General features: G+C 64.2%; 91 protein-coding genes, 1 tRNA gene and 6 pseudogenes (1 of these 98 running past the window's edge). 30 read left to right on the forward strand and 68 right to left on the reverse strand.

The genetic code is table 11. From position 1 onward, the window contains the following. From BIGA_RS10010 to istA (BIGA_RS04405), 3 genes and pseudogenes are all read right to left on the reverse strand, one after another. Positions 1-327 (reverse strand): ATP-binding protein (locus BIGA_RS10010; RefSeq protein WP_272944571.1); only part of this gene is annotated, 327 nt, incomplete at its 3' end. Between the two features lie 49 nt (positions 328-376). Then, a pseudogene (locus BIGA_RS10015) lies at positions 377-535 on the reverse strand (ATP-binding protein); the annotation flags it as partial. 313 nt (positions 536-848) lie between these two features. After that, positions 849-2,317 (reverse strand): annotated as a pseudogene (istA, locus tag BIGA_RS04405) (IS21 family transposase). A gap of 163 nt (positions 2,318-2,480) precedes the next feature. On the opposite strand from istA (BIGA_RS04405), the gene BIGA_RS04410 reads away from it, so the two are divergent. The 6 genes and pseudogenes from BIGA_RS04410 to BIGA_RS10135 all read left to right on the forward strand — a co-directional run bounded on the left by BIGA_RS04410 (position 2,481) and on the right by BIGA_RS10135 (position 7,573). Further along, on the forward strand, positions 2,481-4,073 hold the full coding sequence (locus BIGA_RS04410) for an IS3 family transposase (protein ID WP_034259736.1): 1,593 nt from the start codon (positions 2,481-2,483) through the stop codon (positions 4,071-4,073). A 288-nt stretch (positions 4,074-4,361) separates the two neighbouring features. Next, on the forward strand, positions 4,362-4,556 hold the full coding sequence (locus BIGA_RS09255) for a hypothetical protein (RefSeq protein WP_237744063.1): 195 nt from the start codon (positions 4,362-4,364) through the stop codon (positions 4,554-4,556). Positions 4,557-4,800: 244 nt separating this feature from the next. After that, positions 4,801-5,673, forward strand: coding sequence for an IS21 family transposase (gene istA, locus BIGA_RS09505; protein ID WP_237744054.1), 873 nt, complete (start codon positions 4,801-4,803; stop codon positions 5,671-5,673). A gap of 519 nt (positions 5,674-6,192) precedes the next feature. Then, positions 6,193-6,981, forward strand: a pseudogene (gene istB / locus BIGA_RS09260) (IS21-like element helper ATPase IstB). Between the two features lie 140 nt (positions 6,982-7,121). Next, positions 7,122-7,409, forward strand: a pseudogene (locus BIGA_RS10190) (IS3 family transposase); the annotation flags it as partial. After that, positions 7,307-7,573, forward strand: a complete 267-nt coding sequence (locus tag BIGA_RS10135) for an IS3 family transposase (protein ID WP_353936591.1) — start codon at positions 7,307-7,309, stop codon at positions 7,571-7,573. The pseudogene BIGA_RS10190 and the gene BIGA_RS10135, both read left to right, overlap by 103 nt. Before the next feature lie 236 nt (positions 7,574-7,809). Here the strand turns inward: BIGA_RS10135 and BIGA_RS04425 are convergent, their stop codons facing one another. From BIGA_RS04425 to BIGA_RS04440, 4 genes and pseudogenes are all read right to left on the reverse strand, one after another. Further along, complete coding sequence (locus BIGA_RS04425; protein WP_033506629.1) at positions 7,810-8,373, reverse strand: DUF4411 family protein; 564 nt, start codon at positions 8,371-8,373, stop codon at positions 7,810-7,812. Beyond that, a complete protein-coding gene (locus tag BIGA_RS04430; RefSeq protein ID WP_033506627.1) occupies positions 8,370-9,539 on the reverse strand; it encodes an ImmA/IrrE family metallo-endopeptidase in 1,170 nt (389 codons plus the stop codon). Before BIGA_RS04430 ends, BIGA_RS04425 begins: the two co-directional genes overlap by 4 nt. A 96-nt stretch (positions 9,540-9,635) precedes the next feature. Beyond that, positions 9,636-12,862: pseudogene (locus BIGA_RS04435) on the reverse strand (DUF3427 domain-containing protein). Further along, positions 12,854-13,276: pseudogene (locus BIGA_RS04440) on the reverse strand ((deoxy)nucleoside triphosphate pyrophosphohydrolase); the annotation flags it as partial. The pseudogenes BIGA_RS04440 and BIGA_RS04435, both read right to left, overlap by 9 nt. A gap of 198 nt (positions 13,277-13,474) precedes the next feature. On the opposite strand from BIGA_RS04440, the gene BIGA_RS04445 reads away from it, so the two are divergent. Then, the gene (locus BIGA_RS04445; protein WP_161786258.1) at positions 13,475-14,551 is read left to right on the forward strand and encodes a plasmid pRiA4b ORF-3 family protein; all 1,077 of its coding nucleotides are present in this window, start codon (positions 13,475-13,477) and stop codon (positions 14,549-14,551) included. A gap of 293 nt (positions 14,552-14,844) precedes the next feature. On the opposite strand, the gene BIGA_RS04450 is transcribed toward BIGA_RS04445, so the two are convergent. Continuing rightward, positions 14,845-17,268 (reverse strand): DNA/RNA helicase domain-containing protein, encoded by a 2,424-nt coding sequence (locus BIGA_RS04450; protein WP_161786257.1) that lies wholly within the window; start codon positions 17,266-17,268, stop codon positions 14,845-14,847. Positions 17,269-17,302: 34 nt separating this feature from the next. On the opposite strand from BIGA_RS04450, the gene BIGA_RS04455 reads away from it, so the two are divergent. Next, positions 17,303-17,605 (forward strand): nucleotide pyrophosphohydrolase, encoded by a 303-nt coding sequence (locus tag BIGA_RS04455; RefSeq protein WP_033506621.1) that lies wholly within the window; start codon positions 17,303-17,305, stop codon positions 17,603-17,605. A 265-nt stretch (positions 17,606-17,870) separates the two neighbouring features. Here the strand turns inward: BIGA_RS04455 and BIGA_RS09730 are convergent, their stop codons facing one another. Both BIGA_RS09730 and BIGA_RS04465 read right to left on the reverse strand, forming a co-directional pair. Next, complete coding sequence (locus tag BIGA_RS09730) at positions 17,871-18,362, reverse strand: hypothetical protein (RefSeq protein ID WP_033506619.1); 492 nt, start codon at positions 18,360-18,362, stop codon at positions 17,871-17,873. A 177-nt stretch (positions 18,363-18,539) separates the two neighbouring features. Continuing rightward, complete coding sequence (locus BIGA_RS04465; protein ID WP_081929468.1) at positions 18,540-18,917, reverse strand: permease; 378 nt, start codon at positions 18,915-18,917, stop codon at positions 18,540-18,542. A 524-nt stretch (positions 18,918-19,441) separates the two neighbouring features. Here BIGA_RS04465 and BIGA_RS04470 point away from each other — a divergent pair. Together BIGA_RS04470 and BIGA_RS04475 are read left to right on the forward strand one after the other, a co-directional pair. Beyond that, on the forward strand, positions 19,442-20,626 hold the full coding sequence (locus BIGA_RS04470) for an IS256 family transposase (RefSeq protein ID WP_033506617.1): 1,185 nt from the start codon (positions 19,442-19,444) through the stop codon (positions 20,624-20,626). A gap of 202 nt (positions 20,627-20,828) precedes the next feature. Continuing rightward, positions 20,829-21,434, forward strand: a complete 606-nt coding sequence (locus BIGA_RS04475) for a DUF1349 domain-containing protein (protein WP_033506615.1) — start codon at positions 20,829-20,831, stop codon at positions 21,432-21,434. A 157-nt stretch (positions 21,435-21,591) separates the two neighbouring features. Here the strand turns inward: BIGA_RS04475 and BIGA_RS04480 are convergent, their stop codons facing one another. Both BIGA_RS04480 and BIGA_RS04485 read right to left on the reverse strand, forming a co-directional pair. Further along, on the reverse strand, positions 21,592-22,224 hold the full coding sequence (locus BIGA_RS04480) for a GNAT family N-acetyltransferase (protein WP_051917091.1): 633 nt from the start codon (positions 22,222-22,224) through the stop codon (positions 21,592-21,594). Between the two features lie 51 nt (positions 22,225-22,275). Continuing rightward, positions 22,276-22,719, reverse strand: a complete 444-nt coding sequence (locus BIGA_RS04485; RefSeq protein ID WP_033506613.1) for a GNAT family N-acetyltransferase — start codon at positions 22,717-22,719, stop codon at positions 22,276-22,278. 472 nt (positions 22,720-23,191) lie between these two features. Here BIGA_RS04485 and BIGA_RS04490 point away from each other — a divergent pair, with 472 nt between their 5' ends. Further along, the gene (locus BIGA_RS04490) at positions 23,192-23,731 is read left to right on the forward strand and encodes a putative immunity protein (protein ID WP_033506611.1); all 540 of its coding nucleotides are present in this window, start codon (positions 23,192-23,194) and stop codon (positions 23,729-23,731) included. Positions 23,732-23,782: 51 nt separating this feature from the next. On the opposite strand, the gene BIGA_RS04495 is transcribed toward BIGA_RS04490, so the two are convergent. Beyond that, positions 23,783-24,022 (reverse strand): hypothetical protein, encoded by a 240-nt coding sequence (locus BIGA_RS04495; RefSeq protein ID WP_152595980.1) that lies wholly within the window; start codon positions 24,020-24,022, stop codon positions 23,783-23,785. Positions 24,023-24,570: 548 nt separating this feature from the next. Between BIGA_RS04495 and BIGA_RS04500 the strand changes: the two genes are divergently transcribed. Further along, a complete protein-coding gene (locus BIGA_RS04500; protein ID WP_033506606.1) occupies positions 24,571-24,993 on the forward strand; it encodes a hypothetical protein in 423 nt (140 codons plus the stop codon). A 136-nt stretch (positions 24,994-25,129) separates the two neighbouring features. On the opposite strand, the gene BIGA_RS04505 is transcribed toward BIGA_RS04500, so the two are convergent. From BIGA_RS04505 to hisS, 22 genes are all read right to left on the reverse strand, one after another. After that, positions 25,130-26,620: an MFS transporter gene (locus BIGA_RS04505; protein WP_051917105.1), complete on the reverse strand. Its 1,491-nt coding sequence runs from the start codon at positions 26,618-26,620 to the stop codon at positions 25,130-25,132. Between the two features lie 250 nt (positions 26,621-26,870). After that, positions 26,871-27,125 carry a glutaredoxin domain-containing protein gene (locus tag BIGA_RS04510; RefSeq protein ID WP_033506602.1) on the reverse strand — a complete coding sequence of 85 codons (255 nt, stop codon included), beginning with the start codon at positions 27,123-27,125 and terminating at the stop codon, positions 26,871-26,873. A 200-nt stretch (positions 27,126-27,325) separates the two neighbouring features. Further along, positions 27,326-28,063: a gamma-glutamyl-gamma-aminobutyrate hydrolase family protein gene (locus BIGA_RS04515; RefSeq protein WP_033506600.1), complete on the reverse strand. Its 738-nt coding sequence runs from the start codon at positions 28,061-28,063 to the stop codon at positions 27,326-27,328. Positions 28,064-28,393: 330 nt separating this feature from the next. Next, complete coding sequence (locus BIGA_RS04520) at positions 28,394-29,416, reverse strand: ABC transporter permease (protein WP_033506598.1); 1,023 nt, start codon at positions 29,414-29,416, stop codon at positions 28,394-28,396. Continuing rightward, positions 29,413-30,489: an ABC transporter permease gene (locus BIGA_RS04525; protein WP_033506596.1), complete on the reverse strand. Its 1,077-nt coding sequence runs from the start codon at positions 30,487-30,489 to the stop codon at positions 29,413-29,415. The genes BIGA_RS04520 and BIGA_RS04525 overlap by 4 nt, the downstream gene beginning before the upstream one ends. Continuing rightward, complete coding sequence (locus tag BIGA_RS04530) at positions 30,489-32,024, reverse strand: sugar ABC transporter ATP-binding protein (RefSeq protein ID WP_033506595.1); 1,536 nt, start codon at positions 32,022-32,024, stop codon at positions 30,489-30,491. The genes BIGA_RS04525 and BIGA_RS04530 overlap by 1 nt, the downstream gene beginning before the upstream one ends. Positions 32,025-32,157: 133 nt before the next feature. Next, positions 32,158-33,141 (reverse strand): substrate-binding domain-containing protein, encoded by a 984-nt coding sequence (locus BIGA_RS04535; protein ID WP_033506593.1) that lies wholly within the window; start codon positions 33,139-33,141, stop codon positions 32,158-32,160. A gap of 172 nt (positions 33,142-33,313) precedes the next feature. Beyond that, positions 33,314-34,924, reverse strand: a complete 1,611-nt coding sequence (locus BIGA_RS09885) for an LpqB family beta-propeller domain-containing protein (protein ID WP_237744057.1) — start codon at positions 34,922-34,924, stop codon at positions 33,314-33,316. Positions 34,925-35,029: 105 nt separating this feature from the next. After that, positions 35,030-36,634, reverse strand: coding sequence for an MtrAB system histidine kinase MtrB (gene mtrB / locus BIGA_RS04545; RefSeq protein WP_237744058.1), 1,605 nt, complete (start codon positions 36,632-36,634; stop codon positions 35,030-35,032). Positions 36,635-36,774: 140 nt separating this feature from the next. After that, positions 36,775-37,518: an MtrAB system response regulator MtrA gene (mtrA, locus tag BIGA_RS04550; RefSeq protein ID WP_272944572.1), complete on the reverse strand. Its 744-nt coding sequence runs from the start codon at positions 37,516-37,518 to the stop codon at positions 36,775-36,777. Between the two features lie 186 nt (positions 37,519-37,704). Next, positions 37,705-39,102 (reverse strand): replication-associated recombination protein A, encoded by a 1,398-nt coding sequence (locus BIGA_RS04555; RefSeq protein ID WP_033506589.1) that lies wholly within the window; start codon positions 39,100-39,102, stop codon positions 37,705-37,707. 57 nt (positions 39,103-39,159) lie between these two features. Then, a complete protein-coding gene (locus tag BIGA_RS04560) occupies positions 39,160-41,730 on the reverse strand; it encodes a DEAD/DEAH box helicase (protein ID WP_033506587.1) in 2,571 nt (856 codons plus the stop codon). A gap of 9 nt (positions 41,731-41,739) precedes the next feature. Further along, positions 41,740-42,657: a class C sortase gene (locus tag BIGA_RS04565; protein ID WP_051917093.1), complete on the reverse strand. Its 918-nt coding sequence runs from the start codon at positions 42,655-42,657 to the stop codon at positions 41,740-41,742. A gap of 16 nt (positions 42,658-42,673) precedes the next feature. Next, the gene (locus BIGA_RS04570) at positions 42,674-44,107 is read right to left on the reverse strand and encodes a SpaH/EbpB family LPXTG-anchored major pilin (protein ID WP_033506585.1); all 1,434 of its coding nucleotides are present in this window, start codon (positions 44,105-44,107) and stop codon (positions 42,674-42,676) included. Positions 44,108-44,158: 51 nt separating this feature from the next. Beyond that, positions 44,159-47,272, reverse strand: coding sequence for a DUF7601 domain-containing protein (locus BIGA_RS04575; RefSeq protein WP_156098660.1), 3,114 nt, complete (start codon positions 47,270-47,272; stop codon positions 44,159-44,161). Positions 47,273-47,547: 275 nt separating this feature from the next. Further along, positions 47,548-48,573: a PPK2 family polyphosphate kinase gene (locus BIGA_RS04580; RefSeq protein ID WP_033506530.1), complete on the reverse strand. Its 1,026-nt coding sequence runs from the start codon at positions 48,571-48,573 to the stop codon at positions 47,548-47,550. A gap of 185 nt (positions 48,574-48,758) precedes the next feature. Further along, positions 48,759-49,928, reverse strand: coding sequence for an amino acid ABC transporter permease (locus BIGA_RS04585; RefSeq protein ID WP_051917094.1), 1,170 nt, complete (start codon positions 49,926-49,928; stop codon positions 48,759-48,761). A 5-nt stretch (positions 49,929-49,933) separates the two neighbouring features. Then, positions 49,934-50,611: an amino acid ABC transporter permease gene (locus tag BIGA_RS04590; protein ID WP_033506528.1), complete on the reverse strand. Its 678-nt coding sequence runs from the start codon at positions 50,609-50,611 to the stop codon at positions 49,934-49,936. Position 50,612: 1 nt separating this feature from the next. Beyond that, the gene (locus tag BIGA_RS04595) at positions 50,613-51,431 is read right to left on the reverse strand and encodes a glutamate ABC transporter substrate-binding protein (RefSeq protein ID WP_033506526.1); all 819 of its coding nucleotides are present in this window, start codon (positions 51,429-51,431) and stop codon (positions 50,613-50,615) included. Between the two features lie 14 nt (positions 51,432-51,445). Beyond that, positions 51,446-52,225 carry an amino acid ABC transporter ATP-binding protein gene (locus BIGA_RS04600; RefSeq protein WP_337588872.1) on the reverse strand — a complete coding sequence of 260 codons (780 nt, stop codon included), beginning with the start codon at positions 52,223-52,225 and terminating at the stop codon, positions 51,446-51,448. A gap of 151 nt (positions 52,226-52,376) precedes the next feature. Then, positions 52,377-54,176: an aspartate--tRNA ligase gene (gene aspS, locus BIGA_RS04605; protein ID WP_033506522.1), complete on the reverse strand. Its 1,800-nt coding sequence runs from the start codon at positions 54,174-54,176 to the stop codon at positions 52,377-52,379. Beyond that, a complete protein-coding gene (gene hisS / locus BIGA_RS04610) occupies positions 54,173-55,576 on the reverse strand; it encodes a histidine--tRNA ligase (protein WP_033506520.1) in 1,404 nt (467 codons plus the stop codon). Before hisS ends, aspS begins: the two co-directional genes overlap by 4 nt. A 93-nt stretch (positions 55,577-55,669) precedes the next feature. Here hisS and BIGA_RS04615 point away from each other — a divergent pair, with 93 nt between their 5' ends. Continuing rightward, positions 55,670-57,157 carry a DUF349 domain-containing protein gene (locus tag BIGA_RS04615; RefSeq protein ID WP_033506518.1) on the forward strand — a complete coding sequence of 496 codons (1,488 nt, stop codon included), beginning with the start codon at positions 55,670-55,672 and terminating at the stop codon, positions 57,155-57,157. 204 nt (positions 57,158-57,361) lie between these two features. Here the strand turns inward: BIGA_RS04615 and BIGA_RS04620 are convergent, their stop codons facing one another. The 6 genes from BIGA_RS04620 to BIGA_RS04645 form a co-directional block, all read right to left on the reverse strand. Further along, positions 57,362-59,902 (reverse strand): ATP-dependent Clp protease ATP-binding subunit, encoded by a 2,541-nt coding sequence (locus tag BIGA_RS04620; RefSeq protein WP_033506516.1) that lies wholly within the window; start codon positions 59,900-59,902, stop codon positions 57,362-57,364. 103 nt (positions 59,903-60,005) lie between these two features. Beyond that, entirely contained in the window at positions 60,006-61,274 is a 1,269-nt protein-coding gene (locus BIGA_RS04625; RefSeq protein WP_033506514.1) for a DUF3027 domain-containing protein, read from the reverse strand. A gap of 8 nt (positions 61,275-61,282) precedes the next feature. Then, complete coding sequence (locus tag BIGA_RS04630; protein ID WP_033506512.1) at positions 61,283-61,672, reverse strand: cold-shock protein; 390 nt, start codon at positions 61,670-61,672, stop codon at positions 61,283-61,285. Between the two features lie 116 nt (positions 61,673-61,788). Then, positions 61,789-63,696: a HAMP domain-containing sensor histidine kinase gene (locus tag BIGA_RS04635; RefSeq protein WP_081929476.1), complete on the reverse strand. Its 1,908-nt coding sequence runs from the start codon at positions 63,694-63,696 to the stop codon at positions 61,789-61,791. Next, positions 63,696-64,439 (reverse strand): response regulator transcription factor, encoded by a 744-nt coding sequence (locus tag BIGA_RS04640; RefSeq protein ID WP_033506510.1) that lies wholly within the window; start codon positions 64,437-64,439, stop codon positions 63,696-63,698. Before BIGA_RS04640 ends, BIGA_RS04635 begins: the two co-directional genes overlap by 1 nt. A 57-nt stretch (positions 64,440-64,496) precedes the next feature. Then, positions 64,497-65,456 (reverse strand): TPM domain-containing protein, encoded by a 960-nt coding sequence (locus BIGA_RS04645; protein ID WP_051917095.1) that lies wholly within the window; start codon positions 65,454-65,456, stop codon positions 64,497-64,499. Between the two features lie 79 nt (positions 65,457-65,535). Between BIGA_RS04645 and BIGA_RS04650 the strand changes: the two genes are divergently transcribed. Next, the gene (locus BIGA_RS04650; protein ID WP_033506508.1) at positions 65,536-65,829 is read left to right on the forward strand and encodes a WXG100 family type VII secretion target; all 294 of its coding nucleotides are present in this window, start codon (positions 65,536-65,538) and stop codon (positions 65,827-65,829) included. Positions 65,830-65,955: 126 nt separating this feature from the next. Here the strand turns inward: BIGA_RS04650 and groL are convergent, their stop codons facing one another. Both groL and BIGA_RS04660 read right to left on the reverse strand, forming a co-directional pair. Beyond that, positions 65,956-67,578, reverse strand: coding sequence for a chaperonin GroEL (groL, locus tag BIGA_RS04655; RefSeq protein ID WP_033506506.1), 1,623 nt, complete (start codon positions 67,576-67,578; stop codon positions 65,956-65,958). Positions 67,579-67,752: 174 nt separating this feature from the next. Then, complete coding sequence (locus BIGA_RS04660) at positions 67,753-68,457, reverse strand: LytR C-terminal domain-containing protein (protein WP_033506504.1); 705 nt, start codon at positions 68,455-68,457, stop codon at positions 67,753-67,755. A gap of 127 nt (positions 68,458-68,584) precedes the next feature. On the opposite strand from BIGA_RS04660, the gene BIGA_RS04665 reads away from it, so the two are divergent. From BIGA_RS04665 to BIGA_RS04700, 8 genes are all read left to right on the forward strand, one after another. Continuing rightward, positions 68,585-69,319, forward strand: a complete 735-nt coding sequence (locus BIGA_RS04665; protein WP_033506501.1) for a uracil-DNA glycosylase — start codon at positions 68,585-68,587, stop codon at positions 69,317-69,319. A 42-nt stretch (positions 69,320-69,361) separates the two neighbouring features. Further along, complete coding sequence (locus BIGA_RS04670) at positions 69,362-70,426, forward strand: AAA family ATPase (protein ID WP_033506500.1); 1,065 nt, start codon at positions 69,362-69,364, stop codon at positions 70,424-70,426. Beyond that, the gene (locus BIGA_RS04675; protein ID WP_033506498.1) at positions 70,423-71,382 is read left to right on the forward strand and encodes a DUF58 domain-containing protein; all 960 of its coding nucleotides are present in this window, start codon (positions 70,423-70,425) and stop codon (positions 71,380-71,382) included. The genes BIGA_RS04670 and BIGA_RS04675 overlap by 4 nt, the downstream gene beginning before the upstream one ends. A gap of 1 nt (position 71,383) precedes the next feature. Continuing rightward, complete coding sequence (locus BIGA_RS04680; protein WP_033506496.1) at positions 71,384-71,908, forward strand: hypothetical protein; 525 nt, start codon at positions 71,384-71,386, stop codon at positions 71,906-71,908. After that, positions 71,908-72,972 carry a vWA domain-containing protein gene (locus tag BIGA_RS04685; protein WP_033506494.1) on the forward strand — a complete coding sequence of 355 codons (1,065 nt, stop codon included), beginning with the start codon at positions 71,908-71,910 and terminating at the stop codon, positions 72,970-72,972. The genes BIGA_RS04680 and BIGA_RS04685 overlap by 1 nt, the downstream gene beginning before the upstream one ends. Beyond that, complete coding sequence (locus BIGA_RS04690; RefSeq protein WP_033506492.1) at positions 72,969-73,991, forward strand: vWA domain-containing protein; 1,023 nt, start codon at positions 72,969-72,971, stop codon at positions 73,989-73,991. Before BIGA_RS04685 ends, BIGA_RS04690 begins: the two co-directional genes overlap by 4 nt. Then, positions 73,988-74,563, forward strand: a complete 576-nt coding sequence (locus tag BIGA_RS04695) for a DUF6466 family protein (RefSeq protein WP_033506491.1) — start codon at positions 73,988-73,990, stop codon at positions 74,561-74,563. The genes BIGA_RS04690 and BIGA_RS04695 overlap by 4 nt, the downstream gene beginning before the upstream one ends. Before the next feature lie 507 nt (positions 74,564-75,070). Beyond that, complete coding sequence (locus BIGA_RS04700) at positions 75,071-76,645, forward strand: PGAP1-like alpha/beta domain-containing protein (RefSeq protein ID WP_033506489.1); 1,575 nt, start codon at positions 75,071-75,073, stop codon at positions 76,643-76,645. 128 nt (positions 76,646-76,773) lie between these two features. Here the strand turns inward: BIGA_RS04700 and BIGA_RS04705 are convergent, their stop codons facing one another. Both BIGA_RS04705 and BIGA_RS04710 read right to left on the reverse strand, forming a co-directional pair. Next, a complete protein-coding gene (locus BIGA_RS04705) occupies positions 76,774-76,989 on the reverse strand; it encodes a hypothetical protein (protein ID WP_033506487.1) in 216 nt (71 codons plus the stop codon). A gap of 220 nt (positions 76,990-77,209) precedes the next feature. Continuing rightward, positions 77,210-77,959, reverse strand: coding sequence for a response regulator transcription factor (locus BIGA_RS04710; protein WP_033506485.1), 750 nt, complete (start codon positions 77,957-77,959; stop codon positions 77,210-77,212). 85 nt (positions 77,960-78,044) lie between these two features. Here BIGA_RS04710 and purB point away from each other — a divergent pair, with 85 nt between their 5' ends. From purB to BIGA_RS04725, 3 genes are all read left to right on the forward strand, one after another. Then, a complete protein-coding gene (purB, locus tag BIGA_RS04715) occupies positions 78,045-79,490 on the forward strand; it encodes an adenylosuccinate lyase (RefSeq protein WP_033506483.1) in 1,446 nt (481 codons plus the stop codon). A gap of 78 nt (positions 79,491-79,568) precedes the next feature. Continuing rightward, positions 79,569-82,031: a lysylphosphatidylglycerol synthase transmembrane domain-containing protein gene (locus BIGA_RS04720; RefSeq protein WP_051917096.1), complete on the forward strand. Its 2,463-nt coding sequence runs from the start codon at positions 79,569-79,571 to the stop codon at positions 82,029-82,031. A gap of 138 nt (positions 82,032-82,169) precedes the next feature. After that, positions 82,170-82,451 (forward strand): HU family DNA-binding protein, encoded by a 282-nt coding sequence (locus tag BIGA_RS04725; RefSeq protein ID WP_033506481.1) that lies wholly within the window; start codon positions 82,170-82,172, stop codon positions 82,449-82,451. Between the two features lie 75 nt (positions 82,452-82,526). Here BIGA_RS04725 and BIGA_RS04730 read toward each other — a convergent pair whose 3' ends face one another. From BIGA_RS04730 to BIGA_RS04755, 6 genes are all read right to left on the reverse strand, one after another. Then, on the reverse strand, positions 82,527-84,065 hold the full coding sequence (locus tag BIGA_RS04730) for a proteasome accessory factor PafA2 family protein (protein ID WP_033506478.1): 1,539 nt from the start codon (positions 84,063-84,065) through the stop codon (positions 82,527-82,529). Beyond that, entirely contained in the window at positions 84,065-84,256 is a 192-nt protein-coding gene (locus BIGA_RS04735) for a ubiquitin-like protein Pup (protein WP_033506476.1), read from the reverse strand. The genes BIGA_RS04730 and BIGA_RS04735 overlap by 1 nt, the downstream gene beginning before the upstream one ends. Positions 84,257-84,318: 62 nt before the next feature. Then, a complete protein-coding gene (locus BIGA_RS04740; protein ID WP_033506475.1) occupies positions 84,319-85,155 on the reverse strand; it encodes an inositol monophosphatase family protein in 837 nt (278 codons plus the stop codon). A gap of 74 nt (positions 85,156-85,229) precedes the next feature. After that, a complete protein-coding gene (gene dop / locus BIGA_RS04745; RefSeq protein ID WP_033506473.1) occupies positions 85,230-86,876 on the reverse strand; it encodes a depupylase/deamidase Dop in 1,647 nt (548 codons plus the stop codon). 14 nt (positions 86,877-86,890) lie between these two features. After that, positions 86,891-88,447, reverse strand: a complete 1,557-nt coding sequence (arc, locus tag BIGA_RS04750; RefSeq protein ID WP_051917098.1) for a proteasome ATPase — start codon at positions 88,445-88,447, stop codon at positions 86,891-86,893. After that, positions 88,444-89,142, reverse strand: coding sequence for a DedA family protein (locus BIGA_RS04755; protein ID WP_033506471.1), 699 nt, complete (start codon positions 89,140-89,142; stop codon positions 88,444-88,446). The genes arc and BIGA_RS04755 overlap by 4 nt, the downstream gene beginning before the upstream one ends. 48 nt (positions 89,143-89,190) lie before the next feature. Here BIGA_RS04755 and serB point away from each other — a divergent pair, with 48 nt between their 5' ends. Beyond that, positions 89,191-89,862, forward strand: a complete 672-nt coding sequence (gene serB, locus BIGA_RS04760) for a phosphoserine phosphatase SerB (protein ID WP_033506470.1) — start codon at positions 89,191-89,193, stop codon at positions 89,860-89,862. A gap of 56 nt (positions 89,863-89,918) precedes the next feature. Here the strand turns inward: serB and fmt are convergent, their stop codons facing one another. The 5 genes from fmt to rpoZ all read right to left on the reverse strand — a co-directional run bounded on the left by fmt (position 89,919) and on the right by rpoZ (position 95,716). Then, entirely contained in the window at positions 89,919-90,884 is a 966-nt protein-coding gene (gene fmt, locus BIGA_RS04765) for a methionyl-tRNA formyltransferase (protein ID WP_033506469.1), read from the reverse strand. A 74-nt stretch (positions 90,885-90,958) separates the two neighbouring features. Beyond that, positions 90,959-91,663 (reverse strand): HAD family hydrolase, encoded by a 705-nt coding sequence (locus BIGA_RS04770; RefSeq protein ID WP_033506468.1) that lies wholly within the window; start codon positions 91,661-91,663, stop codon positions 90,959-90,961. 87 nt (positions 91,664-91,750) lie between these two features. Next, positions 91,751-93,976 (reverse strand): primosomal protein N', encoded by a 2,226-nt coding sequence (locus BIGA_RS04775; RefSeq protein ID WP_033506466.1) that lies wholly within the window; start codon positions 93,974-93,976, stop codon positions 91,751-91,753. A 44-nt stretch (positions 93,977-94,020) separates the two neighbouring features. Next, the gene (gene metK / locus BIGA_RS04780) at positions 94,021-95,232 is read right to left on the reverse strand and encodes a methionine adenosyltransferase (protein ID WP_033506569.1); all 1,212 of its coding nucleotides are present in this window, start codon (positions 95,230-95,232) and stop codon (positions 94,021-94,023) included. A 199-nt stretch (positions 95,233-95,431) separates the two neighbouring features. Then, positions 95,432-95,716 carry a DNA-directed RNA polymerase subunit omega gene (gene rpoZ, locus BIGA_RS04785; RefSeq protein ID WP_033506464.1) on the reverse strand — a complete coding sequence of 95 codons (285 nt, stop codon included), beginning with the start codon at positions 95,714-95,716 and terminating at the stop codon, positions 95,432-95,434. 132 nt (positions 95,717-95,848) lie between these two features. Between rpoZ and ilvD the strand changes: the two genes are divergently transcribed. Continuing rightward, positions 95,849-97,708 (forward strand): dihydroxy-acid dehydratase, encoded by a 1,860-nt coding sequence (gene ilvD / locus BIGA_RS04790; RefSeq protein WP_033506462.1) that lies wholly within the window; start codon positions 95,849-95,851, stop codon positions 97,706-97,708. A 192-nt stretch (positions 97,709-97,900) separates the two neighbouring features. Here the strand turns inward: ilvD and gmk are convergent, their stop codons facing one another. The 11 genes from gmk to BIGA_RS04845 form a co-directional block, all read right to left on the reverse strand. Continuing rightward, positions 97,901-98,506 carry a guanylate kinase gene (gmk, locus tag BIGA_RS04795; protein ID WP_033506460.1) on the reverse strand — a complete coding sequence of 202 codons (606 nt, stop codon included), beginning with the start codon at positions 98,504-98,506 and terminating at the stop codon, positions 97,901-97,903. Between the two features lie 5 nt (positions 98,507-98,511). After that, positions 98,512-99,450 carry an orotidine-5'-phosphate decarboxylase gene (gene pyrF, locus BIGA_RS04800; protein ID WP_033506567.1) on the reverse strand — a complete coding sequence of 313 codons (939 nt, stop codon included), beginning with the start codon at positions 99,448-99,450 and terminating at the stop codon, positions 98,512-98,514. 5 nt (positions 99,451-99,455) lie between these two features. Next, entirely contained in the window at positions 99,456-102,833 is a 3,378-nt protein-coding gene (gene carB / locus BIGA_RS04805) for a carbamoyl-phosphate synthase large subunit (RefSeq protein ID WP_033506458.1), read from the reverse strand. Next, positions 102,826-104,043, reverse strand: a complete 1,218-nt coding sequence (carA, locus tag BIGA_RS04810) for a glutamine-hydrolyzing carbamoyl-phosphate synthase small subunit (RefSeq protein WP_152595976.1) — start codon at positions 104,041-104,043, stop codon at positions 102,826-102,828. Before carA ends, carB begins: the two co-directional genes overlap by 8 nt. Before the next feature lie 85 nt (positions 104,044-104,128). Next, on the reverse strand, positions 104,129-104,659 hold the full coding sequence (nusB, locus tag BIGA_RS04815) for a transcription antitermination factor NusB (RefSeq protein ID WP_033506457.1): 531 nt from the start codon (positions 104,657-104,659) through the stop codon (positions 104,129-104,131). Positions 104,660-104,685: 26 nt separating this feature from the next. Beyond that, on the reverse strand, positions 104,686-105,252 hold the full coding sequence (efp, locus tag BIGA_RS04820; protein ID WP_033506455.1) for an elongation factor P: 567 nt from the start codon (positions 105,250-105,252) through the stop codon (positions 104,686-104,688). A gap of 229 nt (positions 105,253-105,481) precedes the next feature. Beyond that, entirely contained in the window at positions 105,482-106,681 is a 1,200-nt protein-coding gene (tuf, locus tag BIGA_RS04825) for an elongation factor Tu (protein ID WP_033506453.1), read from the reverse strand. Between the two features lie 173 nt (positions 106,682-106,854). Continuing rightward, positions 106,855-108,984, reverse strand: a complete 2,130-nt coding sequence (gene fusA, locus BIGA_RS04830; RefSeq protein WP_033506451.1) for an elongation factor G — start codon at positions 108,982-108,984, stop codon at positions 106,855-106,857. Between the two features lie 32 nt (positions 108,985-109,016). Further along, positions 109,017-109,487 carry a 30S ribosomal protein S7 gene (gene rpsG, locus BIGA_RS04835; RefSeq protein WP_003813834.1) on the reverse strand — a complete coding sequence of 157 codons (471 nt, stop codon included), beginning with the start codon at positions 109,485-109,487 and terminating at the stop codon, positions 109,017-109,019. Between the two features lie 5 nt (positions 109,488-109,492). After that, positions 109,493-109,864: a 30S ribosomal protein S12 gene (gene rpsL, locus BIGA_RS04840; protein ID WP_003808601.1), complete on the reverse strand. Its 372-nt coding sequence runs from the start codon at positions 109,862-109,864 to the stop codon at positions 109,493-109,495. A gap of 307 nt (positions 109,865-110,171) precedes the next feature. Further along, positions 110,172-110,247: transfer RNA gene (locus BIGA_RS04845), tRNA-His, on the reverse strand. A 753-nt stretch (positions 110,248-111,000) separates the two neighbouring features. On the opposite strand from BIGA_RS04845, the gene BIGA_RS04850 reads away from it, so the two are divergent. Next, a complete protein-coding gene (locus BIGA_RS04850; RefSeq protein ID WP_033506448.1) occupies positions 111,001-112,026 on the forward strand; it encodes a threonine aldolase family protein in 1,026 nt (341 codons plus the stop codon). Between the two features lie 74 nt (positions 112,027-112,100). Here BIGA_RS04850 and BIGA_RS04855 read toward each other — a convergent pair whose 3' ends face one another. Beyond that, on the reverse strand, positions 112,101-113,279 hold the full coding sequence (locus BIGA_RS04855) for a glycosyltransferase (protein ID WP_033506447.1): 1,179 nt from the start codon (positions 113,277-113,279) through the stop codon (positions 112,101-112,103). A 65-nt stretch (positions 113,280-113,344) separates the two neighbouring features. Between BIGA_RS04855 and purT the strand changes: the two genes are divergently transcribed. Continuing rightward, the gene (gene purT / locus BIGA_RS04860; RefSeq protein WP_033506444.1) at positions 113,345-114,664 is read left to right on the forward strand and encodes a formate-dependent phosphoribosylglycinamide formyltransferase; all 1,320 of its coding nucleotides are present in this window, start codon (positions 113,345-113,347) and stop codon (positions 114,662-114,664) included. A 185-nt stretch (positions 114,665-114,849) separates the two neighbouring features. Continuing rightward, positions 114,850-115,343 carry the 5' portion of a phosphoribosylaminoimidazolesuccinocarboxamide synthase gene (gene purC, locus BIGA_RS04865; RefSeq protein ID WP_033506442.1) on the forward strand. 259 nt of this gene lie beyond the right edge of the window, so the window shows 494 of its 753 coding nt (coding positions 1-494); its start codon is at positions 114,850-114,852; its stop codon lies off the right edge, out of view.

Genomic DNA, 115,343 nt, shown 5'->3' on the forward strand with positions numbered 1-115,343 from the left:
CGAATCGCACCTGTTTTTAGTCAAGTTGGTGTTTCGGTTTTCGTCAGGTATTTTTTCGGTTTTGGGCGTGGGTGTGCGCGGTGTGTTTATTGGTTTGGGTTTGCCGAACATGAGTGCCTGGCTGATGCGGTGGCTTTGTCCGGTGAACTCGATGAGTCGTCCGTGGTGAACGATGCGGTCGATGATCGAGGCGGCGAGTTTGTCGTCGGCGAAGATCGTGCCCCATTTGCTGAACTCGATGTTCGTGGTGAAGATGATGCTCCTTCTCTCGTAGCTGCCGGCGATGACCTGGTAGAGCAGTCTGGCGCCGTCGACGTCGAAGGGCACGTAGCCGAACYCGTSCMGGGATGATCAGATCGGCTTTGGCGATGTCCTTGAGCATGGTCTCGAGGGTTCCCTCGCGCTTGGCGCGGCCCAGCTGAAGGACGAGCTCGGCGGTGGGCAGGAAGCGTACGTTCATGCCCCGGTCGATCGCGCTCATGCCCAGCGCGGTGGCCAGGTGGGTCTTGCCGCGTCCGGTCTTCCCGTAGAACACGAGGTCCTGGGCCCTGCCGACGAAGCCCCTGGGAGAGCAGCTCGTCCCGGGCGTACCCGTCGGGCAGCTTCACGTTCGTGAAGACCGTGGCCGTCCAGCGTCTTGGGGACGGGGAACCGGGCGCGGCGCAGGAGCCTGGCGCGCTTCGAGGTCTCGCGGTTGTCCAGTTCCGTGCGCAGCAGCCTGTCGACGGCCTGGAGCTGCCTGGGCGTGGCCCATGCCAGCAGGTCGTCGATGGTGGCTTGGGAGATGAACAGGGCGCGGGCCCTCGCCCGCAGCCGGTCGATGTCCGTGCGCTCCTCGTTCCTCTGGCTCATGCGTTGTCCTCCCTCCCGGCGAACGCCAGGTCGTATTCGGTCAGGTCGACGGGCTCGTCGTAGGCGACGGGCTCGGTCCCGGCGGCGTGTCGGGCCGCGGCCAGGCATACGCCGGCGCGGTCGATGCCGCCGGTGGTCTCGAGGATCTCGGCCATCGCCGCCACCGCGTTCGCCCATCCGCTCTCGCGTTCGGCCTGCCGGAGCGTGCGCAGCCCCTCGGCGAGGACCGCGCGCTCCTGCCCGTCGAGCCATTCGCGCAGCGGGTCGGGAAGCGCCTCTCGGACCTGGCTGTTGGGCCAGGCCCCGGGCCTGTCGCCACGGCAGCCCGATCCGCAGGGACGGGTCGTCGCTGCTGGTGGGGTTGTCGCCGTAGGCGCGCGGATGCGTCGTGATGCGGGCCCCGGAGGCATCGAGCAGCTCGACCTCGAACGCGCGCAGCCCGACGATCAGCTCGCGCCCCGCATGCTCGGGGCCGGCCGCGTACCGGTGTCTGCTCTCGACGGTGACGATCCCGTACTTGTCGGCCTTCATGCGTTTCCACGTGACCACGTCGAAGCGTGTCTCCGGCAGCGCCAGCAGCGCTTTGCGGTCCCCGCGCGGACAGGTCCGTCTCGCGCCCGCCCTTGCGGTAGTGGTCCTTGTCGCCCAGCGCGAGGCACCGTTCGAGCAGCCTGGCGTTGAACGTCGGCATGCTCCACACGCTCGGCACCGGCACGAACAGCTTGCGGCGCACCGCGCCGACCCGGGACTCCACGCCGCCCTTCTCGTGGCCCGCGTACGTGTTGCAGAACACGTATTCGAACCCGTAATGCGCCTGGAACGACTGGAACAGGCGCGTCAGCCTCACCCGTTCGAACATCCTGCGGCCCACGCCCGCGGCGTTGTCGAACACGATCCGCGGCGGCACGCCGCCCAGCCACTCGAAGATGTCGCGAAGCGCCTGGCACGCGCACTCCGCGTTCTCCCCGGGCATCAGCTGGCTCGGCCCGACGTTCGAATACGGGAAATCCAGCACGAACCGGCGCATGCGAGACACCTCGCCCCGGAACCTGACGTCGACCTCGCCGAAATCGGCCTGCGCCTCGCCCGGATGCCACACCAGGTCGAGGTAGCCGGCCTCGCGCTCCGCGGCGAACTCGCGCCGCAGCTGCGCGACCTTCCTCGTCACGGTCGACAGCGACACCTCCGCCCCGTACTCGTCACGCAGACGCTCCCATATCCGGGTCGCGGTATGCCGCTGCTTGCGCCACGTGCAGCGATCCTCCGCGAGCCACTGCTCGATCACCGGCACGTAACGGTCGATGACCGACTCCGCGTGTTTCCGCTTGACCGGCGGCCTGGGAGACAGATCCCCCGCCTTCAGGTACTTGCGCACCGTCGGCTCGCTGACGTTCTCGCTGCGCGCTATCGACGCGATCGACTCGCCGTTCATCCTGCGACGGCGAATAGACTGGACTTTGGGCATGCTGATCATAACCTTTCCGGACCTCCTTGACGGAAAACGAAGCACCATCAAGATAAGGCCCACGGGTGGTCGGCATGCCTTTGCCTAAACCCGAAAAAACTACATGACTAAAACGGGGTGGTGACGAAATGTTGGACTCCTTGAGCGGGGAGGAGTCGTCATCATGGCGAGGTATTCGAGGGAGCAGCGCAGGCGCGCGGCGGAGTTGTACGAGCGGTACGAGCACAGCGCGGCGGACGTGATCCGGGAGCTGGGGTATCCCAGCAAGGAGGCGTTGCGCATGTGGCATCGCGACTGGCTGGAGGAACGGCGCACGGGGATCCCCTCCAGTCGTGGCGAGCATTATTCGAGGTACACGGATGGTCAGAGGCGCGCGGCGGTGGAGCATTACCTGACACATGGCAGGCGTCTGAGCAGGACCATACGCCAAATGGGGTATCCCAGCCGTGAGGTGCTGGCGGCGTGGATCGACGAGCTGGCGCCCGGGGAGCGCGCGGTCAAGCGCGGCCCGGTGGCGGACGAGGTCAGGCGTATGGCGGTGGCGCGGCTGGTCGCGGGCGGCGTCACGTCGCGGCAGGTCGCGGCCGAGGTGGGCGTGGAGGCGTCGGTCGTGAGAAACTGGAAGCGTCAACTGCTGCGAGAACCGGTATCGGAGGGCGATCCAGTGAGACCGGATGATCTGAGGGAAGAGGACGATGGCGCGGCCCGTCCGGATCATGACGTGCCGGACCTGGAGGGGCTGGTCGCGGAGCGTGATCGTGTACGCGCGGAGGTCGAGCGGCTGCGCAGGGAGAAACGGGAGGCGGAGATCGAGCTGTCGATCCTCAAGGGGGCGTTGGATCTGGTGGGAAAAGAGCGGGGCGCAGACCCGGACAACCTGACCAATAGGGAGAAGACGATCCTCGTCAAGGCCGTCAGTGCCGGACATGGCATCCCCGCGGGGCGTCTGCTCGCCCGGGTCGGTCTGGCGCGCAGCACCTACTACCATCAGTTGAACGCGATGAACAGGCCGGACAGGGACGAGGGGCTGCTCGCCCTGGTGCGCGACGTGTTCGAGAACAGCCTGCGCCGCTACGGCTACCGGCGGGTGTGGCTCGAACTGAGAAACGCCGGGATCGTCGTGTCCGCCAAAAGGGTCATGCGGCTGATGACGCGGCACGGGCTCGTCCCCTTGCTCAAGCGGGCCCGGCGCTACAGCTCGTACAAGGGCGAGCTGACCAAGGCGCCGGACAACCTCGTCAATCGCGTTTTCCATGCCGAGGAACCGAACCGGCTGTGGGTCACGGACCTGACGGAGTTCTCCATCCCCGCGGGCAAGGTCTACCTCAGCCCGGTGATCGACTGCTACGACGGGATGCCGGTGGCCTGGACGATCGGCACGAGCCCGAACGCCGAGCTGGCCAACCGGATGCTCCGCGACGCGTGCGCCACGCTCGGGGACGGGGAGCGTCCGGTCATCCACTCCGACCGCGGTTGCCACTACCGGTGGCCCGGGTGGATCAGCATCTGCAGGGAGAACGGGTTGACCCGGTCGATGAGCGCGAAGGGCTGCAGTCCGGACAACGCGGCCGCGGAAGGGTTCTTCGGGCATCTCAAGCAGGAGTTCTTCCACGGCCGGAGCTTCACGGGCGTCACCATCGAAGGGTTCGTCGAACAGTTGGACGGGTACATGCGCTGGTATCGGGACGAGCGGATCAAGCTCGCCTTCGGCACCAGCATCGCCAAACGAAGACGCGAGCTCGGACTCATGGCATAATCAAAGAACAAGGACACCGGAGTCCAACAAAACGTCACCACCCCCAAACCTCAACAAACAATTGAACAAAAACACCTGTCGGACAGGGAGAAGGCGATGCCGGTCGACCGGCCGGGGCCGAGGTATTCGCTGAGGTCGATGGTCTCCTTGCCGCGGTATCGCGCCCAGCAGCTACCACTGCCACCACGCGAGAACGGGGGTCGATAAGCACGGGGCCCTGCGCCGCCGCGTCGCGGACGTGTTCCGCGAATCGAGGGCCGATACGGGTATCGGCGGGTCAGGGCGGCGCTGGGCACCGGGACGTCGGAGAAGGTGATTCGCGGGATCATGCGCGAGGACGGGCTGGTCGCCCGTGTTCCCGGACGGCGGCGCTACAGCTCATGCGAGGGCGAGGTCACGCCCGCGCCGGGCAACCTCGTCGGCAGGGACCTCCGCCGCTCCCGCGCCGAACGTGAAGTGGCTCACGGACACCACTGTCTGTGAACAATGGTGAGTGTGCCGGATGATCGTGAGGAAGTTGACCGGTTGAGCGGTCCGGATTGAGCCGTTTCATCTTCTTGGCATGAAGGAGGCGTCGGCCCCGTCCCGTTCGGATTAGATTCCCGAGTTGAGTGTGGTTTCTCCCGGTGTAGGAAAGGATATGACGGTGCCAACGCCCATACAACAACGTATCAGGATTCTCGATGCCCGGGGTGTTTCCTGGCGTCGGATCGCCAGGGAGGTCGGGGTGTCACGGCAGACGGTCCGCAAGTACGCGCAGTTGGAGGACTGTTCGCCCAAGCCTCCCGTGCGCGCGGAATCCAGATCGAAGCTGGACCCGTACAAGCCGCTGATCGACAAGTGGCTGGAGGCGGACCGGTTCATGCCCCGCAAGCAGCGTCATACCGCCAGGCGCGTGTACGACCGGCTGGTCGCCGAGCAGGGGTTCGACGGCTCGTATCCGATCGTGCAGCGGTATGTGAAGCGTTGGAGGCAGGAGCATCGCGTGCCGGGCGAGGGGTACTTGGAGCTGGAGTGGTCGCCGGGGGTGATGCAGGTGGATTTCGGGCTGGCGCAGGCCGCGGTCGCCGGGAACCGGACGGACGTGCATTGCCTGGTGGTCTCGTTCCCGCATTCGAACATGCGGTATGCGGTGGCCCTTCCCGGGGAGAACGCTGAATGCGTGCGCCGTGGGGCTGCGCGTGGTGTTCGAGCATATCGGGGTCGCGCCGCTGGTCATGGTGTCCGTACGACGCCACCGGCGCGGGGCACCGGGTCGCGTGGGACGGGATCACCGTGGTGGACGTGTCCCCGGCGGTTCATCGAGCATTACCGGATCGAGGCCGGGTTCTGCAATCCCGCCAGCGGCTGGGAGAAGGGCAGTGTGGAGAACGCGGTCGGGTTCCTGCGCCGCAATGTGATGGTGCCCCTGCCGGACGCGGAGTCGTACGCGCAGTTGACGAGGTTCATGCTCTCCCGGTGCGACGAGATCGCCGAACGGCCGCACTACCGGTTGAAGACACCGGTCGGCGACCTGTCCGCGCGTCGGGCGCGCGTTGATGCAACGCCTGCCGTCCCATCCGTTCGACGCGTGCCGGTGGGAGATACGCAAGGCCGATAAGCAGGGGGTCGTCGAGATCGACTCGCACCGGTACCTCGCCGGCCCCTCCTGGCACGGGTGGACCCTGGACGTCGGCCTGCGCGCGTTCGACGCGGGGGATCCGCACCCAGGACGGGCGCTCGGTCGCCCGTCTTCCCCGCGTCTACGGGAAGGATCCCGGGACGGTCAGGAACCCGGCCTCGCTGCTGCCCGCGCTGGCCAGGAAGACCCGCGCGTGGGGCGAGAGCCCGATCCGTGGTGATTTCCCCGACAAGCTGCGTCTGGCGATTCGCAAGCCCGGGACTCCAAGCAACGCCAACGCACGTTCCGTCTGATCGCCAAGGCGTCGGACGCCAGCGGGTTCGAGGCCTCCGCAGCCGCCGCCGAGCGCCTCGTCGAGCAGGGGCACGGCATCGACGAGGCCAGCCTGATGGCGTTAAGCCGCCGGATCGCCGCGGGCGAGACCCCGCACGACGAACCCGCCCCGGACCTTCGCGACTACGACCGGTTCATGAGGCCGGCCGAAGACAGGAAGGAGGCATGATGACCAAACCCGGAACCGCACAGCCCGACACGAAACGCCGCCGCGCGTCGACCGGACGCATGATGGACGAGATCATGGAACTCGCCCGACAGCTCCCGTTGACCCGACAGGTCCTCGCCGACCAGCTCGAGACGGCCACGCCAACGCAGATGGAGTTCATGCACGCGTGGATGCTCGCCGAACTCGACTCCAGGGAGCGTTCCAAACGCGCGCGCCTGCTCAAGCAGGCCGGGTTCCCCCAATCCAAGGAACCCGGGCGGCTACGACCGGGTCGCCCCTGCGGTTCCCCGTCGACTACGGGCGTCAGGCCCTCGAATCCCTCGACTTCATCGAACACGCGGAGGACGTGGTCATGTTCGGGCCACCCGGCACAGGCAAGACCCACCTCGCCGTCGCGCTGGGGCGCAAGGCTTGCCGGCGGGGCATCCCGGTCAGGTTCTTCACCGCCGCCGAACTCGTCATGCGACTGCTGCGCGCCAACGCGGAGAACCGGCTCGACAAGGAGCTCACCCAGATCGGCAAAGCCGGGCTCATCATCCTCGACGAGCTCGGCTACGTGCCCATCGACGAGGAGGGCAGCCGCCTGCTCTTCCAGGTCGTGACCAACGCGTACGAGCGGCAGAGCGTCATCCACGACCGCCAACATCGAGTCCGGCGGATGGGGCAGGATCTTCGGCGACCCCAACACGGCACGCCGCTTGTCAATCGACCGCACCGTCCACCACGGCAGGATGATCAGATTCGAGGGCGAGTCCTACCGCAAGACCCACGCCCTCATGCAATAACAAACAAACACAACCAAACAGGACGGGACCAGACGCTCAAACGGCAACAAACCAGCCGATCACCCGGTCAACTTCCCCACGATCAAACGGCACGCCCGAACTTGACGCAACACACACCACGCGGGATCAAGGCCCGTGACGGCAAGGTCTGCCTTTCCCCGATGATCGACTGCTACGACGGCATGGTCGTGGCGCACACGGTCGGGACGTCGCCGAACGCGGGACCGGCGCGACACGATGCCGGGTCCGGGCCACCGCCACGCTGCGTGCCGACGAGCGTCCCGTGGTCTCACGGCGACCGCGGATGCCGTTACCGGTGTCCGGGATGGCTGGACCGGATGAGCCGGTACGACCTGGTCCGGTCCATGGGCGCGAAGGGGTGCAGCCCGGACAACGCCGCGGCCGAGGGGTTCTTCGGTCGTATGAAGACCCGGGTCCGTGCATCTCCGGGCATTGGGAGGAGCGTACGTGCGAGGAGGCCGGCGGCCTCGCCGGCGAGTGCATCCGTTGGTACAACCATACGAGGATCAAACAGTCGCTGGGATGGAAAAGCCCGGTAGGATACAGAACAAGCCAGGGGCTGGCCGTATAGGAAAACAACTCCAAGAAAACGTCCGCAGCCCCCAACCCTTCAACTAAGGCGCTTTCTTCGGTTGTATTCTTGGTCGAAAAACAAACCTACAGGAAGCGCCCCTCACACCTTCGTATTCAACGGCTCAACGACGAGCCACCACCCACGAAAACAACACAAGAGCCAAACTATGCGCATCATATAATCGAACACATGTCGTCACCGTCCGGCCATGAAACGCGGCGGCGCTATCCCAATTAAAACCCACCAACTTCTTTCATGAAAACGAACAAATCCATGCATGGAATGCCGAAGTCTTCAGCAACGGCCGGAATCTTCACGCGTTTCCACGGACGCCCCGCCGGGTCCGGTTTCGTCTCAAACGTCACGATTGTCGACCGAAATGCCATGGCGGTAGCGAGCAGCCACGGATCGGCTACCGTTTCAGGGGTCCAGTCTCTTACCGCTTTCGGTTGATACCGCATAGGCGTCGTGGCGATATGCGATAGCACTTGCCGGTATCCATTCAGGATGCTCGCATCGTTATCAGTGACAAGAACCAAGGACCTGACTGCATCAAGCTGTTTGTCCAACTCGTCGGAAGCATGACCGTAGGTCTCATCACGGACCTTGTCAATGATGCCGAGGACTCCTCTTCGAATCAACCCGAACAGCCGACTCCAGAACAACTCGGACAATTTGAAGTCAGGGCTGTAATACTCGTTATACGGTCTCATCAGGCAGTTGGCGTCGATGAGGTAGCTGGGAGTCGGATCGTCGAACAACGCTCCCTGGGTAAGAGTCAAGTCCGAATCGCTCATGGTTCAACCCTCTTCAGCAATTCCTGGAAAGTGCGTCGGTTCGTTCCAGTCATCCGATACGCCTCGGTGTAGGAGGTCCGGCCTTCGGCCACGCTGGCGACGATGCGGTCAAGCAGCCGATGATCGAATCTGCTGCTTTTCGTAGCGTAATAGTTGCCGCCAGAAGAAACATTGCGGGATTTCTGAGTAGCTGTCCATTCCTTTGCACGCTTGCATACCGCGTCATACTGCTCTTCTGAAATATACCTGTGGTGCAATGCGCGCAATGCGACCGTCACCCAGGAAACCGGGAACAGTTTTCTTACAGCTCGTATCCGTTCATCCGCGTCACCACCTGCGGCGCCCCACGCCATGGAGAAGTCCTCATCCGGCATCAGCAACGCAGTGGCCGCGGCATTGCAAAGCCGTTCAACGGGCGTGACTGCGACAGAAACGGATTTATCGTTATACAATTCGTCTTCGCCAAGCAGAATATGGGCAAGTTCATGCACCAATGAGAACAGCCGTGCCGATGCAGGCTCATCGGCTCTGTTGATGAATACCAACGGCGCATATTCGTCAATCAAAGCGAACGCACGGAATTCTTCAGGATCCAAACGACGGCGCACGTTCTCCCCCACGATGCCGCTCATCATGACGATGATTCCCGCTTGTTCGGCGTGGTCGCGCAGATATACAAATGCGGTGTCCGGATTAGAATTTGCCCCGTCACGATACCAATATTCATCAAGTCGCAGCACCTGTCGCAACGCTTCGGTCAAACCGGCACTGTCAACATCGACAGCAACAGACCCCACGAAATCGAAAGGTTCCTCATCGTGATCAATCCGGTCCTGCCGGGCCCAATCCTGCAACGCGGACATGGCGTAAACCGTATCAACCAGATCCCTTGACGGCTTTCGATCGATATCACGACTCCCAATTGTCCTGTGCGCACACACCGGAGGCGTATCATCAATCGGCTGTGAAAGGAAGAAATATCCGAACGGCACCTGCAACCTGTCGCTTATCGTTCGAATGTCCTTCACCGTCGGCAGGGAAGCACCGCTTCTCCATTCTCTGATGTTGCTCAGCTGTGCATCAGTCAGCCGATCCTTGCTGCCGATATTCAATACCCAATCAAGAATCCGGGAGGGCACATTGATGCCGACGGATGTTTGCATCATTGCCCCTTTCCGAAAACGTAATATACTCGTCGCTTCATTGTATCGGTTCTCGCGCCCCGTCGCTAACGTTGCGTGCCATCATAATCGCCGAACGCATCACGATGTCGCCATGCCTGTCAGATGACGGAAGAGCTCGGGATCCAAGGGTTTGGCCAGTCGCAGGTTGGCGACGGCAAGGTTCATGGTCGCATCCCCGTCGCCCTCGGCCTTCCGCGTAATGGTGCGCAAGTCGTTGAACGCAGCGACGTGTCCGACGTAGTAATACTTAGCCTCGTCGGATTCCTCCTTGCGCATCACGAACAGCGGAATGAAATGGTTCTCCTGCCAACCCTCCGAACCATAGCCTTCCTTCATCCACATAAACTCCGGAGAATTCACGGTGCGGTTGTTCTTGCTGAAATACCGCATCTCCTGCAAGCCGAGAAATCGGTCGTCATACTGGCTGTTCGCGTACTTGACAAAGATCGGCATGGTACCGGTTGTCTTATGGCAGAAGTAACCGCCGACATTCTGTCCGTTCATTTCATCGGACCAGCCGAGCAGCCGCATGACATCGGCCAGCTTGTACTTCTGCTCGTACAGGAATCCACGGTCGAAGCCCCTACGCCCCGCACGGGCACGTTCGAACATCTCACGGCACACCATCAACCCGCACCGAATCGTATCGGCAAAGAAGATACGGAACGTACGGTTTCCGGACAGCATTGCAGTAAACTCCGCAGACAATCCCACGCCACGCTCATCGTCGACTTCAATCAATGGCGTTCCACCGAACCGAGACCGATTCGTTGCCGTGAAATACGAATAGTCCAATACCCGCAACGCCGACTGCATCTGCTCCGCCGTGAGATACGCATCCGGGAATCGCCGTGTAATCGCCGCGGCCAGTTCCGCCACGGAACGCGATCGGGAGGGATGCCACGAAACATCGTTCTCCCCCGCATCGCCGATCCGCTCCTCGCCGAACCGGCAGAGTTCATCGAGGATGACCAGTTCGTGCGGCCGCAGTCCCGGCAGCAACAATTCCGTCGCCATCTTCAACATTGCCGACTCAGCGTCACTCACCGGATCCAAGCAATCGAGGAACGCCATGCCATCGCCATTATTCTTTCCTCGGCTGAGACTGCGCTCGCGCGACCTGACGAACGACAAGTAATCGCCGCTCTTCGACGCCATCGTCATCGGCAATGACGGGTCGTACGCGTACACATCCGTCAACATCGGAATGCGTGCAAGTTCGTAGCGCAGCTGGCGATAGTGTTCACTGAGTTTCTTCATCTCGGACCAGTCGGCATGGTCGAGCGCACTCAGCACGCGTTCCCGCGCAATCCTGTCGAAACTGATCGAGCTCAACCCAATCGACCGCCGTTGCAGGTTGCGTCGCGCCACATCGCGATCGCCGGTGTTGCCGTACAGCGCCACCGGAATCAGATAATTGTTGGCGTAATTGCCGATGAAATCGATGACGGTAACGCTTTCCTTACCCGCGCACTTGCGCAGGCCGCGCCCCAACTGCTGTGTGAACACAATGCTGGACTGGGTGCTGCGCAGCATGACAATCTGGTTCAGCGAAGGGATGTCGATGCCTTCATTGAACAGATCGACGGTGAAGATGTAGTCGAGTTCGCCTTCTTCCAGCCGCCGCACCGCCTGCTCACGTTCCGCTGCGGACACCTTGCCGGACAGAGCGATGGTGCGGTACGCCCGTTCCGTCTGCTGGTTGATCTGCGTATTGAATAGTGCGGACAACCGTTCCGCCTCGTCCACGCGACTGCAGAACACCAACCCGGTGACCTGCTGATGGTACGGCGTGTAGGTCTGGATTTTGTCGATGATATACCGCACACGCTCCGGCGTGGCCAGCTGGCCGATCTCGTAACGCAGCTGCCCGGTGTTCCCATCATCCGCCGTAAGTCGCGTGCCGTCCTCCCCGAGGTATTCGGCCACACCGTAATAGTGGAACGGGCAGAGCATGTCCTCGTCAAGCGCGCGCTGCAGCCGGATCTCGTAGGCGATGTTATGGCCGAAACAGGAGTAGATGTTATAGCCATCGGTACGTTCCGGCGTGGCGGTCATGCCAAGCAGGAACCCCGGATTGGCGAAATGGTTGAGGATCCGCTGGTAGCGTTCGGCGCCAACGTGATGCGCCTCATCGACGAGAATGTAGTCGAATTCGTCGGCGGCGAACCGTTCCAGTATCTCCGGCTTACTCAAGGTCTGCGCCATGGCGAACATATACCGGCAGTTGGTGTTCTTGCTGCTGCCGGACAGCAAACCGAGATCGCCATCCGAACAGCCGAGCACTTTCTTGTAGGAGGCCATCGCGTTCTTGAGGATCTGTTCGCGTTCGGCTACATACAGCATGCGTCGTGGATTGCACTGCCGCACGTCGAACGCGGAGAGATAGGTTTTGCCGGTGCCGGTGGCGGAAATGACGATGGCACTGTGTTCGCCGTCCGCACGCAGCTGTTCCAGGCTGGCCAACGCTTCGCGCTGCATGGCGTTGGGTTCGATCTGCTGGCGTTCGCGCTCTTTGAGGATTGCGGAACGCGATGGTGTCTGATGACGCAGCTCCTGTTCGTAGCGTTGGAAATCCTCTTCGTATTGGGTAATCCACGCCTCGGTGAGCGGTTCGGAATCGGCAAGCTGGGATTCCATCTCCGATTGGATTTGGTCGACGAGTTCGCCGCCTTCCAGGGACGAGACTTTGAGATTCCACTCGCGCTGAGTGTTCAGGGCCGTCTGGGTCAAGTTGGAACTGCCGACATACAGATTGTAGTAGGGCTGCCATCCTCCAGATGGCGGGCGAACACATACCCCTTGGGATGGAACGGCTGGCCTTGCGCGCCCGAATGCGCCGATCGGTCCGTTCCGCCGTTCCAGATGCGCACGTCGACGCCGGTGACATGTTTAAGCCGCAGCAAGTCCCAGAATGCGGCCGGGGTGTTGAAATGGTTCTTGGTGGAGGTGATGAGGCGACTACGTTGCGCGCTGCCGCTACGTTCGGCACTGGATTTGAAGTCTTCGAATAGGGATTTGACCGCTTCGGCGGAGACGAAGGCGACGGACATATCAAACGAGTCGGCGTTCTCAAGTTCCTCGCCGATGACGTCTCCCATGGTGTTGCCGGGATGGTTGGCGATGAGACGGGGCGCATAGATACCGGGAGCGTCGGGTCTGCGTTTGATCAGCCCGGACATGACGTCCTCGAGAACGGATGAGGTGGCGCCGGGTACGTGTTCGATCAGCTCGGACGTGACGTTGTCAAGAGGGGATTCGGATGCATCGGTCATCGTGCTGCCCTGCTTCCGATCAAGGTTCATGACGGAAATGAGCTGCACAGCTTCAACGTCTGCAGGAGCCCAGTAGAGCGATGGCATATCCTCAGGCCGTTCCCACCGGATTTCCTGATGTTCAGTCAGACGAGGTGTGCCCGATTCGAGATGGCAGATGAACGTAGTGAGTTGCACTGTGCCGAAATCGTAACGTTGGATGGATGTGCACACCTCATCGGCGATGGTGACTTCGCACAGCAGTTCTTCTTCGATTTCACGACGCAACGCCTCACGACGGCTCTCCCCCGGCTTGACCTTACCGCCGGGGAATTCCCAGTAACCCGCAAGGGATTTCCCATTGCCACGGCGAGCGCACAATACCTTGCCGTCGCGTACGATGGCGGCGCCGACCACGTCGATCAGTTTGCCTGTGTCCGTGCCGACCGTTTCGTTCTCTTCCACCACGAATCCGCCCCTTCGCTCAAACGACTACTCGGAACAGATCCAGGATACAGCGAAATCTCACTTTTTCGACACGTCTGACTCGCAAGAAATAAAATCCATATCAGGTATTCTGCAAATACCACTCGTTTAGAAAAAGGAACAAGCATGGCGCGTAAAAGCAAAGATGTCGACCGCGATCCGGAACTCATCGCCGATATGACGCTGCTGATGCTATATCTGCTGTCCGACAAGGTTGGACGCAGCCGCTCCGCACGTTGGGTCGCCCCGACTTATCTGGACGCAAACGCTCTGGACCAGCTTGTACAAGACAAACTCATCGAAGACAATGGCGACGGTTCCGTCACGTTCACCGAACAAGGACTGGACAGCGCGCAGTACGTCCACGACGTATTCCTCGAGACCGCGGACGTGGTGGATATGCTCGAAGAACGGTTGTTGCTGCTGCTGGCATTGCAGCATACCGATCCCAAGGAACTTCTGAACGAATTGAGGGGAAAGAAGGGGCAGCCGGTAATCGCCGCCAAAGGCGATACCGCCGCCACGTCCCACGCGAAAAACACATCCTCCAAAAGCAGCAAGGGCACCGCGACCAGCACAACGAATCCGACGGACGGCTACGACCCGGCGCAGGATCAACGCGCGTTCAGAATCCAGCTCACGCTACGTGGATACGGGAATCCGCTGTGCTGGCGACTGATAGAGGTGCCCGCCTCGTACACGTTCCTGGATCTGCACGTCATCATTCAGGAATGCATGCGATGGATGGACTATCATCTGTTCGATTTCCGCTTCACCAGCAACGGACAGAAGCGTCAGTTGGACGAGCACGGCAACATGTATGACGATTTCTCCGACTGGATGACACCGGAGGAACGAAAGCGACAGCCCGTCAAATCGTTCTCGCGCGACGTTCATCTGGGCGAGATATTCCCACGAACCCGGACCGCGGTGTACTCATATGATTACGGGGACGGTTGGGAGATCGACGTCAAGGTGGTCAAAACGATCAAGCATCGTGACCACGATGAACCCCTGGTACTGGACGGCGACGGCGCCGCGCCGCCGGAGGATGTGGGCGGCCCGGCCGGGTATGCCGACTTCCTGCGCACCATCAACGGAGAGAACGGTCCCGAGCGGCAATATCTGCTGGAATGGTCCGAAGACCAGGGATATCTGGATCATTTCGATCTGAAGGACACACAGGAGCGTGTGGCCGATTGGCGGTTCCACCTGGAGGAGTTGACGAAGAATCTGGATCAACGGGGCGCATGACAAGATAACGTCCGATTTCAACGATGGGACACCGCATTTGCGCGAGGCTTCGAACACAACCGTTTCCGCGACAAAACCCAGCGTTTCGCGACAGGATTCAGCGTTTCACGACATAATCCCGTCGTATTCCCGACATACCCTGTCGTTTCGCGACATAATCCCGTCATAATCCCGACATTTTCGCGACATGACCCGCAGTTTCGCGACATGTCATCTTCCTCGCAGCAACGCAACGTGTCGTGGTAGGCAAGACCTCTTCCTCAAGAATCGTTTTCCCACGTCACAGCATATCCTCAAACGGACATTGAGTCTTGCAGTTTTTTCTGCAACACGGGATCGACTGCGAACAGGTATAAACCATGAACGCCTCGTTTGGTTAGCACTCCAAGCTGTTTACGAATACATTCGCGCTTGAAATACTCAAGATCCTCGCTAGTGGAGATATCTTTGCGACTACTGGTCACGCCTGGGTCACAGCTCATCTCAGGACGGTACACAATGCAGTTGCGATCTTCATCGTATCCAACAGACGGGCCGATGATGACACCCGCGTAGTTCAAGTCAAACCCTTGGATGGTGAAGTACGAACCGACCTCGTTCTTAGTGGATTCGTCACTCGCCCACGATTCACCGGTTTGACGTTTTTCTCGTTCCTCGTCCTCCAAGATATCCTTTGCCCGATTCCATCTGCGTCTAAACACCTTCACATGTTCAGGAATCTCGGGATCTCCGTCAACGTAATTGGGCCGTCGCCAGGCACCCCGATATTGTTGTCCGTCGCAGTGCCATTCATAGTCAGGGTCGTAATACAAATCCACGGTTCCCAATGCATCACCTGAATCATACGGCCAATCAAACGTAGCTACCACGCGACACAAATCACGAGGTTTTACCGCAGCACGCTTGGTCTTCTTCTTCCGCCCCTTTGCAGGCTTCGTTTCCTCTGCGTCTTCCTGACGAGACAAAACCCAGTCTCGTTTCTTGTTGATTTCACTAAAAACCTCTTCAGGTGATGAACAAACCTTTATCTCATAAGGACAGCCTAACGTCAGAGTGTTATCGCCGTCCTCGTCCACCATGCTGATTCTTGCAGTAGTGTCCTCGGGAACCAGCCGAGGTAGTTGCGCACAGCGAGAAGACAACGCATCAATCCACTGGATGACTTCATCACTCGCATCAATCCGGTATTGACAAGTCAGATTAATCCTGCTTACCGGATAGGAATCCGTGATAATAACCTCTTTGCCGTCATTCACCTTAGCATTGCTGTAATGCCCCGTAAACGTCAATACACTATCCACCGAATCAGCGTCCGCAACATAACCGTTCTCTTCAAAACCAAGCTGCCGCAACGTATTCGGATTCCACCACTGTTTTCGCTGCATGATTTGCTCAGGGTCAAATACGGCTACGACCACCTTTGCCCTACGTAAAATCTCGTGCAGGTGACTTTCAATACCGCTTTGCACCTTCTGCGTAAACAGCAGATGCGCCTCATCAATAAGCACTACATCCGCACGACAATTCTCCCCTGGAATCTCCGTATAGTCCCACGAGCTGGTCCCAACGGACAGTGAACGATCATTAATAAACTTTGTCGGACGAGAAACACATTGCATTGACTGTTTCTGCAGCCCTTGCTTTGTGGCCATGTCATCGTAAACTTTACGCTGATCTTCGTTATTCACCAGCAAACATACACGCTGTTTGTGATTGGCGGATTCTGAAGTGTTCTCATCTGAATCCAGATTCAGTGAATTTGCCAATTCGTAGAACAGCGTACTGAGTAGAATGGTCTTCCCCGTACCGGCGGCGCCACCGACAAGAATGAGCCGTGTATCTCCTGGGCTCCGCCATCGATCCAGGCAATCGAACACCGTCTTTTCGATATCCCTCAATGCCTCATGCTGTTCTTTTCCAAGCTTATGGAACGGCGAAACCTTATACAACGAAGACTGCCAGATCTGCTCTTCCGGAGGGAAAATGCCGTCTTCGTCTTTCGATACAAGCTTCCGCCAAGCAGCGGAGACAATACTGTCCAGATAGGTCGACGTATAGTATTCGTCCTGTGGATTGCCTCGACCATTCAGACAATCGACATGATCAATGGACTTCATGTAGTCGATGAGTTTGTTCTCAACGTCCAAAGTCAGCGATTTATTGAAATGCCGCTCCCAGATAACGTATTGATTGACATCTGCACCGTTGCTGACCGCATCCGTTATCCGTTGATCCGCGTTCTTCTCCGTCTCCAAATATCTTGATAACGCATGGTCGGCGGTGACTTCTCCATCGGCATCATCCGCATGCAAAGATTCCTGATTGTCCGCGATATCTTCAGTACGACTTTTTGTTAGAGTGATATGCTGAACCGTACGGTCAAGAATGTGTTGGCTCTCCCCTACATACACATACCACCTATTCCCTGATTTCGCACTACTTCCGCCGGCGGTCGTGGTGTTTTCAAACCAGACGATATATACCGTCGGCCAATTCAGCAGATGGCTCTTTTCCTTGCCATATCGATCAATCAGCTTCTCAGTCGCCACTTCAAGGGAAGTTCTCGGGCTGACCCAAGCGTCAGCTCTTGTTTCGAGAGTGGTCTCAAAAACCTCGCGATATCGATCCACGGAAATGGTTTTCCCGTTTTCGGTATCAACGCCGGCGTAAGGTACCTTCACGATACAAAACCGCATCTGTTCAGCTGTCCCACTCATATTCACATGGTACCCATGGAATACACTATTGACTATGATTTCCGATTCAACCATCGACCTTATCCGCACCTTTGTCCGAGAGCGCGATTGGGACAAGTACCATGCACCCGGTAACTTGGCCAAATCCGTGAGCATCGAAGCTGCGGAATTGTTGGAATGTTTCCACTGGAACGACCAGCCATGCGAAGACGATCTGGAACACATCCACGAGGAAATCGCCGACGTCATGATCTACTGCATCATGCTCGCCGACAAATTGGGTTTCGATCTCGACGACATCATCCGCGACAAAATGCAGAAGAACGCAAAGAAGTACCCTGTCGAATCCTGTCAGTAATCACCACTCATCACTTGTCGCCGTTCATTTTCCGGAACGACATTCTCTATTCGGACATTTACAAGCGCCACCCGACTAGTCTTTGCGCGATTCCGGAAGATTCTGCCGGTAAACGGTTACTTTGCAGGTGTATACGCGCCAATGGAATGACGGGTCGATGTCAATGCCGTCCTCCCCGTAGCAGGTGGTATCTCTAACTTGGCAAATCAGCCGTTCGTTTTCGGACAGGTCGTCCAGCATTCGAGAAAGGAACCTGTCGTCGAAATCATGGTAGGGGGGTATATGGCAACGTGATGTCGTCATCCACACGATGGAACGAGTATCCCCACGGGTTGATTTCCTTGGAGCAACGACGAATTTCAAGCATATCCCCCTCCTGGATGCCGGCGACGGACCGTTCCAGCGCGATATTGCGAGTGGATCGTCCATCATTCCATGTCGATTCGGCCCACAGTTCGGCGATGCCCATTTTCGTCATATTGTCCGGAGAGGCATCACTGAAATCATCGGGCGTCACGCTCTGGGCGAAGGCTTTCTGACCACGCATGTCGATGGCCTCGTTCAGATTCCGCGCATCCGCATACTCATCCGATAAATAATCGAAGACGTCGAAATACGGTCTGTCATACTTCTGCGGTTCCGGCAATCCGATTGGGTCGTTTTCGTCGCTTACCGCTGAATCGCCGGTTCCGGGTTGGGCATGAGACAGCTCCGGGTCGTCATGTTGGTCGCCGTCGGATGCGGAACGATTGCCCATAGTCTCACCTCGCTGTGCATCATTGACCATTACACGCTCATGGTACATCCCACGCCCGGTTAAGCGACTCGGCCTTCTAGTTCAACCATCGCATTCATTCGCACCTTTGTTCACGAGCATGGTGCTTCACCGTGAGATTGCAAACACAGCAGGAACGATAACACCTTTGCTGCTCCTTCACATAGTCCGGTTGACAACCAGCCCGAGCGCCAAGGAAAAGGTATGACAAAAACCAATATAGAGGAGGAAACGGCGAGGTCTCAGCACGATCTTCAAGGCACCTAGATTGGTGATTTGCGTGGCAGGACCTGCGAGCATCAACAATGCGGCACTGCCGATGCTCATACCGTCCACCAGCCACGCCTGCAGCAGCGGAATCGTTCCTCCGCCGCAGGCGTAGAGCGGCACTCCGATCGTGGCCGTCATCAGCACGTCCAACGCTTCATCCCCTCTGAACAACGTCGTTATGACTTTCGCCGGCACATATCGCCGCAGCAACGCGAACAGCAGGACACCGGCCAGGAAATACCAGCCGCCGTACCATGATACGATCAGCTAGAGTTTGAGCAGGATAGCGCTCCATCTTGAAGGCCTCCAACCAGTTACCCCGCATGCCGTTTCCGAAAAAAGGATGCGGCGGTGGGGAATGGAGCCGCACATGCACAGGGGCGGCGTGATATGCGCACCAATTCGCAGGGTCAACCATGCAGACCGATCTTGCCTAAACGTGCCCAGAATCAACAGACCGCAGCCGTGAGAATCGACATACCGGCTGACGAAACCACTGTCCTTAGCAATAGACCGCGACCCGTGCATGTCAGCACGGTCGGACACCAAGCAAGGAATCGCCTCATATCAACCCTCTCATTGCTTACACATTTCCGTCTCCAAGTAGCGGATGACGTTCAGGAACATTCCTCGGACAGACGCTCCACGGTTGCGATCCCATCAGTGACGAACTGATAACGTCCGGTTTGTTGCGCATTTTGGTTGAGCTTTGAAAGGAGACATGGTCCGTCGCCGGGGTACGATTTCAGTCGCCAAACAATCAATCGCAGTTGGAAAGAGGCGACGGAACCATGCCGAATCAGATTCTACAGGTCGACGAGAACATGCTCGAGACGAAACTCGACCGTTTGGTCAGCGAGAAGGTCGAGGAGCTGCTGAACGCGATGCTTGACGCGGAGGCCGACGAGATCACGGGCGCGGCCAGGTACGAGCGGTCCGGGGAACGGAAGGCGTACCGGGCGGGCCACTACGAGCGGAACCTGACCGTGAAGGCCGGCACCATGACCCTGAAGGTCCCGAAGCTGAAGGGCGCCCTGTTCGAGTCGGCGGTCATCGAACGCTACCGCAGGAGGGAGGAGAGCGTCGAGGAGGCGCTGATCGACATGTACCTGGCGGGAGTGAGCACGCGTCAGGTCGACGACATCAGCAGGCTTTTGTGGGGAGAGCGCATGCCCTCCCAGACCCTGAGCGACAAGCTCAAGCGCGTGTACGAGGACATCGACCTGTGGCGGAACAGGCCGTTGGGGCGCGCCTACCCGTATCTGTTCGTGGACGGCGTGTGGCACAAGCGCACGTGGGGCGGGAGCGTGGAGAACGTCAGCGTCCTGGTCGCGATCGGCGTGGACGATACCGGCCACCGGGAGGTGATCGGCGTCGCGGAGGGCATGAAGGAGGACCGCGCCAGCTGGGAGCAGTTCATCAGGTCGATGATCGAACGCGGCCTCAGGGGCGTGCGCCTGGTCGTCGGCGACCGGTGCGCCGGGCTCGTCTCCACGGTCAACGCGATGCTGCCGGACGCCAGATACCAGCGGTGCATGGTCCACTTCATGCGCAACGTGCTCTCCAAGGTCAGCCACCGGCACACGGCGTGGGCCGCGTCGGCGCTCAAGGCCGTGTTCGCCATGGAAAGCCGGGAATCCGCGCTGGAGAAGGCCGGAAGCGTGGCCGCGCAGATGGACGACAGGGGCCTGAAGGCCGCCGCCTCATGCCTGAGGGAGGGCATGGGCGAGGCCACGACCTACCTGCTCGACGAGTACCCACCGGAACACCGGCGTCGGATCCGCACCAACAACATGATCGAACGATTGAACAGGGAGATCCGCAGGAGGACACGTGTGGTCGGCAGCTTCCCGGACGGCAGGAGCGCGCTCATGCTCATCTGCGCGCGCATCCGCTACGTCACCGCCAACCAATGGTCCACGCGACGCTACCTGGACATGTCCCGGCTCGGTGACACCATGCAGACAACCGACTGAAACCGACCCGGCAACGGGCCGACCACATTTGCGCAAGACTTCGGGCACAACCGACGAACTGGTCCCGAAGGTTTCCGCGAGGTGCCGGAACTGTAAGACCGGAACCGTAAGACCGGAACTGTAGAATGGATGCGGTGCCATATCGGCAAAGGACTGCAACGCCGCTCAGGCAAACGAATTCGACGATTAAGCGAGGTGGCTGATGGATAGCAGCAATTGGGCGTGGACACGCGAGCCGAAGGACTACGTCATCGGCAACGATCGCATCGAGATCACCACCGCGCCGCACACGGACCTGTGGCAGCGCACCTATTACCATTTCCGCAACGACAACGCCCCGGTCCTGCAGATGGAGACCGCTGAGCGGTATTTCAGCTTTGTGGTGAAAACCGATTTCTCCGGAAGCCATCACCGTTTCGACCAGTGCGGCGTGGTGATGTATCTCGATAGCGAGAACTGGCTGAAGGGTTCCATCGAATACGAGAATGACGAGTTCCAGCACTTGGGCAGCGTGGTGACGAACAACGGCTACTCCGACTGGGCGACCACGGCCATTCCCGCCACCATCAAGTCCATGTGGTACCGGTTCAGCCGTCGCGAGGACGACTACTGCATCGAATGTTCGCAGGACGGCGTCAACTTCTCGCAGATGCGTATCTGCCATATGGCCAAGGGCGACGGCACCATCCGGTTCGGCGTCTACGCCTGTTCGCCGGAGGATTCCTCGTTCACCGCGGTCTTCACGAACATGCGGATGACGGACTGCCAGTGGCGGGCGCACGACGGGCAGCAACCCGACGCCGAGTGATTATCAATACAAATCGACAACCCGACATCTCCTAAGAGCAACTTGTAACACAACAGGCAAAACCAAGCGAGTGCTTCGCAGCAAAATCAATGCATGCGGAACACTGTTCGGTAACAAAATCAAAAACGCTCAAGAATTTGGGGATGTTGCAGAACGCTCACAACACAGAATCGTAGAGGTAGTAGGTGGTGGCGGATCCGTCTTTGCCCGGAACGGTACGTTCGATGCGACGAGTCAACCCTCGGTGATCATAGAAGCCCACGTTGCAGCCCGTGTTGGTGTACAGGAAGTACCGCTGCGCACCGGCTTGGCGGAACGCCTGTTCCATGCCGTCGAACAGCCGGGCACCAACGCCCGAGCCCTGCATCATACGGTCGAGGATCAGCAGAATCACCTCGGCGTCATAGGTATGACCCTGCCGTCGTGCGGTGGCGGACATCAGCTCGCCTTCCACACCGAGCGCCATCAATTCATGGGCACCCCGGCGGCCTTCGGTGGTACGCATCAGTCGGAGCATGGCCTTGCAGGCGGCCTTATGGTGGCGATTCACAGGAAAACGCCCGCCAGTCTTTCGGTTGATATGCCCGAGCGCCACGCCCACCGCACGCCCTCGATATTCCGCCACGATGGCCGTGGTGGTGCGGGCCAGGCAAAACTCCAGATCGGCGCGAGCCACCATGGTCTGTACCTGAGGTTCGCTATCGGCATACCAGGTGCGGCGCAGCAGATCGACCAGTGCATCGATGTCCGCACGCCGCATCGGCCGCAGACACACGGTATTCAGCGACATGCAGGCTCCTTTCCTCGGATTTGTTCCGCAATAACCGACCATTGACGGGGATCACAGTTCCTTGCGCAGAACAATCATATCCACCAGCCGAACGCCGCATTCGATAATCGGATGATCGTAATGATCCGTGAAGAAATGCTCGATCCTATGGGAGCGAACGAAACCGCACTTCTCATAGAACGGTATCGTCAGAGGGCTGTCGCCCGTGCCGACCTGCAGTACGGAATATCGCCCCTTACACGTTCGCGCCACAAAATCGAGCAAGGCCCTCCCGTATCCGAGCCCGTGACATTCCGGAACGACGGCGATGTTTTTGATCTCCAGAACGCCATCGCCCTCATCCGTTACCACGCATTCGGCTTTCACACCATTATCGTCAAGCACATACATGACGCCACGCTCAAGATATCGGCCCACCATGCTCTCCTGTTCATCGGCGAGCAGCAGCAATGGAAGGAAACGCTTCCTATCACCGGTTATCTCTCTGATTTCCATAACGGTTCACCATCTCATGGACACATTCGATCAACAATCCATCATACGGTTCGCCAATCTCAGCCAGGACACGACTCAGTGGGCGGATTATGCGTTCAGTGGGCGGGTCATCATGGATGACCAAAGTCCGAAGGCTCAGCAATCAAGCCATTCCGCCGGTTAGGCGACGGCGCATGTCGTCGACCATCCGCCCACTGAAGCGTGAACCCGCCCACTGAAGACCTCAGTGTCCGACAGCAGCCGGTGGGGAATGCCCGATAATACAAGGATGCATTCGGCAGGAAACAGCTGACGTGATACGAACGGAAATGTCCGTCAACGCAAGGATGTCCTCGGCGGGGAAAGCATCCGGCACGATACGAGTAGGAATGTCCGCCAATGCGAGAATGCCCCGCAGCGCCACCCTCACACATGCAGCGCGATACGATGGAAATACCACCATGGCGTCAATGATTCGGCGAAGGAGCATGACATGGCCAAGCTGCGCAAGATGCTGGGCGATCCCACCGGGCCGCGGGCCAAGGCGCTGATGGCGCTGATCGATACGCAGAGCGCCTCCACGTTGGGTCGTTGGGCTGCCGCATACGCCGAGGAACGGTATCTGCCGATACTAAGCCGCCGCCGCTCAGGACAGCCCGTGGACGACCGGTTCGCCACGGCCATCAAGCAGGCGATCGCCTGTGCCGACGGCAACGCCACGCTGAAGGACGCCAAGCCCGCATTGAGAGCGGCGCTGGCCGCCGCCCGCGAGACAGGTGACGCCGACCCGGTGGCGCAGGCCGCCGCCCGTGCCATCAGCACGGCCTGCGGTGTGATTCAGACGCCGACGAATGCCCTTGGCTTCGCCTTCTATGGCGCGGCGGCCGCGGCGTACGACCAGGCCGGGCTATCCGCCGACTCGGCGGAGTATGAGCGTCTGGCGGATATGGAATTCGATCGGATCATCGCGTCATTGCGGCATGCGGCCGTTGATGATGAGCCGCACCCTGTCAAGGTGCGGTGGAACTGCTGAGCCGAGGTTGGCGACGCCACTAACGCAGATAACCGCGCGGGTGCACGACGATTACAGCAACGCCGTCAATTCCAGCAACGCCGGGCCGGCGATGACGCCGCCAACCAGCGTCAGCAGCATGCCCAGGAACACCATCGGACGGGCCGGCCCCTCCGACCAGCCTTGCTGATGGCGGAGCGTCCGCACGCCATAGGCAATGCCGGCCACACCGAATGACGCCAACCCCATCAGCAGCATCGGACCGCCCAACACCAGCAGTCCCATTTGAGAGAACAGATTGAGATCCAACATGGTCATGTTCCTTTCCTGGTCGTCGATGAGTCCGAATCGTTGCTGTATGACTTCAGCATCCCGCATATCGTGCCGATTCTCATTCATGCGTCGGAATGACCTTTCATATTCCGGCATGTCGCACCGCCCCGCCACTCATCCTTAAGGATTACGGGTATCCCCCATCGCCCCGGTCCGCTCCGCTAGACCAAATCCGCACGTTCCATCACGAAACAGCACACGCAATTCACAAATGCCCCGACCAAATAACACATGATTCAAACACGACACGAATGAACATCACTTGTGTTTCGTTTTCAAAAAAATAACACGTTTTTTTGCGGCCCGAAATTCCGCGGAATACGCGCGCCCACAGCTCCCGATAACGCAAACAATCGCATGTTCACTTAATTATCCCCGTCGCGAAGGTGCTATTGTTAAACACGTAAGCCATACGGCGGACACCACAGACTTCTTGTGAAGTTCACAACATAAAATGTTCGTTTCACCCGACGAAACGAACACAATACCAGTCATCGCGGCGACGCGATGACAGAAAGGCAAGAACCATGGCAGACGATAAGAAGGTCATCACCGTCAACCTCTCGATGTTCGGTCAGGACGCCGCCGCCAAGACCGCGGCCGCCAACAAGGTGGCCAAGGAGCTGGGCATCAGCGACGAGGCCCTGGCTCAGGTCGAGGAATTCAAGCAGCAGCTCACCCTGCATGACGCCTGGGATCTGCCGTTCATGGGCTATGTGAACGAGGACGGCTATGGCTACGCCTACGTGCCGGACGCCGCCATCTGCACCGTGCCCTACTGGGATGCCCATCAGGCGTTCCTGGATCTGCCGTATGACGTGCAGACCGCGTTCGCGATCCGCATGCTCTTCACCCACCGCCCGGTCGACCGCTATGGCGCGGACATGTTCCTGCACTATCAGCGCGGCATCAACGTCAAGTGGGAGGGCGAAGGCGCCAACGAGTACTGATCCCGACGCCAAGGCTGCGGGCCAACACCCAGTCCGGGAGCCAAGGGCTGAGAGAGCAGAGAGATAGACGAGGGCCGGTTTCCGGCGCAATGGCGCGCTGGAAACCGGCCCTTACTTTTCGCCGCAGGCTACTCCGTCAGTGGGCGGAGCGGGATGCCCGGCCCCGCAGCCGGAAGGCCATGGCCAGGCAGACCACGGACAGGGCGCAGATGGCGGTCATGACGGCGAAGGTCCAGGCGCCGCCGACCGCGGTGGCGTGAGCGAACTCCGGCGAGCCCTCCTCGCCGGAACCGGCCTGCGCCACCGACAGGATGGTGGAGAACAGCGCGGTGCCGGCCGCGCCGCCGAACTGCATGGAGGTCTGGAACACGGCGTTGCCGTCCGGGGTGAACGCCGGGGGCACCTCGCGCAGCGCACTGGTCATGATGTTCGAGAATTCAAGCGCATAGCTCAGCCCGAAGATGAAGTACAGTCCAGCCAGCAACGCGGGCGTCAGATGCATCGAGCACACCAGCAGCAGCACCGTGGCGAACGTCGCCACCGCGAACGCGGTCAGAATCGGTCGGGTCGGACCGAACTTGTCATACAGCATGCCGCCGATCGGAGCGCAGAACGCGCCGATCAGCGCACCCGGCAGCACCAGCGCGCCGGCCACGAACGCGTCGGTGCCCAACGACAGCTGCGCCAGATTGGTGATCACATAGCCGAAGCCGATGCCGACCATCGGCAGGATCGCATACGGCAGCAGATGCAGCAGCACAATGCGATTACGCAGGAATCCGAGTCGGATCAGCGGCGAGAACGAACGACGCGACGACCAGCCGAAGAACAGCAGCGATCCGATACCCGCCACCAGGCTCACCACGGCGACCAACGCGGGCATCGTCATCTCGCCGCCGCTGACGGCCGCGCCGACCGCCACGCCGGCCTGGTTGAGGAACATGATCAGACCGCACAGCGCCAGCACGATCGCCACGAACTGCAGCGGGTTGAGCACGGCATCCTCGGTCGGGTGCTTCTGCTGGATGCACTTCAGGCCGACCGGCAGCGAGATCAGCAGGATGATCGGGATCACGATCACGAAGATCGCCCGCCACGGCAGCACGCTGGTCACCGCGCCGCCGACGGTCGGGCCGATGGCCGGCGCCACGGTGATCACCAGCGAGCCGACGCCCATCAGCCGCCCCACCTTGGAGCGCGGCGACTGTTCCAGAATGATGTTCATCATCAGCGGCGTGGCCATGCCCGAGCCGATGCCCTGGATCACGCGCGCGGCGAGGATCAGCGGGAACGCCTGCGCCACGATCATGATCAGCGAGCCCAGCACGGCCAGCACCACGGCGGCCACGAAGATCGTCTTGTTCCTGAACCGTCGTTTGATGAATGACGACAGCGGCATGGTGGCCGCCACGGCCAGCAGGTAGATGGTGGTGATCCACTGCACGGTGGCGGTGTCCACATTGAATTCCCGCATCAGCTGCGGGAACAGCACGGTCATTACGGTTTCGGTCAGGATGCCGATGAAGGCCAGTGATCCGACCGCCACGATGGCGCCGATCAGCTTCATCGGAATGCGTTCGTCGGCCGCCGCTCCCCCAGCGGTGGTCGCTGCTGTTGTCTCACACATCTCCACGGTTTCACTCCTCTTATCTTGTCTCCCGCTCCCGGCGGGCCGACATATGAGTGTAATCGACTGCGGGACTATGTTTCATATGCTGGAATGCATAAATGGACGGCCGCCGTGGCCGGCGAGCCGTCCGTGGCCATCTACACGAATGCACCGCCCCGCACAAGCGAAACATCGCTGTCCAAAAACAGTTCATGCCCATGGACATGTTCCTGGGTGGCACGGGCGAGCGGGCAACCCGCATCGCATGCTATTCGATAAGGCCCAGTTCCTTGAGCTTGCCGGTCAGCTGCGGATTCGTCGGTTCCACGAACACCGTGCCATCCTCGAACAGCAGCACTGGGATGTGCTTCTGCCCGCTGATCTGCTCGGCCCGCTCGGCCGCACCCTCCTCGGATTCGATGTCATGGTGGTTGTAAGCCACATGGTACCGGTCCAGCACCTGCTTGGCGCGACGGCAGTCGCCGCACCATTCGGCGCCGTAGAATTCGATTGTCGATGCCATAGCTCCTCCTTGTCTCACGACGCATGCCATGACGCACATCACATATCATGACGTATGTCATGGCGTCACATGTCGTCCATCGTTCCGTCCCGGCGGTCAATCCCGCCATCGGCGGCGTTCCCGTTCATCGTACCCGCCGCAGGTTCCCTTGCGACCGCATCACGCTGCCGGCGTAGCCATCAGCGGGGTGGCCCGCAGGGTCAGGAACGCGCCGCGTCCACGAACGCCTTGAAGATCATACGGCTGCGCGCATCGACCTTGTGCAGGAATTCAGGATGCCACTGCACGCCCCAGCAGAACCGCGAGCCGGGGCGGTACAGCGCCTCGATCACGCCATCGTCGGCCTTGGCCATCACGGCCAGTTCGTCGGCAACCTCGCGCACCGCCTGGTGATGGTAGCTGTTGACCGCGATGCGGCTGCCCTCCCCTGCCGCCTCCATCAGGTCGGCGAGCGGTGTGCCGGGGACCAGATCGACCTCGTGCCCGAGCAGGTCGTACGGCGGGTTCGGCATGTGGTGCTCCACGTCGCTGGGCAGTTCGGTGGGCAGGTCGTGCCACATCGTGCCGCCGAGCACGGCGTTCAGGATCTGGACGCCGCGGCAGATGCCGAGCATCGGGGTGTCCGTGGCGATGACCTCGGGGATCAGCAGCGCCTCCATGCGGTCGAGTTCCGGGCTCAGCTCCGGATTCATCGCCAGATATTCGGGCGACGCGGTCTCGCCGTACATCTCCGGTGCCACGTCCTGCCCGCCCGTGACCAGGATGCCGTCGCACAGGGCGACCAATTGGCGGATCACGTCCGGATCCTCGGTCAACGGCAGCATGACGGGCGTGCCGCCCGCCTCCGTGATGCCGTCCATGTATCCGGGCAGCATCCACAGGCTCTCCAGCTTGTAATCCATCAGCGGCACCACGCCGATCAGGGGTCGTGTATCCATCTGCAACGCCTTTCGTCTCGCGCCGTCATCATTCCCTTCATTCCGCACGTTACCATCATCCCCGTCCCGCCGAACGCGGAACGGGCGGAATATCACGGCATATACAGAGCACGCGGCATACACGGCATACACGGAGCACGCAAAACACCGGAGACGCGCGGACCACCCCCGTAACCACAAAGGGCGTGCCGGGCGGACAACCGCCCCGCACGCCCTTTGCAGGAGAAAGGAAAGGAGAAAACGATGAAGTTTGGCGCATGACGCGCCGATCATGTCACCCGTTTCCGATGCCGGCCCACCAGGTGAATCGGCACCGGAAACGGGTGGCGGTCATTCTTTTTTACCCACCGCCGAGACCACACGCTGCAGCACGACGAACACGAGGATCATCAGGCCGACGACGATCGTGGTCCATTCGGCCGGAACGCCGAAGTCGGAGGTCAGCGGGTCGATGATGGAGCGCACCAGAGCGCCGACCACCGAGCCGAGCACGTAGCCGAAGCCGCCGGTGACGATGGTGCCGCCGATGACGACGGCCGCGACCGCGTCCAGCTCCCAGCCGGTGCCCACCGTGTTCTTGGCGGAACCGATGTTCGCCGTGTATACGATCGAGGCGACGGCCGCCAGCGTGGTGGAGATGAAGTAGATCAGGTACTGCGTGCGCTTGACCGGCAGGCCCATGAGCTCCGCGGAGGAGCGCGATCCGCCGATGGCGTAGATCGTGCGGCCGGTGCGGGTCTTGTGCAGCAGGATGTAGCCGAAGATCACCACGAGCACGGCGATGACCACGCCCATGTTGAACGACAGGTCGTTCGAGATCTTCGGGTTGTCGATGATCTTGATCTCCGCGCTCACCCAGTCGAAGTTGTTGTCCTCGGGCAGGACGAGCGAGTCGGTGGAGATGATCGAGGCGATGCCTCGGGCCAGGAACATCGTGGCGAGCGTCGCGATGAACGGCTGCATGTTGAATTCCTCGATGAGCACGCCCGCCAGCAGGCCGAAGGCCATGCCGATGAGGATCATGACGATCATCGCGATCGGCGCGGGGATGCCCGCCATGGTCATCTTGACGCCGACGACCGCGGTGATGGCCACGATGGCACCGACCGACAGGTTGATGCCGCCGGTGAGCACCGGCAATGTCATGGCCACCGCCAGGATGATCAGGTAGGCGTGGTCGATGAACAGCGAGGAGAAGAAGCCCAGACGGGTGTAGGTGCCGAAGAGCGCCTGGCCCATCACGAGCATGAGGATGAAGATGACGACGGCCGCGATGGTCGGGATCATCTGTGCGTCGAGCCGACGCGACTTCTTGGCGGTCTTCTTCACCGCCGTGGTGCTTGCGCTTGTCATGCTGTCACCGCCTTGGCTTCGGACTTGAGCGCGCGTTTGCGTTTGATTTCGGCGCTGAGACTATGGATCTTGGGGGCCTGCATCACGCAGATCACGATGACCACGACGGCGAAGAACGCCGGGGTGGCGGCCGAATCGATGCCGAGCGTGATGATGGTCTTGCGGATCATGGCGATGAGGACCGCACCGATGGCGCTGCCGGACAGCGAGAATTTGCCGCCGAGCAGTGAGGTGCCGCCGATGACGACCGCCAGGATGGCGTACATCTCAAGGTCCTGACCGGTTTTGACCACGTCGACGCGCATGACGGACGCGGTGGCGAACAGGCCGGCGATGGCGGCGAGCAGACCGGAGACGGCATAGACGAGGAAGAGGATCTTCTTCGGCTTGATGCCGGTCATGCGGCTGGCCTCCTGGTTGATGCCCACCGATTCGATCATCATGCCCATCGCGGTTTTGCGGCACAGCAGTCCGACCAGGCACACGATGATGATGGCGATGACGAAGTTGGCGGGAATGCCCAGGATGAAGCCGTTGGCCATCCAGCGCAGCGGCTCGCTGCCGGCCACGGAGCCGGCGTCGGTGTTCTGGCCGGCGGTGATGACCTTGGCCAGACCTCGTCCGGCGAGCATCATGATAAGCGTGGTGATGAATGGCTGCAGGCCGAGCATCGAGACGAGCGCGCCGTTGATGCAGCCCAGCACCAGGCCGACGAGCAGCGACAGCAGGATGGCCAGCCACACGTTCAGGCCGGAGACCAGGAACTGCATGGCCGCGGCGCCGGCGACTGCCATGACCGAGCCGACCGACAGGTCGATGCCCGAGGTGGAGATGACCAGGGTCATGCCGGTGGCGATCATCAGGTAGCGGGCCGATTCCTGGAGCATGGTGATCAGCGGGCCGGCCAGGCCGCCGGTGTTCTCATTCCAGCTCAATGACAGGAACCCGTGGTCGAAGATCGTGCAGATGACGATGAGCACGATCAGTGCCACGACCGACCAGGTGAGGTTCGAGGACAGCAGCCGTTTGAGGATCGGATTGCCGGCATCCTTCTTGGTGTTGTGACCAGCCATCAGGCCTCCTTCCCTGCGTTGTTGCTGGCGATGGTATCGACGATGGTCTCCTGGGACACCGTGGCGTCGTTCTCAAGCTCCGCGATCTTCCTGCGGTCCTTGAGCACCTCGATGTTGTCGGACAGGCGGACGACCTCCTCCAGCTCGGAGGAGATGAACACCACGCCCATGCCCTGCTCGGCCAGATCGAGCACGGCCTGCTGGATCTCGGCCTTGGCACCGATGTCGATGCCGCGGGTCGGTTCGTCCAGGATGAGCAGTTCGGGGTGGGTGGCCAGCCACCGGGCGATGAGCACCTTCTGCTGGTTGCCGCCGGACAGGTTCTTGATGAGCTTGTTCGGGTCGGCGGGGCGGACGTTGAGCTCCTTCATGTACTTGTCGACGATCTCGTCCGCTTCCTTCTTCGGGATCGGCTTGAACATGCCGCGAATCGCCTGCAGGGCGATGAGGATGTTCTCACGCACCGTCAGGTCGCCGATGATGCCTTCGTCTCGACGGTTCTCCGTGGAGTAGGCGATGCGGTGCTTCAGCGCGGTGTGCGGATCGTTGATGGAGACCTGGTTGCCGTTGAGCTTGTAGGTGCCGGTTTCGGGCTTGTCCGCGCCGTAGAGCAGACGTCCGAGTTCGGTGCGTCCGGAGCCGAGCAATCCCGCGAAGCCCACGACCTCGCCGGCGTAGATGTCCAGGTCGGTCGGCTGGATGGAGCCCTTGCGGCCCAGGCCCTTGACGGACACGATCGGCTTCTCGTCCGCGCCGATGGCACGGCGCTCCTTCTTGGCGCCGATCTGGCTGAGTTCCTCGGCGCTCTTGCCGATCATCATGCTGATGAGCTCGTTGCGAGGCGTGTCCTTGGTCATGACCTCCTTGATGAACTGGCCGTTGCGCAGGATGGTCAGACGGTCGGTGATCTCATAGATCTGGTCAAGGAAGTGGGAGACGAACAGGATCGCCACACCGGAATCGCGCACCTTGCGCATGATGGCGAAGAGGTCCTGGACCTCGTTGGCGTCGAGCGAGGAGGTCGGTTCGTCCAGGATGAGCACCTTGGCGTCGATGACCATCGCGCGGGCGATGGCGACGAGCTGCTGCATGGCGATGGAGATGGAGTTGAGCGGGGCATGGGGGTCGAGGTGGCCCAGGCCCATCTGGTCGAGGTACTTGCGCGCCTCCTGATGGGTCTTCTTCCAGTTGATGCCGAGGGGGCCGCGCACCTCGTGGCCGAGCATGACGTTCTCGCCGATGCTCAGGTTGGTGCACAGGTTGACCTCCTGGTACACGGTGGCGATGCCCGCGTTCTGCGCGTCGCCGGTGCCGTTGAAGGTCTGGGGCTTGCCCTCCACGGTGATCGAGCCGGCATCGATCTTGTACACGCCGGTCAGCGCCTTGATCATCGTTGATTTGCCGGCGCCGTTCTCGCCCATCAGGGCGTGGACCTCACCGGGGTAGAGACGAAGATCGACACCGTCCAGGGCCTTGACGCCCGGGAACTCGATCGTGATGCCCTTCATCACGACAATGGGTTCGTTCTGTGTCATCATTCTGCCTTAAAGCTTGAATTGTTATGATTTCGTGACATTGCGCCACTATGGCGGACGGTGCGTGCGGACCGGGTGACGGTCCGCGCGCACCGTCCTGAGATAAGAGGAGATGGTCGGAAATCAGTCGAGATCAGTAGGCGCGGGTGCCGGCGTCCAGGGCCTCCTTGGCGCTTGCGGCGTCGAAGGTCTGGGAGTCGATGACGATGTCGGACTCGACCGTCTTGCCGTCCAGATAATCCTTGACCGCGGTGGCGGTCTGCTCGCCGAAGATCGGGTTGTACTCGATCACGAAGGACAGGTCGCCGTCCACGAGGGCCTGCAGCGCGGCCTCGGTGCCATCGATGGTGATGATCTTGACCTGGCCCTTGAGACCGGCCTCCTCAACGGCCTGGGCGGCGCCGAGACCCATCTCGTCGTTCTGGGCGAAGATGAACTGCGGGTTCTCGCTCTTGTGCTTGTCCAGCAGGCCGGCGGTGACGGTCTTGGCCTCGTCGGTGGACCAGTTGGCGGACTGCGATTCGAGCACGGTCACGTTGTCGTTGATGGCGTTGTCCCAGCCGGTCTGGCGATCCTTGACGACCGACAGGCCCGCGGGGCCTTCGAGGATGAAGCCGTTGGCGCCGTCCGGGAAGTTCTCGTTGACGAAGTCGGCGGCCTGTTCGCCGGCCCATTCGTTGGACGGTCCGATGTGGGACACGATGGCCGAGGCGGCCTCCGGATCGGTCACGTCCACGTCACGGTCCACGGTGAAGACCGGGATCTCAGCCTCCTTGGCCTTCTTCAGCGATTCGTCCCAACCGGAATCCTCGGTGGAGGACAGGACGATGGCATCGACCTCGTCGTTGACGAACTTGTTGAACGCCTGGATCTGCTTCTGCTGGTCGTTGTTCTGGGTCGGCGAGTAGATCAGGTCGAAGCCGGCCTTCTTGAACGCATCCTGCAGGTCGTTCTCGTTGGCGGTACGGAAGCCGCCCTCGGGGCCGACGGCCACAAAGCCGATCGTCGGCTTGCTGTCATCCCCACCCTCGGCGTTGCCGCCGTTGCCGCACGCGGCGAAGCTCAGCAGAGCCGCGCCGGACGCAACCAGGGCGATGGCCCTCTTCCAGTTCTTCATAAATACTCCTCCTCGAGTCACATGCATCCAAGGTCTTCCCCAGACGATTGATGACGGTGTTGTCATCGATGGTTTCCAGTATCCGCGGCGTGCCCGCATGGCTCAATCGGAGAGGATAACGATTCGATAACAGCTTGATAACGGAACGATAACATCGCCTGTTTCACGCCGTTCACCTCGCCGACATCGCCTCGGCCTGCGAGTATACGATGGTCCACGCGCCCTCCAGCGAACCGCTGGCCGTCCGGACGATGCCCAGGTCATCGAACACGGCCAGCCGGTGATACCGGGAGACGTCACCGGTCGCGATGGATGTCACCGTACTGTCCGGCAGGCTCTGGGCCGTCTCTGGCCCCGGCGTCAGCTGGCGAAAGGCCTGCTGCCGTGCGGAGGCGCCGTCCGTGGCGTAGACCAACGTGATGTCGTTGTAGAACGTCAGCATCGACACATCGGATCTGGATGAGACCCGATGCCAGGTTTCGCAGAGTCGCTCCGCCATGCCGGTACCGTTACGCACGATGCCTGCGATGAGAACGCCCTCGTCGGGACCCCCGCCGACGGCCATCGCCAACCTCGCGCCCTCCGGGGAGACCGCCACGGCATGGATCGATCCCGTACCCAGATCAGGCACGGCAATCCGCGCCGTCCGCCCCTGCCGTGAGACGACCAGTGTCCGCCCATCCGGTGCCACGCCCCAGACCTCGCCCTCGACCCCTTCGGCAACCGTCGACACCGGCGCACCGTCGAACAGCACACCGCAGGGCATCCCCTCGCCGTCCAGGCATTCGGCGACCCCATCAGCACGCAGCACGGCGCCACCGGATTCGCCGAACACCAGGGCTTCGGCCTCATCGATGCCGGTGTTCTGAGCCACACGCACGGGGCTTGACGATTCGAGCGAGACCACGTTCCCGCCGCTTAAGGCATACAGCGCCTCCTCGTGGTCGGCCACGTCCAAGCCCACGGTGCCTTCCGCGCCGCTGTAGGTTTCACCGCCCGAGAGCACGTTCACCTCCTGCCCGTCGGTGCCGTCACCGAGCGTCAGCCGAATCTGCCGTACGAGCATCGCCTGCGATGCGGCGTCGAGTGCGGCGAAGCCTTCATCCAGACGTACCGCAACGCCGTCGGACTCCATTGGCACGGCATCGGCCTGCAGCCCCACACGCCCGTCGGCCACGTCGCTCACCGCGCCCTCCAGCCAGTCGGGCACGCCGCCCAGCAGCTCCTCCATCGCGCGGGTGCGCCAGTTGCGCCAGCTCAGCCAACGCACATCGGGCACCATCGTCGTGCCGGTGACATCCGGCCGGTACAGAGACACCTGGCGGAAGGCCTGGTCGAAACTTGCGACCGAGACCATGACGCCCTGCGGCAGCTGGTCGATGCGCCACTGACCGTCCTGCCGGTGCAGTGTGAAGGTCACCGTCCACGGGTCATCCCCGACCGCGGAGTACAGCCCCTGGCCGTCGATCCTGCCGATGATGTGGAGCGTGGCCTGGATGAGGATGCCAGCCTCATCCATCGACGAGCCTCCGTCCACGTTCGGCTTGCGTACGAAGGTGGGCGCACCGGAGTAGATAATCGCCGACTCGTCGCCGTTCCAACGCTCCGCGGCGCCATCCGTCAGGAACTCACGGGCCACCGCAAACCCATCGCTCTGCACGCCGGCGGGCATGGCGGCAAAGAACCCCTCGACCACGCTTTCGGGCTGTGCATCCGCCTCCGGCCCGTCGGGCACCGTGTACACCCGTCGATCCTGCCGCTCGATTGGCGCGAGCGTCGTCACGTCCCCCCCGCGTCGGCAGACCGAGCGGGGCGGAGCATGCGCCCGCGGCACTCACCGACGCCGCGCAGACCAACGCCGCCATCGTGCGGATCAGTTTCCTCACCTTCATCGTGCCTCCTGCCGCATCAATTCGAACATGCCGTTGTCGGATACGCCGAAACCCCCGACCGTCCGCATGCCATCGCCTGCGAAGTCCATCGGCAAATCGGCGTCGGGCACGGGACCGTCCTTGGGGTCCCTCGGCAGAATCAGCAGGAACCACGTCCCCTCGCCCGGGCGCGACCGCACCCTCAGGTCGCCGTTGTGCAGCCACGCATCGGACAACGCGATCGACAGCCCCAGCCCGGAGCCTCCCGTCAGGCGCGAGCGCGATGGGTCGGCGCGCCAGAATCGGTCGAACACATGGCCCACCTGCTCGTCCGTCATGCCCACGCCGTAATCGCGCACGCTGATGACGACCGCGTGGCGGTTGGCTGCAAGCCGTACCTCGATCGGCCTGTCGTCGGAGGAGAAGTCGATGGCGTTGTTCAGCAGGTTGCGCACGATTCGGATCACGCGCCGCGAATCCAGTCTGACGATGACCGCGACATTCGGCAGAACCATGGAGATCGTCACCTGCTTGGCCGCCGCAATCTCCGCCACTTGTTCCACAGCCATGCCGATGGGCTCACGCACGTCGGTGTCCACCAGGTCCAGGGAGGCGTATCCGGCGTCATACCGGGAGATCTCCAATAGGTCGATCAGCATGGTCTGGAACCGGCCGACCTGGTCGCTGAGCAGTTCCACCGTTCTCCGGGTCGGCGGGTCGAACCCGTCGCGGCGAGTGTCCAGCAGATCGCAGGCCATGCGCATCGTGGTGATTGGGGTGCGCAGCTCATGGCTCACATCGGAGACGAACTGGCGCTGCCGGACGCCGATATCCTCAAGTTCGTCGATCTTCTGCTTGAGCGAGGAGGCCATCTCGTTGAACGAATGCTGCAGCGTGCCGATCTCGTCACGCCGGTCCTCCACCACACGGGCGTCCAGGTCGCCTGAGGCCAAGGTCTCCGCCGTGGCCGCCACCCGTTTGATCGGACGAACGATGCTGTGCATGACCATCCAGACAAGCACTCCCATCACGGCGCTCAGCGCCAGGCACACGAAAGCCAGGTTAAGTTGGATGCGACCCAGGGACTCCTGCTGGGTTGCGAACGAGAACAACGCGAACAGTTCCAGGTCCCCCACCGGACCAAATTCGAGGATGGTGCCGAGCACCGCGCCGGGTGGCCCGGCCGTGTCCGCATCCACGGTCAGGGACACCGGCTGGTAGAACACGCTGCCGTCGGTGCTGCCGGCCACGCTGCTGCGCATCTCGTCGCTGATCAGCGGAGCGAACGTGGGCTCCGTGGAGATCGGCACGATAGCGTTGCCGGAGGTACTGCGGCTCCACAGGTACACGCCCACCAGGTTGGCGGCGCCGTCCTGCTGCATCGAGGATGCCACGGAGGCGACGAGTTGCTGATAGCGTTCGTTTTCGGATGCATCGGCGGATTCCAGACTGTATTGGGCCTGGACCACCTGGTTGGAGAAATCGCTGCGCGCCTGGTTGGAGACCTGGTCCAGCAAGGTGTTGCGCACCAGCATCATCGACACGACCGTGAACACCACGGCCACCACGAGGGCGAGCAGCACCGCGAACGCCGCGGTCCGCGCACGCAGCGAACTGTGCACACGCCCCGTCCACCGATGCAGATGGAGCCATGGAAACCGACGTCCGGCGCTTCCCGCATCCGACCGCGCCCCGCCGGCACCGCCCGTCCCGCCACCAAGACGTCGATTCCGACCGGTGCGGCCGATGTCCGTATGGGGCGTCACGCCGCACATCCCGCCACGGGAGCGACGAACTTGTATCCGATGCCGCGCACGGTCCGGATGATCTGCGGATGTTCCGGATTCGACTCCACCTTGGCTCGCAGCCGCTGGATGTGCACCGTCACCAGACGGGTGTCGCCGGCGTCCTCATACCCCCATACGCTTTTGAGCAGGTTCGCCCTGCTGATGACTTCCCCCGCGTTGCACGCCAGCACGTACAGCAGCTCGAACTCCATCGGGGTCAGCTGCAGGTCCGCACCGTCCTTCTGCGCCAGATGCTCGCCACGGTCCATAACGATGCCGCCGCACTCGATATGCCCCGAATCATTATCCCTCCCCCCGAAATGAATCCCATTGGTGGGTGTGGGGATACGCAGGCGCGCCCTCACCCGGGCCACCAGCTCCGCCACTTTGAACGGTTTGGGGACGTAGTCGTCGGCCCCGGCCTCCAGTCCGGTGACGATATCCTGCGTATCCGACTTGGCGGTCAGCATGATGATCGGCACGCCGGAATCCCGTCGGATCATCCGCGCCACCTCCACGCCGCCCATGCCGGGCAGCATGACGTCGAGCAGCACCAGATCCGGACGCACGACGGGCAGCACGTCAAGCGCCCGCAGCCCATCCGCGCACACCGTGGTCCGGAAGCCTTCACTTTCGAGCACGATGGACAACATCTCCCCCAACGCCTGGTCGTCGTCCACGATCAGGATCGTTTTCGTTTCGGATTCCGGGTTGTGCACCTCATCCCCCTCACATCGATGGGGCCGCGCCGTTGTGCGGCTCCCACATGCCGTATCGTCCGAACCGTTGTGGGCCGCTTGGCGATGACGGCCTGCGCGTTCCTGCAATCAGTAAGTCATTGTACCGTGGTCCGGGCGCACCTCGTCACGCGGCACCGGCGGAACCGCCCCTCGTTCCTCCCTGCGCTACCGTTCGCCGTCGGTTCCGGGCTTCGGCCCTTCGGCATGCAGGATGGCGCGGATGCGGTCCAGCCTTGGCTTCACCTCATGCTCATAGCCACGATCGTTCGGATGATAGTATTCGCGGCCCACCAGTTCGTCCGGCATGTACTGCTGCGGTGCCACGGCACCCGGCCAGTCGTGCGCATACCGGTAGCCCTCATGGTTGCCCCAGTCCTTCATCAGCTTGGTCGGCGCGTTGCGCAAATGTAACGGCACCTCGCCGATGCGCCCGGCGTCCACGTCGGCGAGCGCCTGGTCGATGGCCAGGTAGCTGGCGTTGGATTTGGGCGCGGTGGCCACGGCCACGGTGGCTTCCGCCAGGATGATGCGTGCCTCGGGCATGCCGATCATAGCCACGGCCTGCGCGGCGGCGACCGTGACCTCCAGGATCTGCGGGGCGGCCATGCCGACCTCCTCGGCGGCGGCGATCATGATGCGCCGGGCGATGAACCGGGGGTCCTCCCCCGCACGGATCATACGGGCCAGGTAATGCAACGCGGCGTCGACGTCTGAGCCGCGCATCGATTTGATGAATGCGGAGATGACGTCGTAGTGGTCGTCGCCGCCCTTGTCGTACCGCACGGTGGCCACGTCCATGACCTGGCTGACGACCTCGGGGGTGATGATCGGCCGGCGCGCGCCCTTCTTGCGGGCCGTGTCGCCGGTCATCGCCCCGGCGGCGGCCTCCAGGATGGTCAGGGTCTTGCGTGCGTCGCCGCCGGCCATGCGCACGATCTCGTCGACGGCCTCGTCAGTGGCCCTGACCTCGCCCTTGAGCCCGCGCGGATCGTTGAGTGCCCGCTCGATGAGGGTTTTGAGGTCATCGGGTTCAAGGGATTCGAGTTTGACGACCACGGACCGGCTGAGCAACGGTTTGATGACGGAGAAGCTCGGGTTCTCGGTGGTGGCGGCGATGAAGGTGACGTCGCGGTTCTCCACGCTGGGCAGCAGCGCGTCCTGCTGGGATTTGGAGAAGCGGTGCACCTCGTCGATGAACAGCACCGTCTCCTTGCCTTCGGCCACGAGCCGCCGGTGTGCGCGGTCGAGCACGGCGCGCACATCCTTGACGCCGGAGGTCACCGCCGACAACTCCTCGAACACGCGGCCGGACTGTTTGGCCACGATGTAGGCCAGAGTGGTCTTGCCCACGCCAGGCGGCCCGAACAGGATGATCGAACTGGGCGCGGTCAACGAGCCCTTGGATGCGGGGTTCGCCAGACGGCGCAGCGGCGAGCCGGGCCCCAGCACATGGTCCTGTCCCACCACCTCGTCGAGCGTGGCGGGGCGCATGCGCACGGCGAGCGGACGGGTCACATCCTCGGGCGCGTCGGTCGCGGCGAACAGGTCGGCGTCATCGGTCATAGCCATCAGTGTACTCGCATCATTCGAACTGTTGTTCGAATACGTGTCGGCGGCGCGTCAGTCGCCCACGTGGTAGTCATGGAAGACCACCTCGCCGGATTCCTGCGTGGCATCCAGATCCACAACGCCCTCGATGGCCCAATCGTGGTCGCCGTCGGAGTCGTCGATGATCTGCCGCACCTTCCAGGTGTGCTCGTCGCGCTCATGCGAGTCGTCCAGCATGAACAGCTCGGCGGAACGCGCCTGCGCGTCGGTGTTCACGTATTCGTGCGCGTCGTAGTAGTCGTCGAGCGCGTCCTCCCACTCGTGCACGCCGTAGCCCCAGTCCTTGTCGAGCGCGCCGAGCTCCTCGGGTCGGTCCAGGTCCATGAGCTGCACGCGGCGGAACATCGCGTTGCGCACGAGTACGGTCAGTCCGCGGCGGTCCTCCACCACGGCATCCCTGGCACCCGGGGCGGCCGAGTTGAGTGCGGCGGTCTCCGCATCGGCCGCGGCGCCCGCGTTCTCCCACTCGTCCACCAGGCTGGAGTCAATCGAGCGGACGACCACGCGCAGCCAGGCGATGATGTCGCGCAGCTGCTCGTCGCGTTTCTCGAACGGCACGGTGCGGGACAACGCGCGGTACGCGTCCGACAGGTACCGCAGCAGCGTGCCCTCGGAGCGGGCGATGTTGTAGCGTGCGATGTATCCGGTGAAGTCGGAGGCGGTCTCCACCATGTCGCGCACCACCGACTTGGGGCTCAGCCAGTAGTCGTTGGCCCACGGCACGTCATGCCGGTACTGGCGGAATGCGGCGTCGAGCAGGTTCTCAAGCGGCTTGGGGTAGGTGACCTCGGCCAGACGCTCCATGCGCTCGTCGTAGTCCAGTCCCTCGTCCTTCATCGCGGCCATGGCCGCGTCGCGCGCCTGGCGCTCTTGGGCGCGCAGCACCTGCTTGGGGTCCTCGAGCGTGGATTCCACCATCGAGATCACGTCGAGCGCGTAGGTGTCGGATTCGGGGTCGAGCAGTTCGAGCGCGGCCAGCAGGAACGGGCTCAGCGGCTGGTCGAGCGCGAAATCCTCGGGCACGTCCACGGTGGTGAAGTAGTCCTTGCCTCCGTCGTCGCGATCCTCGGTCTCGATGACGCCGGAGTCGAACAGCGTGGCGAAGATCTCGTCGGCGCGCCCATGCAGCTGCTCCTTCTGCTCGGCGGTCTGCTGCGAGTCGTCGATGAGCCGGTCCACGCGGCGGCGCGCGTCGCCGCCCTGCGCCACCTCGTTGAGCACCATCGAGTGGGTGATCCGCAGATGCGGCACCAGCGTTTCGGGTGCGGCGTCGATGAGCTTGTCGAACGTGTTCTCGTTCCACGTCACGAACCCCTCGGGCGCCTTCTTGCGCTTGATCTTCTTGAGCTTCTTCGGGTCGTTGCCGGCCTTGGCGACGGCGCGCGCATTCTCGATCTCGAACTCGGGGGCCTCGGCCACCACCAGGCCTTCGGTATCGAAGCCCATGCGGCCGGCGCGCCCGGCGATCTGGTGGAATTCGCGGGCACGCAGGCGGCGCATCCGGGAACCGTCGAATTTGGTGAGCGCCGTAAGCACCACCGAATGGATCGGCACGTTGATGCCGACGCCGAGCGTATCCGTGCCGCAGATGACCGGCAGCAGCCCCTGCTGGGCGAGTTGTTCGACCAGTCGGCGGTAGCGCGGCAGCATACCGGCATGGTGGATGCCGACGCCGGTTTTCAGCAGCCGCTGCAGGATCTTGCCGAATGCGGTGGTGAAGCGCGTGCCCTTCATCGCCTCGGCGATGGCCTCGCGCTGTTCGCGGCTGGAGACGCCGGTGGAGGCGAGCGCCTGCGCGGTGGTCAGGGCCGCGTCCTGGGAGAAATGGACGACGTAAATCGGTGTCTCATGCCGGTTGAACAGCAGTTCGACGGTGTGTTCGAGCGGTTTGTCGGTGTATTCGTAGGTCAACGGGACCGGTCGGGGTGCGTCGGCGATAATGTCGACGTCGGTGTCGGTCATGTCCTCGAGTTTGTCGGCGATGGCGTCGACGTTGCCGAGGGTGGCGCTCATCAGCAGGAACTGGGTGCGCGGCAGGGTGAGCAGCGGCACCTGCCAGGCCCAGCCGCGTTCCGAATCGCCGTAGTAGTGGAATTCGTCCATGGCCACGCAGCCGACGTCGGCGTGACGGCCCTCGCGCAGCGCCTGGTTGGCCAGGATCTCAGCCGTGCAGCAGATGATCGGCGCGTCCGCGTTGATATGCGTATCGCCGGTGATCATGCCCACGTAGTCGCGCCCGAACGCCTCGACCAGGTCGAAGAACTTCTCGGAGACCAACGCCTTGATCGGCGCGGTGTAGTAGGAGCGCCGGCCGGTGCACATCGCGGCGAAATGCATGGCGAGCGCCACCAGCGACTTGCCGGAGCCCGTCGGGGTGTTCAGGATCACGTGGTCGCCGGCGAGCAGGTCCATAATGGCCTCCTCCTGGTGCGGCCACGGCTGGACGTCCTTGACGTCCTCGACCCAGCCGAAGAAGCGCTCGTAGATTTCGTCGGTGTCGATGTTGCGCCCGCCGCCGTACCAGTCGGGTGCCAACGCCCCCAACGACCCGTAGGCCGCGTCATGTCCCTGTTCCTCTGTCATACCCCGAGTCTATCGGCGGTGACGAACAAGCCTGACCGTCACCACGGTGGCGATGGCGGCCGCGGCGACGACGATGGCCGCGATCACGGCGATGCGGATGGGGGACGTCGCCTCCGCCTGCGGCTCGGCGTCGGCCTGTGCGGCGGTCCGGTTCGGTATGCGGTGCCCGCGCACCAGCAGTCGCTGCGTGTTGATGCCGTACGGCGTGCACGTGACCAGCGTGCAGTAATCCTGATCCGGATCGATGGCCAGGTCGTCCATGTCATAGGGGTCGACGGTCACGATCTGGTCCACCTGATAGGTCAACGTCCTGTCGAGCACATGGATCATGAAGACGTCGCCCTGCTCCATGTCGTCGAGGTCGGTGAACAGCTTCGAACTCGGCAGTCCGCGATGTCCGGACAGCACGGCGTGCGTGCCCTGGCCGCCCACCGGCAGCGAACTGCCCTCCAGATGGCCGGCACCCGACTGCAGCACCGATGCGTCGGTGCCGTGGTAGATGGGCATCGAGACATCCAGCTTGGGGATCTCCAGATATCCCATGATGCCGGTGTCGGAGACGTCGAGCAGATTCTCGTACTCGGTGGTGTCCGCGGGGGTGGGGGTGAACCGGCCCTCGTCGGCGGTCAGGTCCGCATTGTATTGACGGGCGGCCTCAAGCAGTTCGGCCACATGGGCCTCGTCCATGGCGGAGGTCTGCTCAGTGTACTCCACGATGGCCTGCGACTGGCGGCGGGAGTTCCACCAGTTGCTGACCGTCGGATACAGCAGCAGTCCCAGCCCGGTCAGGAACACGACCGCCAGCGCGATGCTGGACAGGCCGATGCGCCTGCGGGCGTGGGACCGCCGAGTCCCACCGCCGGTGGGACGACGCGTCCCGCTCCTGTGCCTGCCGGCCGGGGAACGGGACACGTTATGGTTCATCATCGGTTCAGCACACCGTTCACTTCACGCGCTTGCGGGACAGGAACACGATGGCACCGAGCACCAGCGCACCGCCCAGGGCGTAGAAGATCGCAGTGCCGATGCCGCCGGTGGAGGGCAGCTCGTTGCCGGTCTTGTTGACGATGTGGACGCCACCGTCGCCTTCATGCCAGATGCCGCCGTCGACGGTCGCGTCGATATTCGCGTCCTTGACGGCGATCTCGACACGTCCGGCGAGCTTGTTGTAGCCTTCGGGGGCCTTGGTCTCCTCCAGCCAGTAGGTGGTGTTGGCGTCGAAGCCCTTGATCTCAAGCTGACCGTTGACGGTGGTGATGGTACCAACAGCCGGCTCGCCGTCCTTCGCGAAGCGGTACACGCCGTCGGACACCTTCACCAGCGGGATCTCTTTGCCGCCGTTCTCGGCGTCGTAGAGCTTGAACTTGGCGCCATCCAGCACCTTGTTGTCACCGTCGGTCTTCACGACATCGACCTTGTAGGTGTAGGTCTCGGTCTCCGACGGAGGGGTGAACCGGTCCTCGGGCTTAGCAGCGTTGCCGTACTCAAGCTGGGTCTTGTTCGGGTTGGCAGACGGGTACACCGCAGCCTTCTCGTTCACCACGGCGTCGTAGGTCACGACGATGTTGGTATCAGAAGTGATGGTGTCGAGGTAGGACTGGTGGAAGACGATCTCAAAGGTGCAGCCGTCGGTCAGACCGGTCGTCTTGACGGTGTAGTTCGCCGCGGCAAGGTCGGAACCGCCGACCTGGACCTTGATGGAGCCGGCGTTAAGCGTCAGGCCTTTGGACATGACGTCGTGCAGCACGTAGCTCTCGGCTCCCGCCTTGGCGGTGATGGTGGTCTTGAACTCGACGGTGTCGCCGATTTCGGCGGTGTTCTTATCACCCCACTCACCGGTCGAATCCTCCTTGACCTCCTTGTTGATACCGGGCAGGTCGTTCTTCTCCTCCATCACCACGTCGGGCGTGGTGGTGTCGAGAGAGCAGAGGGTGCCGACCGTGGTATCCACGAGGTAGTAGCCGAGGTTCAGACCCGTGAAGCTGACGGTGGCACTGTCCGCGGTCTTGGTGGCCTTGGCCGCGATCTTGGCCTCCGTGGCGTGCGCCAGCGCGGCCTTGGCGAAGGCTTTGACGTCCGCACCCTTGACCCAGGTCACATAGCCCTCGTCAATGGAGACGTACTGGGTCTGCTTGGCAAGCCAGTCGGCCCAGTCGGTGTTCGCCTTGTAGGAGTACACGCCCTTGTCGGTGTTGTAGCTCTCAAGCACGAGGACCTGATACGCGTTGTATGTATGCCCCGGCTCGGCATTATTGATGGTGATGGAGCCGTTGTCGTTATTGGTTCCGTTCGCCGCATACGCGCTGGTGGGCAGCAGCATGGCGATGGACGCGAGAATCGCGAAGATCAGCGCGACCAGTTTGTTTGGTTTCCTCATGGGTGTTGTCCTTTCTTGCATTGTTCCCCATTAGGTATGTGTGCAGCCCGTTCAGGACCGCAGCGGGTTGGTTGCCTGATTTCTGCGGCGCACGCCGTACACCACGGCGAACGTCATCAGTGCGAGACCGCCGACCGTCAGTGCCCAGACCCCGGTGCCGCCGGTGGCGGGCATCATCGGCCGATACGTGTTGGTGAACAGGACGATGCTGTTCTTGCCCTTAGGCGTCGTGCCGGTCACCTCCGCCGACTGGTTGGGTGTTCCGTTGTCGATGGTGTTGCTGACGGTGACACCATCGGGCACGTTGGTTTCGGTAATCTTGTAGTGGGTCCCGTGCTGCAGGTAGTCGATGATGACGTACTCATTGGCCTTGAGCTTGAAGGTGCCATTGCCGTCGGACAGCAGCGAGCTCTCGATGCGGTTGCCCTTAGGGCCGTAACGAACAATCGAGTAGTCGGAACCCTGCGCCGAACCGTCATCAGACGAAATCGCGATGTCAAAGCTGAACTCAGCGTCGGGATCGGCGGTGCCTAAGACCTGCTTCTGCACCTTGAGCTGGCCGTTCTGGTACTCCGGCGGCACGGAGGAGACGGACGGCAGAGTGAACTGCATGTAGCAGGTGGAACCGGACAGGCCACGCTCGGTGTAGTAGAACTTGAGCGTATGGGTGCCGGCATCGCCCTTGGCGATGTAGTCCCACAGGTTCACGTACTCGCCGACGGAGCTGTGCACGCCGCCGATATCGCAGACGAGCTTGCCGTCGAGGAAGACCCACATGTCGTCGTCGCCGAAGAAGTAGTACTCCAACGGGCCGACGTAGTCCTCGGTCAGCGTGAACTGGATCTCGTACTGCATGCCGAACAGGTTGTTGTGGTCAAGACCATCGTCGCTCGGCGGATACAGCTGGTTGCCGTCATAGCCAACATATTTTCCACGGTCCATATAGTCGCCGGTCAAACCATCCTTGCCTGGATGACCATCCATCGGCCAGAAGTTGTTAGTCCAGATGTGATCGTAGACCGTCTCACCGGTCACCGGATTGTTGAACTGCTCAAGTCCGTCTAAGACGTTGGTCGAGCCATCATTGACCGAGCTAAGCGTATACGTGTCACCCTGACGGTTGAATCCGAGCGACCAACCGTTGTACGTCGTCTTGCCGGTCGCGGTGCCGCCGTCGAACATCTTGGGTGCATTGACGCCGCCGGCGTATTGGATATGCCCGTTCTCGTCGAGCCCGGTCACCAGGCCGAACGTCGTGCCCTGCAGGTCGTTGTTCCTGTTGGGTTCATTGAACTTGTTGAGCGTGTTACCTTCCCAGCTCTCATTCCCGAGTCCCGTGCCCGTGTTGACGTTGCCGAAGGCGAGCTTGGCACCGGATCCGGAGTAATTGCTGGCGCTGTTGATGCCATGCGAACCGTTCGTGCCATCCCACGTGGTTTTACCGTCGTCGGTGATGTCGAAATCATAGAAGATCGCGTCATTGTCGTAGCCACCTGGCGTCTGGTTGGCCACCAGACGGATGACGGTGCCTTCCTTGATGTAGATGGTGTTGGGCTCATTCGCCTTGTCCGGGTTGTTGGTGAAGTGCAGCTCGGTCGCGACGACGATATTCTTGTAGACGGTCCAGTCCTTCTCGTTCGTGCTTGAGGCGTCCTTGCCGTCCTTGAGCACCCACACCTCGTTGGCCGTGTAGTTGCCGTTGTTGCGGAAGACATTCACATACGGCAGGCTCGGTGCCTCGAAGTAGTCGTACTGGTTGGCGGAATACAGCTCGGTGAGCTGCATGTGCGTGCGGATCTCGCGCTTGCCGTTGCCGGCGTCCACAAGGTACAGGCCGGTTGTGGAGGGGTCCTTCTGGCCGTTCTTGGGCATGATGCCGCCGTTGTTGACACCGCCGTTGTCGGTGTCGATGATCTTCAGGTAACCGTTGTCATCCCTGTCGGTCACTTCAAGGTTCGCATAGTACTGCACGGTGAAATGAGGGTTGAGCGCCGAGTTGGCGGTCAGGCCCAGCATCGGCTCGGTGCTGTCCAGCGTCACGTCCAGCGTCTTCGTCTCGTCCTCGTTCTGCGAGACCATCACGGTGCCGAGCTCCTCGGTCGCGCCGTTCAACGCGGTGACCTCCACGCCGGTCTCCGCTTCGGCGGCCGCCTTCGGAGCGGCGCCGGCGGCGACCAGCGCGTCACTCGGGGTGACTGTGGCGGTCAGCTCGCAGTCGGACATATCCAGTGTCCGCCCCTGGTAGGTGAATCCGAAGTCCAGCGCGGTCACGTTGAGCACGTCGCCGCTCTCGTCCTTGGACTCGGCGTAGTCCTCGACGGCCTGCCACTCCGGCTGGCTCTCGTCGAGCACGTCCACGCTCATCGCCAGATCGCTGGACGCGGAGTCCACCACCATGTCGGCCGCCGGGGCTTCGGCGTCGGTCATCGCGGCGGTGCCCCGCACCGTCACATCGACGGTGTACTCGTCGTTCCCGTAGGTCAACGTCTCGTCAAGCGTCACCGCATCGGCGGATTCCTCGGCCTTGCCGGTCGAAGCCCCCGACTCCTCGCCGGTCTGCGTCGGCGTGGCCGCCACCGGTGGAACCGAATCGGCCTGCGAGGCCGGCTCCGCCGCGGCGGAGGGCGCGTACAGGCAGACCGCCGCCACCAATGCCGCTATTGCTGGGCGTAGCTTTCTCATGGTTCTCTCCTTAGCGTTCCGACGGCGCCGATAGCGCCGCCTCCATGGATTCCCTGGTCGTAGTAGTGGTATCGGCCGCCTCCATCGAGGAAGCCGTTCCCCGAGCTTGTCCAGACGGGACTCGATGCAGGCGAGACGTTCCTCGATGCGCCGCATGCAGGCCATCACATCCATCGGCGTCGGCTTGCCTACATCCGTTGCGCGTTGCGGAACGGCCCCGCCGCGTTCGCCATCGGAGACGCTTTTGCTCCAGCGGGCGATCGCCCGTTCGATGCGCTTGTAGCCGATGAGGCGGGAGGGCATGCCGGCTTCCGCAAAGATCCGCGACGCCGATTCCCCGGCACAGTACCGACGCATGCACTCTTCCTTGAATGCCTCCGTATAGAAGATGCGGTCACCGGTCACCCGTTCCACTGCAGGCAGCGACGACAGATACGCACGCTCCCGGCTCGTGAACGATTCGTGATGACCGACCGTCGTCATTCTCAGTCCCCCTATGCAAGACAGGCTCCTGCCTTGAATCAATACCCCCCCCCCCAGACCACCCCGAAACCATGCATCCACTCATCATCGAGACATTGCATAGGGGGGTCTTCCCCTACTATCGCTCACGCATACACATGCATACAGTTCACTCCCAACCGCCTCGCGCGGCGGTCATCACCCCTACCACCGCCCCCGACTCACGGACCCGCCACCGGTATCCCCACAACCCACCGGCGTGTCGCCTTGCCGTCCCCACCGTCAGGGACAGCGACTCACTCGGCTTCGAGGCGACGGCGCACTGCGTCGGGATCGACCTCGAGCGGCGGCCAGGTCAGGTTCATGTTCTTCAGCGTGGTGCGCAGCAGCTCGGAGACCACGGCCCGCGAATACCAGCGGTTATCGGCGGGGACCAGATACCAAGGGGCGGCGGGCGTCGACGTCCTCTCGAACACCTCCTGCCAGGCCGCCATATAATCGTCCCAGCGTTCGCGGGCGTCCAGATCGCTCTCGTCGAACTTCCAGAACTTGGTCGGATCCTCCAAACGCCCCAGGAAATGCCGCTTCTGTTCGTCGCGGCCCACCACCAGGAAGATCTTCAGCACCGTGCATCCATCGGCCGTCAGATCCCGTTCGAACCGGTTGATCTCGTCATACCTGGCACGCCACACCTCCTCGGGATAGGTGCCGTAGACATGCGGCATGACGATATCCTCATAATGCGAGCGATCGAACACCGCGATCCACCCGTTCTGCGGCAGCTCGCGCCTGATGCGCCACAGGAAGTCGTGCTTCAGCTCCTCCTCGCTGGGTTTGCCGAATCCGTGGTAGTGGATGCCCATCGGGTCGCCCTGACGGAACACATGGCGCACGATGCCGCCCTTGCCGGAGGCATCCATGCCCTGCAGCACGATGAGCAGCCGACGCCGTACGCCCTTGACGCCGTTGGCATACAGCAGTTTCTGGAAGCGTGCGATCTCGCTGGAGCTGATGTCGATGAACCGTTCGCCGTCCTCGCGGTCGCCTTCGAATCCGGGGGTGTCCGTGGTGTCGATCCCGTCCACGCGCACACCTTTGTGGAACATGAGCCGCTGCGCCGGCGGCAGCGACCACACCATGCTCAGCAGGTCGCTGGATTTGGCGGCGCGGGCCATGCGTTCGGAGAGCGTGCCGCTGTTGTCGATGCTGCTGACGCTGTCGAGCGCCGCATCCAACGCCCTGTCGATGAGACGCCGGTCGCGTCCCTCCTTGCGTTCCTTGCCGTCCCTGATGTCTTTGGCGTCCTTGCTGTCCTTGCCCATAGGACCAGTCTATCCGTGTCCCCGCCAGCCGCGGAATCCACGGGGGTGTGAAAAACGCCTGCCGTATGGGATGGCGGGCGCCGATCCCATACGGCAGGCGTAACTGAAGGCACACCCGATGACGGCACGTCGGAGGGCGGTTACCGCCCACAGACATCAGTCAACGGGAACCAAGCAGATGCGTGTCACTCCCCCTTGGCCGATTTGCCGGACGTTCCGGAATCGGATCCCTTGCCGTCCTTCGGCCTGGCCTTGAACAGTTCGCCCAGTTCGGGGAACTCCATGGTCTGCGGATCGACCTGGCTTTCGGGGTGCGTCTCGTCGTACCCCTGCATGTACCGGGTGCGACGCCATTCGCGGATCGAGGCGTTCGAGCCGCGGTGGTGCACATGGTACTGGCGCGGGCCGGCGCCGGCGGTGAACATCTTCTCGTCCACCTCCTTGGCCACGGCGATCTGGTTGATGTTGGAGGGGTCCATGATCGCGATCGGCGCCACGGCCTCGGCCTCGGTCGGCGCGGCCGTACGCTGGCGCATCTTCTCCGGCAGCCATTCGGCCAAGCGGGACAACAGCCAGCAGAACACGAAGTAGATCACCGCGGCCACCACCAGCGTCTGCAGGATGTTGAAGTACATCGAGCCGAGTCGGCGCGATTCCTGCAGCAGATCGGTGTACATGATGATCGAGCCGAGCGCGGTGTCCTTGAGCACGACGACCAGCTGGGTCACCGCGGCGGGCAGCATGGCGAACACGGCCTGCGGCACCTCGATCTGCATCAGCGACTGGGTCTCGGTCAGACCCAACGCCAGCGACGCCTCGCGCTGGCCGCTCGGCAGGTTGCCGACGCCGGAACGCACCAGCTCGGCCACCACCGACCCGTTGTACAGCACGAGCGCCAACACCACGGCCCAGTACGACGAGTTGCCGATGCCGAGGAACGCGAACCCTCGCCAGAAGAAGATCATCATCAGCAGCACGGGGACCGCGCGGCAGAACTCCACGACCACGGCGGAGACGCCGCGCAGCAGCGGGTTCGGCAGCAGTCGCCCGATGCCGAAGACCAGGCCGAACGCCACGGCGCCGATGACGGCCAGGATCGACGCCTGGAGCGTCATCCACAGGCCGGGCAGGTAGAAGTCGGTCCAGGCTTCGGCCTCCAACGCCGGCTTCCACAGCTCCCAGCTCAGCTGGTTCTCGCCGTCCGGCGGTGCCGCCAGACGCATGAGGATGAGCACCAGCACCACGGCGAACACCGCCGCGGCGATAATGTTGGCGATGCGGATGGTCCGCAGCCCCTTGGGGCCCGGCTGGTCGAACAGCACCGAGCTTTCGTTCTTCTTGGATGTGGATGCCATGGCGCTCACCTCCTCACCGCGAGCTTATTGGACAGATACGTGGTCAGAATGCCGATCGGGATGATCAGGATCACGTATCCGATGGCGAAGATCAGGAAGATCTCGATGATGGCGTCGGCGTGGAACTCGATCATCTCGCTCATCAACGACGAGGTTTCGGTGGAGACGGACGCCGCGGCGGCCACCGTGGAGTTCTTCAGCAGCGCGATCAGCGTGTTGCCCAGCGGCGCCACCGAGCCGCGGAACGCCTGCGGCAGGATGATCAGCCCGGCCGACTGCATGAAGTTCAGACCCAAGGCGCGCGCGGCCTCGGCCTGGCCGAGCGGCACGGTGTTGATGCCGGAGCGCAGCGCCTCGCAGACGAACGCGGCCGTGTACAGCGACAGGCCGGTCACGGCGAGCCAGAAGAAGTTCGTGGCGAACGTGTCGGAGAACGTGAGCTTCAGCTGCGCGTACGCGCCGAGCACCATGAACACCATGATGATCGTCAGCGGCATGTTCTTGAACAGTTCCACGTAGCCGCCGGCCACCGCCCGCAGCGAGGAGATCGGCGAGATGCGCATCATGACGAGTACGACGCCGAGCACCAGCGAGAACAAGGCCGACCACAGGGTCAGCTCGATGTTCACCAGGAACGCGCCCAGCACGTCATACTCGCCGAACAAGGCAAGGAAATTATCCATCTCACTCCCCTTCCGTTGGCGTCGGCGGATTGTAGTCGGGGTTCGGGCTGTAGTCGGTGCCCGCGGTGTTCACCTCGATGGCACGCTCCCAGGAGCCGTCCTCGATCATCTTCTCGATGGCGTCGTTGATCTGGGCAGCGAAGTCGGACCGGCCCTTCTTGATGCCGACGCCGTAGTACTCCTGGGTGAACGGCTTGCCCACCACCTTGAGCTGTCCGCGGGCGGCGGAGGCCAGACCGGCCAGGATGATGTCGTCGGTGGTCACCGCGTCGACGATGCCGGAGAACAGCGCCGTGGCGCATTCGGCGTAGCCGGGCTGCTCCATCAGCTGCACCTCGTCGGCGAACTTCTCCTTGACGGTCACGGCGGAGGTCGATCCGGTCACCGAGCACAGGCGCTTGCCGTTGAGGTCCTCGGGGCCGTTGATCTCGGTCTCGTCGTCGCGCACGAGCAGGTCCTGGCCGGCCACGAAGTACGGGCCGGCGAAGTCCACGACCGCCTTGCGCGAATCGGTGATCGAATAGGTGGCGATGATCATGTCGACGTCGCCGTTCTGCAGCATGGCCTCACGCTGCGCGGACGGTGCCTCCTTCCAGACGATCTCGTCACGGGTGTAGCCGAGCTCCTCGGCGATGTACGTGGCCACATCCACATCGAAGCCGACGTAGGTGCCGGACTTCTTGAAGCCCAGGCCCGGCTGGTCGAACTTGATGCCGATGCGGATCTTGCCTTCCTCGCTCGCGCCGCATCCGGCGAGCGACACCGCGCAGGCCAGGGCGCACGCGGCGGCGAGCGCACGGGTGATGATGTGTTGCTTCATACGCGCCTCCGCCGTCAGTGGGTCAGGATCTTCGAGAGGAAGTCCTTGGCGCGGTCGGTCTTCGGATGGTCGAAGAACTCGTCAGGCGTGCCGGATTCCAGAATCCGACCGTCGGCCATGAACACGATGCGGTCGGCCGCCTTACGGGCGAAGCCCATCTCGTGGGTGACGCAGATCATCGTCATGCCCTCGTGGGCGAGTTCGACCATGACGTCCAGCACCTCGTTGACCATCTCGGGGTCGAGCGCGGAGGTGGGTTCGTCGAACAGCATGACCTTCGGCCGCATGGCCAGGGCGCGGGCGATGGCCACGCGCTGCTGCTGGCCGCCCGACAGCTGGGACGGCATCTTGCCGGCCTGCGAGGCCACGCCGACGCGGTCGAGCAGGTCCATGGCCAGGTCCTCGGCCTCCTTCTTGTCCATGTGGCGGACCTTGATCGGCGCAAGCGTCACGTTCTCGAGGATCGTCTTGTTGGCGAACAGGTTGAACGACTGGAACACCATGCCGACCTCGGCGCGCAGGTTCGCCAGCTCCTTGCCCTCCTGCGGCAGCGGCTTGCCGTCGACGCGGATCACGCCCGAGTCGATGGTCTCCAGGCGGTTGATGGTGCGGCACATCGTCGATTTGCCCGATCCGGACGGTCCGACGACGACCAGTACCTCGCCTTTGTTCACGGTCAGGTTGATGTCCTTGAGGACGTGCAGCTTATCGTAGTGCTTGTCGACGTGGGACAGTTCGACCAGCGGATAACCGGCGTCCGACCTCCCTGTTGCCAGCGTCTCCGGCTGGCGCATCTGCGTTGTTACTTCATTCTGTTCTGACATAAATCGTCATTATACCGACGCGCTGTTACGAACCGATTGCCGTCGATCTCGTCCGCGCCCGTATATGCGGGAACCCCGGCCGAACGGCCGGGGTTCCAAGCGTTATCGCATGCGAGGAATATCAGTCCTCGTCCTCGTCGGGATCATAGTCGACGCCGGTTTCGGCGCGCTGCTCGTCCGTGATCGGGGCCGGGGCGCCGGTCAGCGGGTCGCGGCCGCCGCCGGCCTTCGGGAAGGCGATGACGTCGCGGATGGTGTCGGTGCCGGCCAGGATCGAGGCGGTGCGGTCCCAACCCAGGGCGATGCCGGCGTGCGGCGGGGCGCCGTACTTGAAGGCCTCGAGCAGGAAGCCGAACTTCTCGTCGGCCTCCTCCTTGGTGATGCCCAGGACGTCGAGGACGCGATCCTGGATGTCGTCACGGTGGATACGGACGGAACCGCCGCCCATCTCCTCGCCGTTGCAGACGATGTCGTAGGAGTCGCTCATCGCGTGCTCGGGATCCTGGTCGAAGGTGTCGATCCAGTCGGCGGACGGCATCGTGAACGGGTGGTGCATCGAGGTCCACTTGGAGTGGCCGACCGCCACGTCGTCGTCATCCTCGTCCTCGGTGGACTTGAACAGCGGGAAGTCCACCACCCAGGTGAAGGCGAAGTCGTCGGGCTTGAGCAGGCCGGCGCGATCGGCGAGCTCCACGCGCACGGCGCCCAGCAGGTTCTGGGAGGAGGTGCGCGGACCGGCGGCGAAGAACACGGCGTCGCCGTCCTCGGCGCCCACGGCCTCCTTCAGGCCCGCACGCTCGGCTTCGGACAGGTTCTTGGCCACCGGGCCCTTGAGTTCGCCGTCCTCGGCGAACACCACGTAGGCCAGGCCCTTGGCGCCGCGCTGCTTGGCCCAATCCTGCCAGGCGTCGAACTGGCGACGCGGCGTGGCGGCGCCGCCCTTGAAGAGCACGGCGCCCACATACGGGGCCTGGAACACGCGGAACGGCGTGTCCTTGAAGTAGTCGGTGAGCTCGATCAGCTCATTGCCGAAGCGCAGATCCGGCTTGTCGGTGCCGTACTTGTCCATCGCCTCCTGCCAGGTGATGCGCTGGATCGGCAGCTTGACCTCGTAGCCGGCGGCCTTCCAGATCGCCGCGATGACCTTCTCGGCCATCGCGATCACGTCCTCCTGGTCCACGAACGCCATCTCCATGTCGAGCTGGGTGAACTCGGGCTGGCGGTCGGCGCGGAAGTCCTCGTCACGGTAGCAGCGGGCGATCTGGTAGTAGCGCTCGACACCGGAGACCATCAGCAGCTGCTTGAGCAGCTGCGGGGACTGCGGCAACGCGTACCAGGAGCCGGGCACCAGACGGGCGGGCACGAGGAAGTCGCGGGCGCCTTCAGGCGTGGACTTGATCATCGTCGGGGTCTCGACCTCGGTGAAGCCCATCTCGTCGAGGGCCTGGCGGGCGGCCTTGGCCATGTCGGAGCGCAGCTTGATGTTGCGCTGCATGGACGGACGGCGCAGATCCAGATAGCGGTACTTCAGGCGCACGTCCTCGCCCGGCAGCTTGTTCTCGGATTCGTTCTCGAGCGCGGTGGAGACCTGGAACGGCAGCGCGTCGGACTTGGCGAGGATCTCGATGGACCGGGCCACCACCTCGACCTTGCCGGTGGCCAGATGCTCGTTCTCGTTGCCTTCCGGGCGCAGGCGCACGGCGCCGATCACGCGGACCACGAACTCGCTCCTGAGCGGTCGGGCCATCTCCTCGTCGTTGATGACCACCTGAACCAGGCCCGAGCTATCGCGCAGGTCCACAAAGGCCACACCGCCGTGATCGCGACGACGGTCGACCCAACCGGCGAGCGTCACCTGCTCGCCGACCAGCGCTTCGGTGACTTCGGTGGCGTGATGTGTTCTGTAAGCCGTCTGGCTCATGCTGCTTCCACTCCTTGAATCTCCACGGTTTGCCGGGCAACCAGCGTATCCGGCTCCCACGACTTGGCATCGGCCGGTTCCTGGTCGCCGGTCACGATGTTCTTGACCTCGTCCACGGCTTCCGGATCGCTCCGGTCCGCAGGGAACCACACGTACGGAATGCCGAGCTTGTCGGCATACTTGATCTGCTTGCCGAGCTTGGCCGCGGTGGGGGCCACGTCGGTGGCGATGCCGCGGGCGCGCAGCCGGCCCGCGATCTCGTTCGATGCGGCGCGGTCCTCCTCGTTCCACACGGCCACCAGCACGGCCGCCGGGGAGATCCGGGAGGCCTTGGCGCCGGCCGTGTGCAGCATGTAGGAGACCAGGCGGGACAGACCGATCGACAGGCCGACGCCCGGGTACTTGCGGTTGCCCTGGGAGGCCAGGTTGTCATAGCGGCCGCCCGAGCAGATCGAGCCGAGCGATGCCGCGCCGTCGAGGAACGTCTCGTATACGGAACCGGTGTAGTAGTCCAGTCCGCGGGCGATCTTCAGGTCCGCGATCACCGAGCCGGGGCGGATACGGGCTGCCTCGTCCACGATCATGGCCAGGGTGTCGAGCCCCTGGCGGGCCAGCACGTAGGCGTCGGAGTCGGTGGCGATGCCGTGCGCGGCGCACAGGGCATCGAAGCGTTCGGCCAGTTCCGCGCCGTTCGCGGCGGTCAGGTTGGCCAGCTCCAGGCAGGCCGCGGCCTGCGCCTCGCTGGCGCCGCACTCGCCGACGAGCAGCTTGGCCACCTCGTCGGCGCCGATCTTGTCGAGCTTGTCGATCTCGCGCAGCACGCCTTCGATGTCGTTCAGGCCCAGACCACGGTAGAAGCCCTCGGACAGTTTGCGGTTGTTCGCGTGCACGGTGGCCTTCGGCAAGCCGAACTCGCGCAGGGCCTCCAGCGCGGAGACCATCACCAGCGGCAATTCCACCTCGTAGTGGTCCGGCAGTTCCCCATTGCCGATCACGTCGATGTCGGCCTGCACGAATTCACGGAAACGGCCCTCCTGGGGGCGTTCGCCGCGCCAGACCTTCTGGATCTGCCACCGCTTGAAGGGGAAGGCCAGGTCGTTGGCATGCTCGACCACATACCGGCTCAGCGGCACGGTCAGATCGAAGTGCAGGCCCAACCGGTCCTCCACCGGGGTGTCGTTCTCCTGACCGACCTCCTGCAGACGGCTCAGCAGGTAGATCTCCTTGCTGGTCTCGCCTTTCTTGAGCAGGCTGGAGCCCGGTTCCACCGCGCGTGTCTCGATGCCGATGAACCCATTGAGCTCGAAAACCTTACGGAGCGTGTCGATGACACGCTGCTCCACAACACGTTCAGAGGGGAGCCACTCTGGAAATCCTGATAGTGATGCACCTTTAGCCACGGTTCCCTATAATACATAGAGGTTGGTGAAAATAACCGGTCGTGGCCGGCTGTTTTCCCGCCCCTCACTTACGACAAGCCTAAGGAGCTGGCCATGGCCGACGAGAATGTCACCACACCCGAGAACACCACCGAAATCACCGAGCAGGCAACGGCGCCCGCTCCCGAGGAGACCGTCGTCGTCGAGGAGACGACCGTCGTCGAGGAAACGGTGGCCGAGGCCCCCACGCCGGCGCCGACCCCGGCCGCGATGCCGAAGCCGCATGCCCCCTCCCCCGCGGCGTTCGCGAAGAAGACGCCGCAGCAGCATGCGCCCAAGCGGTCGACCGTCACCTATTCCCAGGCCGACGTGACGGCGGCCGAGGCATTCGGCCGCGTGGACGACAACGGCACCGTGTTCGTGCGCGAGGGCGATGCCGAACGCGAGGTCGGCCAGTTCCCGGACGCCTCCAAGGAGGAGGCGCTGGCGCTGTACGCACGCCGGTATCTGGATCTGAAGGCCAAGCTGGACCTGTTCGCCAACCGTCTGAAGTCCGCCAACGTGAAGAACCGTGAGATCGACGACACGCTCAAGACTCTGACCGAGGAGACCGCCGAACCGGCCGTGGTGGGCGACATCGCCGCCATCAAGGCGCAGTTCGAGGAGCTGAAGGCCGAGGCCGCCGCCAAGAAGGCCGCCATCGCCGAGGCCCGCAAGGCCGCGATGGACAAAGCCGTGGCCGAGCGCACCGCGATTGTGGAGAAGGCCGAGGCACTGGCCGCCTCGCTGGGCGACAACACGAACTGGCGTTCGACCGCGGACAAGTTCCGTAATCTCTTCGAGCAGTGGCAGGAGCATCAGCGCACCACCATCCGCATCGACAAGGCGGATGCGGACGCGCTGTGGAAGCGGTTCTCCCAGGCCCGCACCACGTTCAACCAGGCTCGCCGCAAGTGGGCGCAGGCCCGCGACAACGAGCGCAACCACGCCCGCGAGGCCAAGGAGGCGATCATCGCCGAGGCCAACGAGATCAAGGACTCGACCGCTTGGGGCGAGACCTCCCGCAAGTTCAACGAGCTGATGGGTCGTTGGAAGCAGGCCGGCCGCGCCGGCCGCAACGAGGACGACGCCCTGTGGGCGCGTTTCCGCGAGGCCGCCGACACGTTCTTCAACGCGCGTCAGGCCGACCGCGACCAGACCAACTCGGCCGAGAAGGAGAACCTGTCCAGGAAGGAGGAGCTCCTCAAGCAGGCCGAGGCGCTGGTGCCGGTGGCCGACGAGGCCGCCGCCAAGAAGGCGCGTCAGGCGCTGGCCGCCATCCAGGAGGAATGGGATCAGATCGGCTATGTGCCGCGTGAGGCGATGCACCGCATCGAGTCCCGCCTGGATGCCGTCGACCGTCAGATCAAGGCCGTGGAGGACGCCGCCTGGAAGCAGACCGATCCGGAGGCCGACGCCCGCAAGTCCAGCTTCGAGGTGCAGCTGACCGCTCAGCTCGCCGAGCTGGATGAGAAGATCGCCGCCGAGATCGACCCGAAGAAGAAGGCCGCGCTGGAGGCCGAGAAGGCCACCAAGGAGCAGTGGCTCAACGCGATCCGCTAAGCCCCGTTCCAAACCGGTTTTCACTGGTGCACCCCCTCTTAGGGGGCGCACCTTTTTCATATCCCGTGTCGGTTCTCCGGTGCTCGGCCACCGCAACCGTAGCCTCGTTCGCTGATGGTATGAGGTGGCCCGGTCGCCATGGCAGAATCCATGACGCCCGGGCCACCTCCATCACCTATATCGTGTGCACGACACCGTCCGGCGTCATTCCGTGGGCTGCTCCGATTCCGCAGTGTCCTCGGCAGCGGACGCGGCACCAACGAGTTCGGGTTCCTCGAAACGCTCGCCGCGGAACGTGAACTCGCCGAGGATGCCTTCACCCTCCGCATCCACGACCACGCGCTGGCCGTCTTCGAGCTCGCCGAGCAGGATCTTCTCCGAGATGGCGTCCTCGATGTCGCGCTGGATGACACGGCGCAGCGGACGGGCGCCCAGCAGCGGGTCGAAGCCCTTCTGCGCAAGCAGGTCCTTGGCGGCGTCGGTCAGTTCGAGCGACATGTGGCGGTCGAACAGGCGGTCGTTGAGCTTGTTCACATCCAGGTCCACGATCTGGCGCACCTGCGGTTCGGTGAGCTGACGGAACACGATGATGTCGTCCAGACGGTTGAGGAACTCGGGACGGAACTGCTGCTTGAGCTCCGTGCTCACCTGATCCTTCATCCGCTGGTAGCTCGACTCGGTGTTCGACCCCAGGCTGAAGCCGGTATTGGCCGACTTGGCGATGTTGCTCGACCCCAAGTTCGTGGTCAGGATGATGATCGTGTTCTTGAAATCCACCTTGCGGCCCTGGCCGTCGGTCAGGTGACCGTCATCCAGCACCTGCAGCAGCGTGTTGAAGATGTCCGGATGGGCCTTCTCGATCTCATCGAACAGCACCACGGAGAACGGCTTGCGGCGCACCTTCTCGGTGAGCTCGCCACCCTCCTCGTAGCCGACGTATCCCGGGGGCGCGCCGAACAGACGCGAGGCCGCGTACTTCTCGGAGAACTCCGACATATCCACGCGGATCAGCGCGTCCTCATCGTCGAACAGGAACTCGGCCAGCGCCTTGGCCAGCTCGGTCTTGCCCACGCCGGTCGGACCGGCGAAGATGAACGAACCGGACGGACGCTTGGGATCCTTGAGCCCTACACGGGTGCGGCGAATCGAACGCGACAGCGCAGAGACGGCCTCGTCCTGGCCGATGATGCGCTTGTGCAGCTCGCTCTCCATGCCCAGCAGCTTCTTGGACTCGGCCTGGGTGAGCTTGAACACCGGAATGCCGGTGGACTGGGAGATCACCTGCGCGATGACATCCTCATCCACCACCATCTTGACGTCGGATTCGCCCTCACGCCATGCCTGCTCCTTCTGCTTGCGCTCCTGCTCCAGCTTCTCCTGGCTGTCACGCAGCTCGGCGGCCTTCTCGAAGTCCTGATCCTTGATGGCCTTGTCCTTGTCGGCGGAGATCCGCGCGATCTTGGCATCGAGCTCCTTGAGCTCCGGCGGCGCGGTCAGACGCTTGATGCGCAGGCGCGCACCGGCCTCGTCGATCAGGTCGATCGCCTTGTCCGGCAGGTTACGGTCCTGGATGTACCGGGCCGAAAGCTCCGCCGCGGTCTGCAGAGCGGCATCGGTGATCGTCACATGATGATGGTTCTCATAGCGCTCACGCAGGCCCTTCAAGATCTCGATCGTTTCCGCGATGGTCGGCTCGGATACCTGAATCGGCTGGAACCGGCGTTCCAGCGCCGCATCCTTCTCGATGTACTTGCGGTATTCGTCGGTGGTGGTGGCTCCGATGGTCTGCAGCTCGCCACGCGCCAGCATCGGCTTCAGCATATCCGAGGCGCCCAACGCGCCATCGGCCGAACCGGCGCCGACGATCGTATGGATCTCATCGATGAACAGCACGATGTCGCCGCGGGTCTTGATCTCCTTGAGCACCTTCTTCAGACGCTCCTCGAAGTCGCCACGGTACCGCGAACCGGCCACCATGGAACCCAGATCCAGCGAGTAGACCTGCTTGCCCTTCAGCGTCTCCGGCACGTCGCCGGCCTGGATCTTCTGGGCCAGGCCTTCGACGACGGCGGTCTTGCCGACGCCCGGCTCGCCGATCAGCACCGGATTGTTCTTCGTACGGCGGGAGAGCACCACCATCACGCGTTCGATCTCGTTGGTGCGGCCGATGACCGGGTCCAGCTTGCCTTCCGCGGCCTCGGCGGTCAGGTTGCGGCCGAACTGGTCCAGGATCGCCGAACCGCTCTGGTTGCGCTTGTCGGCCACGCCACCGGCGTTCGCCAGATCGCCCTTGCCCTTCTCGCCGCCGGAATTGCCGCGAATCAAGTCGATGGTCGTGCTGCGCAGCTCGCCCAGGTCCACGTCCATCTTGATGAGCACCTGGGTGCCCACGCCCTCGCCCTCACGGATCAGGCCGAGCAGGATATGCTCGGTGCCGATATAGCTGTGGCCGAGCTGCAGGGCCTCCCTCAGGCTCAGCTCCAGCACCTGCTTGGCGTGCGGGGTGAAGGGGATGTGGCCGTTGGGGGCCGCGGTCCCCTTGCCGATCATCTCCTCGACCTGCTTGCGGGTGTCGTCCAAGGACACGCCCTTGGCGGTCAACGCCTTGGCCGCAATGCCCTCGCCTTCGCGAATCAGACCCAGCAGCAGGTGTTCGGTGCCGATGTAGTTGTGCTGGAGGGCACGAGCCTCCTCCTGCGCCAACACGATCACGCGCCGCGCACGGTCGGTAAACCGTTCGAACATGCTTGTCCTTCCAATTGTGATAGTCCACATCACTCTACCGATTCGCGGTGACGTTTATTTCCCGTTCCCCGCGAATTGCGCTGTGGACGCAAAACGTTGTCTCCTAGGCGTTCTGTGCAGTCGAATCGTCCGGATCCGCGGAATCGTCCGATTCGGATTCCGGTTCCGGCTCCACCCGCACGGACGTGTCGGTCTGGCTTCCGGACTCCCCGGCGGCATCCCGCGCGTCGGCGGATTCGGTCTCGAACCGTTCCGTGTCGGATCCGTCGGGCTCGTCATCCGCATGCTCCGCGGAGGGGACGACGTCGCCGCTCAGATCGATCGTCTCCTCGACCTGCGGCTGTTCCGCAGTCACCCCGGTCTCCTCCGTCTCGTCAACGTCGTCCTCGGCGGTCACGTTCGCATCGATGTCCTCGTCGGTGGCCTCGTCCTCGTCGCGGTCGTTGATCCGCTCGATGAGTTCAACCTCGGGACTTTCCTCGCGCGGGGCGTGGGCGATGATGTCGATATGCAGATCATCGAACGCCGGTTTGGACTGCACCCACAGATGCGTCGGCTCCGGCGGTTCGATCTCCGAGTGCTCGCCGCACCCGTGGTCCAGCGACACCACGCGGCCGTCATCCGGGCTCCACTTATTCGCACACACGCCGAACAGCAGGTTCAGCTCGCCCTTGAGCGGCACGAAGAACCCGCAGGTGGCGCAGGTATGGCCTCCGGCCGTCTTGGTCGACAGCGACTTGGGGCCACGCGGCCCCTCGTACCAGCGCTTGGCGGTCTGGGAGCGCCCCAGGGGACTCAGCACGTGCCTGCGGGACAGGTCGAACTCATCCACGGCATCATCCACGTCGGATTGCGCGGTCGCCGCAACCTCAGAATCGCTCCCCTCCCCGGACTCGGCATCGGGGGGCGTCGGCACGTCCTCGGACGAAGCCACTTCATCGCTCGCCAGCACGGCTGCCGCGTTATCGGCACCATCCTCCGTCTGCGGCCGCTCATCGACCGGTTCGGTGCGGCGGAATCCCTCCTCCAGCCGCGGATCATCCGGATCGGTGCCAATCGAGTCGGTCACCGACAGATCGGTCGGTTCCAGACGATCCTTCCACGGCACCCATTCCGGCGGACGCAACGCCTGATCGGTGGGCACCAGCGACGATTCGTTCACCGTCCAACGGTCGAGCTCCTCATCGTGGAAAAGCGTCACCGACCACTGCCATCCCTCATACCCACGGTATTCGGTGGCGAACCGGAAGTCGGTCACGCCATCGCCCATGTCGATGGCTTCCACGAACGCGCCGACCTGATCCGGGTCATCGGCCATCGCTCGGGCCACGCTACGGGCGATCGTCTGTGGGTCCAGCATCATATCGGGCATGTCCGCTCTCAGTCCTCCACGTCAAAGTTGTCGGCTACCGCGCGCAGCAACGTCGCCAGCTTCTTGCTCTCGGCGGCGGACGGGTACCGGTGGCGGCGCAGACCGTTGCCGGCCGCGTCCAGCAGCTTGATCAGGTCCTCCACAATGGCCGCCATGTCGTCAGGCTTCGGGCGGGTGGCCTTGACCAGGGACGGCGCGGAGGCGATCAGATGCACGTTCATGGCCTGCGGCCCCCTGCGGCCGTCAACCACCGAATACTCGACCTTGGCCCCCTTGCGCAGCGTGGTCACGCCCTTGGGCAGCGCCGACGCCGACATGAAGACGTCATCGCCCTCCTCGTTGATGATGAAGCCATATCCCTTATTCGCATCGAACCACCGCACACGTCCACTCGGCATCTCACACCTCGTCTCTGCTCTATACCTCTGGCACGGACCCTCTGCCCGTGCCATCAAACCGACCTCTTATTCTACCTCACGCCATACCTATGCGGCCTATGGCGTAACGGCCCGCACTACGGCTTGCGTTCGACACCTCGCCTGTCCGGCTTATCCGGTTTGGAGGGTTTTGCGGATTTGGCGGATTTCGGGGCGAACAACGATTTACCGGACTTCTGCTGCTTGGCACCCTTGGCCTGTTTGCCGCCCGGCGAGCTCATGACGGGGATCTCGACCGGAGCGATCGGCAGCACCACAACAATGGTCAGGCCGCCGCCGTCGGTCTGGCAGGCGCAGATGAACCCGTGGTGCGCCTTGACCACCGATTCCACGATCGCCATGCCCAGTCCGGTACCGCCCTTCTGCCGGGCGCGCGAGGGATCGGCCGTGTAGAACCGTTCGAAGATGCGCGCCCGCGATTCGGCGGGCACGCCCGGTCCGTGGTCGCTGAAACGCACGACGGCGTACCGCATGCCCACGTGTACGGATTGGCCGACCTCGACGGCGTCCAGGAAATGCCGCAGCGACTGCTCCGTAGCCGGCATGCGGCCGAGTGAATCGCCGCCGATGGAGGCGATGACCTCCCCCATCGACACCTCCACCGGCGAGTCGGCCGGGGTGTACCGATGGATGTTGCCGACGATGTTCGTCACGACCTGGCGCAGGCGCGATGCATCCCCATGCAGGGTGATCGCGGGCAGATCCTTGAGTTCGAACATCAGACGCGACGGTTCGTCCCCCTGACGCGGCATGAATCCCACCGCACCGCAGGTGATGCCGCGTTCCGGATCCAGCGCGTGCAGGTCATCGGCAGCGTCCTTGACGATTGCGGTCAGGTTCACCTGCTGCGTGATATCGATGCCACGGCCTTCATCCAGCCTGGCCAATGACAGCAGATCCTCCACCAGCACGGTCATGCGGGAGCTCGACGCCTCGATATGCGCGATGGATTCGTCGGCGCGTTCCAGGGCGCCGGGCATGTCGCGCTGCATCTTGTACAGTTCGGCGTACCCGTGGATGGCGGCCAACGGCGTGCGCAGCTCATGGCTGGCGTCGGAGACGAACCGTTTCATCTTGTCGGTGGTCTCCTGCTGTTCATGGAAACTTCGTTCGATCCGCGCCAGCATGGCGTTCAATGATGCCGACAGCGAGCCGATCTCCGTGTTCTCCGGCATGGCCGGGATGCGCTGCTTCAGATCGCCCGCGGCGATTTTGGCGGCGGTCTTCTCGATGCGCTTGAGCGGGGCGAGCGTGCCCTGCACCACCAGCATGCCGAGCACGCCGCCGAGCAGGACGACCGCCGTGCCGACCATGATGCAGTACCGTGTCAGGCTGGATATGGTGTCGATGGAATCGCCCAGCGGCAGTCCGATGAAGACGATATTGACGAAGTTGTCGTTCTGCATGACGCGCATCGCCACCACGCGCCAGGGGGCACGGGCCGTCGACAGCGTGGAACGGCTGGGGATCTCCCCGCTCAGGTGGACAATGGCCGAGGTGGTGAACGGTTCGCCGAACACCACGTCGCCCATGGTGCCGCTGGCCGGCAGGATCGGTTCCGACACCACGCCTTCGGCGATGGTCGGCTTCAGCGGCGTGGTCAGGATGTTGGCGTCGGTGTCCCTGATCTGCAGGAAATAGCTCGTCATGCCGGACGAATTCGTATCGCTGTCACGCAACGAGTTGATGTTCTGGAACACCAGGTTGGCCTGCTGGACGATCTGGGCGTCCACCTTCTCCAGCAGGTAGTTGCTCACCAGCTGGCGGATCGAGAACGAGATGCCGGCCACGCCGATGGTCAGCAGCACCAGCAGGGTGGTGACCAGCTTGGTGCTCAATGAGATGGCGTTCCACCGCTCCCTGACGATCCGCCTGATCGCGGACTCCTTGCCCGGGGTCTTGGAAGGTTTGCCGCTCCCCGGCACGGTCGGCGGCACGGAGGTGTCCGCCCCGGTGCCGTGGGCCGCAGTGCCTTCCTTGACCATCAGGCCCCCTGAACGGTCTTGGGAGCGCGGATCATATAGCCGATGCCGCGCTTGGTCTCGATCAGCGGCGCGACCTTATGCTGTTCACCGTTCTCGTCGGTGACCATGATGCCGTCGACCTTCTTGCGCAGATAGGAGATGTAGGACTCCACGATGGCGGCGTCCCCGCCCCAGTCGTACTGCCAGACGTGGTCGAGGATCTGCGCCTTGGACAGCACGCGGCCCTCGTTGTCCATCAGGTAGCGCAGCAGCTTGTATTCGGTCGGGCTCAGGTCGATCGACTGGCCGGCACGGGAGACGTCGTGCGAATCCTCGTTGATCTCCAGATCGCCGACGCGGATGATCGGGTCATCCTCCACCTGCTCGCGGGTACGCCGCAGGATGGCACGGATGCGGGCCACGACCTCCTCCAGGCTGAACGGCTTGGTCACATAATCGTCCCCGCCCACGGTCAGGCCCATCACCTTGTCCTGGGTGTCATCCCGAGCGGTCAGGAACAGCACCGGGGCGTCGATGCCCTCCTGGCGGATGCGACGGGTGACGGTGAATCCGTCGATATCCGGCAGCATGACATCCAACACGATCAGATCCGGCTGGGCCTTTTCGATGACCTCGATGGCCTCGGACCCGGAAGCGGCGGTCTGCACCTCGAATCCGGCGAAATGCAGCGACGCCACCAGCAATTCCCGGATGGACGGCTCATCATCCACAACAACAATCGATGCTTCAATGGTTTTGCTCATGCTTCCAGCTTCATCCCTTTGACTGACGTTTTCCTGAATGTTCGCTGTAGGTTGAGGTCAGGCGCTGTGACGGCCACGCGGTTTCCTGCGCAACGGCCAACGGGATTTCCGGGAAGCCGGCTCGGGTTCCCCAATCGGTTCCGATTCTTCGACCGGTTCCGTCTCGATCGGCTTCGTCTCCTCCACCGGTTCCGATTCGGCCGGTTCCGTCATCGCCTCGGTCGGTTCTGCTTCTGCCTCGGACAGTCCCGTGTCCTCGGCAACGGTTTCGGTCGTCTCCGCGGGTTCCGTCTCGTCGGACGGCTGCCGCCGACGGCGGCGCCGAACCAGCATGACGACCACGACGATCGCCAGAATCACCACCACGCCACCGAGCGCCGCCGCACCGATCACGATGACCGACGGCGAGGTGGCGGTGCGGTACACCACATTGATCTGTTCGATCATGTCCAGCGCCGAAGCGGACCAGTCGGGGGTGTCGTTCTCCACCAGCGGATCGAGTGCGGCCTGGGAGAGTTCATCCACCGTGCTCTGACGATGCAGCCATTCATCGGAGTTGGCCGACACCGCAACCACCAGGTTGCCGTCGTGCGAGGCCACGGCCAGCAGCACGGTATTGGGTTCCGGGTCGGTGGATTCCAGCACATCGCTGGCCCATTGATCGACCTGTCCCTCCCCTGCGCTGAACGACGACAGGTACAGCAGACGGACCGATACGCCCGTCTGTTCATGCAACTGGTCGATGGCATCGGTCACCTCGGTCACGTTGGATCCCAGCAGGTTCTCCGTATCCGTGATGGAGCTGGTGAGCGCACCGCCGTCCAGGTCCGGATCCGTGTCCTCCCCGGTCTCGTCCGCAAGGCCGACGGGAGTTATCCACATGATCAGCGCAAGTGTCGCAGCAAGTGCGGAAACCAGCCATTTGCAAGGATTGGACACCGCAGCGGACAGCCTGCGCGCCGTCAACCGTTCGACCACAATACCCGTTTTCCCATCCGCGTTATTCGATTCCGACATACCCTCCACCATAGCGGTCGGCTGAGTCAATGTCGTCCGCCCACGGCAGCCAGCAACCCCGAATACGGAAAGGAACATCATGGCACAGTATCAAGTGGATCCGGAACGCATCCAATCCTCCAGCGCGGCGGTCTCGGCATCGATCGCCTCGATCAGGGAGGCCACCGGCGGCATGGTCGCCAATCTCAACGCGCTGCAGGACGCCTGGCGCGGCACAGCGGCCACCCAGTTCGCATCGGTGTTCACCCAATGGCATGCGGCGCAGCAACAGATGGAGGCCTCGTTGGAATCCATCCAGAACGCGCTGACCCAAGCCTCCATGGTCTATGCCGATGCGGAGATGCAGGCCTCCCGGCTGTTCGCGGCCGGATGATGGGCGGCGCCCGCCCCGGAACGCACACCCGCGAACGCACATAATGCAGAAGGGAGACACCCGTTACGGGGTGTCTCCCTTCCGTTACGCTATGCGCATCCGCTGCCCCTTACCGGGACGGCCGGATCAGTAGCCCATGTCGGCGTTGGCCGGAGCGGCTGCCGGCGGTTCCGGCTTGTTGGCCACCACGGCTTCGGTGGTCAGGAACAGACCGGCGATGGAGGCGGCGTTCTGCAGGGCGGAACGGGTCACCTTGACCGGGTCGGTCACGCCGGCGGCCAGCAGATCCTCGTAGGTGTCGGTGGCGGCGTTGAAGCCCTGGCCCTCCGGCAGCTCACGGACCTTGTTGAAGACCACGTCACCGGAGACGCCGGAGTTCTCGGCGATCTGCTTGATCGGGGCTTCGATGGCGCGGAACACGATGGCGGCACCGGTGGCCTCCTCGCCGGACAGCGAGGTGATGGCCTCGTCGGTCTCGGCCTTCTTGGCGGCCTGGACCAAGGCCACGCCACCGCCGGGCAGCAGGCCTTCCTCGATGGCGGCCTTGGCGTTGCGCACCGCGTCCTCGATGCGGTGCTTGCGCTCCTTGGCCTCCACCTCGGTGGCGGCGCCGACCTTGATGACGGCCACGCCACCGGCCAGCTTGGCCAGACGCTCCTGCAGCTTCTCGCGGTCGTAGTCGGAGTCGGTGTTCTCGATCTCGGCGCGGATCTGGGCCACGCGGGCGGCCACATCCTCGGCGGAGCCGGCACCGGAGACGATGGTGGTCTCGTCCTTGGAGACGATGACCTTCTTGGCGGAGCCGAGCACGGACAGGTCCACGGAGTCGAGCTTCAGGCCCAGCTCGTCGGACACCACCTGGGCGCCGGTCAGGATGGCCATATCCTGCAGCATGGCCTTGCGGCGGTCGCCGAAGCCCGGGGCCTTGACGGCGCAGGAGTTGAAGGTGCCGCGAATCTTGTTCAGGATCAGGGTCGGCAGCGCCTCGCCGTCAACGTCCTCGGCGATGATCAGCAGCGGCTTGCCGGTCTTCATCACGAGCTCGGCGATGTGCACCACGTCCTGCTGGCTGGAGACCTTGCCGGAGGTCAGGAGGATGTACGGATCCTCGAGCACGGCGGTCTGGTCCTCGGCGTTGGTGACGAAGTACGGGGCGATGTAGCCCTTGTCGAAGCGCATACCCTCGGTGAACTCGAGGTCCAGGCCGAAGCGGTTGTTGTCCTCAACGGTCACGACGCCGTCCTGGCCGACCTTGTCGAGAGCCTCGGCGATCTTCTCGCCGACTTCCGGATCGGCGGCGGAGATGGTGGCGGTCGCGGCGATCTGGTCCTTGGTCTCCACGTCCTTGGCGGCGGCGATGAGCTCCTTGACGATGACGTCGGTGGCCTTCTCGATGCCGCGGCGCAGCGCGATCGGGTTCGAACCGGCGACCACGTTCTTCAGACCCTCATGCACGAGGGACTGGGCCAGCACGGTGGCGGTGGTGGTGCCGTCGCCCGCGACGTCGTCGGTCTTCTTGGCGACTTCCTTGACCAGCTCGGCGCCGATGCGCTCGTACGGATCCTCAAGCTCGATCTCCTTGGCGATGGACACGCCATCGTTGGTGATGGTCGGGGCGCCGTAGGTCTTGTCGAGCACGACGTTGCGGCCCTTCGGGCCCAGCGTGACCTTGACGGTGTCCGCGAGCTTGTCGAGACCCGCGAGCATGCCCTGGCGGGCTTCCTCGTTGTATGCGATGATCTTTGCCATTGTTCCTCCACATATGGCTACACGGTACTGTTCCCACTCGTGAAACCGCGGAGGACATCCAGCCGTCAGCTGCCGGTTATCACTCTTGGCCTCCGAGTGCTAATTGGGACATTAGCACTCTCGGGGCCCGAGTGCCAACCTCGCCACGGCGATTGCGCTGTTGGCATGAAAAGATCACTGTGCGGCGATGTACACCACCACAATCGGATCGGCGATGCCGGTGGCCTGCTCCACCGTAGCGATGCCCAGGGTGTCGGCGATGTTCTGCGCGGTGGCCAGATCGGTTTCGTTCTGGTACCACACCACGTTCATGGACGGCAACGCGCCGCCGGAGGGATTGGCCGCGATGACGCTCGTGTACCCCACCGACTGCAGGACGCCCGACTGCTGGGCGGCGTACCCGTTGACGCCGGTGGCGTTGATGACACGCACGGACGTGTTGTAGTTCACGGTCTGTTCGGGCTGGGTCTCGGGCTCGGTCTGCGGCTCCTGCGTGGCCGCGTCATCCGACTGCGCATCGCCCTCGCCGACGTCCTGCCCCTCATTCTCGCCCTGATTGGCGGCGTCGTCCTGATCGTCCGCATCAGCCTGCGCGTCATCGCCATTATCCGCGGCGGCATCATCCTGGCCGCCCTTACTGTCCTGCGCGGTCTGCGCGGACTGCTGCGCCCACGGCCAAGGCACCTTGTTCAGCTCTCCCGAGGCGATACCCCATGCCAGCAATCCGGCGAGCGCCGCCACCACGATCACCACGACGAACGGCGCCACACGCACCGCCAGCGACCGGCGGCCGCGGTGCACCCCCACAGGTCCGCTCGGCGGGTTGTCAAAGGCGTCGGTCGAGTACGATCCGTAGGTTTCCTTCTCAGTGTGCGCCATCAGAGCTCCCTTTCATCCGCATTCCAAGCACGAGTGTAGCCGTCGCCATCGCCAGAGCGTGGCAATGGCCGGCAGCATGTGCCGGATGTGCACAGGATCATCGTATGGGCCTCCTACAGTGGGATCCATGAGTACCGCACATGTCAAGCCGCTATCCGAACTGATCGACCCGGGTTGGGCCGCCGCGCTGGCGGATGTGGAGCCCGTGGTGCACGCCATGGGTGATTTCCTGCGCGCGGAGTTGGCGGCGGGCAGGCATTACCTGCCGGCCAGCCGCAATATCCTTCGCGCGTTCACGATTCCGTTCGACTCGATCAAGGTGCTGATCGTGGGACAGGACCCCTACCCGACGCCGGGGCATCCGGTGGGATTGAGTTTCTGCGTGGCTCCCGACGTGCGGCCGCTGCCCAAGAGCCTAATCAACATCTACAAGGAGCTGGTCAGCGATCTGGGTGTGCCGGCTCCCGCCAACGGCGACCTGACCCCGTGGACCGAGCAGGGCGTCATGCTGCTCAACAGGTGTCTGACCGTGCAGGTCGGCCGTCCGAACAGTCATCAGGGCAAGGGCTGGGAGCAGGTCACCGACGCCGCCATTCGCGCGTTGAACGCGCGCACGGATGAGCAGGGACGTCCCAAACCGCTGGTCGCTATCCTGTGGGGGCGCAACGCGCAGACGCTGGAGCCGCTGCTGACCAACGCGTTCATCATCAAATCCCCCCATCCCAGTCCCCTGTCGGCATCACGGGGGTTCTTCGGCTCCCGTCCGTTCTCCCGGACCAACCAGGCGTTGGTCTCCATGGGCGCGAAACCGGTAGATTGGGCGCTTCCCGCAGCCGACGTTCCCAACCAGCCGCTACAATAACTGACCTAAGCGAGTACAACCAGCCGATCGGAAGATATCATCATGCCGCTTTTCCCCATCCACCAGTCCGTCCCGCAGCAACCGACGCCCCCCGCAACGCCACCCACCACCGGCCTGCTGGCCAAGGACGACGTAACGCGGGCCCGTCAGCTCGCCGACCTGCTGCGTGCACGGTTCGCCCAGACCTTGGTCGGCCAGGACAATCTGCGCGAATCGCTGATCGTCACGCTGGTGGCCGGCGGCCATATCCTCATCGAATCGGTGCCGGGCCTGGCCAAGACCACAGCGGCGCAGACGCTGGCCACCGCGGTGTCCGGCACGTTCAAGCGCGTGCAGTGCACGCCGGACCTCATGCCTTCGGATCTGGTCGGCACGCAGGTCTTCGATTTCGCATCCCAGCGCTTCGCCACGCAGATCGGCCCGATCCACGCGAACTTCGTGCTGCTCGACGAGATCAACCGTTCCAACGCCAAAACCCAGTCGGCGATGCTGGAGGCCATGGCGGAGGGCGCCACCACCATCGGTGGCGAGCGGATCGAACTGCCCAAGCCGTTCATGGTCATCGCCACGCAGAACCCGATCGAGGAGGAGGGCACGTTCAACCTGCCCGAGGCCCAGATGGACCGTTTCATGATGAAGGCGGTCATGACCTACCCGTCCGCGGATGAGGAGCGCCGCATGCTGGCGTTGCTCACGCAGCGCGGCTCGGACGTGGTCGACGTCAACGCGCTGAGCCACGACGTGCTGTCCATCGCCGATGTGGAGTTCCTGCGCAAGTCGGCGCGACGCGTCCATGTCTCCGATGCGATCATGCGGTATGCGGTCGATCTGGCCGCCACCACGCGCGGCGCCGGCTCCCATCCGTTGCAGGGGCTCGATTCGCTGGTCCGTCTGGGGGCCAGCCCCCGTGCCTCGATCGCGCTGATCCGCATCGGACAGGCGTACGCGCTGCTGTCCGGCCGCGACTATGTGGTGCCGGAGGATATCAAGGCCTTCGTGCACGAGGTGATGCGCCACCGCATCATGCTCACGTTCGAGGCGCTGGCCGACGGCGTCTCCACCGACCAGGTCATCGATTCGGTGGTCAAGGCGGTTCCCGTCCCATGATCCAAGGCGCCCGTTCCAACGATTCGATCCGCGCTAGGATCGAGGCGCTGGGCACTTCGCTGAGCCTGCCCACCGTGCGCAAGGCACTCGGGGTGCTGGAAGGCGAGCATGCCTCGCAACGCCGCGGCGGCGTGGACGAGCTGATGGATATCCGCGTCTACGAGCCGGGCGACGAGGCGCGCCATATCGATTGGCGCACCAGCGCCCGTGTGGGCCGCCCGATGGTGGTCCAGCGCGAACGGCCATCCACCAGCCGGGTCTGGCTGCTGCTCGACGTCGGCCGGGAGATGACCGGTTCCTGCCCGTCCGGCGAGCCCGCCTATGAGGTGGCGGCCAACGCGCTGCGCATGTTCGCCGCGCTGAGTCTGCGCCGCTCCGATGATGTGTCGCTGGTGTTCGGCGATGCCGCCAGCATCACCCGCGTGCCGTTCAACGGCGGATTCGCCCAGTTCGAGCGCACGCTCGACCAGGCGTTGCAGCGCTCATGGGATCGGCCGCGCAACATCGATGCGCTGCTGGACTACGCCCGGCGCATACGGGACCGTCAGGCGCTGATCGTGCTGGCCACCGACGAGCACGCGTTGCGGCAGCGTCATCTGGAGGCGATTCGCCGTCTGGCGCAGACGCATCCGATGGTGTTCATCGATGTGGCCACGCTCAATCCGTTCGATTCGCGGACCGGGCGGAACTGTCCCGTATATGACGGCACGTCGCGCCGCGCGGTGCCGGCGTTCCTGTCGAACGCGCGTTCCCGTGACGAGGTCGCCACCCATCGCGCCTATCTGGCGGCCGCGCTGAACCGCGAGCTGACCCGCTGCGGATCGCATATGATCCGTTCGGATTCCAGCGCCGCCATGTTCGAGGCCTTCGTCCGTCTGGTGTCCGTGACGTTGGCGCGGTCGGGTCGGAACCAGTTGCGTTCCGCCGCCATGCCGGAATTGCGGATCGGAGGTTGATATGACGTCATCCCTGAACACGGATGATCTGACCGTCATCCCCCAGCTCGATCTGACCGTGCCGCTGGTTGCGGCGCTGCTGGTATGTCTGGCGGTGATGATTGCCGCGATCGTACTGGCCGTGGTGTTGTCCCGTCCCAGGCGCAAGCCGCGTGTCTCGGCTGCGCGGGGCGTCCACGCCGCCGCAACCGGCAAGTCCGTCTGGCGCAACCGCATCAACGCCATCGTCGAGGATCACGACAACAACGTCATCGACCGCGAGGAGGCGTTCCTGCGTCTGGCCGCCGTCGCCCGCGACTACGCCTCCGCCGTCAGCGGCCGGGATATGAGCGCCCAGACGCTGTCCGATCTGCACCGCGGCGACCGGGACGCGCGCCACCGCGACGGACTGAACCTGTTGCGGCAGACCATCGAAGCCCTCTACCCCGCGGAGTTCGCCGACCCGCAGTTCAATAGCGCCGCTCGGCAGACCGATGTGAGGCAGGCCGCCGAATGGGTGTCGACGTTGGTGGAAAGGTGGCGGTAATGACATTGGCTTGGCTATGGCCTTGGGCCGCCGTGGCGCTGCTGGTGGCTGCGGTGGCGCTGGTAGTGGTGATCGTGGCGGTTTCCGTCCGGCGGCACCGCCATGACGAGGGGCTTCGTGTATTCAGCCTTGACGATGACCTGGAGACGGAGCACGCCTCGAAGCTGTTCCATCAGTGGCGGCTGCTCAACCGCGGCGCCGTGGCGCTGCTGACGGTCGCGCTGCTGTTGGCGGTCGCGCTGTCGGCCCGCCCCGCCCAGGTGGATGCGGACAGCGAGCGGGCAAGCAGCCGCGACATCGTGCTGTGCCTGGATGTCTCCGGCTCCGCGTTGCCGTATGACCGCCAGGTGATCGGCACCTACCGGGATCTGGTGCGCAGCTTCGAGGGCGAGCGCATCGGTCTGAGCATCTTCAATTCCACGTCGCGCACGGTGTTCCCGCTCACCGATGACTACGAGCTGGTGACCGCCCAGTTGGACGAGGCCGAGCGTCTGCTGCGCGGCGTGCAGTCGCAGGACGATATCGAGGCGATGAGCGACGAGGATTACCAGCGCATCTCCGACTGGCTGGACGGCACGCAGAACCGCACGAACGCCACGTCGCTGATCGGCGACGGCCTGGTCAGCTGCGCCGCCATGCTGCCGGGATTCGCCTACGGTTCGGCCCCGCAGACCGACGGTGAGCGCAACCGCGCCGCATCGATCGTGCTGGCCACCGATAACGTGGTGTCCGGCGATCCCACATACACGCTTGGCGAGGCGTTGGACCTGACGGCCGCGGTCGGCATCGGCGTGGACGGCCTGTATTCCGGCCCGCGGGAAAGCGAGGACGGCGCCGAATCCTCGGATATGCGCACGTTGGTGGAATCGCACGGGGGCGTGTTCCTGACCCAGTCGAGCGGCGATTCCGTCAACGATCTGGTCCGCAGGATCGACCAGCGCAGAAGCGACGAGCAGGATGAGCATACGCGCTCGGCGCTGGTGGATGCGCCCGGTTGGTGGACGTTGGCGCTGGCCATCGCCGCGGGCGCATGGCTGGTGGTGTCTTGGAGGTTGCGGCGATGAATGCACTGACGTTCTCCCCCGCGCTGGGTTGGCCGGTCGGCGGCGCGATCGCCGCGGTCATGGCGGTGTTGGCCGTGCTGGAGGTGGCGCTGTATGTCCGGCGCCGTGGTTCGAGTGACGAAACGTTGACGGCCTGCATCCGACGGACGGTGATAGCGCTGCTGGTGGGGGTCATGGCGCTGACGCCGAGTGTGGTGACGCCGACCACCAGTCGGGCGGTGAACGCCACCGATGTGGTGATTGCGGTGGACGTCACCGGTTCGATGGCCGTCGCTGACGCCCGGTACGGTTCCGATGAGCCGGTCAGCCGGATGGACGCCGCCAAGCAGGCGGTGCACGGGCTGACCGCGATGTATCCCGACGCCAGTTTTGCGGCCGTGCGCTTCGGCGCTTCGGGCACGTTGGATGTGCCGCTGACGCCGGACAGCATCGCCATCGGCAACTGGGCCGATACGCTGGCCGTGGAGGCCACGTCGGTGTCGTCGGGTTCGAGTCTCGACGCCCCGCTCGTCCAGCTGCTGCTGACGTTGAGGGACATCCGCGAGCAGCATCCGGACGACGCGCTGCTGCTGTACATGATCACCGATGGCGAACAGACCTCGAACCGCACGCGGCGCACGTTCTCCACGCTGCGTCGGTATCTTGACGACGCGTTCGTCATCGGCGTGGGATCCGCCGAGGGCGGGAACATCCCGGTTGTCGCCGATGGCGTGGGCGATTCGCCGGACGGCGAGTGGGTGATCGATCCGGCCACCGGGCAACCCGGGGTATCCGTGATGGATACGGGCAATCTGGAGGATCTGGCCGACGAGATGAGCGGCACGGCGCTGCTGATGGACGCCACGCGCACCATCGACTCCGGCGCCTCCGAGGAGGCCTCCCACCGTTGGAGGGTGACCGAAACCGCCAAGGAACGTACGCGACTGACGCCGTTGGTCTGGCCGCTGGCCATGGTGCTGGTGCCGCTGCTGGTCTGGGAGCTCGGCGCGTGGCTGGCCCTGTCGAGGAGGCTGATATGAGTCCGAAGTCCGGAAACGCCCGCGCCCCGCTTGCCGTCCGTGTGGCGATGGTGGTGATTGCCGTGGTCATGGCTGCCGCCACCGCATGGGCCGCCATCAACCTGTACGCGGCGGTGTCCTGCAACGATGCCGCCCGAACGCTGGAACAGAACGTGTCCGATGCCTCGCAGGACGCCGCGGATCTGGAGATGCTGCGCATCCGGCAGCAACAGGTCGATGACCAATTAGATGACATGCAACTGTTCTCCGCGCTGCTGTTGCCGCAGATCCGGCATGCCGTGGAGGGCAACCTGAACACCTCCCGGCAGTTGACGCAGCGTACTCAGGAGGAGATCGACCGGCAGCAACAGGGCGGTACGGACGATCAGCAGGCCGACCAGCCGATTGACGGTCAGGATGCCGAGGAACTGCTGTCCGGCGGCGGTCTGACCGAGGAGCAGCGCCAACGCATCGAGGAACTGCTGCAGTCCAACCAGTCGTCGACCCCGTCCGAGTCCACGGAAACCTCCGAGGCGGAGGATTCGGACGCCACCGGCGACGGCAACGAGCAGACCGAGGTCAAACCCTGGTGACGGTGACGGTGATGCTCGCCGCACAAGCGCCGCTCCGGGACGACACGCCCGAATGTGGATAACCGGGCATCGTTCGACCACATTGCTTCCCCGCGCTGGACTGTCCGCATCTCCGGCGCGTTCAATGGGGATATGAACACCACCACATTGCTCAGTACCCCGGTGCCTGCGGATGGCCTGCCGGCCTCGCCATCGCTTCATGCCCTGGCCCCGGCCGATGCCTCGCCGTTGGGCACACTGCCGATGGCATCGATCACCCCGTTCGCCGCCCAGGTCTGCCGGTGCCGGCAGGCGGCGGCGGACACCTACACGCTGGTGCGCACCGCGGCCCAGTCCAGCGCCAACGCGGCCCAGTCCACCGCGGTGACGGTGGCCACAGCCGAGCGTCTGGACTGGATCGGCAATGCGGCCACGATGTTCCGCCAGCGGCTGCGTGAGCTGAATGCCCGGGCCGGACTGTTCGCGGACCGTGCACAAGCACGCTGCTCGAGTGTCGGCAGGTGCGCCATGAACTGGCAGGTCACATCCACGATCAGCGGCGGGCATGCGCACTCCGCCGCCACACTGGAGGAGTACTCGGGCTGCGCCGCCGCATTGAACGACGCCGCGCGACAGTGGAGCACCCTGGCCGCCACGTGGAACACCACGATGATGCAGGTCGGCGGACTGCGCATGAGCGCGCCGTTGTGTCCGGCACTGCAGTCGGGGAACGTCGCGGCCGCGGGACATGTCACGTTGCCGTTCCAACGCATCGTTGACGACTGCGGCGATCATATCCGCCAATGCCGGTTGTTCTCCGACGAGCTCACCGAGATGGCCGAACTGTTGATCCGCGCATACTCGCTGTATTCCGAGGCCGAGCGCACCACGCAACGAGTGGTGACCGAGCTCATCCAAGTCGGCGCGGCGCTTTTCCCCGGTCATGCGGCGGCCGCCACCGCGGCCATCGCGGTCGGCGGGTTCATCGGCGGGTCACTGGCGGAGGGAGGGACGAACGGCATCCATGCGCTCGATGCCACGGCCTGGGCCCAGGAAGGGCTGATGTCGGGGTTGGCGTCGAAGGTCGCCGGCATCGGCGGCTTGAAGGGTGCGCTGTCCACCGACGAGGTCAACCGGGCGGCGGGAGGCATCGCCTCGGTGACGGCACCGTTGTATGGAGCGTTGCAGGGTGACGCCCTGCAGGTGAAACAGGTGTACTCGCGCACCGAAGTAGTCCGCGAATCGCACTCAGTGGCCGAGGCGATGGAGAACCTGCGCCGGTTGGGCGAGGAACGGTTGGGCAAGATCGATCTGAACAGCGGGCTCGAATATGGCACGATCGCCATCCAGGAATACCGGAAGGCCGACGGCTCGTCGTCATGGCTGGTCACGATCCCCGGCACCGACGGCAAGCTCGATTCGCCGTTCGGCTGGCCGCAGAACGTGGAGTTGATGAGCAGCGACCCGGAACAGCGGATGCATGCCGACAGCGCCCGCATGGTGCTGGAGGCCATGGAGCGGGCCGGCATCGGCAAGGACGAGCCGGTGGCGCTGATCGGGCATTCGCAGGGCGGCATCGTCGCCGCAGCGATCGCCTCCGATATGGCCGACCAGTACACGTTCGAGCATGTGGTAACCTGCGGCTCGCCCGTCGCCAACCATCCGATCCCGGAGAGGACCTGGGTCACCAGCGTTGAGATCGACGACGAGCTGGTGGCCGCGTTGGATGGCGCGGCCAATCCGGCGACCGAGAACTGGCTGACCGTCACCGGCACCGTGCACAAGGCGCCCGGCAACCTGACCACCAGCGTCAGCGAAGAGGGGTACTGTGTGCCGGGCATCGGGCCAGGCGCCGAGGACCCGTTCACGGCGGCCAGCGTGCGCGATACCGGCGAGGACAAGGAGATCACCCACTGGCTCAAATACCATCAGGCCGCCTACCAAAACGCCACCGATCTGGGCTCTCCCGCCGTGCAACGCCATGAGGCGCACTTCCAGGAGGTCCTGGACGGCGAGCTGGTCTCCACCACCTACTGGCAGGGCCGTATGACCGCATACGCCACCATGGCGCCGGGCGAGCCGGTCAATCCACCCCGCCTGTGATTGCCGTTCCCGATCAGGAGTGGTTTCTTGTATACAAGAAACTGGCGGCCATTTCCGCAATGCCTTCTTGTATACAAGAAATCAAAGCAGCCGCCGCAGTATCGCGAGGTGGTGAGGGTGCACGGCCGCTAGGTCTTGCTTGTGCCGGGACCGGTGCCGTCATGAACCGTAGGTCCCATATCGAGGGTGATGGACAGTGTCATGCCATCCATGGCGGCATATAGCCGCATGCCCATCGATTCTGCCAGGGAACTGACCGCCCCGCTGGCGACGAACACGGCGATGATGACGCCGGCCACCTTGCTGCGGACGATGGTGTGCAGCGCCGTCACGATGAACGTCACGGCGACGACGCCGAGGATGTTCAGTCCGGCCAGCCGCCAGCACGATCCTCCCGCGCCACGGCCGTGCCGCGTCCCTCCGGACCCGGTGACTGCCAGACTACGGAGCCGTTCTTGCCCAACACTCGCGCAAATCTTGCGAATTCGTGACGTTCCGTCCCGCCCGCGCCCTCATGCTCCGGCGGGCGGGCTGAACCACCCGTGCCGGGGCCGGGACCCGCGTTCAGCGGGGCACGGTGAGCTTGACGCCCAGCCCCCATACCGTGCGGATGTATCCGTCGGTGCCGCTCGCCCTGAGTTTGGCGCGAATCTTGGAGATATGCGCGGTCACGGTGTTGTCGTCGACCGTGTACGGCTCGCCCCAGCACAGCTCGTACACCTGCCGTTTGGAGAACACCGTGTCCGGGTGGTTCATCAGTAGTTCGATGATGGCGAATTCGATGTTAGTCAGCGACACCGGCCCATCGTCGATCCGGAACGTGTGAGCATCGATGTCCAGGCGCCACCGACCGATCTCGAGCACCGTATGCCCGTCGTCGGGCGCCGCCGCACGGGCACCGCCACCCGCGGGTTCCGCCCCGTCGGCGTACCCTCGACCGCGCAGCTGCGCCCCGATGCGGGCGGACAGTTCATCCAGGTCGAAGGGTTTGACCAGATAGTCGTCGGCACCCAGGCGGAGCAGCCCGATACGATCGTCGACCGCGCCGCGGGCGGAGATCACGACGACCGGCACGCCGGAGCCGGACTCACGCAGCCCGGCCACCAATCGATCGCCGGAGATCCCGGGCAGCATCAGGTCGGTGACGACCAGGTCATACGGCTTGCCGGCGTCGGTAGCCCGTTCCAGGGCCATCCGCGCCTCCGACCCCGAATAGGCGGACACGCAAGCATATCCGTCCCGTCCCAACCGCTCGCACACCACCTCGTTGATGTCGGCGTCGTCCTCCACGACGAGAATCCGCGTGTCGTCCATCGTCCTCCCTCCGGTCGTCCCGGACCGGTTCCGGGTCCGCGCACCCATCCATGCCGTTTCGCGGGGTGCAAGTACTCTGGTAAGCATGAAGCTTACCGATATCTCCCCCGCAATCGCATTGACCCCCCTGGATGGCCGTTACCACAAGCAGACCGCCGACCTCGTCGAATATCTGAGCGAACCGGCGCTCAACCGCGAGCGCATCCACGTCGAGGTCGAATGGATGATCCTGCTGGCCAACGGATTCGACGGCAACGGCAACCAGCCGATCGTCGAGGGCGTCCAGCCGTTCACCGAAGCCGAGATCGCGTTCCTGCGCGCCATCCCCGAACAGTTCGGCGCCGAGGGCATCGCCGCGCACGCCGCGCACGAGGCCGTCACCCATCATGACGTGAAGGCCGTGGAGTACTACATCGACGACCAGATCGACAAGGCCGCCGCCGTACTCGGCCCGGACACGCAGCTCAACGAGCGCATCAAGACGCTGGTTCACTTCGCGTGCACCTCCGAGGACATCAACAACCTGTCCACGGCGCTGTGCGTCAAGCAGGCGATGGAACAGGTCTGGCTGCCCGCGTTCCGAGCGATCGTCGACCATCTGGCCGCCAAGGCCGAGGAGTATCGGGACATGCCGCTGCTCTCGCTGACGCACGGCCAGCCGGCCACGCCGACCACGCTGGGCAAGGAGCTCGCCGTCTACGTGTACCGCCTGAACCGTCAGCTGAAGCATCTGGAGTCCCAGGAGTACCTGGGCAAGATCAACGGCGCCACCGGCACCTTCGGCGCGCATCTGGCCGCGCTGCCCGAGGTCGACTGGATCGCGGTGTCCCGCGAATTCGTGGCCAACCGCATGGGACTGACCTGGAACCCGCTGACCACGCAGATCGAAAGCCACGACTGGCAGGCCGAGCTGTACTCGACCGTCTCGCATGCGAACCGCATCATGCACAACCTGTGCGTGGATGTCTGGATGTACATCTCGCGCGGCGTGTTCGCGCAGGTGCCGGTCAAGGGCGCCACCGGCTCCTCCACCATGCCGCATAAGGTCAACCCGATCCGCTTCGAGAACGCCGAAGCGAACTTCGAGCTGTCCTGCTCGCTGCTGGACACGCTCTCGGCCACGCTGGTGGAATCCCGCTGGCAGCGCGACCTGACCGATTCGACCACGCAGCGCAACATCGGCTCCGCGCTCGGCTATTCGCTGCTGGCGCTGAACAACCTGCTCGGTGGCCTGAACTCCATCCATCCGAACGCGGCCGTGATGGAGCATGAGCTCGACGCCAATTGGGAGGTGCTGGGCGAGCCGATCCAGACCGCCATGCGCGCCTGCGAGCTCAAGGGCCTGCCCGGCATGGACAAACCCTACGAGAAGGTCAAGGAGCTGATGCGCGGCCACGAGATCAGCCGGCAGGACGTGGAGCGGTTCATCGACGGCCTGGCGTTCGACGATGAGACCGCCGCCCGCTTGAAGGCCCTGACCCCCGCCACCTATACGGGCGTGGCGGGCACGCTGGTCGATCTCGACCGCTGATTCGAATCCGTTCGATAACCACCGACCTCCCGGCATTGCAACACCGGGAGGTCGGTCCGTCCCAAGGTAGGTGGATGGATGAGCGAGGAACACACGAAGCGCGGCAATACGGAACCGGATGTCACAACCGATGGGGATGTTTTCATCGACGACATCCCCCCTCGGCGCACCCGGGATTTCGCCGATCTGATGCACGCCGCCGGGGCATTGGTCGTCGCCGCGCTCATGCTGCTGGCCGCGGTGTATCTGCGGGGGCTCACGGCGGGCGTGGAATCCGACGTGCACAACGCCGGACAGGCGATCGGCTGGGTGATGGATGTACCGGCCTCGCTGCTGCAGCAGATCGTCACCATCGCCATCGTGGTCAGCGTGCTCTTCCAGCTGCTGGCCAACCGGGAATGGCTGCAATCCGCGGTCTCACTGGTCGCCATGTTCGGCGGGTACGCGGCCGTGTGGGCCTTGTCGTCCGTGATCACGTTCATCGGCTTCGAACCCCTGATCCAGGGTCTGGAATCCCCCGGTGCGCTCAGCGGTTCGGGGCTCATCCCGGATTTCTATGCGGGGTTCGCCGCCTTCCTGACCATGGCCGGCCCGCGCCGCATGCGCTCCGCCGTGAAATGGAGCTGGAACACGCTGTATATGCTGGCCATCCTGCTGGTGGTGCTGTCCTGGAATTCGGTGCCGGGCGTGGTGTTCTCGTTCGCCGTGGGACGGATCGTCGGTATGGTGTTCCGTTTCGCCATAGGCACGCGCAACCAGGGTGTCTGGGGACAGCGAATCGTGGAGGCGCTGCGGAGCATCGGTCTCGACGTGGCCTCGCTGGTGCGCCGTCCCGAGGCGCACGCCGAGTCGGGGGTGCTTCGGACCACGCTGGATGACGACCTGTCGGAGAACTCGCGCATCTATGACATGCTCGACGGGCGCGGCCGGCGCTTCACCGTTTCCGTCATCGACGGGCAGTCGCATAACGCCGGGTATCTCAACCAGCTGTGGGAGTGGCTGCGGCTGACCGGCGTCACCATGCGCCGCGACCGGTCCGCGTCCGACGCCGTCCATCATCATCTGACGATGCTGCTCGGTCTGAACAACATCGGGCTGTCCGCGCCGCGGCCGTACGGCATCGTGGACAGCGGCGAATCGTCCCTGCTCGTGCTGGACGCCGATTCCACCGCCCTGCCCTGCAATCTCAACACGTTGAGCGACGACGATGCGATCGCGCTGATGCGCTATCTCGACGTGGCGCACCGGCGGGGATTCTCCCATCACCGCATCACACCGGATACGCTGGGCCGGCTGCCGATCGGCACGCCGATCATCGCCGGATGGCATAACGGCGACTGCACCAGCACCAACGCGAATATGGACATCGACAAGGTGCAGCTGCTGGCGCTGTTGTCGGCACTGATCGGCGTGGACCGCACGGTGTCGGCCGGCAGACGGGTATGGGGCGACGAGACGTTGGTCTCCCTGCTACCGTTCGTGCAGAAGGCGGCCATACCGGCGGCCACGCGCGCCCTGAACCCGTGGAGCAAGCAGCTGCTGGACTCGCTGCGGGAGGCGCTGCGGGCCCTGGCCCCGCAGGAGGTGTCCGAGGCGATGGAACCGGTGACGATCTCCAGGTTCAACATCCGGTCGTTCGTCACCATCGTGCTGCTGATCATCGCCGTGTCGGTGATCTTCACCCAGCTGCGCCCGGATGAGGTCATCGATGCGGTGTCGAACGCGAACCCGGTGATGGCGGTGCTGTGCGTGGTGTTCGGGCTGATCGCCTGGGCGGGTTCGGCGGTCACGCTGGGGGCGTTCATGGATCCCGAGCGGCGCGATGTCCTCGGCCTGTTCTGCTCGCAGGCGGCCTCCGGCTTCACCGCGGTCTCCATGCCCGCCGGCGTGGGCCCCGCGTTCGTGAACCTGCAGTTCCTGAGGAAAAGCGGGTACCGCAATACGGCGGCCACGGCCATCATGAGCGCGGTCTGGGCGATTCAGGGCGGCACCACCATAGCGATGGTGCTGCTGATCGGCATCTTCACCGGACGCAACATGCTCTCGGGCATGATTCCGACGAATACGCTGATCATCGCGATCGCCACGGTGGCGCTGCTGGCGTCGGCGGCCATGGCCATTCCCCCGGTGAGGCGTCTGCTGGCCGAACGCTATCTGCCGATCGTCAGGTCATACGCGCGGCAGCTGGTCAACGTGCTGACGCAGCCCAAGCAGCTGGCGATCGGACTGGCCGGCGCGCTGGTGCTGAACATCGCCACCGGATTGGGGTTCTGGGCGGCTCTGCTCGCGTTCGGCCATGCCACCAACCCGGTGGAGACCACGTTCGTGTTCCTGCTCGCCAACGCCCTGGGCTCCGCGGTGCCCACGCCGGGCGGTCTGGGCGCGGTGGAGGCCGCGCTGACGTTCGCGTTCACCTCGGTCGGGGTGCCACCCGCCGTGGCCCTGTCGGCCACGCTGGTCTACCGTGTGGCGTTCTACTGGCTGCGCATCCCGATGGGCGCCCTGGCCATGAAATGGTTGGACCGGCACAATCTGATCTGAAATTGTGTCCCTTTTTGTGCAAAGTATGGCGAAAACCCCTGAAATATGCGGTTCCTGCCAGTTTTCTGCGCTATCATCGGTGATGAACGTTGGATGCCGTATCAGTATCGGCATCCCCTGACCCAAGAAGGATGCTGTATGGCATACAACAAGTCTGATCTCGTGTCGAAGATCGCCCAGAAGTCGAACCTGACCAAGGCTCAGGCTGAGGCTGCTGTCAACGCTTTCCAGGATGTGTTCGTCGAGGCCATGGAGTCTGGCGAAGGCCTGAAGCTCACCGGCCTGTTCTCCGCCGAGCGCGTCAAGCGCGCCGAGCGCACCGGCCGTAACCCGCGCACCGGCGAGACCATCAAGATCCCCGCCTCCTATGGCGTGCGCATCTCCGCCGGCTCGTTGCTGAAGAAGGCCGTCACCAAGTAATCGTCCTTTTCGAAAACACTGGTGCCATGTGGGCCCCGACCATTGACGGTCGGGGCCCACATGCGTGTTATCGGGCTATTGCAACGCCTCCATCAGGGACCGGAAATCAGCCGTCGGCGAATCGTCGAAGGGGTCGAGCAGCACCGATTCCCTCCGCACCGGAGCGGTCAGCGTCAGTCTGGTCCAATCGCAGGCGTAATGCGCCCCCGCGGCCTGCGCCGCATGCACGAACCGTCCGCGCAACGCGGCACGCGTACCCGCCGGCGGTTCCATCACCGCCTGCTGGACGGCGTCGTCATCCAGCAACGTCCGCATCGCCCCATGGGACACCAAAGCATCGTATGTCCCGCCGTTGGCGATGTCGTGATAGTCCAGATCGATCTGGGCCAGACGGGCCTGCGATACATCCGGACGCCGCGAGGTCAACGCCTCCAGCAGACGGCGCTTGGCCACCCAATCCACCCGGTCGGCCAATGCGTCGAACGCCCCGGCCGCCACGGCGTCGAGGATCCCCCGCCACTGCCTGACCACCATACGGGCACGGGTGCGTCCCAGCGAACGGTCCACGGCATCGCCATGCGTCTCCAGCCAGCGTTCCACCACCGTGCAATACCGGTATTGCAGGGCCAGCGCGCTCACGCCGTAATCCGCTCCCCCGTCCGCACGCGCGGCGTCGCAGCGGAATGCCGCGGGATCCGCCAGTTGGAGCCGTGCACCGCGGCAGCTCAGGTCACGGCTGACGGCGCGGTTGGCGGCGTTCGGATCCGCCATCGCGCAGGATTCGAATCCGGTGGGCCTGCCATGCCGGAGCGCCGATTCCATCACGCACAGCACCAGATGCGTGGTGGCCAGCTTCATCCAGGTGGCGAACTGGGAGCGGTTCGAATCCCCGATGATCACATGCAGACGGCGGTAGGCATCCGGATCGGCATGCGGTTCGTCACGCGTGTTGACCATCGGACGGGCACGCGTGGTGGCCGACGAGACCCCCTCGTCGAGGAAATCCGCACGCTGCGTGATCTGGAATCCCTCGGATGTCATCCGTCCCGCACCGGTGAAGATCTGGCGGGTGATCAGGAACGGCAGCAGCTGCTGTTCGATCATCGTCAGCGGCACATACCGGCGCACCAGATAGTTCTCGTGGCAACCGAAGGAATGTCCGGCGGAATCGGCGTTGTTCTTGTACAGATGCACATGCAGGTCGGTCCCATGCCGCTCACGGAGACGTTCCTGGGCGCGCAGCGCCAGCCGGCGCATCACCCTCTCCCCGGCCAGGTCCTGCGCCAGCGCGTCCATGGGGTCGCGGGCTTCGGCCGTGGCGTACTCGGGGTGCGAGCCGACGTCCAGATACAGCCGGGACCCATTGCCCAGATAGGTGTTGGTGGACCGTGTGCGGGACACCACCGGCGCGAACATCTCCATGGCCACCAGGCCCGCGTCGTCGGGGGCGTCGTCTCCGGTCATGCTGACGCCGTATTCGGTTTCGATGCCGAAGATCCGGTCGAACCGGTCCGGACGGCCGGACGCGATGCCCGACTCCTCCGCGCTCCGGGTCGGCGCCGTCCCCGAGGTGTCCGATATCGGATGATTGCCGCTGTCGCGCAGCTGGGGCATCACTCGCCGCCTTTTTGCACGAAGCTGTTCACGTATTCCTGCGCGTTCTGCTCCAGCACGCTCTCGATGTCGTCCAGCACCGCATCCAAGGCGTCCACGGTCCCGTCCGTCTGCGACGTGTCGACGGCGACCGCCTGCTCCTGCGGCTGCTGGGCCGCCTGCTCCTGCTGCTGTGCGAATTCCTGCGGCATTTGTGCCCCTTTCCGCGTCCGTGCCCGCGCCGGACCCACCGGCGCACGATTCAGGCGACTGCTCAGTTCTCGATCAGGTACGGTCGCAATTCGTTGATGATGATGCCGTTCGAGGCGACCACGTCATTATCGCTGCGCCAATGGATGTCGGTGCCGTTCCACTGGCGCAGCTTGGCCTGCGACTCCCACACCACCACGGCGCCCGCCGACACGGCCGGCACATCCCAGGTGTGCAGATGCGGCTCGAAATAGGCGTCATAGGTGCCGTCGGCCACCTTGCACAGGTCCAGCGACACCGGCCCCACGCGCTTGATGTCGGTCGGCCGGCCCGCGATCGCCGACACCACCTGCAGGGCGCGCATCGATTCCTCCTGCACGTACGACATGCCGAAGCTGACCACCGACCCGTCCAGCGAGGGGGTGGTCGAGGGGATGATCTTCTCACGCTTGTCCCCGATCGGCGTCTTGCGCACACGGATCGCGCCCATGCCGCGCACGGCCATATACGTCATGTCCAGCGCCGGGGCATGGACCACGCCGAGGATCGGCTGGGCGGAACCGTACTCGTTGACCTCGAACAGCGAGATGGTGATCGACCATTCCGGCATATTGCGGATGAAGTTCACGGCGCCGTCGATATTGCCGGGGCACCAGTAGCGTTCACCGGGGCGGCACTCCTCCGGACGGTCGTTCCACAGGCCGTTGAACGGTTCGAGCTGCGTCAGCCTCTGGCCGAGGAAATTCATCAGCTTGTAGTTGATGTCCAGGTCGAACTGGGTGGATTCCTTCGGCACCTTCAACCGGTTCAGCTTCCGGGGCGTGGTCTGTTCGCTCAGCACGTGCTTGCCCGCGTCCACCGCGATGCGGGCCACGGCCAACGTCATTTCCTGCAGTTCCATCGTCATCTCGTTTCGTCCTGCGCCGTGTTCCTGATTCCGGCGGTTTCTCATTCGTTACTTCCAGTGGGGCGATTCTACCGGGTATTCCCGGTATCCGCACACAACGCGCCGAACAGTCCGGCCGCATCACACGATTCCTCCACGGCCTGTTCGCATCGATCACGGGTATGCGCCAACGGGTCCGCACAATCCAGTGTACGCAATCCCGAGGGCAGGCTCGCATCGCGGACCGTCAGCCGGGACCACGATGCGGCCACCGTCTGTTCGGGGTAGCGCCGCACCAGCGCGGCGCGCAGCCATGCACGGGTGTCGGCGGGCGGTTCGTCCGCCGCCCGCGCCACCTGTTCCCGTCCGTCCAGATGCGCCATGGATGCCGACAGTCGTTCCGTCAGCGATGTGCCGGGGTCCAGCGCCGCCCAGGCCAGGTCCAGCGCCGCCAGCCGCGGATCGTCCCAACCGGCGGCCGCGCCCGCCATGCCGGAGCGCGCGGCCGCCGCACCCGCCGGGGCGCCGCCCGTATGCCGCTTACGGCGGTAGCGTTCCATCAGCTGCCATTTGAGCAGCCATTCCAACCGCGACGCCTCGTCGCGCATCGTCAGGCGGGCGTCGTCATCGGCGTGGCGCACGGCGGCCACGTCGGCCAGGGCCTGCCCCCACATCGCCATGACCCGCGCTGTCGATTCGTCCGGCCACAACGGCTCCCCACGGTTGTCGGTGCCGTACACCGTGGCGGCGAGCGCGTACACCGCGCCGCGCAGGCGCACCTGCATATTCCACGCGTCGGTCGACTCCCCCGATTCCAGCGCCAACGGGGCGGCGCATGTCAGGTCACGGGAGACCGTATGCAGCGCATCGACCGGATTGGCCAGCGCCAGCCCGTCCATCAGCGCCTCGAAGTCGAGGCCGCCCTCCTCCGCGTGTTCGAGCAGCCACAGCAGCATGGAGGTGGTGCCGAGCTTGAGCAGCTGCGGCACGTCCATCCGGTTCGCGTCGCCGACGATGACGTGCAGGCGGCGGTATCGCGCCGTGCTGTGCGATTCGTCACGGGTGTTGATGATCGGACGGTCGAAGGTGGTCTGCAGTCCCACGCGCATATGGATGTAATCGGCGCGCTGGCTGAGCTGGAAGCCCGCCTCCCCGCTGTGCTCGCCCAGGCCCACGCGCCCGGAGCCGGCGTAGATCTGGCGGCTGACCAGGTGGGCGGTCATCAGCGCCGTGACCCGGTCGAACGGCACCGCGCGGTCCATCATATAGTTCTCATGCGTGCCCCAACTGGCGCCCTTGCCGTCCACGTTGTTGCGGTGCAGCTCGATGACGGTGCCGGTGTGCGCGCTGGCGCGGCGCGCCGCCGCGGCCATGATCAGATCGCCGGCGTGGTCGTAGCGCACCGCGTCGAACGGGTCCGTGGTCTCGGGCGACGAGTATTCGGGGTGGGCGTGGTCGACGTAGACGCGCCCGCCGTTGGGCGCGATCACGTTGACGATGTGCAGCTGCGGCTCGTCGGTCAGCATATCCGGGTGCGCGGCGGCACGCGGCAGGCGGTGGCCGCGCGCGTCGTTGACCGGATCCTCGCCCCGGTAGTCCCATCGGATATGCGAGGTGCGGGGGTCGGCCGCGGCCGCCACCACGTCGAAGGACAGGCGCACCGGATTGTACCGGTCCACGCCGCGTTGGGAGACGGCGTACTCGGTTTCCGTGCCCATCACACGACGTACACTCATATCGACTGCCTTTCCTACGCGGTCCGTGCGTCGCCGGCCGGACGGATGCGGGTCACGCTGCCGGATTCGAATCCGGCGATCCGCGACCATTGCACCGGGTCCGCGTCCAGGATGGCGTCCACGCTCTCCCGGAACTCCTCCTGCGCGGCCATGGCCAGCATGTCCACGCTCAGCGCGGCGGCCGCGCCGGTTTCGATCGAGGCCTTGACCGCACGGGTTTTGGCGCGGTCCACGATGTTCTTCAGCATGGCGCCGGAGACCACGTCGGACATGTGGATGGCACGCCATTGGCCGTGCTCGTCGCACACGTCGCACACATGCCGGTGCTCGTCCTGCGCGTAGATGTCGCCCACCAGCACACGGGCCAGGGCATGCGCGTCCACGCCGTGCTCCAGCGGCAGGTCGTCGGTCAGGTAGTGGCGGATGATGTCGTCCGCCTGGCGTGGTCCGGGCCGGTCCACGCGGATCTTCACGTCCAGACGGCCCGGGCGCAGCACGGCGGGGTCGATCATGTCCACACGGTTCGAGGCACCGATGACCATGACGTTGTCCAGCTGTTCCACACCGTCGAGTTCGGCGAGGAACTGCGGCACGATGGTGGTCTCCACGTCGCTGGAGACGCCAGAGCCTCGGGTGCGCAGCAGCGAATCCATCTCGTCGATGAACACGATGACGGGGCGCCCCGAGGCGGCGCGTTCGCGGGCGCGCGCGAAGATCAGGCGAATCAGACGCTCGGATTCGCCGACGAATTTGTTGAGCAGTTCGGGGCCTTTGACCGACAGGAACACGCCGCCGGATTCGGTGCCTTCGGCCAGCATGTGGGCCACCGCCTTGGCGATCAGCGTCTTGCCGTTGCCCGGAGGACCGTACAGCAGCACGCCCTTGGGCGGGTTCAGATTGTAGCGTTCGAACAGTTCGCGGTGCAGGAACGGCAGCTGCACGGCATCACGGATGCGTTCGATCTGCTCGTCGAGGCCGCCGATGTCCGCGAACGTGACGTCGGGGGTCTCCTCCAGCACCAGGTCGGCGTCGTCCTCGCCGGGCAGCAGTTCCAGCGCCAGACGGCAGGAGGGATCCACCGTCACCCGGTCCGAGGGGCCCAGGCTCACGCCGGCGAGCGCCGTCGCACGGCGGACCACTGTGGGATTGCCGGCGTTGTCCTCGACGATCAGGCGACCGTCGTCCAGGACCTGCGCCACGCGCCGTACCGTTCCAACGCCGTCCACGTCACGCTGGTCGACGAGCACCATGTTCTCGTTGAGCAGCACGGTCCGGCCCGGTTCGAGTCCGGCGGGGTTCAGCGACGCGGCGATGGGCACGATCATGCGGCGCGTTCCGGCGATGACCTCCGCGCTGGCGTGGCGTACGCCCTCGTCGTCGATATGGCTGCCGTCCACGCGCACCATGGTGGCGAAGGTCAGCGGCGGCCGGGTGATCTGACTGATCTGCGCCTTGGCCTTCGCCAGCTCCTTACCCGCCCGGTTCAACGCTTCGGCCAACGCATGGTTGCGAGCCATGAGCCGGTCGTTCAGGGCCGCCAGATCCTGTAGCGACTGCGCATCCTGCGTCATTCGGACTGTTCGCCTCCGTTCCGTTTGCCCTTCATCAGGTTGCGGACCCAGCGGATGAGCAGCAGGATGACGGCCACGACGACGATGACGATGACGATGTTCTCGAAGGCGTCAAGCACGCCGAGGATGGAGCACCATTGGTCGCCGAGCAGATAGCCGGCGCAGATCAGGATGGTGTTCCAGACGGCGGAGCCCAGCAGGGTCCAGCCGCTGAACGTCAGGAAGCTCATCTTGTTGAAGCCTGCCGGTATCGAGATCAGCGAGCGGACCACCGGGATCACGCGCCCGATCAGCACCGACCAGTGGCCGTATCGGGTGAACCACCGGTCGGCCTTGGCCACGTCATCACGATCGACGCCGGGGATTCGGTCGACGATGCGCTGGATGCGTTCCAATCCGATCCATCGGGCGATGCCGTACAGGGCCCACGCGCCGAGCAGGGAGCCCACGGTGGCCCAGATGATCGCCTCGATCACGCCGAAGCTGCCGCGCGCCGCCGTGAAGCCGGCCAGGGGCAGGATGACCTCGCTGGGGATCGGGGGGAAGATCGATTCCAATGCGATGGCCAGCGATACGCCGATGCCGCCGACCGCATCCATGATCGACACCAGCCAATCCGTAATGGATCCGATGATGCCCCCCTCGTTGGTCTCGCACAACGGGGCGGCTGCGGATAGTAGAACAGAAAAACCCATACCTGACATTGTTCCATATTGTCCCAGCGATTACCGAAAATCAACGGTATGCCCGAAGAAACTTCGCAGCCCCTTGACAAGCCGACGCTGACGCGGCCCGGATTGCTGGTCATGGACGTGGACTCCACGCTGATCGACGAGGAGGTCATCGACCTGTTGGGCGAGGCCGCGGGAGTGGGCGACCGCGTGGCGCGGATCACGGCCCGCGCCATGGCGGGGGAACTGGATTTCGCCGAGGCGCTGCGCGCCCGTGTGGCGTTGCTGCAGGGCCTGCCGGCATCCGTGTTCGCCAGGACCCGCGCCGCCGTTCATTTCACCACCGGCGCCTTGGAACTGATCGACGCATTGCACGGCCACGGGTGGACGGTCGGCGTGGTCTCCGGCGGCTTCCATGAGGTGGTGGATGATCTGGTGGCCGACGCCGGCATCGACCATGCGTTGGCGAACCGTCTGGAGGTCGTCGACGGCGTGCTGACCGGCCGGATCGTCGGTCCGATCGTGACCCGCGACCTCAAGCGGCAGTCGCTGGTCACCTGGGCGCAGGCCGACGGCGTGCCGATGAGCCAGACCGTGGCCCTGGGCGACGGCGCGAACGACATCCCGATGATCCTGACGGCCGGGCTCGGCGTGGCGTTCTGCGCCAAACCGGCCGTACGGGCCGCGGCACCCCACGCCATCGACGAGCGCGATCTGACGCGCGTGCTGGAGCTGCTGCGCTGAACCGTGACACCGCCCGCTACCGCTGCACAATGCCGGTGACGGACGGTCGGGTCCCCTCAGTCGCAGTATGCGGCCTCGCCCAGGCGGGCGCCGCGCGCCCAGTCCGCGGCGCGCATCGCCTTCTTGCCCTGCGCCTTGACCTCGGTCAGTTCCAGCGGGTCGCTGGCGGTGCCGACCCAGACGTTCTTCTTGCCGACGCGCAGCATGCCCGGCTTGAGGTCCGTCGGCACGGCGGGATGCGTCATATCGGCCGGGCGGGCGGACAGCACATGCAGGACGACCGGCTCGGCATCGTCCTGCGCATGCAGTTCGCACCAGGCGCCCGGGTTGGGCGTGCAGGCGCGGATTTGCCGGTCCACGGCGAACACCGGCACGTCGAAACGGATGCGGGCGTCCTCCACGGTGATCTTCTCGGCCTTCTCATAGGCGCCCTGCGGCTGTTCGACCGGCACGATCCGGCCCTCCGCCATGCCCAGCAGCGCGGAGGCCAGCAGATGCGAGCCGTCCTCGGCCAGACGGGCCAGCAGTTCGCCCGAGGTCTCATGGGCGCCGATCGAGACCGTGGATTGGGCCAGGATCGGGCCGGCGTCCATGCCGCGGGTGATGCGGAACACCGTGGCGCCGGTCACGTCGTCACCCGCCCAGATGGCGCGCTGCACCGGTGCGGCGCCACGCCACTGCGGCAGCAACGAGAAATGCAGGTTGTACCAGCCCATCGGCAACGCGTCGAGCACATCCTGCTTGAGCAGTCTGCCGTACGCCACCACCGCGGCGGCTTCGGCGCCGGTGGCGGCCAGTTCGGCGATGAAGGTCTCCTCGCCCGGATCGGATTCGATAACCGGCAGCCCCAGTTCCATGGCCGCCTGCTTGACCGGGCTGGGCATCAGCCTGCGTCCGCGCCCGGTCGGCGCGTCCGGACGCGTCAGCACGGCCACCACCTCGAAATGCTCGGCATCCCCGGCCAACGCCCGCAAGGCGGGCACCGCCACATCGGGGGTGCCGGCGAACAGCACCTTCACCATCATCGACTCCTTAATCATGCTCCACTTCGCTGCCGCTGCACGCCATCAGGACGTGCCGCCGAAGCCTTCGGTCACTAGGCCACCGCGGGGATGTTGACGCCCGCCTCGATCAGCAGTTCGCGCAGCCGGCGCGGGTCGCTGAACCGGACGCCGCGGATGCCCGCGGCGTTCGCCCCGACGATGTTCATGGCCTTGTCGTCGATGAACACGGCGGTTGACGGGTCGATGCCGAACTCGCGCAGCGCATACTCGTAGATGTCGCGGTGCGGCTTGCGCAGCCTCACGTATCCGGAGACCACCTTGCCGTCCAGCTGCTGCAGGATCGGGCAGCATTCCTCGGCGATCGGGTAGAGCTCCCTCTCCCAGTTCGACAGCCCCCACACGCCGACGCCCGCGGCCTTCAGATCGTTGACCAGCACACGCGCGCCGGGCACGACGCCGACCAGCGAATCGCGGAAGTTCGCCACGTAGTATTCCAGGATGTCGGCCCATTCGTCCCCATGCGTGCGGCGCATCCACGCGATGGCCTCCTCGTGAGAGGCACCGCCGTCCATCATGTCGTTGGCGTCATAGAATCCCGAGATGTCGTTGTCGAGGAATTGCTCCACGGTCCGTTCGCTGTACCGGGGCACCAGCACGGCGGCCGGATCCCAGTAGATCAGCACATTGCCGAAATCGAAGATCACGTTCTCGATCGGCCTGCCCGCGGCCGCGGCCGCCGCATCGTCGGCCACCATCACGTCGTAATCCATCTCCGGCTCGCCCGGCCATCCCTTCACGGCGTCCTCCTTGCCATCGGTCTGCGTCGTCGTCCGGCTGAGGCCGCACGGCGGTATCCGTCCCCAGTCTAGCCGAGACGGCTCCCGTCAGATCAGATCCTTGGGGTCGAGTTGGAACCGCAGCTCCCCCGGCTCGCGTGCGGCCACATGCCGTGCGACCTCCGCACGCAGTCGTCTCGCCAGTTCGGCGCGTTCGGACAACGGCACCCGCACCACCGCCTTGACCCGGTCCTGCGTGGCCTCAAGCTCGCGGGCGTCGATCGTGCGCGGCTGTGCGATCGGCACGGGCCCCCATACCGCCGGCACACCCCCCTGACCGGTATCGATGACGGCGAGGTCGCCGGTGAACGCGCCGATATGCTCCAAGGCCGCACGCACCACATCGCGTCGTCCCCACACGCATGCGGCGCCGACGACGGGCGGCAGCCCGGTCTCCGCGCGTTCGGCGAGCTCCTGCGCCGCCAGGACCCGGCCGTCCCACAATGCCAGCGACCGGGCGATCACCGGGTCCGTCTCCCCCAGCAGCAGCGCCTGCCCGCCCCGGGAGCGCGGCGCGCACATCGATACCACGCGCATCCACGCCGTCAACGTGTCCTCGCGGGCGTCCACCCCGGTGCCGTACAGGCTGGTCCAGGCGTCCAGAATCGCCACGGCGCGGTATTCCGTATTGCCGGCGCCATCCCCGCGGACCCGCGGCTCGGCGCCCAGCGAGGCGATCACGATCATCGGGGCGCAGGCCACGTCCTCCACGATGCCGCGCGGCTGGCTGGGGCTGGACACCACGATCGGCACATGACGGAACAGCCCGCGCAATTCCTGCGCGGTGCCGGCGGCGCCGATGCGCACCACGCGCATCCGTTCGCCGCCGCATCCCGGGCACCGCCACTGCACCGCCGCCGCACCGCACCACAGACAACGGGGCGTGCCCTGCCGCAGTCCGGCCAACGGCCCCGTACAGCGGGGGCAGCGGGCGCGGCGATGGCAGGCGGCGCAGCTCAGCGTCTCGTCGATGCCGTCATGGGGCACCGACAGGAGCACCGGCCCGCTTTCCAACGCCTTGGACAGGATTGCGACGGCGGTATGCGGCACGCGGGCGCCCAGCGTCGTATCCCCCAGTCGCCCCAGCTCCTCGCGGTTGAGCCAGCGCACCCAGGGCATCCGTTCCTTGATCACCGACGGCAATGGCCTGATGGACGTGCTGAACCCGCTCACCGGGGTCTGCGCCACATGGTTCGCGCCGCATTCCCATTGGCTGAACGGGCTGCGCGCCTGCGCCATCGCCACGAACACGCCGTCATGGCTGCGGGCGCGCAGCCGCAGCACGCCGCGGGCGTGGGCGTATGGCATCATCCCGTCGGCATACTGGTAATCGATATCCTCCAGGATCATGAACAGCGCCGGGCCCTCGACCGGCGCATACATCGCCGCCCGCGTGCCGATCACGCAACGGACCGTGCCCGACGCCACCGCAAGATACGCCCGATACCGTTCCGCCGGTGCCAGCGAGGCGTTCAGCACGGCCACGTCGCCGTCGTATCCGCCGTTCGCGGCACCGGTCCGCTCGAACATCCGCAGCCCCAAGCCGGTCAGCTCACGGGACAGATCGTTCACCTCGCGCATCGTGGGCAGCACGATGACCACGGCCTTGCCCGCCGACATCGCGGTCAGCGCCATCCAGCCGGCCAGACGGCACCATTCCCCCACCCCGGGCAGCGGATCAACGGCGAATGCACGGAACCGACCGCCGTGCAGCGCATCGTCGAGTCCCTGCAACCCGTCATAGGAGGACGCCAATACCCGCCGGTATTCATCCGGCATCCGCCGCAGCGCCTCGGCGGCGGCACCGCGGCGGGTGAACGGCGCCACCATCTGCTGTTCCTGCTCCACACGAGCCACGCGCGGCGGCACCGCCAGCCGCAGGATGTTGGCGCGGGTCCCCCCGTAGGCGTCCGCGATCCGGGTGATGTCCTCGCGCATCGAGGCGGGTACCACCACCTGGGGGCCGAGCACGCGCTCCAGATAGCGCAGCGACGAGGACGGCGTATCGCTGTGGTCGGCCCGTTCCCAGACCACGCCGTTGACGCGCCGGCCGCCGAACCTGACACGGACCAGAACGCCGGGGCGGACCGATTCCGACTGCCGTTCGTCGATCAGGTAGTCGAAGGTCTGGCCCAGATGGGTGGCCTGCACATCGAGCACCACCCGGGCGATCGGACGCTCCGACGCGGCGGTCCGTTCCGCAGGCGCGCGCTTGCGGCGCTTGCGCGGCGCCAGGCCGTCAAGCGCCAGCTGTTCGGCGTCCGGTGTACTCATGCACTCCAGAGTAATGCAGCAACCATGCGGATGCGACTCATGACTTACCGGATGGCGGCCTGCAGCGCCTCGACCCGGTTCGCGCGCTCCCAGGTGAAGTCGGCGTCCTCGCGGCCGAAATGGCCGTAGGCGGCGGTTTTCGCATAGATCGGCCGCAGCAGGTCCAGTTCGTCGATGATGGCGGCCGGGCGCAGGTCGAACACCTCGCGCACCGCATGCTGGATCTGCTCGCGACTCACGCCGATCTCGGTGCCGTACGTGTCCACGTTGATGCTCACCGGGTCGGCCACGCCGATGGCGTAGGCCACCTGCACCTCCACCTTGTGCGCCAGGCCGGCGGCCACGATGTTCTTGGCCACCCAGCGCGCCGCGTAGGCGGCGGAACGGTCCACCTTGCTCGGGTCCTTGCCGGAGAACGCGCCGCCGCCGTGGTGCGCGGCACCGCCGTACGTGTCCACGATGATCTTGCGGCCGGTCAATCCCGCGTCGGCGGCTGGCCCGCCCAGCACGAACGAGCCGGTGGGGTTCACCAGCAGGCGGTAATCGTCATGCGCCACCGTGCCGCCGCACACCTCGTCCAGCACCGGGCGGATCACATGCGCGGTCAGCTGGTCGGCCAGCCATTCGCGGGTGGCCTCGGGGTCGTGCTGCGTGGAGACCAGCACGGTGTCCACGCGCACCGGATGGTCATGTTCGTCGTACTCGATGGTCACCTGCGTCTTGCCGTCCGGACGCAGATGGGGCACGATGCCCTGCTTGCGCACCTGGGCCAGCCGGTACGACAGCCGGTGGGCCAGGTGGATCGGCAGCGGCATCAGCGCGTCGGTCTCGTCGCAGGCGTAGCCGAACATCACGCCCTGGTCGCCGGCGCCTTGCGCCTCGTAGCGCTCCTCGCGGCTGGCGGTCGACTCCCGTTCGCGATTCAGCCGTTCCACACCCTGGTTGATCTCCGCGCTCTGTTCGGTCAGCGACACCAGCACGCCGCAGGAGTCGGCGTCCAGACCGATCCGGGAGCTGGTGTACCCGATGCCGCGCACCGTGGAGCGCACGATGCTCTGGATGTCGCTGTAGCCCTCGCTGGTGACCTCGCCGAATACGAAGAACTGTCCGGTGGTGGCCGAGGTCTCCACGGCCACGTGGGAGTGCGGGTCCTGGCGCAGCATGTCGTCCAGGATCGCGTCCGAGATCTGGTCGCAGATCTTGTCGGGGTGGCCCTCGGTCACCGATTCCGCCGTGATCAATCTTGCTTCCCTCATCATTGCGCTCCTTCTCGTAGTCGTCGGGGCACCCGCTCGGCACCACCGCGAGGGGGCATACGTCATCGGCACGGCCCGATACGCGACGTCCCGGCCGGTTCCCATGCCGCTGGCACGGTTCCCGGTCGGGACGTACTGGTGATGGAGGCCGGCTGCGGCGATCGGGCCGCGCATCTCGCCCGCCGGCACCTCACGAAGATCAGTTGCCCTCGCTCAGATCGTCCTCGCCAAGCGTCTCCTCGAGCAGGCCGCTGTCGATCTCACGGAAGGCGATGGACAGCGGCTTCTCCTGGTTCTGGTATTCGACCAGCGGGCCGACGTTCTGCAGCAGGCCCTCGTTGAGCTGGGTGAAGTACGAATTGATCTGACGGGCGCGCTTGGCCGCGAAGATGGCGAGCGCGTACTTGGAGTCAGCATGCTCCATCAGATCGTCGACGGGCGGATCCGCCAGACCCTGCGGGGTGGGATCGGTACCGAAAGCCATATGATGTTCTCCCATGCTTGAGAATACGTATTCCAACCGTGTAAGTATACCCCACCGCCCCGATATAGCGGCCCGTTCCACGATGTGACCAGCGGCGGGCGGCTGTCCCCTCACCTCACTTGAATGGTGAGCATGGAAATGCGTTCTGAAAAACTGATGAAGGACCGCACCTTCGCGGGTGCGCGCGCCCTGTATCGTGCCGCTGGCGTCGACGCCAAGGATTTCGGCAAGCCGATCGTGGCCATCGCCAACTCGTTCTCCGAATTCGTGCCCGGCCACGTGCACCTGCAGCAGGTGGGCCGCATCGTCTCCGAGTCCGTCAAGGCGGCCGGCGGCATCCCGCGCGAGTTCAACACCATCGCCGTGGACGACGGCATCGCGATGGGCCACACCGGCATGCTGTATTCGCTGCCGAGCCGCGACATCATCGCCGACGCGGTGGAGTATTCGGTCAACGCGCACTGCGCGGACGCGCTGGTGTGCATTTCGAACTGCGACAAGGTGACCCCGGGCATGCTGATGGCCGCCCTGCGCCTGAACATCCCGACGATCTTCGTCTCCGGCGGCCCGATGGAGGCCGGCACCACCGTGCTGCCCGACGGCACCGTCAAGAAGAACACCGACCTGATCGACGTCATGTACGCCACGGCGGACGACAACGTCTCCGAGGAGGACCTGCTGGCCTACGAACGGACCGTGTGCCCGACCTGCGGCTCCTGCGCCGGCATGTTCACGGCGAACTCGATGAACTGCCTGACCGAGGCGATGGGCCTGGCCCTGCCCGGCAACGGCACCACGCTCGCCTCGCACGCGTACCGCAAGCAGCTGTTCGAGAAGGCCGGCCGCGTGATCGTGGATCTGGCCAACCGCTACTACCATGAGGACGACGCCTCGGTGCTGCCGCGCTCGATCGCCACCAAGCATGCGTTCGAGAACGCGATGACGATGGATGTGGCCATGGGCGGCTCGACCAACACCGTGCTGCATATCCTGGCCGCCGCGCAGTCCGCCGACGTGGACTTCACGCTGGACGACATCGAGCGCATCAGCCACACCGTGCCGTGCATCTGCAAGGCCAGCCCGTCCGGCGAGTGGGAGATCTCCGACGTGCACCGCGCCGGCGGCATCACCGGCATCCTCGGCGAGCTCGACCGCGCCGGCAAGCTGCACCGCGACGTGCATTCGGTGGACTATCCCTCGCTTGAGGCCAAGCTGGACGCCTGGGACATCATGCGGCCCACCTGCACCGACGAGGCCAAGCGGCTGTTCCATGCCGCCCCGGGTCATATCGTGTCGCCCGATCCGTTCACGCACGAGACGCTGTTCGACTCGTTGGACACCGACCGCGTCAACGGCGCGATCCATGACATCGATCACCCTGCCGTGACCGAGGGCGGCCTGGCCGTGCTGCGCGGCAACCTGGCGCCCGACGGCTGCGTGGTCAAGACCGCGGGCGTGCCCAAGGAGATCTGGAAGTTCCATGGTCCGGCGTTGGTTGTGGAATCCCAGGAGCAGGCCATCGAGGTCATCCTCAATGACACGCTGAAGCCCGGTCAGGCGCTGATCATCCGCTACGAGGGCCCGAAGGGCGGCCCGGGCATGCAGGAGATGCTGTATCCGACCTCGTTCGTCAAGGGCAAGGGCATCGGCAAGGAGGTGGCGTTGATCACCGACGGCCGCTACTCCGGCGGCTCCTCCGGCCTGTCGATCGGCCATGTGGCCCCTGAGGCGGCGAACAAGGGTCCGATCGCGCTGGTCAAGAACGGCGACATGATCGACATCGACATCCCCGCCCGCACGATCAACGTGGAACTGAGCGACGAGGAACTGGACGCCCGCCGCGCCGAGATCGAGGCCGGCGACGGGTACGTGGCGCACCGCGACCGTCAGGTCTCGCAGGCGCTCAAGGCGTACGCCGCGTTCGCCCGTTCGGCGGACAAGGGCGCCACGCGCGATCCCGAGCTAATCAACAAGCTCAGCGGCCTGGCCTGAGCGCTCAAACCGGGCGCCCGCTGAACCACAACGGGTTCCCGGTTGGCAGCAGATGGGCTGGGGGCAGACGGAGTCATTGACACTCCGTCTGCCCCCAGCCCTTATTGCAACACTCCACGCCCCCATCTGTGTACCGGACAACGCCGCTCGCGTCATGTCTCAGCAACCGATGGAACCGGGCGGATTCGACGCTCAGTCCAAGCCGTATTCGCGGGCGATGACGGACCATAGCTCGCCGGCGGCGCGATCGACGTCGTCGTTGACGATGACGACGTCGAATTCGGATTCGGCGGCCAGTTCCACACGCGCGGTCTCCAGTCGCCGATTGCGCTGCTCCTCCGTCTCGGTGCCACGGCCGATCAGTCTGCGGACCAGTTCGTCGAAGCTAGGCGGTGCCAGGAACACCGTCACGACCTCCATGCCGAGCTCCGCGGCACGTTCCTTGACACGGCGGGCCCCCTGCAGATCGATCTCCAGAATCGTGGGCACATTGGCGGCCAGATGATCCAGCACCGGCTGCAGTGGCGTACCGTAATGCGCCATGCCGTGTACCACGGCGGTCTCCAGGAACCGGCCGGCCCGTTCCTCGGCGAGGAACTCCCCTTCGGAGACGAAATGGTAGTTCACGCCGTCCACCTCGCCCGGACGCGGGGCGCGGGTGGTGGCCGACACCGACAGCCAGATCTCCGGATGATCGGCGCGCAGCTTGGCCTCCACCGTGCCCTTGCCCACGCCGGCCGGGCCGGTGAGCACGATAAGGCGACCGGCGCGCGGTCCCGCCTCAGACAGGTTGTTCATGTGGTTCACTCGGCGTCGTCCTCCGTTTCGTCGGCCCCTTCCTGCGTGGCCTCCATCAGCGCCTGGCGCACATCCAACGCGATGGCCTCGGTGGCCTGCGACAGCGAGGCGATGTCCGGGCCATGCGCCGCGATGAACCGGGACACGGTGACCAGCACATTGCCCTTGGTGCCCTTGAACACGGTGCGCAGATCCTTGGCCTCGGCACCCTGCCAGCCGTAGCCGGGAGACAGGATCGGGCCGGTGAATTTCGCCGGGTCCACGCCGCTGTCATCGATCCACTGGCCGATGGTGGCGCCGATGATCAGGCCGACCGAGCCCATGCCGTTGATGCCCTTGTTGAACTTCTGCGCGGTGCTGGCGATGCCGTAGGCCACGGTCTTGCCCTTGTACTCGCCGCTCTGGCGGATGGCGGTCTGCATGCTCGCGCCCTCCTGGTTCGAGGTCAGCGAGGCCACGAACACGCCGCGGCTGTTGTTCAGGGCGTCGTTGATCACGCCCTGCAGGGAGCGGGCGCCGTAGTACGGCAGCAAGGTGATGGCGTCGGCGAGCATCGGCGCCCCCGGCTTGAAATAGGCGTCGGCGATGGCCGAGATCGTGGTGGGCAGGCCGCCGTGCAGGCAGTCCACGATGGTGATGATCTCCATCTGGCGGGCCGCATACAGCACGCGTTCGAGCGCGGCGAATCCCTTGGACCCGTACCGTTCGAACATCGGCACCTGGAACTTGACCGCGGCGGCGCGACCGTTCGCGGCCTGCAGCATGCGCATCGCGAACAGTTCGGCGCCGTCGGCGTCCACGTTGTACCCCCAGTCGGTGAGGAGTTTCCGGTGCGGATCGATGCCCACACACAATGGACCATACTTGTCCATGGAATTCTTCAATCGCAGACCGAAATCGGACCTGCGCATCTGAATCTCTTCACTGCTGACGGTCTCGGCCATCGTCATCACGACCTTTCCAAGTCGAACAACTGCTGAGCATGCTCCTGGATGCTCATGATCTGATAGTCGTTGCGCTTCACCGCCTCAATCGCCATCAGCACGGCCGAGAACTCGGTCATGGTGGTGAACTGCGGCAGGTCGGCGGCAATCGCCGCGGCGCGGATCGAATAGCCATCCGACCGCGATCCGCGCGAGTTCGGCGTGTTGAGCACCATGTCGATCTTGCCTTCTTCGATGAGCTCGACGACGTTCTTGCCCACGCTGCCTTCGGCATGCTTGATCTCCACCTGAGCGTCGGCGGAGGTGTCCACACGAGCGGTGATCTTGTCCACGATCTTCGATTCGATGCCGTACCGGCGCAGCACCGAGGCGGTGCCTTCGGTGGCCCACAGCGTGAAGCCGAGCTCCACCAGACGCACGGCCATCAACGGCAGCTGGCGCTTGTCGGAATCGTTGACCGAGATGAACACGTTGCCGCTGGTCGGCAGGCCACCGTCATAGGCGGCCAGCTGGCTCTTGGCGAACGCGTGCGGGAAGTCGCGGTCGAAGCCCATGACTTCGCCGGTGGAACGCATCTCGGGGCCGAGCAGGATGTCCACGGTCTTGCCCACCGGGGTGCGGAAGCGCTTGAACGGCAGCACCGACTCCTTGACCGCCACCTGCTGGCCGACATGCATGACGCCGCCGTCGCCCTCGGGCAGCAGCAGCCCGTTGGCGCGCTGCTGGGCGATGGTCTCACCGGCCATGATGCGGGCCGCGGCCTTGGCCAGGGCCACGCCGGTGGCCTTGGAGGCGAACGGCACGGTGCGCGAGGCGCGCGGGTTGGCCTCGATGACATACAGCGTATTGGCCATGAACGCGTACTGCACGTTGATCAGGCCCTGCACGCCGCAGCCCTTGGCGATGGCGTAGGTGCCCTCGCGCAGACGGCGGATCTGGTCGTCGGACAGCGTGGACGGCGGCAGGGTGCAGGCCGCATCGCCCGAATGGACGCCGGCCTCCTCCACATGCTCCATGATGCCGCCGATGTACAGCTCCTCGCCGTCGAACAGCGCGTCGACGTCCACCTCGATGGCGTCCTGCAGGAACTTGTCGATCAGCAGCGGCGAGGGCAGACGGCCGGAGACCACGGTATCGGCCTGTGCCTCGGCCAGCGCGCGGTTCACGTACTTCTCCAGCTGCGCATCGTCGTAGACGATCTCCATGCCGCGGCCGCCAAGCACATAGCTCGGGCGCACCAGCACCGGATAGCCGATCGAACGGGCGGCCTCCTGCGCCTCCTCCAGGCTCAGCGCGGTGCCGTACCGCGGAGCGTTCATACGGGCCTTCTTCAGCACCTCGCCGAACAGTTCGCGGTTCTCGGCCAGATCGATCGATTCGGGCGTGGTGCCGAGGATCGGCACGCCGGCGGCCTTGAGTCGGGCGGCCAGCGACAGCGGCGTCTGCCCGCCGAGCTGGACGATGACGCCCTTGACCGGCCCCATCTTCTTCTCCGCCTCGTAGATCTCCAGCACGTCCTCGAAGGTCAGCGGCTCGAAGTACAGGCGATCCGACATGTCATAGTCGGTGGAGACGGTCTCCGGGTTGCAGTTGACCATGATCGTGTCATAGTCCTTGCCGAGTTCCTGCACCGCGTGCACGCAGGTGTAGTCGAACTCGATGCCCTGGCCGATGCGGTTCGGGCCGGAACCCAGGATGATGACGGCCTCGCGCTCGCGCGGGCGCAGTTCGGTCTCGTCGGCGTAGCACGAGTAGTAGTACGGCGTGACCGCGTCGAACTCGGCGGCGCAGGTATCCACGGTCTTGTACACCGGGCGCAGACCGAAGGCCCAGCGCAGCTCGCGTACCGTGTTCTCGCCCTCGTCGCCCAGACCCCGCAGATGCGCGATCTGCAGATCGGACAGGCCTGCCTGCTTGGCCTTCTTAAGCAGCCGGAAGCTCAACGTTTCGGCGTCGCGCACCTCAATCGCGGTCTCATTGATGAGCGTGAACTGCTTGAGGAACCACGGGTCGATCTTGGTGGCCTCGAACAGCTGCTCGATGGTGGCACCGCCCCAAATGGCGCGCTGCAGCTGCAGGTAGCGGTCCTCGGTCGGGGTCTTCATGGCCTTGAGCAGCTCGTTCACCTCGGCCTCGTCCGGACGCTCGCCATCCCAGCTGAAGCCCATGTGGCGCTTGTCGATCGAGCGCATGGCCTTGCCCAGGGACTCCTGGAAGTTGCCGGCCAGCGCCATCGCCTCGCCCACGGACTTCATCGACGTGGTCAGGCTGGGATCGGCGCCCGGGAACTTCTCGAACGCGAACCGCGGCACCTTGGTCACCACGTAGTCGATGGTCGGCTCGAAGCTGGCCGGGGTGGACTGGGTGATGTCGTTGCGGATCTCGTCCAACGTGTAGCCCAGGGCCAGCTTGGTGGCGATCTTGGCGATCGGGAAGCCGGTGGCCTTGGAGGCCAGCGCCGACGAACGGCTCACGCGCGGGTTCATCTCGATGACGATGATACGGCCGGTCTCCGGGTGCACGGCGAACTGGATGTTGCATCCGCCCGTATCCACGCCCACGCCGCGGATGATGGCGATGCCGATGTCACGCAGCTTCTGGTATTCGCGATCGGTCAGCGTGAACACCGGGGCCACGGTGATCGAATCGCCGGTGTGCACGCCCACCGGATCGACGTTCTCGATCGGGCAGACGACCACCACGTTGTCGTTCTTGTCACGCATCAGCTCGAGCTCGAATTCCTTCCAGCCCTCGATGCCCTCCTCCAGCAGCACCTCGTCGGTCGGCGAATAGTGCAGGCCAGCGCCGGCGATGCGGTGCAGCTCCTCCTCGTCATGCGCGATGCCGGAGCCCAGGCCGCCCATCGTGAAGCTCGGACGCACCACGATCGGGAAGCCCATCTCCTCGGCGATGCGGTCGACCTCCTCCATCGAATGCGCGATCTCGGAGCGTGCGGATTCGGCACCGGCGTCCTCCACGACCTTCTTGAACAGTTCGCGGTCCTCGCCGCGGTCGATGGCCTCCAGCGAGGCGCCGATCAGCTCGACGTTGTACTTCTTGAGCACGCCGGCCTCGCCCAGCGCCATGGCGGCGTTCAACGCGGTCTGGCCGCCCAGCGTCGGCAGCAGCGCATCGGGGCGCTCCTTGGCGATGATCTGTTCGAGGATCGGCGTGGCGATCGGCTCGATGTACGTGGCGTCGGCCATCTCGGGATCGGTCATAATGGTGGCCGGGTTGGAGTTGACCAGGATGACGCGGATGCCCTCCTCGCGCAGCACACGGCATGCCTGGGTGCCCGAGTAGTCGAACTCGGCGGCCTGGCCGATCACGATCGGGCCGGAGCCGATGACCATGACGGACTTGATGTCGGTGCGTTTAGGCATTGCGGGTTTCCTCCTTGGACGAACGCATGAGATCGACGAAACGATCGAACAGATACGAGGCGTCATGCGGACCGGCCGCGGCCTCGGGATGGTATTGCACGGAGAACGCGGGGATGTCGACGCACTGCAGGCCTTCGACCACGTCGTCGTTCAGATCGATGTGGGAGACGAACACCCGGCCGTACCGGCCGTCACCGTACGGGGACGGAACCGTCTCGCCGATCGGGGCGTCGACGGCGAAGCCGTGGTTGTGCGCGGTGACCTCGATCTTGCCGGTGGTCATGTCCTTGACCGGCTGGTTGATGCCGCGGTGTCCGAACTTGAGCTTGTACGTGCCGAACCCCAACGCGCGGCCCAGCAGCTGATTGCCGAAGCAGATGCCGAAGAACGGGTATCCGGCGTCCAGCACCTGGCGCAGCAGCTCCACCTCAGGCTCGGCCTGCTCCGGGTCGCCGGGGCCGTTCGAGAAGAACACGCCGTCCGGGTTCAGGGCCTGCAGCTGTTCGAAGGTGATGGTGGACGGCACCACATGCACGCGGCAGCCGCGTTCGGCCATGCGGTGCGGCGTCATGGCCTTGATGCCCAGGTCGACGGCGGCGACGGTGAACAGCGGCTCCTTGCCCTCGTACTCGCCGCACGGCTCGATGGTGTAAGTCTGCTTGGTGCTGACCTCGTCGTACAGGCTCAGCCCCTGCATCTGCGGAGTGGCCTTGACCTGGTCGAGCAGATCGTCGATGGCGCGCAGACGGCCGTTGGCGTCCTCCAGGGCCTCACCTGAAAAAACACCCGCACGCATCACGCCTGCGGAACGCAGATGGCGGACGAGCTTGCGGGTGTCGATACGGCAGATGCCGACGATGCCGTTGGCGATCAGATCATCATCCAGACTGCCGGTGGCACGCCAGTTGCTGACGTTGGGACTGGGTTCGCGGACCACGTACCCGGCCACCCAGATCCTGGAGGATTCCGGGTCCTCGCCGTTGATGCCCGTGTCCCCGATGTGGGGGAACGTCTGCACCACGATCTGACGGTCATAACTCGGATCGGTCAGCGTCTCCTGATAGCCGGTCATGCCGGTGGCGAAGACGATCTCACCACAGGTGGAGCCACGCGCGCCGTAGGGCTCCCCCACATAGACCTGCCCGTCCTCCAACACGAGAACGGCATCGTCCTTGGAGAACATCACGGCTCCGGAATCGGTCTGGTTCACCAAAACCCCCTTTATCCTTGGGTCGAATCTACCCTTTAGAGTACCGGCCGGTTGGGACTCGCAACCGGCCGGAATCCTTGAAAAATCACTCGTTAGCTGCGGACTCGCCGGACTGTTCGGCGGTGTCGGCATCGGACGGAGCCCCCGCGGGCCCATCGCCCTGGGCGGACGTATCGGCCACGGTCCGCTCGGCGGCGTCCTCCTGCGGCGCGATCTGCGACTTGTCGGCGCACACGGCACTCAGCAGGCCGTGGATGAACGACGGGGCGTCGTCGGCGCACAGCGTCTTGGCCAAGCCCAGGGCCTCGTCGATGGCCACCTTGTCCGGTACATCGTCGTTGAACAGGATCTCCCAGGCGGCGATACGCAGGATGTTGCGGTCCACAACACCCATGCGCTTGACCTTCCACCGGGTGGAATGCTCGTCGAGCACGCGGTCGATCTGACGGCGGTGGTCGGCCACGCCGCGCACGATCTCGATGGCGTAATCGGGCAGCGGGGTCTGGGCGCCAGGCAGGGCGATGCGCTCAGCAAGAAGGGACAGGATGTCCTGTCCCTTCTCGTCCGCTTCGTACAACGTGTTCAGAGCCCTCTTGCGGGCGGTGGAACGTGCCATGAAGCTCTCGGTGTCCCTTCTTCAGGTCAGTTGTTCTCGCGACCCAGATAGGAGCCGTCGCGGGTGTCGACCTTGACCTTCTCGCCCTCGCCGATGAACAGCGGGACCTGGATCTCGGCGCCGGTCTCCACGGTGGCCGGCTTGGTGCCGGCGTTGGAGCGGTTGCCCTGCAGACCCGGCTCGGTGTGGGTGATGGTCAGCACCACGGAGGCCGGCAGTTCCACGCTCAGCGGGGTGCCGTCATGGAAGCTGACGATGCAGTCGGTGCCTTCGAGCAGGTACTTGCTCTGGTCGCCGACCAGGGTCTTGGGGATGTAGATCTGGTCATAGGTGGTCATGTCCATGAAGACGTAGTTGTCGCCGTCCTCATAGGAGTACTGCAGGTTGCGGTTGTCGACGGTCTCGAACTCCATCTTCATGCCCGCGTTGAAGGTCTTGTCCACGATCTTGCCGGACAGCACGTTCTTGATGGTGGTGCGCACGAAGGCCGGGCCCTTGCCGGGCTTGACGTGCTGGAACTTGACGACGGTCCACAGCTGGCCGTCCAGGTTCAGGACGGATCCGTTCTTGATGTCATTGGTAGTCTGTGCCACTGTTGTTCACCTATTCACTCGATGGTTGTTGGCAACGTTCAAAATGAGCCTTGCCTATTATGCCACCACGTCTATACAGGAGCTTCGAATCGGCCCCTATCCGAACCGGATGACGGTATACGACCCGCCAGCGAGGGTGCCCGGATATGCGAATGCCCCGGAACCGCTGGGGTTCCGGGGCATTCGGTATGCGCTAGTTCAGGCGCACCGAGTCATCGACTGATCGGAATCAGGCGAGGATCTTGGTGACACGGCCCGAGCCGACGGTGTGGCCACCCTCACGCACGGCGAAGGTCAGGCCCTCCTCCATAGCGATCGGCTGGATCAGCTCGACGGTGAAGGTCGCGTGATCGCCCGGCTGGACCATCTCGACGCCTTCCGGCAGCTCGATGACGCCGGTGACGTCGGTGGTGCGGAAGTAGAACTGCGGACGGTAGTTCGAGAAGAACGGCGAGTGACGGCCGCCCTCGTCCTTGGTCAGGACGTAGACCTCGGACTCGAACTTGGTGTGCGGGGTCACCGAACCCGGCTTGGCCACAACCTGGCCACGCTCGACGTCGGTACGGTTGATGCCGCGCAGCAGCAGACCGGTGTTGTCGCCAGCCTCGCACTCATCCATCTGCTTGTGGAAGGTCTCGATGGAGGTGACGGTGGTGGACTGGGTCGGGCGGATGCCGACGATCTCGACCGGGGTGTTGATCGGGAGCTTACCACGCTCGACACGGCCGGTCACCACGGTGCCACGGCCGGAGATGGTGAAGACGTCCTCGATCGGCATCAGGAACGGCTTGTCCAGATCGTGGACCGGGGTCGGGATGTACTCGTCGACAGCCTTCATGAGCTCCTTGACGGCCTCGACCCACTTCTCGTGGTCCGGAGCGTCGTCGTGCAGAGCGCCGTAGGCGGACACGTGGATGACCGGGCAGTCGCGATCGAAGCCGTTCTCGTCGAGCAGGTCACGGACCTCTTCCTCAACGAGCTCGATGAGCTCCTCGTCCTCGACCATGTCGCACTTGTTCAGGGCGACCAGGATCTTCGGAACGCCGACCTGACGGGCGAGCAGCACGTGCTCGCGGGTCTGGGCCATCGGGCCGTCGGTGGCGGCCACAACGAGGATAGCGCCATCCATCTGGGCAGCGCCGGTGATCATGTTCTTCACGAAGTCGGCGTGGCCCGGGCAGTCCACATGAGCGTAGTGACGCTCAGCGGTCTGGTACTCGATGTGGGCGATGTTGATGGTGATACCACGCTGCTGCTCTTCCGGAGCGGCGTCGATCTGGTTGAAGTCGTAGGCCGGGTTGACATCCGGGTACTCTTCGTGCAGCACCTTGGAGATGGCGGCGGTCAGGGTCGTCTTGCCGTGATCGACGTGGCCGATGGTGCCGATGTTAACGTGCGGCTTAGTACGCTCGTACTTTGCTTTTGCCATTGTGTGTTGTCCTCCTGGACGTCTCGTAGTACTCCCCGGGTTTGCGGCCCGAGGCACTCGCTACATTGTACTGGGTTGCTGGGTTGTGTGCCACTTTGGTGCCCCGAACCCAGTCAGCGCTACAAAATTCTAGCGCTGACTGGAGACAGAAGCGACCATTATGGCTGCGCGTGTCACTCGCCGCGCTGGGCCTTGATGATCTCGTCGGAGACGTTCTTCGGAACCTCGGCGTACGAGTCCATCTGCATGGTGAACATGGCGCGGCCCTGGGTCTTCGAACGCAGATCGCCGATGTAGCCGAACATCTCGGACAGCGGGACCTTGGCGTCGATGACCTTGACGCCGGTGGCGTCGGTCATGGACTGGATCTGGCCACGACGGGCGTTCAGATCGCCCATCACGTCGCCCATGTACTCCTCCGGGGTACGCACCTCGACGGCCATGATCGGCTCGAGGATGACCGGGTGGGCCTTCGGGGCCGCCTCCTTGAAGCACATGGAGCCGGCGATCTTGAAGGCCATTTCCGAGGAGTCGACGTCGTGGGTCTGGCCGTCGGTGACGGTGGCCTTGACGCCCACCACCGGGAAGCCGGCGAGGACGCCGGACTCCATGGCCTCCTGCACGCCCGCATCGATCGAAGGAATGAATTCCTTGGTGATGTGGCCGCCGGTGACCTCGTTGTGGAACTCGTAGGTCTCGCCGTTCTCGGTGTCGAGCGGCTCGAAGTTCATCAGGACCTTCGCGAACTGGCCGGAACCACCGGTCTGCTTCTTGTGCGTGTATTCCTGGTTCATGACGGCCTTGCGGATCGTCTCACGGTAGGCGACCTGCGGCTTGCCGACGTTGCACTCGACCTTGAACTCGCGGCGCAGACGATCGACGATGATGTCGAGCTGGAGCTCGCCCATGCCGGAGATCAGGGTCTGGCCGGACTCCTCGTCGGTCTTGACCTGGAAGGTCGGATCCTCGTCGGAGAGCTTGGCCAGGGCGATGCCCATCTTCTCCTGGTCGCCCTTGGTCTTCGGCTCCACGGCCACCTCGATGACCGGATCCGGGAAGGTCATGGACTCCAGGGAGATCGGGGCCTTCTCGTCGCACAGGGTGTCACCGGTGGAGACGTTCTTCAGGCCCACGAAGGTGTAGATGTTGCCTGCGGAGGCACCGTCGACCGGGTTCTCCTTGTCGGCGTGCATCTGGAAGATCTTGCCGACGCGTTCCTTCTTGCCCTTGGTGGAATCGAGCACGTTGTCGCCGGGCTTGACGGCGCCGGAGTACACGCGCACGAACACGAGCTTGCCGTAGAACGGGTGGGTCGAGATCTTGAAGACCAGAGCCGAGAACGGATCGGACACGACCGGCTTGCGGTCGATCTCGATGGACTCGTCCTTCGGGTCGAAGCCGACGATGGACGGCACGTCCTCCGGGCTCGGCAGGAAGTCGACCACGGCGTCCAGCATCGGCTGCACGCCCTTGTCCTTGAACGCGGAGCCGCACAGCACCGGGTAGGCCTCACGGGCCACGGTCAGCTTGCGGATGCCGGCGCGGATCTCGTCCTCGCTCAGCTCGCCGGACTCGAGGTACTTCTCAAGCAGCTCCTCGTCGGACTCGGCGACCATGTCCAGCAGCTCGGCGCGGTACTGCTCGGCCTTGTCCTGCAGGTCGGCCGGGATGTCCACGGTGTCGTAGTGGGCGCCCATGTCGTCCTTCACGTCGTTCCAGACGTAGGCCTTCATGCGGATCAGGTCCACGACGCCGACGAAGTCGTTCTCGGCGCCGATCGGCAGCTCGACGACCAGCGGGGTGGCGCCCAGCTTGTCCTTGATGGTCTGGACGGAGTAGTAGAAGTCAGCGCCCAGCTTGTCCATCTTGTTGATGAAGCAGATGCGCGGGACACCGTACTTGTCGGCCTGACGCCACACGGTCTCGGACTGCGGCTCCACGCCCTCCTTGCCGTCGAACACGGCGACGGCGCCGTCGAGGACGCGCAGCGAACGCTCGACCTCGGCGGTGAAGTCCACGTGGCCCGGGGTATCGATGATGTTGATCTGATACTTGTCCTCGGTGTCGTGGGTCTGACGGTTCCAGAAGCAGGTGGTGGCGGCGGACTGGATGGTGATGCCGCGCTCCTGCTCCTGCGCCATGAAGTCCATGGTCGAGGCGCCGTCATGGGTCTCGCCGATCTTGTAGTTCTTGCCGGTGTAGTACAGGATACGCTCGGTGGTGGTGGTCTTACCGGCATCGATGTGGGCCATGATGCCGATGTTGCGGACCTTGTTCAGGTCAGTGAGCACGTCTTGTGCCATGAGTGTTTTCCTTAGCTCTCGTTATCGAGTGATTACCAGCGGTAATGAGCGAACGCCTTGTTGGCCTCCGCCATCTTATGAGTATCCTCGCGGCGCTTGACAGAGGCGCCCAGGCCGTTGGAGGCGTCGAGGATCTCGTTGGCGAGACGCTCGGCCATGGTCTTCTCACGACGGGCACGGGAGAAGTCGGTCAGCCAGCGCAGCGACAGCGTGTTGGCGCGGGCCGGCTTGACCTCGACCGGCACCTGGTAGGTGGCGCCACCGACGCGGCGGGAACGCACCTCAAGGCTCGGACGGATGTTGTCCAGGGCGCGCTTCAAAACGGCGACCGGCTCCTGGTCGGTCTTCTCCTTGACCATATCGAGCGCGGAGTAGACGATGTCCTCGGCGATCGACTTCTTACCGTCCAGGAGGATCTTGTTGATGAGCTGGGCCACGACGGTCGAGCCGTAGATCGGATCGGGCAGCAGCTGATGCTTCTTGGCAGGTCCTTTACGCGACATATCTCTTACTTCGCCTTCTTTGCTCCATACAGGGAACGACCCTGCTTACGGTCCTTGACACCCTGGGTATCCAGCGCGCCACGCACGATGTGGTAGCGCACGCCCGGCAGATCCTTCACACGGCCGCCGCGCACGAGCACGATGGAGTGCTCCTGCAGGTTGTGGCCCTCACCGGGGATGTAGGCGGTGACTTCAACGCCCGAGCTCAGGCGCACACGAGCGACCTTACGCAGAGCCGAGTTCGGCTTCTTCGGGGTGGTGGTATACACACGGGTGCACACGCCGCGGCGCAGCGGGCTGCCCTTCAGGGCCAAAGTCTTCGACTTCTTCGGCTTGGCCTGGCGTCCCTTACGGACGAGCTGTTCAATCGTAGGCAACTGAATTCTCCGATTCGTTGGTTGTTCTTCATCTGTGGAGCCGCCACACTGCGCCCACACTTCCCTTGAATCGGAAAGACAGCCCAGTCCACCGGCCCGATGGCCCCTTGTCCTCCTGCCGCCGCATTACTGCGCGCATTCCCGCGGACTCGGGGATGTCCCGCCCGCCCACGCCTGTCACATAAGGCATGCCGGCGGCACACACAAATATCTAGGATAGCAGCACACCGGACAGCGCCCTGGCCTGCGTGTCGTGACCAGACCCGGATAGTGCTATGACAAAGGCCCCGCCGAAGCGGGGCCTTGCTGGGGTGGATAACGCGGCTCGAACGCGCGACCTGCTGAACCACAATCAGCTGCTCTACCGACTGAGCTATATCCACCATGTGTGTCATCCGGTCTCCCGGATTCGCACAACAGATGGATACTATACAGGATTTTCCCGACAACGCGAATTCGGCGCGTCGCGCCGGTCCCGCACGACGGGAAACGGGGTCGATCACCCAGCCGCGTACACCAGAAACGCACACCATCAACCAAGACATGTGCTGTTTCGTTCGCTGCAACCGTATGCAATGAGCGCTACGAAACATTGGGTTTTCGCGGCACGAACAGGGTGGACAATGTGCGTTTTGCCGGGTATACTGAAAGCGGAGGCCGGAGTTATGGTCGGATGGGAATCCATCAGGCGGTAACGAAGCACCGATTCCTTAAGGTTCGTGCAACGCCTCCAATAACGCAACAGGCAGTGCCGGCGGACACGATGGAGATGGACGAGCAGGCAAGGTGACAGCAACGGCAAGGTGGCCGGAACGTCTGCCGGATGATGTGGATGGATAGTGGTATCGAGTGATGGTATTGGTTCCGCGCAGGGCGGCGCGGCAGAACTGAAGATGATGACCTCCTTTCGCGGTGAGGGCCCGGATCCCAAGGCAGGGACCCGGGCCCTCACCGTATATGCCGGGCGCATCGGAGGTCATAGACCGGCTTGAGTCAGGGAATATAGACCGGCACATAGGCCAGAGTCATAGGCACAGATCGTGCATCCGGAGTCGGCCGCCCTATTGGCGCTCGGTGGCGATACACTGCACCTCGGTACCGCTTCCACCCACCGTTCAATCGACAAGGAGTCGACCATGCTGTCCTTCGAAAACGACTACTGCTGCGGCGCGCACCCCTCCATCCTGGAGCGCCTCGCCGCCACCAACGCCACCCAGCATCCCGGATACGGTTCCGACGACGTCTGCGCCGCCGCCGCGGAGAAGATCCGCCGAGCCTGCGCCAGCCCCGAGGCCGACGTACGGTTCCTGGTCGGCGGCACCCAGACCAACCAGACCGTCATCGACGCCATCACCCCGCCCTACGCCGGCGTGGTGGCTGCGGACACCGGCCACGTCAACGTGCATGAGGCCGGCGCCATCGAGGCCACCAGACACAAGGTGCTCACGCTTCCCCACCACAACGGCAAGATCGACGCGGCTGAGCTGCGCGACTACTGCACCACGTTCTATGCGGACGGCAACTATGAGCATATGGTCTTCCCCGGCACCGTCTACATCTCCCACCCCACGGAATACGGCACGCTGTATACGCTAAACGAGCTGGAGGCGCTGCGCGCGGTCTGCGACCGCTTCGGCATGAAGCTGTTCCTCGACGGCGCGCGTCTCGGCTACGGCCTGACCGCCGATGGCACCGATGTCACGCTGCAGGACATCGGCCGCCTGACCGACGTCTTCTACATCGGCGGCACCAAGGTCGGCGCGCTGTTCGGCGAGGCCGTGGTCTTCCCGAAGAACGATGCGCCGGCGCATTTCCTGACCCTGATCAAGCAGCACGGCGCGCTGCTGGCCAAGGGCTGGCTGCTCGGCCTGCAGTTCGACACGCTGTTCGAGAACGACCGCTACATGACCATCGCCCGCCATGCCAACGAGGCCGCCGCCCGCATCCGCACGGTGCTGCGCGAGCGCGGTTACACGCTGACGATGGAGACGCCGACCAACCAGATCTTCATCACCATGGACAACGAGACGATCGCCCGTCTGCAGGAACACGTTCGCCTCGGCTTCATGGAGAAGGCCGACGACACGCACACGGTGATGCGCATCTGCACCGCCTGGTCCACCACCGACGAGCAGGTCGACGAGCTGATCGCCCTGCTGTGACGCTGCCATGACTCCGCCGTGGCACCGCCGAACGGTGCACGGGCACTGGGCCGGTGACGGATCCGTCGCCGGCCCTACGCGTTCCGTGCCCCGGAACGTCCGGCGATGACCTCGCGCTCCATCGCCACGAACCGGCGGACGCTCGCCTCCACCGAATAATGCGTCCTGGTGTGTTCGGCGTACCGCGCACCCCATGCGGACAGCTCGTCCGGGTGATCGATCCACCAGTCGATGCGCTGGGCGAGCGCCGCCACATCCCCCACCGGGAACAGCGACTCGTCCAACAGCGAGAACTGTCCGGCCGCGCTCAGACGCGACGCGGCGATCACCGGCACCAGGCCGCTGGCCATGCCCTCGATCACGCTCACCGATTCCAGGTCGGCGATGGACGGGTGCACGAACAGGTCGCCGGACCGCAGCAGCTCCGGCATCTCGGTATTGCGGTGGAAGCCGATCTCCACCTGTCCCGGCAGCAGACGATCCGCCGTCCGCTGCAGTCGCCTCTTCAACGGTCCGGTGCCGGCGATCGTCAGCCGGATGGAGGAGGCGTGCCGGCACATCGCCGCCGCACGGATCAGCGTGATCTGGTCCTTCTCATTGCTCAGTCGGCCCGAGGCCACGATATGGAACGGCGTCGGCGCCGGAACGCCGCCGGCACGCTGAGACTTGGGCGTGAACCGCGGCTCGTAGCCGTTCGAGATCACCGTGATCGGGGTCTTGTACCCATGCGAGCGCAGCAGGCTCGCACCGAGTTCCGTGGGTACGTGGATGCGGTCGACCTTGGAGAACAGCCACCAGTCGAACAGACGGTAGATGATCGCGTCGATGCCGGGCACATGCTTGAGCGGCCCGGCGGAGTAGGTGATGTTCTCGGGCTGCACGTGGTACCCGGCGGTGACGGGGATGCCCATCTGCCGGGCCATCCGGCAGGCGTGCTGGCAGAACCGGAACGGCGTGTACAGGTGTACCACGTCCACGCCGAGGAACGCGGCACGGAACAGGGTGTCGCTCGGTTCGGCGAACTGCATCTGCTGCTTCTTGGCCACCCAGCTGACCAACGGCACATGATTGACCCGCGCGGGGAAGTCGGGGGCGCCGATGCCCACCAGACGGACGCGATGCCCCTGCCGTTCGAGTTCATCGGCCCATTGCAACGCCGAATTCGACGTGCCGTTGCCGCGGTTGCCTGAGGTGTCAACCACCATGGCGATGGTCAGCGGCCGTTCGCCGTCCCCATACCTTTGCTCGTTCATCCCCTCATTCTATCGCCGCGCGCCGCTACCGCCGCAACATCGCCGGACGATGGCAGAATGTGAGTATGACGCACAACACGATCGACCAATCCGCCAACCAGTCCACCGCCGCCGTTCCCGTTCCCAACGCCGGGAATGGGACGGACCATCCGCTTGGCACGCCGCTGGGCAGCCGCGCCACCCGCGTGCTGTTCCTAGGCGCCGGCGAGTTGGGCAAGGAGGTGGTGATCGAGCTGATGCGGCTCGGCGCGTGGGTGTGCGCCGCCGACTCGTACGCCGGCGCCCCCGCCCAGCAGGTGGCGCATGAGGCGCGCGTGCTGGATATGGCCGACGCCGCGCAGCTGCGCGTGTTGTTCGACGAGGTGCGCCCCGACATCATCGTGCCGGAGGTGGAGGCCATCGCCACCGGCGAGCTGGCCGAGGCCGCGGCCGCGGGGATGCAGGTGGTGCCGAGCGCCGAAATTGCGGCGATCTGCATGGACCGCGAACGGCTGCGGGTGATTGCCCATGAGGAGCTGGGGCTGCCGACCACGCCGTACCGTTTTGCCGGCACATTGGAGGAGCTGCGCGCCGGCGCCGAGGCCGTGGGGTATCCGTGCGTGGTCAAGCCGGTGATGAGCTCGTCCGGACACGGCCAGTCGGTGGTGCGATCCGCCGACGGCATCGACGCGGCGTGGGTGGAGGCGCAGACCGGACGCCGCGCCGCGGGCGAGGGCGACGTCTCACGCGTGATCGTGGAGGCGCTGGCCCCGTTGGATTACGAGCTGACCGTGCTGACCGTGAGCTCGTCCGCAGGCATTGTGACCTGCGCGCCGATCGGACAGCGCCAGGAAAGCGGCGACTACCGCGAGTCCTGGCAGCCGGCGGCCACCGATGCCGCGGTGCTGGAGCAGGCCCGCCGCATCGCGCGGACCGCCGTCGAAGGGCTGGTCGGCAAGGCCCAAGCGACAGGCGAGCACGGATGGGGCGTGTTCGGCGTGGAGCTGTTCGTGCTGACCGACGGTTCGGTGCTGTTCAATGAGGTCTCCCCGCGCCCGCACGATACGGGCATGGTGACGATGGCCTCGCAGCGGCTGAGCGAGTTCGCATTGCATGCGCGCGCGATCCTGGGCATGCCGGTGACCGAAGCGCATGCGGCACTCTCGATTCCGCAGGGGGCGGCCGCGGCCAGCCATGCGATCGTGGTCGAGGGCGAGGGCGAAGCCGTGTTCTCGAACACGGCCGAGGCACTGGCGGAGCCGAACACCGACCTGCGCATCTTCGCCAAGCCCGAGGTGCATGGACACCGGCGCATGGCGGTGGCGCTGGCGATCGGTTCGAACGCCGACGACGCGCGCGCACGGGCCGGACATGTGGCCGATACGCTGCGCGTGGACGTGCGCTGAATCTTCTGAATTGATTTCCGGACCGTGACGCATCCCGGTTGTGGATGTGTCACGGTCCGTGGCATCGATGCGGGAGTGCGGCATGTCCTGAGCCGTGTCGGATGTAGTCGGCGCTTGGTAGCCTGTACCTCGTACCATTCACCCTTGATATCCCGCGATTTGTCGCGGTTTGCGAAAGGTAGACCATGGAGAAGCTGGAGAAGCTCTACGAGGGCAAGGCCAAGAAACTGTATGCCACGGATGACCCGGACGTGCTCTGGGTCGAGTACATGAACCAGGCCACTGCGGGCAACGGCGAGAAGAAGGCCCAGATCGAAGGCAAGGGCTCGCTGAACAACCGCATCACCTCCGTGATCTTCGACCTGCTCAAGGCCCGTGGTGTGGACAGCCACTTCGTGCGCCGCATCTCCGAAACCGAGCAGCTGGTCAAGAAGATGGACATGTATCCGTTGGAGATCATCATGCGCAACACGGCCGCCGGCTCCTTCGCGAAGCGCTACGGCGTCGAGGAGGGCACCGAGCTGAAGAAGCCGATCCTGGAGTTCTGCCTGAAGTCCGATGCGTTAGGCGACCCATTCATCAACGAGGACGGCATCGTGGCCCTCGGCCTGGCCGATGAGGATGAGATCGCGGAGATCTCCCGTCAGGCCCGCGCCGTCAACGCCGCCCTGCTGGACAT

The organism is Bifidobacterium pullorum subsp. gallinarum, from assembly GCF_000741215.1.
GTDB lineage: Bacteria > Actinomycetota > Actinomycetes > Actinomycetales > Bifidobacteriaceae > Bifidobacterium > Bifidobacterium pullorum_B.

Excerpts from the sequence above, each read along its gene's own strand:
- BIGA_RS04410 (WP_034259736.1), top strand. The coding sequence starts at position 2,481 with ATGGCGAGGTATTCGAGGGAGCAGCGCAGGCGCGCGGCGGAGTTGTAC.
- BIGA_RS10135 (WP_353936591.1), top strand. The coding sequence starts at position 7,307 with ATGGCTGGACCGGATGAGCCGGTACGACCTGGTCCGGTCCATGGGCGC.
- BIGA_RS04425 (WP_033506629.1), bottom strand. The coding sequence starts at position 8,373 with ATGAGCGATTCGGACTTGACTCTTACCCAGGGAGCGTTGTTCGACGAT.
- BIGA_RS04430 (WP_033506627.1), bottom strand. The coding sequence starts at position 9,539 with ATGATGCAAACATCCGTCGGCATCAATGTGCCCTCCCGGATTCTTGAT.
- BIGA_RS04445 (WP_161786258.1), top strand. The coding sequence starts at position 13,475 with ATGACGCTGCTGATGCTATATCTGCTGTCCGACAAGGTTGGACGCAGC.
- BIGA_RS04450 (WP_161786257.1), bottom strand. The coding sequence starts at position 17,268 with ATGAGTGGGACAGCTGAACAGATGCGGTTTTGTATCGTGAAGGTACCT.
- BIGA_RS04455 (WP_033506621.1), top strand. The coding sequence starts at position 17,303 with ATGATTTCCGATTCAACCATCGACCTTATCCGCACCTTTGTCCGAGAG.
- BIGA_RS09730 (WP_033506619.1), bottom strand. The coding sequence starts at position 18,362 with ATGGGCAATCGTTCCGCATCCGACGGCGACCAACATGACGACCCGGAG.
- BIGA_RS04470 (WP_033506617.1), top strand. The coding sequence starts at position 19,442 with ATGCCGAATCAGATTCTACAGGTCGACGAGAACATGCTCGAGACGAAA.
- BIGA_RS04475 (WP_033506615.1), top strand. The coding sequence starts at position 20,829 with ATGGATAGCAGCAATTGGGCGTGGACACGCGAGCCGAAGGACTACGTC.
- BIGA_RS04480 (WP_051917091.1), bottom strand. The coding sequence starts at position 22,224 with ATGTCGCTGAATACCGTGTGTCTGCGGCCGATGCGGCGTGCGGACATC.
- BIGA_RS04485 (WP_033506613.1), bottom strand. The coding sequence starts at position 22,719 with ATGGAAATCAGAGAGATAACCGGTGATAGGAAGCGTTTCCTTCCATTG.
- BIGA_RS04490 (WP_033506611.1), top strand. The coding sequence starts at position 23,192 with ATGGCCAAGCTGCGCAAGATGCTGGGCGATCCCACCGGGCCGCGGGCC.
- BIGA_RS04495 (WP_152595980.1), bottom strand. The coding sequence starts at position 24,022 with ATGTTGGATCTCAATCTGTTCTCTCAAATGGGACTGCTGGTGTTGGGC.
- BIGA_RS04500 (WP_033506606.1), top strand. The coding sequence starts at position 24,571 with ATGGCAGACGATAAGAAGGTCATCACCGTCAACCTCTCGATGTTCGGT.
- BIGA_RS04505 (WP_051917105.1), bottom strand. The coding sequence starts at position 26,620 with ATGTGTGAGACAACAGCAGCGACCACCGCTGGGGGAGCGGCGGCCGAC.
- BIGA_RS04510 (WP_033506602.1), bottom strand. The coding sequence starts at position 27,125 with ATGGCATCGACAATCGAATTCTACGGCGCCGAATGGTGCGGCGACTGC.
- BIGA_RS04515 (WP_033506600.1), bottom strand. The coding sequence starts at position 28,063 with ATGGATACACGACCCCTGATCGGCGTGGTGCCGCTGATGGATTACAAG.
- BIGA_RS04520 (WP_033506598.1), bottom strand. The coding sequence starts at position 29,416 with ATGACAAGCGCAAGCACCACGGCGGTGAAGAAGACCGCCAAGAAGTCG.
- BIGA_RS04525 (WP_033506596.1), bottom strand. The coding sequence starts at position 30,489 with ATGGCTGGTCACAACACCAAGAAGGATGCCGGCAATCCGATCCTCAAA.
- BIGA_RS04530 (WP_033506595.1), bottom strand. The coding sequence starts at position 32,024 with ATGACACAGAACGAACCCATTGTCGTGATGAAGGGCATCACGATCGAG.
- BIGA_RS04535 (WP_033506593.1), bottom strand. The coding sequence starts at position 33,141 with ATGAAGAACTGGAAGAGGGCCATCGCCCTGGTTGCGTCCGGCGCGGCT.
- BIGA_RS04555 (WP_033506589.1), bottom strand. The coding sequence starts at position 39,102 with ATGACCGATGACGCCGACCTGTTCGCCGCGACCGACGCGCCCGAGGAT.
- BIGA_RS04560 (WP_033506587.1), bottom strand. The coding sequence starts at position 41,730 with ATGACAGAGGAACAGGGACATGACGCGGCCTACGGGTCGTTGGGGGCG.
- BIGA_RS04565 (WP_051917093.1), bottom strand. The coding sequence starts at position 42,657 with ATGATGAACCATAACGTGTCCCGTTCCCCGGCCGGCAGGCACAGGAGC.
- BIGA_RS04570 (WP_033506585.1), bottom strand. The coding sequence starts at position 44,107 with ATGAGGAAACCAAACAAACTGGTCGCGCTGATCTTCGCGATTCTCGCG.
- BIGA_RS04575 (WP_156098660.1), bottom strand. The coding sequence starts at position 47,272 with ATGACGACGGTCGGTCATCACGAATCGTTCACGAGCCGGGAGCGTGCG.
- BIGA_RS04580 (WP_033506530.1), bottom strand. The coding sequence starts at position 48,573 with ATGGGCAAGGACAGCAAGGACGCCAAAGACATCAGGGACGGCAAGGAA.
- BIGA_RS04585 (WP_051917094.1), bottom strand. The coding sequence starts at position 49,928 with ATGGCATCCACATCCAAGAAGAACGAAAGCTCGGTGCTGTTCGACCAG.
- BIGA_RS04590 (WP_033506528.1), bottom strand. The coding sequence starts at position 50,611 with ATGGATAATTTCCTTGCCTTGTTCGGCGAGTATGACGTGCTGGGCGCG.
- BIGA_RS04595 (WP_033506526.1), bottom strand. The coding sequence starts at position 51,431 with ATGAAGCAACACATCATCACCCGTGCGCTCGCCGCCGCGTGCGCCCTG.
- BIGA_RS04600 (WP_337588872.1), bottom strand. The coding sequence starts at position 52,225 with ATGCGCCAGCCGGAGACGCTGGCAACAGGGAGGTCGGACGCCGGTTAT.
- aspS (WP_033506522.1), bottom strand. The coding sequence starts at position 54,176 with ATGAGCCAGACGGCTTACAGAACACATCACGCCACCGAAGTCACCGAA.
- BIGA_RS04615 (WP_033506518.1), top strand. The coding sequence starts at position 55,670 with ATGGCCGACGAGAATGTCACCACACCCGAGAACACCACCGAAATCACC.
- BIGA_RS04620 (WP_033506516.1), bottom strand. The coding sequence starts at position 59,902 with ATGTTCGAACGGTTTACCGACCGTGCGCGGCGCGTGATCGTGTTGGCG.
- BIGA_RS04625 (WP_033506514.1), bottom strand. The coding sequence starts at position 61,274 with ATGCCCGATATGATGCTGGACCCACAGACGATCGCCCGTAGCGTGGCC.
- BIGA_RS04630 (WP_033506512.1), bottom strand. The coding sequence starts at position 61,672 with ATGCCGAGTGGACGTGTGCGGTGGTTCGATGCGAATAAGGGATATGGC.
- BIGA_RS04635 (WP_081929476.1), bottom strand. The coding sequence starts at position 63,696 with ATGGTCAAGGAAGGCACTGCGGCCCACGGCACCGGGGCGGACACCTCC.
- BIGA_RS04640 (WP_033506510.1), bottom strand. The coding sequence starts at position 64,439 with ATGAGCAAAACCATTGAAGCATCGATTGTTGTTGTGGATGATGAGCCG.
- BIGA_RS04645 (WP_051917095.1), bottom strand. The coding sequence starts at position 65,456 with ATGTCGGAATCGAATAACGCGGATGGGAAAACGGGTATTGTGGTCGAA.
- BIGA_RS04650 (WP_033506508.1), top strand. The coding sequence starts at position 65,536 with ATGGCACAGTATCAAGTGGATCCGGAACGCATCCAATCCTCCAGCGCG.
- groL (WP_033506506.1), bottom strand. The coding sequence starts at position 67,578 with ATGGCAAAGATCATCGCATACAACGAGGAAGCCCGCCAGGGCATGCTC.
- BIGA_RS04660 (WP_033506504.1), bottom strand. The coding sequence starts at position 68,457 with ATGGCGCACACTGAGAAGGAAACCTACGGATCGTACTCGACCGACGCC.
- BIGA_RS04665 (WP_033506501.1), top strand. The coding sequence starts at position 68,585 with ATGAGTACCGCACATGTCAAGCCGCTATCCGAACTGATCGACCCGGGT.
- BIGA_RS04670 (WP_033506500.1), top strand. The coding sequence starts at position 69,362 with ATGCCGCTTTTCCCCATCCACCAGTCCGTCCCGCAGCAACCGACGCCC.
- BIGA_RS04675 (WP_033506498.1), top strand. The coding sequence starts at position 70,423 with ATGATCCAAGGCGCCCGTTCCAACGATTCGATCCGCGCTAGGATCGAG.
- BIGA_RS04680 (WP_033506496.1), top strand. The coding sequence starts at position 71,384 with ATGACGTCATCCCTGAACACGGATGATCTGACCGTCATCCCCCAGCTC.
- BIGA_RS04685 (WP_033506494.1), top strand. The coding sequence starts at position 71,908 with ATGACATTGGCTTGGCTATGGCCTTGGGCCGCCGTGGCGCTGCTGGTG.
- BIGA_RS04690 (WP_033506492.1), top strand. The coding sequence starts at position 72,969 with ATGAATGCACTGACGTTCTCCCCCGCGCTGGGTTGGCCGGTCGGCGGC.
- BIGA_RS04695 (WP_033506491.1), top strand. The coding sequence starts at position 73,988 with ATGAGTCCGAAGTCCGGAAACGCCCGCGCCCCGCTTGCCGTCCGTGTG.
- BIGA_RS04700 (WP_033506489.1), top strand. The coding sequence starts at position 75,071 with ATGAACTGGCAGGTCACATCCACGATCAGCGGCGGGCATGCGCACTCC.
- BIGA_RS04710 (WP_033506485.1), bottom strand. The coding sequence starts at position 77,959 with ATGGACGACACGCGGATTCTCGTCGTGGAGGACGACGCCGACATCAAC.
- purB (WP_033506483.1), top strand. The coding sequence starts at position 78,045 with ATGAAGCTTACCGATATCTCCCCCGCAATCGCATTGACCCCCCTGGAT.
- BIGA_RS04720 (WP_051917096.1), top strand. The coding sequence starts at position 79,569 with ATGAGCGAGGAACACACGAAGCGCGGCAATACGGAACCGGATGTCACA.
- BIGA_RS04725 (WP_033506481.1), top strand. The coding sequence starts at position 82,170 with ATGGCATACAACAAGTCTGATCTCGTGTCGAAGATCGCCCAGAAGTCG.
- BIGA_RS04730 (WP_033506478.1), bottom strand. The coding sequence starts at position 84,065 with ATGCCCCAGCTGCGCGACAGCGGCAATCATCCGATATCGGACACCTCG.
- BIGA_RS04735 (WP_033506476.1), bottom strand. The coding sequence starts at position 84,256 with ATGCCGCAGGAATTCGCACAGCAGCAGGAGCAGGCGGCCCAGCAGCCG.
- BIGA_RS04740 (WP_033506475.1), bottom strand. The coding sequence starts at position 85,155 with ATGGAACTGCAGGAAATGACGTTGGCCGTGGCCCGCATCGCGGTGGAC.
- dop (WP_033506473.1), bottom strand. The coding sequence starts at position 86,876 with ATGAGTGTACGTCGTGTGATGGGCACGGAAACCGAGTACGCCGTCTCC.
- arc (WP_051917098.1), bottom strand. The coding sequence starts at position 88,447 with ATGACGCAGGATGCGCAGTCGCTACAGGATCTGGCGGCCCTGAACGAC.
- BIGA_RS04755 (WP_033506471.1), bottom strand. The coding sequence starts at position 89,142 with ATGGGTTTTTCTGTTCTACTATCCGCAGCCGCCCCGTTGTGCGAGACC.
- serB (WP_033506470.1), top strand. The coding sequence starts at position 89,191 with ATGCCCGAAGAAACTTCGCAGCCCCTTGACAAGCCGACGCTGACGCGG.
- fmt (WP_033506469.1), bottom strand. The coding sequence starts at position 90,884 with ATGGTGAAGGTGCTGTTCGCCGGCACCCCCGATGTGGCGGTGCCCGCC.
- BIGA_RS04775 (WP_033506466.1), bottom strand. The coding sequence starts at position 93,976 with ATGAGTACACCGGACGCCGAACAGCTGGCGCTTGACGGCCTGGCGCCG.
- metK (WP_033506569.1), bottom strand. The coding sequence starts at position 95,232 with ATGAGGGAAGCAAGATTGATCACGGCGGAATCGGTGACCGAGGGCCAC.
- rpoZ (WP_033506464.1), bottom strand. The coding sequence starts at position 95,716 with ATGGCTTTCGGTACCGATCCCACCCCGCAGGGTCTGGCGGATCCGCCC.
- ilvD (WP_033506462.1), top strand. The coding sequence starts at position 95,849 with ATGGAAATGCGTTCTGAAAAACTGATGAAGGACCGCACCTTCGCGGGT.
- gmk (WP_033506460.1), bottom strand. The coding sequence starts at position 98,506 with ATGAACAACCTGTCTGAGGCGGGACCGCGCGCCGGTCGCCTTATCGTG.
- pyrF (WP_033506567.1), bottom strand. The coding sequence starts at position 99,450 with ATGGCCGAGACCGTCAGCAGTGAAGAGATTCAGATGCGCAGGTCCGAT.
- carB (WP_033506458.1), bottom strand. The coding sequence starts at position 102,833 with ATGCCTAAACGCACCGACATCAAGTCCGTCATGGTCATCGGCTCCGGC.
- nusB (WP_033506457.1), bottom strand. The coding sequence starts at position 104,659 with ATGGCACGTTCCACCGCCCGCAAGAGGGCTCTGAACACGTTGTACGAA.
- tuf (WP_033506453.1), bottom strand. The coding sequence starts at position 106,681 with ATGGCAAAAGCAAAGTACGAGCGTACTAAGCCGCACGTTAACATCGGC.
- fusA (WP_033506451.1), bottom strand. The coding sequence starts at position 108,984 with ATGGCACAAGACGTGCTCACTGACCTGAACAAGGTCCGCAACATCGGC.
- rpsG (WP_003813834.1), bottom strand. The coding sequence starts at position 109,487 with ATGTCGCGTAAAGGACCTGCCAAGAAGCATCAGCTGCTGCCCGATCCG.
- BIGA_RS04850 (WP_033506448.1), top strand. The coding sequence starts at position 111,001 with ATGCTGTCCTTCGAAAACGACTACTGCTGCGGCGCGCACCCCTCCATC.
- BIGA_RS04855 (WP_033506447.1), bottom strand. The coding sequence starts at position 113,279 with ATGAACGAGCAAAGGTATGGGGACGGCGAACGGCCGCTGACCATCGCC.
- purT (WP_033506444.1), top strand. The coding sequence starts at position 113,345 with ATGACGCACAACACGATCGACCAATCCGCCAACCAGTCCACCGCCGCC.